Below are 115,343 nucleotides of genomic sequence, written 5' to 3'. Positions count from 1 at the left end.
AGCCAAACTTCTTTTGGCTTACCATCATCATCGCGAACAATGCGAGGTTGCAAATCAGGAACCAAATCTAGCTTGTTCATTACCAATAATTGTGGCACTTCACTAGCCGCTATTTCCGTAAGCACCTTATCTACTTCATGCTGGTTATCCAGCATTCTCTCATCATGGCAATCCATAACGTGCAGTAGTAATTCCGCATCTCGGGTTTCTTGTAAGGTTGCTTTAAATGCAGCAACGAGATCGTGCGGTAAATGGCGAATAAAGCCAACCGTATCGGCAAATATTAACGAACCTACATCCGGCAATTCATATTTACGTAATGTTGGATCAAGCGTTGCAAACAACTGATCTGCCGCATAAACATCGGAATCAGTAAGCCGGTTAAATAACGTAGATTTGCCTGCGTTGGTGTATCCAACCAAAGCAATTGTGGGAATTTCAGCTCGCTGCCTTGAGCGCCGGCCTTGTTCACGCTGCTTCGATACTTTCTCAAGCCGCGCCAAAATATTCTTAATGCGCCCACGAATCAGGCGGCGGTCGGTTTCCAACTGCGTTTCACCCGGGCCGCGCAACCCTATACCACCTTTTTGGCGTTCTAAGTGAGTCCAACCACGAATTAAGCGTGTGGAAATGTGCCGCAACTGAGCTAGCTCAACCTGAAGTTTACCTTCATGCGTTCGCGCCCGCTGAGCAAATATATCAAGTATTAAACCGGTTCTATCTAACACCCGGCATTTCACTTCACGCTCAATATTTCGCTCTTGAGATGGCGAAAGTGAATGATTGAATATCACAATCTCTGCGCCCGTGGCTTCCACCATTGCCGCAACTTCTTCAGTTTTACCTGAGCCAATAAATAGCCTTGCATCTGGCGCGTGCCTGGAAGTGGTAATAACCGAAACCGCTTCAACGCCTGCAGAAGACACTAATAACTTTAACTCTTCGAGATCTTCCCGTGCTGATTCATTAGAAAATTCAACATGAACCAACACGGCCTGCTCGCCACCTTCATACCGCTCAAACAAGCAAGCCGCTCCTTCATTGTTCCTAAATGAACAATTTAATCGTTTTCGTTTTCATCCTGCCCAACTTGCGGCGGATACTGACTTGGTGTCCGCGCTGGCACAACAGTTGAAATCGCATGTTTATAAACCATCTGGCTTACCGTATTTTTTAGCAACACCACAAATTGATCAAATGATTCAACTTGGCCTTGCAGCTTAATACCGTTCACAAGATAAATAGAGACCGGAATTCTTTCACGACGCAGTGCGTTCAAAAAAGGGTCTTGTAATGTTTGCCCCTTCGCCATAGTTGGCTCCTTTGTTTTATTAGTATTGTTGCGGGTGCCACTGCTATTTTTACTTTGCTATCCCTCGGTACACCTATGTTTGCCACGAGCAATAAGCTCTATGAACTTAAACATAAACTTAGTGTAGCAACAAAATTCAATTTTAGTCTAAATTGATCTTGGGCTTTTTTTCGGGTTTTCAAGAGCTTTTCAAAAATAAGCATGAAACAAACGCGGTTAATCGTGCTGTTTTAGCCATTTTTCTGGTGCCAGTGGCTCTTTGCTTAGTGCATTTAGAGCTTGTGTTAAATAATCTTCGCTGAGCGAATCAACCCACGTTAATCCGGGCCAAGAACGTAACCAAGTAATTTGCCGTTTAGCCAGTTGGCGGGTAGCAATTACAGCTCTTTCTTGCATTTCCTCAGCACTTAACTTACCGAGCAAATGCAACCACATCTGCCGATAGCCAACCGAGCGCATTGATGGTAAATCTAAATGTAGATCTCCACGCGCTTGCAGCTTTATCACTTCATTTGTAAAGCCAGCATCTAGCATTAACTGAAATCGTTTTTCAATACGCTGATGCAAGATTTTACGATCAACCGGGGCCACGGCGATTTGCCAAGTGGGTAACGATAAGCCAGGCCGCTGAGTGCGGGTTAACTCTGTTATTGTTTGCCCAGTTACTTGATAAACCTCCAATGCACGAAGCAGACGCTGAGGATCATTCGGGTGGATACGCGCGCCCGCAACTGGGTCGATTACGCACAGTTCATGGTGCAACACCGTCCATCCCTCCTTCTCCGCTCGCTGCTGCAGTGCTTCGCGTATGCTCGCATCAGCGGCAGGCAATTCTGATAAGCCTGCGAGCAAAGCCCGGAAATAGAGCATAGTACCGCCCACGAGCAAGGGGATTTTGCCCCGAGCTCGAATATCTTCAATTAGCGCCAAGGCATCACTTCGAAAATCAGCTGCCGAATAAATCTCAGCGGGATCGCGAATATCAATCAGATGATGCGGGCATATCGCTAATTCTTCTGGAGTAGGTTTGGCGGTTCCAATATCCATATCACGATAGATGAGAGCTGAATCAACACTCACCAACTCTACCGGAAGCAACTTGGCCAATGCCATTGCCAAAGCAGTTTTACCCGCCGCGGTTGGCCCACTTAGGCAAACTATTCCCTGCTTCAAATGCACTGTTAACGCTGCTAAATCAACGCTCATTCTATTTCCTTTCCAACATCAAGGGCGCTGCGCCAATTCAGCGGTTGCAAGAAATGTTGCCATTTTGGCAATTGTTGCAGCAACTGCAGCCATTGCTTTGCTTCTACCACTGAATATTCTCTTTTTAGCCCTTGCTGCGCCAGCCAATTCGCCAAATTCGAATCACTGAGCTGCTGCCCAAATGTTTCTTCGTTTATTGCAGAATCTTTGTAGCTTGCTAGCAACTCACTCAGGATTTCTAGCAATTTCGGTATACTTTGGCCTAAATCGCCTTTGCGTAGGGCTTCAGGAACTTGTTTGATAGTTAATTGATACTCATTAGCCCGCAATCGCTTGTGTTCAAACATTAACCCACAGCGGCTGAGCACCGAAGGAAAGTTAAAAGCCGTGCTAAACTCTACCCTCAACTGCACCGGAACGAGTAGCGGTTGGCCCGATAATCCAATCGAAAGTTGCTGCCGAATACGTTGCGTTTGCACACGTAAATGTGCTCGTTGAATATCTAGTAAGGCTAAATCATTCCCTGCTTGCATTAATGCCCAGCGATCATTGAGTACACTTAAAAACTTATGTGCCTCGCTAAACTCCCTTTGCGCTAGGTTCTCTACTGGTAACTCAAAAGCTGCATCGATTTCTACTTTAGAGGGTTCCGTTTTTAAAGGTTTTGCTACTAAAGAAGTATCTTCCGGTAATGGAGTGGCAAAAAGGCTTTGATAAGCTTCTTGCTCTCGAACCTGCTCCGGCGATGGCTTCGATGCGGTACCACGAAATGCGCCAGGTAAAATGCTGCGGCTAGCTTGCTCAGCCCCGTTGCTCTCGTGTGTATTCTTTGCTACTAATTGTGCCAACCCAGCTTCTTTTTTTGCAGCCTTTTCTTCGCCTTTTTCTTCGCCTTTTTCTTCTTTGGGCACCAGCTTTGTATATTCATAATGATGTTCATAAGCTTGCTGTTGTTCACGAATAAAAGGCGCCAATGCTTGGCGTAATTGCATCAATACAAAATCGTGCACTTGCCGTGCTTGCTGGAAGCGAACTTCGTGCTTTGCCGGATGAACATTCACATCAACATCGTTCGCGGGTAATGTGATGTAAAGAATGTAGGTGGCTTGCCTATCATTTCCTAAACTATCACCATAGGCCTGCCGCACAGCATGGTTTAATAGTTTATCTTTCATCATTCGGCCATTTACATACATATACTGCACATCAGTTTGGTGGCGGCAAGCGTCGGGTGGCGCTATCCAACCGCGTATCGCCAAAGGGTGAGCATCAGCTTCAGGAACGAACTCAATATATAAAGCTTCATCGGCGAAACGCTTTCCGGCAATTTGCCGCAACCGGGAAAGCACTTTATGCTCGGTATCAGCACTGGGATAATGGCGCAATAACTGTTGATTATGGCTGAGCTGAATATCTACTTTTGGGCAGGCTAAAGCAATTCGACGAATTACTTCATCGATATGGCCAAATTCGGTTTTTTCGGTACGCAAAAATTTGCGCCGCGCGGGCGTATTAAAAAATAAATCTTGAACGTCAACCGTGGTGCCATTCGGATGCGAAGCTGGCTCCAACGTAACTTGCATATCACGGCCTTCACACCAAGCCTGCCAAGCATCTTCCTGATCTGCGGGCTTTGAAATCAACCGTAAACGAGAAACCGAACTGATACTCGCCAGCGCTTCACCACGGAACCCCAAACTATGAATAGCTTCTAAATCATCCAAAGTGGAAATCTTGCTCGTGGCGTGGCGAGAAAGCGCTAATTCCAGTTCTTCCTTGGGAATACCCGCGCCATTATCGCGAATACGAATGCGCCTAGCACCGCCCTTTTCAATATCAATCCGAAGCTCTGTTGCTCCGGCATCAATACAATTCTCAACCAGCTCTTTTACAACCGAGGCGGGCCTTTCCACAACTTCGCCCGCAGCAATTTGGTTGGCAAGTTGCGGAGGTAATAATCGTATCGCCATAGCTATTAGTTTCCGAGCGGGATTTCGAGTTGCTGGCCAACCCGAATCGTGTTGCTACGCAAACCGTTGTGTTGTTTTATAGCATCAACACTTACTCGGTAACGAGAAGCAATTACCGATAGTGATTCGCCCCGTGCCACCACGTGCATTTGTATGCGAGATTCAGCCAGCGATGTTCCGGCAACTGGGTTACGAATAAAAAATTCGCGAATACCCGAGTACAAAGCATTGGCTAACCGATCTTGATGATTACCGTTAATCAACAAACGTTCTTTTTGCGGGTTCGAAATAAAACCGAGTTCAACCAACACCGAAGGCGTTCGCAGTGCACTCAACACACCAAAGCTAGCTCCTTCTGGGCGGTTACGGTGAAGATTGGTAACACGGCCAAGCTGATCAAGAATGATGGTTGCGGCCTCATGCCCATCGGCCATTGAGTTATCTCGGAACATATCTAAAAATGCACGGTTTAGGTAAGGGTCGTCCTCACCATCTTGCAAGATATGCTCAACATCGATCAACTCTTCACTTAACCGTTCTTTATTTTCCAAAGCCCGGCCAAGCTCGGTATCGGAACGCCTTTTGGAAAGCACCCAAACTGAAGCGCCGCGAGGTTGGGGTGTTGTAAATGCATCCGCATGCAAAGAGACAAAGAAATCGGCGCGTTCACGGCGAACCACACTAGTGCGCTGACCCAAAGATAAAGATTGATCGCCTGTTCTTGTTAATACTGCGCGCATACCTGGGTCAGCATTAATTCGTGCCGCTAACTTTCGAGCAACGGCCAAAGTAATAATTTTCTCATGCGTACCTGCAGGCCCAATTGAACCGGGGTCTCGCCCGCCATGGCCTGCATCAATCGCAATAACCAATGGCCGAATAGGCACTGAATCTAGAGTGCGCGGTACTCTGGGCTCACTACTAATAACAGGGGTACTTGCCTGAGTGCTTGGCTGTTGTGGAGAAATATTGGTAGCGCCTGCAACATCAACCACTAGCCGGTGTCCAGAAGCTCCTGAAGGCCCGAGCGGAAAAATATCTGGGGCGGTTGCCGCGTTAATCTCTAACACAATTCGCGAAGTTCCTGGCCTTGGTGCACCACTTGGCCGAATTACTTTTACAACATCAGAAGCTACATCTACCTTGCTCAAATCAACCCGATTATCAGTATTCTGAAAATCAATCACTATTCGATAAGGCTGATTATCAAAAATAGTAAAATAGGTGTATGTTGGCTCCGCTGAAAGATCGAAAACCACTCTAGTTTTATCAGCTGATGGCCAAACCCTAACGTTATCGATAGATTGCGCAACACTTTGCGACGACCACAAAAAAGCGCAGCTAGCGAAAAGCCAACTACCCAAAATAAATTTCCACCGCTGTTTTACAACAGATGTTTTAATAACGCTTCCCCAATATCACTGTATGCTGCAAGCTCAGCTAAACGCCCACTTTCTGCGGGTCTCAATGTTATCACTAAATCTGCCTGTGGAAGGATTCCAAACCCGCGTTCAGGCCATTCCACCAAGCATAAACTATCTGCTCCAAAGTAATCACGAATACCCATAAATTCAAGCTCTTCCGGGTCACCTAATCGGTATAAATCAAAATGGTATACTCGCCAACTAGCTAACTCATAAGGCTCGATTAAGGTGTAGGTTGGGCTCTTTACCGCGCCTTCATGCCCCAGTGATTGAATAAACCCCCGGCTAAAGGTGGTTTTCCCCGCACCTAGATCACCGCGCAAATAGATAATTGCTGGTGTTACACAAGCATTGGCGATACGGGCACCCAACTTCTCGGTGGCTTCTTCATCGGCGAGCGATAACGCTACTTGCGCTCGCACACTTTCACTATTTGTCATACTACATCATTCCTAGGATTCACAAAGTGCGGAATCTCCGCAATCACATCGGTTGCTAACATTCCGCGGCTATTTCCATGCGCCGCAGCTTCAGCAGCGAGGTTATGTACTAATACGGCAGCTTTCGTTGCTGAATCAGTATTTAAACCGAGCGCCGGCGCTTGCGCTAGCAAGCCTGCAATAATACCGGTTAATACATCGCCCATGCCAGCAATTGCCATAGCCGGTGTTCCGTGAGTACATACCGCAGTTTCTGATGCGCCCGATATTAAACTACCCGCACCTTTCAATACCACTGTTCCGGTTAAAAGCTCTTGTAAAGTATCGCTTGCTAGCCAACGATTTTGCTCAATATCAACTATTTGGCACTGTAACAATCTAGCAGCCTCACCCGGATGTGGGGTAAACACATTGCCTTCCGATAAAGGTAGCTCTTCACCATCGCGCAAATTTATCGCCAGTAAGTTCAATGCATCAGCATCAATTACTGCTGGCATGGGCTTTTCCTGTGAACGCTGGCAGAATCGCTGCCACCATTGCCGCCCCCAATGGCTTTGCCCTAAACCCGGCCCTATTGCAATGACACTCGCGCGTTCTACAAGTTCATCAGTTTCTGCTGCATCAGCATGTAAGCCCCGCACCATTAGCTCTGGCTGCATACCAATCAAAAACTCTTGCCCTGGCTCACATATCACGGTTACCTTGCCCGCTCCGGCTCGCAAAGCAGCAGTAGCGGCTAAACGTGCCGCTCCGGCCATACCTGAACTGCCGCCAATAACTAAAACATGGCCAAAATTACCTTTCTGGCAAACCTTTTTTCGTGGTGCCAAATCATGCTCTAACTGGGCTTTTTGTAACCACCAAGCAGCTGGTTCAGTAAGTAATCTAAATTCACGCTGAACACCTAAATCGGCAAACCATAACTGGCCTACATAATCTGCCGCCATTGCAGTGGTTAGCCCGCGCTTAACCGCCACCATAGTAACCGTGTGGCTGGCAACCACGGCCACACCCATAACAACACCCGTATTCGCATTCAAACCCGATGGTATATCAATGGAAAGCACCGGCAATGCTGAATCGTTTACTGCTTCGATACATTCACGAATATCACCGGTAACTTCGCTGTTTAAACCAGTTCCAAGTAAAGCATCAACAATATAATCGGGGTCTTGTTCAAGCCAATCGGCCAGGGGCTCAATTTCGCCACCCGCTTCAAGCCAACCTTGAATAGCGCGTTGGCCTTCCTCGCTCTTCGGCTCGCCAGTAGCGAAAACGCGAACTGTATACCCTTGAGCATGAGCAAGCTGCGCTAATATATAACCATCACCACCGTTATTCCCTGGCCCGCAAAGTACCGCTATCTCAGTGTTAGGTTCTGCCTGTTGTTGCAAACATTCCCATGCTGCAGCACCTGCACGTTCCATCAATTGCCACAGGTTTAGCCCCGCTCGAGCAGCGGCCTCGCCTTCAAATTCTGCTACCTGTTCCGGCAAATAAAGTTGCTGTGGTATGCTGCGGGTTAACGATGTTTGCACATGCACTTCCTTAATTTTAAAGTTCAGCGCCAAGTGCCAACCGCGCAAACCGCGCTGACACAAATTTCTATTCACAGCATACGATAAATTGAGTACAAAATGACACCTGACTACCACGGATTAGCAGAAAAAATTAAACAATGGGGCCTAGAGCTCGGTTTTCAGCAGGTGGGTATTAGTGATCTTGATTTATCGGCACATGAAGAAAAACTGCAAGAATGGCTAGATAAGAAATTTCACGGTGAAATGGATTACATGGAACGCCATGGTATGTTGCGCGCAAGGCCAGCCGAATTGCACCCCGGTAGCTTGCGTGCTATCTGCGTTCGTATGGATTATCTTCCTGAAGGTGCCCGTTTTGCTGCCGTGTTAAAACAGCCACAATTAGGGTATGTAAGCCGTTATGCATTAGGCCGCGATTATCATAAGGTTCTGCGCAAGCGGCTGAAACAGCTGGGAGAAAAAATCAGCACATTCATTCAGGAAAACCGCGAAGAGTACGATCTTGATGCTGATTTCCGCCCTTTCGTAGATTCAGCACCTATTCTAGAACGCCCTCTTGCCGAAAAGGCTGGGCTTGGGTGGACAGGCAAACACACCTTACTGCTTGATAGTGACGATGGCTCTTGGTTTTTCTTGGGAGAACTATTAATCAACCTGCCCTTACCGGTTGATAAACCGCAGCAAGAGCAGTGTGGTAGTTGCACTGCTTGTATTACGATCTGCCCCACTCAGGCAATTGTTGAGCCTTACGTGGTAGATGCTCGCCGCTGTATTAGTTATCTCACCATTGAACACAGTGGAATAATTCCGGAAGAATTTCGCAAACCAATGGGGAATCGCATTTATGGCTGCGATGATTGCCAGCTTGTTTGCCCTTGGAATCGGTATGCAAAACCGACACCCGAAACTGATTTTATGCCCCGGCATGCTTTACACACGCCAGATTTACTTGAATTGTGGGCCTGGGATGAAACTCGCTTTTTAAAAGAAACGGAAGGCTCGCCTATTCGCCGTATTGGCTATGAAAAGTGGCAACGAAATTTAGCAATTGCCATGGGCAATGCGCCAACGAACTCGGTAATTATTGGGGCACTATCGGCTCGCATGGAAAGTGCCAGTGATATGGTAAAGGTTCATATTGAATGGGCTCTGGCGCAACATGAGCAAAACTTGCAAGAGCAAAACACAGCACATAAGAACACTCGGTTAACCGAACGCCTAATTCGCGTTGTTGAAAAAGGCCTACCGCGCGATGCTTAGGGTTTGAATACACCAATCACTTGATCGCGGGATACATTCGAAGATTTCTTTTCGGTTTGCATATCCGCTTCGCTCATATTGTAATCGCATTCCACACACTGCGCGTGCTCTTGGCCATCTTCAGTGAACACCATCAGTGAATCTTGTGCTTTACAATGCGGGCACGTAGCGCCAGCAATAAATCGTTTTTTTGTGCGGCTCATAAGTATTCCTATTCCTTATCTCAGCTACTGCGTTGATTGCCGATGTGCGGTATCATAACGCTGTTTTCTACCTCAATATTGGATATCTAGTAGTTATGATTCAAGCCGATAACCTCAGCCTAATTCGTGGCGGCCAGCAGCTGCTCAAAGAAGCGCAGTTTAGCATTTTTCCTGGGCAACGTATCGGTTTAGTTGGCGCTAACGGTTCTGGGAAATCATCTTTATTCGCCTTAATTCGTGGTGAGTTGAAAGAAGATGATGGCCAAATTCATATACCAAACGGCTGGCGTATTTCTAGTGTTGCGCAAGAAACGCCTGCACTTGATATAGCCGCGCGTGCGTACGTGATTAGCGGCGATGCAGAGTATACGCAAATAAAGGCGGAATTGGATGAAGCCGAGGCAAAAGCAGATGGCAATGCTATCGCCAGTTTACATGGCCGCCTGGATGCCATTGGTGGTTATCATATAGAGGCTCGAGCCGCTATGCTGCTTGCCGGTTTGGGCTTTACACAAGAACAACTCGATGCGCCAGTAAAAAGCTTCTCTGGTGGTTGGCGAATGCGTTTGAATCTGGCGCAAGCGCTCATCGCTCGTTCCGATTTATTGCTGCTTGATGAGCCTACTAACCACTTGGATCTCGATGCGATTGTTTGGCTAGAGAGCTGGCTAAAGCGTTTTGAAGGCACGGTAATTGTTATTTCCCACGACCGTGATTTTATTGATGCGGTAGTAACTCACATTATTCACATAGAGCGTAAAACTACGCTTTCCTATAGCGGCGATTACACCAGTTTTCAACGGCAGCGCAGCGAACGCCGCGCGCAGCAACAACAGCAATATGCGAAAGAGCAGGCGCAGCGCGCGCATTTACAAAGCTTCGTTGATCGCTTTCGTGCTCAAGCCACCAAAGCTCGGCAAGCACAAAGCCGCTTAAAAGCTCTAGAAAAACTAACGGCTACAGCGCCTCTTGGTGACCAAGAACCCTTTGATTTAAGTTTCCCTGAGCCTTCAAAACTGCCTAACCCGCTTATTCAACTCGATAACATTCAAGCTGGTTATGGTGATATCACCATTTTGCGTAAAATCCACCTTAACCTAGTGCCCGGCAGCCGAATCGGGCTACTTGGCCGCAATGGTGCAGGTAAATCAACCTTAATGAAGATGCTGGCTGGTGAATTACCACCGCAGCATGGTGTGCGGCAAGTAAGTGCTGGCTTGGTTATCGGTTATTTTGCGCAACATCAGCTCGATACTTTGAGCTTGAACGATCATGCTATTGCTCACCTTTATCGCATTGATCGCACCGCACCTGAGCAAGCCTTACGCGATTACCTTGGGCGTTTCGGCTTTACAGGTGAACGAGCTTACGATCCTGTAGGCCCGTTTTCAGGTGGCGAAAAGGCTCGCTTAGTATTGGCGTTACTCATTTATCAAAAACCGAATTTACTGTTACTTGATGAGCCTACTAACCACCTTGATTTAGATATGCGTGAAGCTTTGGTAAGCGCGTTACAAGAATTTAGTGGCGCCATGGTTATTGTTTCTCATGATAGGCACTTCCTGCGCGCTACCGTTGATGATTATTACTTGGTTGCGAATGGTGAATCAGCTGCATTTAAAGGCGATTTAGATGATTACTCGCGGTGGTTAGAGCAACAAGCGGCTGCACAAAAAGCGCTGGATACCACCGATAACAGTGAAAACCCTGATTCAGCTCAAAACAAAAAAGCCCAACGCCAAGCCGCAGCGCAGCAACGGCAGCAACTTAAGCCATTACGCGATAAGTTGAAAAAAGCAGAGCTAGCTATGGAAAAAGCAGAACGCCGGTTAAGTGAATTAGAAGAACGATTAGCCGATACTGATTTGTATCAAGCTAATCAGAAAGAAGAGCTTACTAAGGTTTTACAAGAGCAAGCTAAGTTAAAAGCGGATTTGGAAACTATTGAAAGTGAGTGGTTCGAAATAAGTGAGAACTTAGCCGAACTTGAGTAGGCATAAACTCTATATACAAAAAAGCCCGCTAAATTTTAGCGGGCTTTTGCATATCACTCGCAATTATTGCTGTGATTCACTCCAAGATGTGAAATCTTCAATAACGTGTTCATTTGCAATTGAACCGAAATCTTCTTCTGCAAACTTAGTACCGCGCATTTGAATTAAAATGCGGCTGCCTTCGCCATTAACGATTAACGATTCATAGAATGCTTGAACATCTGCAAGGCTTAGCGCACGTAGTGCTTCCGCCATGCGCTCTTGGGTATCAAAGCTATAACGCTCATTTGCCCAATCACCACTGAAACGGCCGGCTTCTTGCCCTAGCGTTTGCGGTGGTTGCAATAAATCTGTAAGCACACTAGTACGAACCTGCATGAACTCTTCGTCGGTAAGTTCTGCTAAGCGTGTTGCATAATCGCTACGGAACTTGTTAAAGCGTTCGAGCAAGCCCGCAGGGCCACGCACTGGGCTTTGAATATAGAAGCCAACACCTGAGTAATCATCTAGGTTGAGGCGTGTAGCACCTACCGCATAGCCAAGTTGGTCTTCTGTACGTAATTCTGTAAAGAAGCGGTTATGCATCATTTCTGATAACAACCAAGATTTTGCGCGTGAATCAAGCGTATCTTCCGGGCTCAACCACACGTCTAGAATAGCTGCATCTTCAAGCGTGAGATTATCATTCCAAGTTAAGCGCAAAGAATCGGTTGGCTCAACAATTGGCGCACTGCGATATTCACCTTCTGGATCAACTCCAACCAATTCAGCAACTTTGCGAGTTAATGCTATTGCATCAGCATCGCTATAGTTACCAAATGCAAAGGTACGAATTACGTTACCCTGCAATAGCTGATCTCGCATCGCAACAACCAGCTCTTGGTCTACTTCAGCCAACGCCGCTAACTGATCTTGGTAGCTTGCAGAAGGCAAACGCATGATCTGATTAAACGCTGGGAATAGCTGCTGCATTGGGAATTGTAAACGTTGGTTCTGAATGCTACGGCGTAAGCGGTCTACCGATTGCGCAATGGCATTGCTTGAAGGTTCAAACTCCGCAAAGCTGGTAATCACCCGTTCAGCTAACTGAGCCTGTTTATCATTGAAGCCCGAAAGGCGAAGTGTTAAACCATTTCCTGCCGATAAACCGAAACCGGTGCCAGCGATAGATGCTTCACGCGCAAGCGCTTGTTGCGAAAGGCCGAACGTATCCATTAATACTTGCACAGCAACCTGCTCTTGTATCGAGCTCTCAAAAGTAGGTTGGAACATGCGTACGGTTACTTCAGCGCGTGGTTCAGCGAAACGATCACTGCGCTTTAACCATGCTGAAATGCCGGGCTCATCAATAAGTTGCTGTGGCTTACTATGAACTTCTTCAGCTACTAAACTTAAATCTTCTGGGAACAAGGTGTTCGCTGAAGGTAGCGAAACAACATAATCTTGCGCCGCTATGCGCCAATTCGCGTAATCTTCCGCAGAGATTGGTTCTACGCGATAATTGCCATCAAAGAAATACATTTCTTGATCGGTTTCTTCTTGCGGAGAAACATACCAAACTCGCAAGTTATCGGTGGTAAGCTGCGCAAGCACGCGGTTTACTTTCTCTGCATCGTAATCCTCTAAACGATACGCGTAATCAATTACATGATTAAACGGATAATAGAGAAGATTCGACGCTAGCGATGTTGCATAGTTAAATGCACCGGTGCGGCGTAAGAATGTAAATTCATTGTGCAGAACGGTGGCTAGTTCTTCGTGGTATTTCTTATCAACACCCTCAGCGCGAATTTGCTCAACGTAATGTAAAAGCACACCGATAATGGTTTCGCGATGTTCCATGCCTGCTTCAGTAAGCGTTACCGCGATTTGAAAACGGCCTGCATTGCCATAGGAATTTGCACTCGCACCAGCACCAAGGCCCTCTATCCAACCCAACTCACGGAATAATGCAGCTGGTGTTCCAGGCATTTCTGAGTTAATTAGTTGCGCTACTAAACGGTTTGGCTGAGCGAGGTAATCTTCCATGTTGTTTTCAATAGTGAAATCAAGCATTACCTGGCGCATTTCCATTTGCGGCTTATAGTAAATTTTTTGCTGCAATTGTGCAGGCGTTGCTGCAGGTACAGTAATCTCTGGAATTTCCGCATTATGATTTGGAATATCAGAGAATGCTTCACGCGCCAGCATTTCTAATTCATCGAGTGAACGATTGCTTACAATACTCGCCGTCATGATGTTGGCTGAGTAGTAACGCTCATAAAAAGCCAGCATCTCTTCATGCAAGTTGCTGTTCTCTTTATCCGATAATGTTTCGTTGTTACCAATGCGAAAACGTGCAATTGGGTGCTCTGGGTTCATTAAAATATTGTTTAATGAAAACAAGATATAACCATCTGAGGCACGGCGCATTGACCACTCAGAATCTACAGCATTTACTTCTTTTTCTGCATATTCTGGATAAAATTTCGGAGCTTTAAAGAAATCAGCGAAACGATCTAGCGCTTCTGGCAACGCATCGTTATTCACTTCCAACATATAGTTGGTGTGATCATCCGCAGTATATGCGTTGTGCATGCCGCCGTTACGCGACATAAAATCACCATATTCGTCTGGATCTGGGTATTTTTCTGTACCCAAAAACAACATATGCTCTAGGTAGTGAGCTAATCCAAGCTGCTCATCAGGATTTTGCATACTGCCAGCAAAAACCGCTAAGGCAGCGCCTGATTTCTCGGCTTCAGCATCGCTTACTAACACGATACGTAAGCCATTATCGAGCTCAAGGGCACGATATTCACGGGCATCGTTCGGGCTAATATTGATAGTTAAAGGATCAACAGCGGCTTGTTCTGGCGCTGGCGAGGGTTGGCATGCTGCAAGCAGCAAAGTAGCCGTTGCCGCTAAGGCAATAGCTCGAACCGTTTTAGAAGCAGCAAAAGCTGCATTTCGCACAAACATGAGGCGTTCCTGTTTTGTTGTTAATTTAAAACATTAAACTGTGGTATTTGTTATTATTCTGATCTCAGGCATGAGAAGCAATATATACCTTAATCAGTAGCTGGTTTAATTGTAAGCGAATGTGATCAAACCCAAACAAAATATGGATAAACAATGAAAATTCCTTACCAAGATATTGATCCGGAAACGCTTGAACAGTTGATTCAATTTTTTGTGTTACGCGAAGGCACCGATTACGGCGAAGAGGAACGTAGCTTAGAAGAAAAAGTTGAGGATGTGCGCAAGCAACTGCAAAATGGCGAAGCCATTATTGTGTATTCAGAACTTCATGAATCAGTGAACATTGTACCGGCCACCAACTAACCATAGTTACTTGGCGCTGCCCGATGGAAACACGCGTTGCCAATCAATAGCCGGATCGCCCAAAACCAGAAAATCAGGGTTTCCAGTATCTGAGCTTTGGTTATAGCTAAGAGGCTGAAAGTGAGTATTCACTAGCATGCCACCCGCCTCGTTGATCAACACTTCTGCTGCACCGGTATCCCACTCACCCGTTGGCCCAATACGCATAAACACATCGGCGCTGCCTTCAGCCACTAGAGCCGATTTCAACGCACAACTTCCCGTGTGAATAACTTCAATCGGCTGGCTCGAATGATAACGATCTAATATTCGCTCTTTTGGCTGCCGGCGGCTTAACGCCACCACAATTGGATCGGTGGCCGGGTTAACCAATTTCCGCACATGAATTTTATTCGCACCACTTCCATCGTTGCGAAATGCGCCATGCCCACGCACTGCATAATACAGGCGCTGTTCCGTAGGCCAAGCAATCATACCTAACACCGGCTGGCCGTTATCAATTAAGGCAATGCTTACGGCAAAATCGCCGCTGCCAGCAACAAATTCTTGGGTGCCATCGAGTGGATCAACTAACCAATAGCGCTGCCAATTACGGCGAACTTGCCAAGGTTGAATGGCTTCCTCTGAAAGAACTGGAAAATCAGGTGTGAGCTTTTGTAACCGCTTAACCAAAAGATCGCTTGCAGCATAATCTACAGTAGTTACCGGTGAGTCGTCCGGTTTCTCGTAGGTTTTAAAGTTACCTTTTTTATAGTATTGCAAAATAAGCGCCGCGGTTTCTAATGCAATATCGCTCAGAGGATCAATTAGCTTGCTGTATTCCATCGAAATTGTTCCTATTCGCTTCGCTGTGAACGCCAACGCTGCATTAGTAGTAAAGCGGCAACACTGCGAGCTTCGGTAAAATCGGGTTGGGCGAGAAGCTCATCCACCGCATCAATCGGCCATGGCACAAGTTCTAACGGCTCGGGCTCATCACCTTCGAGTTTTTCTGGAAAGAGATCTTCGCCAATAAAAAGGGTCATGTTTGCAGAGAAGAATGCCGGAGCCATGCTCACTGATTTCATATTAGTAAAACGTTTCGCACCATAGCCAATTTCTTCTTTAAGTTCGCGCAGAGCCGCTTCTTCCGGGGTTTCACCTTCATCAATTAAACCCTTTGGGAAACCGAGTTGGTAATTATGAAGCCCGGCAGCATATTCACGAACCAACAACATGGTATTCTCATCGAGCAAAGGCACCACCAAAACCGCACCGCGGCCGCTACCTTGCATGCGCTCATACTGGCGTAACTCACCATTACTAAACTTTAAATCGATTGCTTCAATGCGCAGCAGCCTACTTTTCGCTACAATCTGTCGCGAGAGAATAACGGGAACTTGCTTTTCTTGCATAGATTTAGAAGACATGCAGATACCAAAAGTAGTTTCGAACCCGTTAACCATACTACGAACTTGAGAAAGGGAAAAGCCCATGCTTGATTGGTCTGCCATTGATACCGTATTACTCGATATGGACGGAACCCTACTAGATTTGCGTTATGATAATAATTTTTGGAATGAGCAACTCAAATTTCATTATGCCAACAGTGAAAATATTAGTGTTGAGGAAGCGCATGAGCGCATTAGTGCCGAATTTAAAAAAGTGGCTGGAACCCTGAATTGGTATTGTCTCGATTACTGGGAACAAAAGCTTAGTTTGCCGATTCGCGAGTTAAAAGCAAAAACAGCCGAATTAATCGTTTTTCGGCCCGATACAACAGAATTTCTCAATGCTTTGCAGCGAGCCAACAAACAAGTAGCCATCATTACCAATGCGCACCCTGATGCTCTGGCACTAAAAAACCAGCATGTGCCATTAGAAGCTCTGTGCCCTCAACAGTTCTCTACTCATCAATTTGGCTACTGCAAAGAATTCCAAGAGTTATGGCAAAATCTGCAAGCCGAATTCCCGTTTAACTCAGAACGCACATTATTTGTTGATGATGGTGAGCATATTCTTGATAGTGCGAAGGAATTTGGTATTCGCTACACCTTAGGTATTGCCAACCCCGATAGTGGGCAACCGCCACGTAATTTTCAACGGCACCCGCAAATCAGTTCATTTGCTGAATTGCCGAAACTAGGTTGATGGTACGGCTGTTTCCAGCCATTATGTAAACGAACACTCAAGGAACAGGAATATTTCATGGCCTCTAAACATCATTTTGATTCTGTAGTAATTGGTTCCGGCCCGGGTGGCGAAGGTGCCGCCATGATGCTTGCCAAACGTGGGCAAAATGTTGCCATGATTGAAGCTGAAGATAGATTAGGCGGTGGGTGCACCCACTGGGGAACCATTCCCTCGAAAGCACTGCGGCACTCTGTAAGCCGGTTAATCGAATATAACGCCAGCCCACTATTTTCGCGCCAGCAAATGCCGCACAAACTAACTTTTTCAGAGATTTTAAAATACGCTGAATCGGCTATTCGTAAACAAGTGAAGTTACGTAGCTCTTTTTACGAACGCAACTCAGTTACTGTGATTCACGGTATCGCCAGTTTTATTGATGCCCATAGCTTGCGTATAACCCACCCCGATGGCTCGATCGATACCATTACTACCGATAACGTGGTAATCGCTACCGGCTCGCGCCCTTACCGGCCACCGGGTATCGATTTTAGCCATCCGCGTATTTATGATTCGGATACCGTTTTATCACTTAAGCACGATCCTAAAAACATTATCATTTTTGGCGCCGGCGTTATCGGCTGTGAGTATGCTAGTATTTTTCGCGGCCTAGGAGTGAAAGTTGATTTAGTGAATATGCGCGAACGCCTGCTCTCGTTTCTCGATACCGAGTTCTCCGATGCTCTTAGCTATCATTTGCGCAATAACGGCGTAGTGATTCGCCACAACGAAGATTTCGAAAAAATAATTGGCCGCGATGATGGCGTGATTTTAGAAACAAAATCGGGTAAACGTATCTTTGCTGATTGTTTGTTATTTGCCAATGGTCGTTCTGGCAACGTAGAAAAGCTGAATTTAAATGCAGTAGGCTTAGAGCCCAATGAACGCGGGCAACTCGAGGTAGATGAAAACTATAGAACTGAAGTGCCTCATATTTATGCCGTTGGCGATATCATTGGCTATCCAAGCTTAGCCAGTGCGGCGTACGACCAAGGCCGATTTGCCGCCACCGCACTCATTGATGGCAGTTGTGAAAGCAAATTAGTTTCCGATATCCCTACCGGTATATACACTATTCCCGAAATTAGTTCAGTTGGCGCTACCGAAGAAGAACTCACAGCTGCCAATGTTCCTTATGAGGTGGGTAGAGCTCAGTTTAAACATCTAGCACGCGCGCAAATTGCAGATAGCTTAGTGGGCAGTTTGAAATTGCTATTCCATCGCGAAACAAAAGAAATATTAGGGGTACATTGCTTTGGTGAACGCGCTTCCGAAATTGTTCATATCGGGCAGGCCATAATGGAGCAAAAGAATGGTGGTAACAGCATTGATTACTTTGTGAATACAACCTTCAACTATCCAACTATGGCCGAAGCTTATCGAGTAGCCGCTTTGAATGGGCTTAATCGAGTTGGTCCAGAGCATTAGGGTAGCGCGGTAAGGAAATTTTAATATTGAGCCCGCCATCAATTTCGTTGCGGGCTTCAATCTTACCTGAGTGCATAAGTGTAAAACGCTTCACAATCGCTAGCCCCAAACCTGAACCCTCATCGCTGCGCGCAGTGTTGCCACGTGTAAAGGGTTCAAACATACTTTCTAGCTGCCCTTCTGGAATACCAACACCATGGTCGCGCACACTGAACCAAACATATTCTTCATCAAAACTTAAACCACTTTTAATTTCAAATGGCTCACTACCATAGCGCTTTGCATTCACCATTAAGTTGGCAATTATTCGCTTTATAGCTACTGGTTGCAGTTCCATATCAGGCAAACGATGTAGTTCCAAGCGAATCAAATTTTGTTCAATGTATTGCGAAGAGGTTACTACTTCTTGAATCAAATCATTAAGATTACAAAATTCGAAACCAACCCGCTCACGAGCTCGCGCAAAATCACTAAATTGCGCCAAAATTCCATTTAAATCATCGATATCACTAATAATCCCTTCCACCAACGGATCTTGATCATCCATCATTTCGGCGGCCAATCGAATACGGGTTAACGGCGTACGCAAATCATGTGAAATACCGGCTAGTAGCAGAGCACGATCATCTTCCACTTGGCTCATACTCCGGGTCATTCGATTGAACGCTCGAATAACCGCCTGTAATTCACTTGCCCCCTTTTCAGGTAAATGCTGTGGGTAATCGCCTCGAACCATCTGCTCCGCTGCATATTCCAAGCGTTTTAACGGCCGGTTTAACGATCTCGCAAACCAAGCGGCTCCAATTACACTGAAAAGCCCGATAAGTAATAGAAACACGATTAAAGGTGAAAAGCGGCCATCATCGAGATAAGCCATGGGCACCCGGAACCACCGTGGATTACTTGAAGTTTGTACCCAGATATACAACCTTTCTTGGCTACCTACTCGTATTTCAGCGGATTCGTTTAAGGTTTCGTAGAACAATTCAGAGAGAAAGGAATAGGGTGTTGCCTGCAATAATCCGTTTTGTTGTGCCTCGGCATAGCTAAACGATTCAACACCACTAAGTTGACTAATATTTGTTTTTATTCGCTCGCTATTTTGCTGCTCCACCCATTGTGCAACTAACACATGCCGAGCCAACAAATAGCTCAGCTGATTTACCCCAGGTTTTACTACGTAAACGGTGAGTACGATGTAGGTGAGCGCCAAGTTGAGCACCAATACCGCCGCAATAAGTGCCATCGTGCGAGCAAATGCGGTACGCAGTAAAGGCTTTTTCATAATGATTAACTTTCCACGCTACCATCGGGTACAAATACATAACCTAGGCCCCAAACGGTTTGAATATACCGAGGCTTGGAAGCATCCACCTCTATCATCCGCCGCAGGCGTGAAACTTGAACATCAATACTGCGCTCCAAAGCACTGTAATCTCGACCTCTAGCCAAATGCATTAGTTTATCGCGCGATAGTGGTTCGCGTTGGTGAGTAACTAAGGCTTTTAACACAGCGAATTCACCACTGGTTAAGGGTAACATTTCATCGCCACAATGCAGTTCGCGTGTTGCTGTATTAAACCGGAACTTACCAAAACAAAAATCACTGGTGTTTGAGGTAGGGGCACCTGGAACTTCACGCTGTTGCCGTTTCAAAACGGCTCGAGCTCGTGCGGCCAGCTCACGCGGGTTAAATGGTTTCGCTAAATAATCGTCGGCACCCATTTCCAAACCATAAATACGATCCATTTCACTACCTTTGGCGGTGAGCATAATAATCGGAATATTATTACCGGCCTCACGCAGGCGTTTACATATAGAAATACCATCCTCGCCGGGAAGCATAAGATCAAGCACCATCAAATGAAATTTTTCGCGAAGCAATAATCGATCCATTTGCTCAGCTTCTGCGGCTACGCGTACAGAAAAACCTTGCTCCTGCAAATAACGCTCGAGGAGCGCACGTAAGCGAACATCATCATCCACTATTAGAATTTTATCGTCTACGTCGGCCATTTATTTTCCCTGTACTTCACTATTTTATTTAATTACTACGGCTCTTATTTGAGCAGTTTAAAAGGCTTGCGCGGTGAAGGCAAACAAATGCGTTAGCCAACCACTTTTAATATGTTAATCAGGTTCATACCAGATTTTGTTTATGAACCACTGCTTTGTTCCCGAAGGCGTTGGCACCTCGGCATCATCATCAACTTGTTTCTTTAGCAATGCACGAGCCATGGGCGAATCAATCGAAATGTAATCGTTACGCCCGTATATTTCATCAGGCCCTACAATTCTCAATTGCTTGGTTTCACCGTCAGTATTTTCTATCTCTACCCAAGCTCCAAAAAAAATACGCCCCGCTTGCTGCACGTTATAGTAAACAACCGTTACGTGCTCTAGCCGTTTTTGCAGGTAGCGAATACGCCGGTCTATTTGCCGCAACAGCTGCTTGTTGTATTTGTATTATAACCTCATATTCCAACATACTATTTCTATCTAGCTACGTCACTTTACTTCATCTTACTCAGTAACTATGCTTTTGATATGACCTCATACTAAATACTAATTATGCAGCATTCACTCAAACTAGCAGTAACATATAACGATGTTGTTAGTGGCAACAAACATAGGCTTCCTGCGGTTCTTACTTCCCGGGGTCTACTCACGTCCCATTTACGATATCTATCTTGGTATTCTTCTAAAAGTGATGCATGGCGAGAAAAATCCATCCAAGCCATACGTTTACTTATTGATTTTATCGAAGCCTCGCCCAATTTTGATAAAGCAACAAGGCTCTTAAAAAGCTTTGTTGAATGTTTAGTAACAGGAACAATTGATTACGGCACCTATTCAGACCATCGAGGACTATATTGGAAGCCTCGCAACTTAACATCTGCTAACGATATTCTTTTTCACATTACTCACTATACTGATTTTTTAGCCGCTCAAGAAGGTTTTGAACATAGCCGCATCAATCCCTTCAGAAAAGCGACAGGCTGGGAAGAGCGCATGAACTGGTGTGCTTACTATCACAAAAATGCCAATGCCTTTTTAAACCATCTTTCTTCCTATTCTGAAGCGCAAAAAGCCGCAGCTCAGAAGAGATTAGTTTATACGCCACCCCAATTGTTGATAAGTAACGACAAAGCAGAACGGTTCCCCGAGGATAAGATCGAGCGATTACTTCGCGACGGCTTCATTGTTGCAGGTAAACCTGATTACCGTTCAATAGCGATGACCATGCTGCTAAATTACGGTGGTTTGAGGAAAAGTGAGCTCTTTCACATTTTCACCTCTGATATTACGATTAACCCAAACCATCCTGGTGAAGCTCTCGTTAGAGTTTTTCATCCTGTTCATGGTCGTTCACCAATACCAAAGTTCAAGAATCGCTCTGAGTTTCTATTGGCCGAAACACCTTACCGCCCAAGAAATACTTATAGATCGACAGAGCGTATTCATGCCGGATGGAAAGGCTCTCTGTTAACCAGTAGAGATGGGTACTTTGAAGTTATTTTTAACCCAACATCAAAAGCAAAAGAGTTCTTAAATGTGTGGATTAAGTACCTCAAATATCAGAGGCAAGATAGTTCTGGAAATAATCCGTTTGCCTTCACCAATGATAGAGGTGAACCCGATACGTTGAAAAACTTTCAACGCAGGCACAAACGCGCGGTAGAACGAATTGGGTTAACTTGTAAAAAGGAGTTTGGAACCACGGAGCATGGGCATCGACATGCTTATGGTTATCGCTCACGACAACTGGGACTCACTCAAGTTGAGTTGCAAAAAGCACTGCATCACAAATCACCTAATTCATGCTTGGTTTATATTAAGCCCACCAGTGACGATATACGGAAGCGCATGCGAGCATCAGAAAAATGACCTCATCGAAGAAACCTAGAAATTTAAAGCTAACGAAATCCGCTGAAAACTTAGCGGAACTTCAGGCACTTTGTCAGGCAAATGGCATTACAAATACCGTTGAATATAGAGAGCGTTATAAAGAAATTCCGGGGTTGCCTGCGCATCCTGAAAGGCTATTTAAGAGCGAATGGACGAGTTACAAGGATTTCTTCGAAATACCTGAAGTCATTGAGTACAGTGAACTTAAAAGTATGGTTCAAGCTCAAGGAATCAAAACAAAACGCGAATATATAAAATGGCTCAACCTTTTAAAAGATCCCCGTTACCCAAGAGCACCTGAATCTACATACGGCTCACAATGGGAAAGCTGGTATGAGTTTTGCGGAAAAGAAATCCCTTTAAAACTCGAAAATATTCCTGCTAGATACGAAGCATGGGCTCAAAAAATTGAGGAGTTCATGAAGGTGGCCTTTGGCGGTACTACCAAGGTTCATTTGCTGTGTCGATTTGTGCGGATATATATTGAAAAGTACGACAAAAGCCAATCTCCACAAGAGCTCTTAACTAAAAAACGCGTCATAATCAGGCCGTTCCGTGAAGAACTTAAGAAGCTTGATACCGATAATCATCGTAAAAGGCTCATTACCGCAGTAAACGAGTTCCTCAACTATGTCATAGAAAACGACCTTACGGATGAAGACGAAGAAACGGGTGAGATTGTAAGAGTACTTAACGCCCGGAATCCGTTTCAGCTTCTTTCTCAAGATCAGAGCGTTACATCACCGAACCGAAACGAATCAACTAAACCTTGTTTGCAATATTTTTTCGTACGAAAAGCGCAAGAGTGGATACTTCCAAATAACGCTCGCACTTTTCAAGATTTAACCCATTTACAAACCTTTGATACCGATTGGGTTAAAGTCCCTAAAAGCATGATTGACTATAACGACCCAGACTGTGTGGTTCGCAAGCAAGGCAATAGCTACTTTATGTGGTGCCCCATTGACTGGATTCATACCTACGCACTAACTAAGGTCCCTCTTCGCGGAAGACAAATCGCATACAATGATTCGGGTGAAGGCGACATTGAAATCGCCGATCTTGATGCAGCTGGCAGAATTATTTGGAAACGAAATACTAATAGTTTTGCTGGGAGCACAAAAAGACAATCATTCATAAAAAAGCTGCCTGACAATAATATCGGCATGTATGTCACCACGAATAAAACGAGTATAAAGGGCGGAGGTTACTCTATTCCTTGGATGCCTGAGGATTTGGCTTACTGGCTTGCAAGGTTGAGAAAGTGGCAGCAAAAATATAACCCGATAACAGAGCCTACGCCTTGGTCTAAATGTGTTCGAACAAACTTAAATGAGCTCCAACGGAAGGCTCGTGGCGTCAATTGCTTTCTTTTTCGGGCGTTCAATGACGTTGAGCCTAAGAATCCAGCATTAGCGCTAACTATGCGGTTAGCTGCAGCGCTATATCACATACAACCATCTTCCCTGAAACTTGCAGAACTTGATGGGAGCCATTTGCGGCTATCCAATTACACTTCGAAATACACCCCACACTCAATGCGTGTCAGCTTGATAACTGCCTATGTCATGGAAATGGGAATGCCAATTGAAATTGTAATGAAAGTCGTGGGGCATTCATCGATTGTAATGTCCATCTACTACTGCAAGATATCGCAACGTGACATCCGTGATAGATTAGAAGAAGGTGAAAAAAAAGCTCTTAAAACTCAGGCTGCAGCTACTCAATCAGCTATCGAACAAAATAAAATAGAGTCCGTAAAGAACAACTTAGTCGGTAGTAACGAAGACCTACTTCGATCCTTAGATAACAGTGTACCAGCAGGAAGTTATGTATTCAGAGACTATGGAATCTGCCCATACGCAGCCACGCGCTGTGACGATGGTGGTGAAATACTTGGTACCAGTTCTTTCTATTCACCCGCACCATCTGGTTACATGGGAATGCAAAACTGCCTCCGCTGCCGACATTTCATTACTGGCCCTGCTTTTCTTGGTGGCCTGATATCAATTACTAACGAAATCCTCCTGGAAGCCAATTATCAATCGGAGGTCTGCGAGAACCTTCAAAGCCAGGTTAAAAGTTTAGATGATCAGTTGGCAGAGCACGATAGAAAGGAATATATGGCGGATTTAAAGCAAGTACACTTTGATAACAGCGAACGAAAACCTCTTGAGTTTAGCTTGAGAAAGTTAGAATCGGAGTATGAAAGCGCTGCAAAAAAAATGGATATGCTACTTTGTGATATCCAGGGTGCTTATAAACTAATTCAAATGTGTCAGTCGGTAGCTAACAATGAACCGCAAACAAATGACGATAGTTTATCGCTAATAAAGATGCCTGAGTCTGAGGTGAGAATTGAAATTGAGGAAACCTCCTACTTCCGTCAACTGAATGAGATTTGTGAAAATGCCACCATTTACGAAAGCAGCAACCCTTCACGTGCGATCGTTCCTCGGTCACAACTCATAGATCGAATGGCCATATTTAACGACTTAGCCCCGGGGCTATTTATGTTGTCTGAGAAGCAGCAGCTCAGCGTTGGCAATCAACTGGTAGCACTCTTAAAGTCGCGATTAAAATCTTGGAGTAAAATTGATAGGGTTTTGGAGGGGCAAGTCAGATTATCTGATCTTATTGGTGAAGAAAGAATTGAGCCAACCGAAATTGAGGTTATTATTAAGCAATCGTTACCTACTGTTCGATAAAGGATTTATTCATGAACCCTGAAGATGTGCTCACAGCACTTAAATCCGATTCTTCTCCAAAAGCTTCAAGAACTCTCGATGCAATTTACGAAATCTGTCGAGAACAAGAAGAGCGAGGAGTTTATGAATTCTCTCCTTCGGTAATTTCGCGGCTTGGATTAAAGCGTGGCGTACCAAGGGCGCAAAGCATCATCAACAAAACTGGTGAACGCTATCGAACGCTGTTACGCGCATTTGAAGATAAGCACTCGAACAGTGCAAAGAGTGTCGTAACCTCCAATAAAGAAAGCGATTGGATTGATGAAATCCCTAACCCGGCACACCGATTGCTCATACGTGCACAAGAATCTGAGCTCAAAGCAGCCAAAAAACTTTTAAGAGAGATTGTCCCACCCGGAGAGCGTATTGATGTGTTTGACTACCAGCATAGCGAACAAAGCAATGATGCGAAATTAAGCGACATTGAGAGGCGGGCACTTCAATACATTATTTCTCAAGAGTTCCTTTCCCGATGGAGTTTTTCAACAACCGAGTATGGTGAGATTGTTGATGGCGATGGGAATGTTGTGCTCCGCGCGGCAACGGTAAACGCGGTGGAAAAAGCCCTAATTAACTTATAAGCGAATGTACGATCTTTCATTAAGAATAAAGCTTTGAAGCTTCATTCAAACGATTCGCCAGAACACTAGATAAACGGAGTATTCGATTGAGTACCAACCTAATTACAGCCGAAGGGTATAAAAAGCTAGAGGAAGAATTAAGTCATTTGTGGCGCTCGTATCGACCGGAAATCACAAAAAAAGTTGCTTGGGCGGCTAGCTTGGGTGATCGATCAGATAATGCAGATTATAAGGAAAATAAACGCCTATTACGGCAAATAGATTCTCGCATACGACACCTCAGGAAACGGCTTGATGCTTTAAATATTGTCGAATACTCTCCGCAGCAAGATGGTAAAGTATTCTTTGGCGCTTGGGTTGAAATAGAAAATGACGACTCCGAGGTATTACGGTTTAGAATCGTTGGCCCTGATGAAATTTATGGCCGTACCGATTACATATCGATTGATTCACCGATGGCCAGAGCATTGTTAAAGAAAGCTAAAGGTGATGAGGCTGAGGTCGCCACCATATCAGGTACAAAAACTTGGTCCATTTTAAAAATTTCTTACCCTTAAAGATTGATTCTTTGTCGGTGGCGAGCTGACTATCTTGCCGGATTTACGTATCAAAACACCGCAAGTGTCAGACTAACACTTTATTAAAGTATTAAGTAAAATAGACTATATTCACGGCCGAGTCTCATGAACCTAGTCATAATAATTTAGAAATAGCTTTAATCATGAATTTTGCGGAAATATAAGAACCATATGCATGGAGATCATCATTTTTATCTTCATCGCACAAGTCCACGACAGTCTTGGCACATATGCACTTAGGTTTACATTCAGATAACTCCGCCGCACGTTGCAAAGCAAAAATCTCCATGTCTAATCCACCTACCTTCCGATGAATATTCTTAATTTCCTCAAGAAAATGCTTATCAGCGATCACTGCGGACCCGCTAGTGAACACAGCTACTTCCGGATTTTTAGGAACGGGAGGGCGTGGGCCATTAAATCCGTACTCTAACTCAGAGAGTAGGTTATCCTCATTTGCTAAAGCACTTAGCTTTGTAAGAGTAAGATGATCCGTTGCAACCTGATATGGTTCATGTTTGAATCCATCACTTGCCCATTTCCCCGATTGATACTCATAAACCATAGATGAAATAAGCAATTGCCCTTTAACCGCATTCTTTTCAAATCCACCGCAAATTCCGCTCATGCCAACAATTTGGGGTCTGTATCTTTCGATACATAGCCCAGCGTAAACAGCAGCGTTAACCAAACCCATATTTGGCAATAGGATTACCGTGCCTTTTTTACCGTCCAACTCTATGTCATAGCAATCGACCCCTGCTCGAACGATATTTTTTCCAGTTATGAGAGCGGCATATGGATTTCGCTCCTCTTGTAATGCACAAAAAACTAGGAACTCAAATCTAATGTTTTTCTTTAACTGGATAAGTAAGTGATCCAGTGTCGATTGCCAGCTATCTTTGTTAGCAAAATCTGCAAGAATGCAGCCATGAGACTCGTATAATTCACGCAGCTCAGGGAAATCATTTGGGTACGAACTGATAGCTAGAAGCAGCGCATCCTGCTTACCTGCTTTGATAATTGACTCTAAAATTGCTCTGCCATTTTGCGTTGCAGCACCATCATCAAAGTTGGGTAATTTGAAGTCTATAATAAATAGACTGATATCCATGCTAATTCGCGCTGTAAAATCCGTCATATTCTCAGCACATATAATATTCCTATCCTCAACTCCGGACTTTATCAAAAAACCTTTTATAGCTTTCCGTTTCTTTTTGTCATCTTCAATCAACAAAATATTCATTTTATAACCCGCAAAATTGACATTATTTTATTTTTAGTTGACTTGGATTTGTAGTTATACAGAACCGCGCCAAGTACATTTTGATTATATTTGCCTTTTATAATCGCAGGAGAATCTTTCAGCTTTACTTTTACGCCTCCGATATAAAAATCTGGATATTGAGTTACAATAACGATTTTCACAATTTTGTTTTTTAGCTTAAGTGCTCTGAGAACTTCTACCCCACCATGAGCTTGATCATGTCCCTTTTTTTTGTCTGATGAATTCTCGCCAAAGGTTGATAAAGCCATATCTAGAATAATCAAATCATAATCTCGCTCCATAACCTTCAATACAGCGCCTTGAACACTATCTACAACTTCAGGTATTTCGTCATGGAATTCAGCTAGACATCGCAGTATTTCATCACGCTTGTGCACCTCATCCTCAACAACCAAAATCTTCATAATACTCCTCCTGAAGCAGAATCCTCGGTTGCTTTCTCTGCATGCATTGCGAAATCGAGGGTTAACTTACGCTGATCATCATTGCTGAAACATTTAACACTAGAGAATCCTTCACTTAATCTTGTTATAAATTTTATTTTTTTAATTCCTGAATACCCTTCAGTAACCATATCGATTCCAGCCTCAGGTGCTTCTATTGCGTCAGATATTCGCTGTTTCGAGTATTGATATTTATCCTCAGCTACTGTAGACGTTATGCGAACCGCAATGATACTTAGTATCGATTCGGTACTTTTCTTTTTCGTACATGCATATACACATATAGGAGTTCCATCCTCACCATGTTTACATGCATTTTGGAGTAAAACAGCCAAACAATCGTATAAACGATGAACGCTTATCCCAGTGAACTTCGTATCCAAACCATCACCAGAAAATTCAAATGCGCTAGAGCGATTCAAATCTATAAATATTATCTGACACAAATCTCGTACTGACGCTGATATAAAGCCTGTTTGTGGCACCTGAAACCAATCTGATATTTTCCTAAAGACTTCATTAACAGCCTGAAGTAAGTCGGCCTTTAATTGTCCCTCCAAAGGAGATGAGCTTGCTGAGAAATGCTTATCTATAGAGGAATTCACTTCTTTCAATGGCTCAGTTTTAATGAATCTTGCTGCGTTTTCGAGCTGCGGCGATATCTGCTTCCAGCAAAAAGATATCACCAAATCATTGAGAAGTTCGCTGCCTCCCGTCGCCATTAATGATGCCATCAAGTTTCTAATGTTTTCTTTGGTGTAAGAGTCGTTAATATCGAGGGTTGCGTCAAAAAGAGATTGGCTAGTTTTAAATTGAAGATAATCTCTTTTCAATTTATCAATAATTCCTTTGTAATTATTCATCCAGCTTTCAACATGCTGACTGATTTGTCTGTTAGTCAAAAGTGCTCGGTATTCTTGTTTAGCTATTACCGCATCAATGGGATCAGACGTCACACCATCAATAGTGTTATGGCGAATACGGCGGCCGAGGTATGACTCTATTCCAAATTCAGTATTCAGACAAAATTGTTCAAAAGCATCTTTAACAATCTGCTGAATTAAATAGTCGCCCTGGTCTATCAACTGCAGAAAGTATAGTTTACTAGCTCTAGAGTCATCGTTATTCGTAGAGGAGATTCTTGCTTCAACTCTTGGGAATAGGGTTCTGTACTGTTCTGTGGAAACAGTGGGATTGCTATCAAGCCACTTTTTCATTGTGATACTATCCACATACATTCTACTGCTATCGAAGTATTGCTGAAGTTCCGATACTTTTAACCGAGTAGTTATCGCATCAGCTTCAATGAAATATTCAATTCTATTTAGTCTTTGGCCAATAGCCCTCAATATGTCGCACCTCACCTGCGAAGCATGCGACGCACTACCAACGAGTGAGTACATTTTTTCAAGGGTAGACTCATCGAGTACATCAACAAGATAATTAGCAATTTCCGGTGAATCCAAAAGAATATCTTCTATAAATTTAACTATTGAACCACCAAATGATTCATTTATTATGGCTATGAAACTATTTCTAAAGTTAAAGTCAACATCCGGGTCTATTGACTTTTGTCGATGAAGTGCAAGTGATAGAACTGTAACAAGACTTTTAGCTTCAGGAGGCGCAGTAACATAAATTGCCTCCATCTCTGCTTCTGAGAGGAGTGATTGAAGGCCAAAGGTATTTTCAAAGATATATTTAATTTCTTTACTCGATATTCCCAGTAGGTTCGACCTGTTTCTAACCATCTTCAAAAATAGATATGTTCGGTAAAACTCGTCAAGTACAATTGGAAAGTCTTCTAATAAACTTGCTCCATTGGGCAAAAGGATTAAATGTTTATTCCCCTCTAGCTCCGCTCCTTGGCTTGCTTCTGGACCAATTACTTCAGACAGTAGCCGGACACCAATAACCCTATCCAGTTTGTTTCTGTAAATGGTGAAATCAGAGCGCTCAAGGAAAGCTGCAGAAATGCGATATAATTCTAATGATGCATCACGATCTTTACTTTCATTTTTCCATATGTATGAAAAAAAGCTTTTATGATCCTCTTTAGAAAATAGCTGAGATAAATACTCTATTTTCTCAAAAAAATCGGGCATCAATCGTAGCCTAAACTCTTGGTGAGCAGACGGAAATTTACTCTTCAGATTAAAGATAATCAAAACAGAATGCACTGTATCTAGCAGACAGGACTCTGTTGCTCGAAGTAAAAATCCTGAAATATCATCATATTTAACTGGTGTCGGAATGAAATTACTTAGCGATAACGCTCTTCTAAAATTACCATTAACTCTTCCAATAAGGCCACTGACTTTTCTTTGTGCCGCTTCAAAGAGTGAAATTTTTGAGCTTAAGTTTTCTAAAGCGCTAAAATGCAGACCAGCACTTTCTCGATGCCGAAATTCAGCCTCTATTTCGGATACCAAATTTAGTGAGTCTTGGGATATATCTTTAAATGATTTTAAATATGCAAGTTTGTATGATAGAAAATTCGACGCACCATATTTCTTGCTTATGGTTAATATAAGTTCAAGTGCGGTCTTAACGTCCATGCTTTCCAAGGCTGCAAACGACTCAATAACTTGCAGCATCGAATTGGCCGCATTACCATGAGAGTTAATGCATCCTGCGGTATAGCAAACTTCATGCCTCCAACTCAATGGCTTAACATCAACAAGAGTAAATAGATCGGCACTAGTCTTCTTTGTTTCATTCTCATCAACGAGACCGCTGGGCCCTCTCAAAATGGCCCCTATAGCTGTTATATCTTTAAGTGAGTTAAAACTCCGAATATTATCAATGTCTCGAGTGTTTAAGCTCGACCTCACAGCATATCCTCGAATAACATTCCTTTTTTTTACATTGTCGATTTTAGATATGGATCTATATAAATTTGGCGGTCGATAGCCTAAAGACTTGTTTTTGTATTTACTTTCCATTGTATTTATCGCCTCGTGATGACACATAGCAGCATAGGTGCCGCTTCAAATTGTCTATCTGGCTTTTTTCGCTCATCCTAAAGTATCTGAAAACTAATATTCCTAGACGAAGCCAGAAAGCCTATAGATGTTGTATTGAGTATGATTAAAGAGGCATGCTCGCCCAACTATCTCTACGATGACCGTGTTATCCATAATAATTCCTTACGGCTAGACCAAAAGGTGGCGAGAGCTTCCTACTCAGACACCTTGTCAAAACTCGTTTTAGTTGGCAGTGGAAAATATTACTTTCTCTGCCATGAATTGCACGAGCGGTAGGTATTTACACACGATAACCTCTGATTTCGAGAACGGTATAAAGCAATCTTCTCTTGTGTATCGATCACTAGAATGGACCAAAGAGTTGCGTATATGCTTTAGCACGGACGAAGTATTAGCAAGCGCGTGACCTTGCTCTAGCTTAACCGAAAACGATTCGCCAAATATCTCTTGTTTTCCCGAACTGTAAAGCTTTTCATTGGCATCCTCCTCAAGCTTTTTGACGAATTCGATGTATTCGTCTTCTGGAACGTACTTGACAAGAACAGATTTAAGCATCTGTTTTTCGTCGCCGACATCATCATTTCGCTTTATGACTGAAAGCAGTTTAGATACATTATTGTAGGTTGCTTTAAACGCTGGATCATTTAACTTAGCTCTTACTGCTTGATACATATTTTCGTCGGCAACTCGAAGAAAGTGATACTCTAGGATATGGTAGTAAGATAGAAATACTTGACCGGGAAAGCTACTACTTTTCGCTACCTTGTAATAACTGGCGAGTATTGGATCGTAATTAGCAGAAGGGATTTCTAATTCAACATCTTCGTCAACTAGGCGTTGATTAATAAATCCTCTAGATTTGATATCATCCCTAATCTCCCAAACTTCGTTCTTTGTATATGCCAGATTAAAAAGACATGCTCTAATGCGTTTAAGACCTATATCGGCAAGATTATCTTTTTTTGCCTTTCTTTTCGGAGTATATGTGGCTGTATATATTCTCAGGAATATCTCTTCGACGCGAAACGGAATTCTTCTACTCTGTGAATATCGACGCCCCCTTGATTCAGTTCGACGACCTATTCGGTGACGAATAAATTCAAAAGCTTCTTCATACCGCTTTGATTCAAAATAAGAAAGGGTAAACGTCGGTGAAGCTTCTTTGAGTATCACTTTATTACCTGTTGAGTCTGAAAAATTATAGATTGGCCTATGAATAAACCCTGGATCTAGTTTGAGCACCTGATATTCAACGCTTTTGTTCGCAGTCATAAGCCTGCGAGACTCATCAAAATTGTACTGCTTTGCTCGATAAAAACCATTAACAGCCTTAAGCCATTCATCGTCGAAAGTAACAACTATTTTTTTATCATCAATATCAACGTTAATCGAATCATTTGCTGCTTCCACCTTGCAACCAAGAGATTCGAGCCGATCTGCGAACTTTGAAATACTCACAGAACCTCCCTAAAGTTATAACATTTGAATACTAGTTCTACTTAGTTATCTTTGGCGTACCAAATGTGCGAATTTAATTCAACTGCTATCAAAGCTCCATCAATTAATATTATCTCTCTTATAGCAATCCCATTATCGATGTATAACCGGACTTAAAGATCATGACTTGAAACCTGAATTCAAATACAAGTAAGTAATTCGTATCAATAGGACTAAATATTAGGCTGGCTCTTCCATGAGGATACAACTTGAGCGACCTAAGAAGCAGGGGCTAATGTACCTGTTCTCGTAGAGCCAAAAACTCCACTAGCGTTCATCTTATTTAAATCAAGTTACTTTATCTTTTTAATTTGGGCAAGAGCCTCTTTCTAAGTAACCCGCATGTCTTACGTCAACTCATTAAACGGTCGTTTTCTATACACTCTCGCAATCCCTCTAAATAACTCGTTTTTCTCATTGATTTGCGTACAAAAATCACGTACAAAAAACTATGTCTAAAAAAGGGGCGTTTGATGCTCATAGGTTATGCACGCGTTAGTACTCAAGATCAGAATGTGCAGATGCAGGTTGATGCACTTGAAAAGTCTGGGTGCGAGCAAGTATTCCAAGAGAAAATCACGGGGAAATTTAGGGAGCGTCCTGAGCTGTCGCAGTGCCTGCGTATGCTTCGAAAGGGTGATGTTTTAATCGTTTGGAAGCTAGACCGGCTAGCTCGCTCCTTGAAAAATTTAGTTGAGATTGTTCAAGACCTAAATGATAGAGGCATCGGTTTTAAGTCGTTAACCGAATCTATAGATACAACCAGTTCGGGCGGCCGTTTGGTGTTTCATATTTTTGGCGCACTTGCGGAGTTCGAGCATGATTTGATTCGTGAACGAACTAAAGCTGGACTCGAGGCAGCAAGAGCGCGAGGCCGCAAAGGTGGACGTAAACCTGCAATGTCCGATGCTGATATTCGCAAAGCAGCAGCAATGTTGTTAGACCCAGAGATAACAAAAACAGAAGTTGCCGCGCACTTTGGTGTGACTCGTACAACACTGAACGCATCGTTACAGAGAATTCATAGTGCCTCGTAATCAGTAGAGGCCAAAATAGATAGCACAACGGAGTACACGGATGACAAGCGATAAAACTAATCACTCTCAAACCGCAGCTTTTATCTGGTCGGTAGCCGACCTTCTTCGCGGTGATTTCAAGCAAAGCCAATATGGACGAGTGATTCTTCCTTTTACTCTTTTAAGACGCTTGGAGTGCGTATTGGAGCCAAATAAAACAAAAGTTCTTACTGCAGCCGAAGAGCATCAAGCCAAACCCGATGCTGTTCGTGAAAAGCTCTTACTGCGTGCTGCGGACTTGCAGTTTTTCAATGCTTCACCGCTGAGTCTCGGGAGCCTTTCTGATACTCAAACTGCAGATGACCTCATGAGTTATGTGCAGTCGTTTAGCCAAGATGCGCGTGAGATATTCGAGCATTTTCATTTCGAAGACTTTGTGCAGCAGCTGAGTGCCAACAATCTTCTTTACCAAGTAGTGCAGCGCTTCGCTAGTATTGATCTCAGCCCGAGTTCAATTAGCAACTTCGGTATGGGGCTTATCTTTGAAGAGTTAATTCGCAAGTTTGCTGAAAGCTCCAACGAAACTGCCGGTGAACATTTTACACCACGCGACATCGTACACTTAACCACGTCTTTAGTCCTCACAGGCCAAGAAAAACGGCTTTCCCCGAGCAGCATCGTAACTATCTATGACCCCACAGCTGGAACCGGCGGTTTCTTATCGGAAGGTGACGAGTACATTCAGCAAATCAGTGAAGGCGTGACTGTTTCACTACACGGCCAAGAGCTTAACCCAGAGTCATACGCCATTTGTAAGGCGGACATGCTGATTAAAGGCCAAGACGTAAGTAGCATTAAGCTCGGTAATACATTGTCGGATGACCAACTAGGCACCAATAAATTTGACATCATGCTGTCCAATCCGCCTTTTGGAGTAGAGTGGAAAAAAGTACAAAAGCAAGTATCTGATGAGCACAGACATCGCGGCTTTGATGGCCGTTTTGGTCCTGGCTTACCGCGAGTGTCAGACGGCTCACTGTTGTTTTTATTGCACTTGGTCAGCAAAATGCGTGATGCCCGTGAAGGCGGCTCGCGGATTGGTATTATCTTGAACGGTAGCCCGCTATTTACCGGAAGTGCGGGAAGTGGTGAATCTGAAATTCGTCGCTATCTTTTGCAAAATGATTTGGTTGAGACTATCGTGGCATTGCCCACAGATATGTTCTACAACACCGGCATTTCGACTTATATTTGGGTGCTATCGAATAATAAGGACGCGGAACGAAAAGGCAAGGTACAGCTAATTGATGCCAGTGACCGCGCCACAAAAATGCGAAAATCCTTGGGTAGTAAACGTCAGTTTATCGGTGACATTGACCAAGATGACATCGTTCGCATGTATGGTGACTTCCAAGGTTCGAGGAACAGTAAAATCTTTCCAAATGAAGCGTTTGGTTATCGCCGCGTTACCGTCGAGCGCCCACTTAAACTAAATTTCCAGGCATCAGCAGAGCGTATCGCACGTATCTCGGCAGAAAAGGCTATCCAAAAGCTATCTGAAGATATGCAGAGCAAGCTGATAGAGGCATGCCAGTCGCTTAATCCAGAAACGCTCTATCGCAACCGCAAGGCATTTCAAAAGGCACTCAAATCAGCTCTTTCAGATAATGGCGTTAGTCTAAGCGCACCGCAGTTAAAAGCGGTACTTAATGCACTAAGCGAGCGTGACGCCGAGGCCGATGTATGCACAGATAGCAAGGGCAATGTTGAAGCTGATACAAGCTTACGTGATTACGAGAACGTGCCGCTTACTGAGTCTGTCTATGACTACTTCGAGCGCGAAGTGAAACCGCATGCTCCGGATGCGTGGATTGACGAGTCAAAGCGCGACGAGAAAGATGGTGAAGTCGGTATCGTTGGCTTTGAAATCCCATTTAACCGTCACTTCTACGAGTTCACACCACCACGACCACTTGAGGAAATCGATGCAGACTTAAAAGACTGCACCGACCGTATCAAGCAGATGATTGAGGGGTTATCGGCATGAGCTTTCCAAGGTATGCGGGTTACACGGAGTCTCAACTTGAGTATATTGGTCCTATCCCTTCAAGTTGGGACTTGGTGCCGTTTTTCAGCAGGTTTATTGAGCGAAAAGAATCCAATAAAGGAATGAAAAACGATAATCTGCTCTCCCTGAGTTATGGTCGCATTATCCCTAAAGATATAAATTCACTTGACGGACTGCTCCCCGCTTCATATGAAACATACCAATTAGTGCGTCCTGGTGATTTAGTCTTCCGTCTTACAGACCTTCAAAACGACAAGAGAAGCTTACGAAGTGCAATTGTTACTGGTGAGGGAATTATTACTTCAGCATACTTAGCTGTACGCCCCAAAGCCATGAACCCTGCCTTTGCTAGTCATTTATTTCGTTGCTATGACCAGTTAAAGGTCTTCTATTCCATGGGCGGCGGGTTACGTCAATCGATGAAGTATGACGACATGAAGTGGCTTCCAGTGGTCTCACCGAGTTTGCCTGAACAAACCCAAATCGCCCGTTTCCTCGATCACGAAACCGCGAAAATAGATGCCTTGATTGCTGAGCAGAAGCGCTTGATAAAGCTACTTCAAGAAAAACGGCAAGCTGTTATTTCGCACGCAGTGACAAAGGGCCTAGACCCGAATGTTCCGATGAAAGACTCAGGTGTGGAGTGGCTTGGGGAAGTGCCGGCGCATTGGGATATCAAATCTTACAAGTATGCTTGTCGAATATATCGGGGTAAATTCACCCACCGCCCAAGGAACGACCCCAAAATGTATGATGGTCAATTTCCATTCATACAAACTGGTGATGTCGCTCGAGCGAATAAAACAATCAAAACGTACTCACAGACGTTAAACGATAAAGGTGCAGCGGTAAGCCAAAAATTCCCCTCAGGCACTTTAGTGATGGCGATAGCTGCAAATATTGGAGATATAGCTACTTTAGGATTTGAAGCATACGCGCCTGATAGTGTGGTTGGGTTCAAGCCAAATGCGGGCACGAACTTAGAGTTTTTAAGGTACAGTTTGATTTCAGCTCTGCCTGCACTTCAGCAAGCATCCACACAAAATACTCAGGCTAATCTGAATGTTGATAGAATTGGGGCACTAACAACAGCACTTCCCCCGACAGAAGAACAAGAAAAAATAGTGAAGCATATTGAAGCCCAGCTTGATGGTACTAGTGAATTAATCAGTGGCGCGTTAGAAACAGAAAAATTATTAAAGGAGCGCCGCTCCGCAACCATCTCAGCCGCCGTCACGGGCAAAATAGACGTTCGTAATTGGCAGCTACCGGCAGACGAAAGTGGCTTTGATGAAGACGCACGTAAAGCAGGCGTAGAGGCATCGGCATGAGTGCAGCAGCCCTACAATTATTGATGCAAGTAACGGAGTATTAAGTCATGGCAGACAGTCGCGAACGGTTTTTTCAAAACGATATTATCAAGTCTTTGCGTGAGCAAGGCTGGCTTGTGGGGAGCGCGTCCGATTACGACAAAGCGAATGCGCTTTACCCTGAAGATTTGATTGGCTACTTCAAAGATGCATGGCCCGAGCGCTGGGAGAAGTTTTGCAAAAGCAACCCACAAAACCCAGAGCAAGTATTCGTTAAAAAAACAGTTCGCGAGCTAGAGAAAAGAGGCACACTAGATGTGCTGCGCCATGGCTTTAAGGTACCTGGGGTTAAAGCTGACCTGTGTAGCTTTAAACCCGACCACGGTATGAACCCTGATACCGAACGACGTTACACAGCCAATCGACTGCGTGTGGTTGAAGAAGTTTCATATTCACCTCATGCCCGCACCGGTGATTACAACCCACGCCTCGATTTAGTGCTATTTGTGAATGGCATTCCAACAGCCACCTTAGAGCTCAAAAGCGAGTTTAAGCAGACCGTTGCACATGCAAAACGCCAATACAAAAAAGACCGCCCAGTAAAAGATCCCATAACGCGCAAAGCCGAACCACTTATGACATTCAAACGCGGTGCACTCGTGCATTTTGCTGTTAGCCAAGATGAAGTGGCCATGGCTACCAAGCTTGCAGGCAAAGATACCTTTTTCTTGCCGTTTAACCGCGGAACCGCCGAGGGTGGTGCCGGCAACCCTCGCGCTGAACACGAAAGCGCATATGCAACGAGCTATTTGTGGGAACAGTTATTTCAAAAAGACGCCTGGCTTAAAGTTTTAGGCCGATTCTTGCACCTTGAAAAGAAAACGGAAGAAGACTTTTACGGTAATCGCAAAACCAAAGAAACGCTCATATTTCCGCGGTTTCACCAGTGGGATGTGGTTAATCAATTAATTGAAACAACGCGCCAAGAAGGCGCTGGTAAGCGCTATCTGATTCAGCACAGCGCAGGCTCTGGTAAATCAAACTCGATTGCGTGGGCAGCTCATCAACTTGCGCAGCTTTACGATACAGAGGGTAATAAGCTGTTTAGCTCGGTCATTGTCGTCACGGACCGAACGGTTTTGGATAACCAGCTACAAGATACTATTTATCAATTTGAGCACGCCCAAGGCGTTGTGAGACCCATCAGCCGTGATATTGGCAATCAAAGTAAATCAGAGCAGCTTGCTGAAGCGCTGGCCGAGCAAACACGCATCATCATCGTGACCATTCAAACTTTTCCAGCGCTTTTTGATGCTTTGGAGAAATACCCTAAACTTGCGTCGGGTCGATATGCCGTGATTGCTGATGAGGCGCACTCTTCGCAAACAGGTTCGTCGGCTAGCAAGCTGAAAGCCATTTTAGGGGGCGAGCTACCCGAAGGTGAAGAGCTGAGCGCAGAAGAGCTCCTAGGCGCTGCTGTGGCTTCACGTAAGCCAAGTGAGCAAATCAGTTACTATGCATTCACGGCCACGCCAAAAGCGAAAACATTAGAGCTCTTTGGTCGTGAACCTGATCCGACGCAGCCAAGAAGTGAAACCAACAAGCCAGAAGCCTTTCAGCTTTATTCCATGCGTCAAGCCATTGAAGAGGGCTTTATCCTTGATGTACTGCGGCGCTATACCACTTATGCAGTGGCATGGAAGCTGGCTCACGGGAATGGTGAAGACGATGAAGTTGATTCAAAGAAAGCACGGACCACGTTAGCAAAATGGGTGCGGTTGCACCCATACAATATCAGCCAAAAAGTAGAAGTGATTGTTGAGCACTTCCGGGAAAACGTTCGGCACCTGCTTGATGGTCAAGCCAAGGCCATGGTGGTGACCAGTAGTCGGCAAGAGGCGGTTCGCTATCAGTTAGCGATGCAGCAGTACATCAAAGACAAAGGCTATCAAGACGTACACCCGATGGTTGCGTTTTCAGGAAGCTTACCGCCCGATGATGTAATACCTGAAGAGGTGACGGAAACCAGTAAGCTATTAAATCCCGGACTGAATGGCCGCGACCATGCAAAGGCATTTGATACTGACGAATACAACGTAATGTTAGTGGCAAACAAGTTCCAAACAGGTTTTGACCAACCGAAGCTTTGTGCCATGTATGTGGATAAGAAGCTGCAAGGCGTTGAGTGCGTACAAACCTTGTCACGCCTAAACCGATTGTTCCCGGGTAAAGAAACGTTCATCCTAGATTTCGTCAACGACACCCAGGATATTCTGGATTCGTTTCTCCCCTATTACAACAAAGCCGAGCTCAGTGACGTATCGGATGCACAGGTAGTTTATGACCTGCAGGAAACGCTCGATAAAGAACAAATTTATCACTGGAATGAAGTTGAAGCGTTTGCATTAGCTTTCTTCGATCCCAAGGCCGATTCATCGAAACTTTCTTACTATTGCCAGCCGGCGCGTGAGCGTTTTAACAAGCGCTATAAGCTCCTGAGAGACGAACGAAGTGATGCTCGCAATGCACGGAAGCAAGCGGAAACTGATGGCAATACCGTTGGTATTAAGCATGCAGATGCTACCTTAAAAGAAATCGGTGAGGCGCTCGATGGCTTGGACTTATTTAAAAAGAACTTAGGTAGTTTTGTTCGTGCCTATGAATTTCTCTCACAAATCGTTTTCTTTGAAGATGGAGAGCTTGAGCAACTATGTGTGTTTGCAAAGCACCTACTGCCACTGCTCCGTCAGGAGGTGCTCGAGGACGACGACATCGATATCTCTGAACTTGCTTTAAGTCATTATCGAATCACAAAGCGAAAAGAGCATGACCTCAAGCTGGCAGAAGATGGCGAAGAGTATGGTCTTGATCCAATTACAGGCCTCGGTTCTGGTAAAGCCCATGATCCCGAGAAAAAACGGCTTTCAGAAATCATTGAAAAATTAAATGATATTTTTGGGGCCGAAGTAAGCGACGAGGACCAGCTTCATTTTGCTAATGGCATTGCCGAACGAGTTCGCCGAGATGATACGGTAATGGCACAGGTGAATAGCCACTCGCCAGAACAAGTGATGCATGGCCTATTTCCTAAGCGACTTACCGACTTAGTTCTCGACTCGATGACTGACCATGAAAAGCTCTCGATGGAAGTTCTTGAGAACGAAGGTAATCAGAGAATGTTTGCTGCTCTTATATTGAGGTTGCTTACTGAAACGAAGCAGACTAAAGCGGCGCTATAGAACTCTATACGCCGTTCTACACTAAGGTTGTGCTAATGAAGCTACCGCTAGTTATTGTCCTGTTTTTAGTCATTCTCATCGGTATGACTTTAGGAATGATTTATGTTCACTACCGCTGCGAGTTTTATTACGAATGCTGGGGTGGTTATGACCGTTCATCTTTAGGTGACTTAAGCGACTTCATAGGCGGCCTTTTAAATCCAATATTAACGTTTATCACAGTTCTGATTTTGCTCATAGCCTTGTTCCTACAGCGGGAGGAGCTTGGCAAGGTGTCTAAGCAACTTGAGCTGACCACGAAGGTTCATGAAGAAACTATGGCCCTACATGAACGAAATAGTTTACTTGATAGGATTGAAAGTAAAACTCACGAATACGAAGAGCAGCTTTATAGCCTTCTAGCATTAGAAATAGAAGTGGTGGACGAAGAGGCGTGCAGGCCTTGCACATTCGCGAACCTCATTAAGTCAGCCGATGACCTTTTGCCAATAGCTCGGCACAATGGTTACAGAAGAAGCTCATATACTGTTCAAAATCCCATGACGAGCAAAATGCCCACTCCTGATAGAGAATTGCGTCCTCTGCGTGAGCTCGATACACAGTTAAATAAAATACTACAATCGATCATCGAACCTTTTCAGCATCTTTCAGAACTTAATGCTAAGCCTTACCAATACATTGAAGTTCTTGAGCCGATGACAGCAATGACCAAACATCATCTGCCAGAAAACTTAGACTTAGGCTCAACATCGAACAATCAAATTAGGAACCGCTTACTAGAAAAACTAGACCAATTATTAGCTGATGCAGATCAAGAAGCTCGAACGGCGAAGTAAAGATAGCCGCTGAAGCCTTCAAATCTCTTGCCGTAAGGGGGCATTTTTATACTGCTGGTAACAACGTCTATGAATCCCGCGCATAAGCGAAGCTTAATACGTCATTTGGTTATGACTTTGTGCGCGACTGAGAAGAATTTTGACCTTTACCCTTAAATAACATCATACTTTCAATGAGATTTCAGTTTTTCGCTGACAGCCGAACATGTTCGATATTTCACTGAAATCTACAAGGAGGAACTCGAAATGCTTGATTTCTTGAAAGAAAAGATGCCAACAGATAGTCAAGCCTTTGACGTACCTAAGGTAGGTATTTCTGATATTGTAAATGGTCTACTTGATTTAAAGCGCTATTCTAAAAAATTCAACTGCAGGTGGATGACCGAGAATAAGTTTCCTGGTACTGCAGCTATGGTTTACTGTGAAGAAATATTTGGGTTAATAGAAATCCTTCCCGATTGGCATTTTCAGACGCCACTAGCTTTGGTTGTCAAAGACTGCCCAAATTTCATTGGGGAATGTTTACCTTCGGAAATCAAATCTCTGCAAGTTATAAACTGTCCAATGTTTTCGGGGAAAAGACTTCCCGAGATAGAAGTTGGCATATTAATCATTCAGAGCTGCGATAGAATAAACTTTGCAAAATTCCCTCTGCCCAAAAGACTAGGGTGCTTGCTTGTCTATAGGCCAGTGGATTTCCCGAATCAGATTCAATGGGCATCGGATAAAAACATCTTAGTGCTAACGAAAAAAATGAGACAAGAAGGATTTGAGGTTTATGAAAAGGAAGATGTTATTGAATACACAAACCCTCTAGAATCAAAGATGTACCAGATGTGATGTTCCCCTGAAATAACAGCTTATTTTCAATGAGAAAGTTAAGAAGTTAGTGAGCTCTTGCGTGGGAAAAACGACTTGAACTTCGAAACTAATCAAATGTATTCGATGGCACTTGTGTTAATTTGTCGGTAAAAATGCTTCACCCAATCAGTCGTGTATAACCATAACCTCGGTCTATTTTCTAGCCTTTTTCTCCTTTGATTTTTTGGTCGGTTCTTTGAATCGGAACCTGTCATTACCCGTTTCAATTATATGCCAATGATGAGTCAATCGTGACGGCTCACTACAAAAGGTTTGGATAAATTTCATTCCTTATCATTCAGGCCACGCAAGTATGCAAGAAAAGACACTTACGACTATTATTAAATCTGCAAGCTCACGTTACGGATGTGTCTTGGACGAGAGCTTAGTCAAGATGAAAGCGGTCAAAACCATGTAATGAATTATCGTCTCAGAAAATGAACCGTGAAGGTGGTCAGATGATTTCGTCTATGATTTGTTATACGAAAGAAATGAGTGATGCTGAACGAGAAATTTTGCACAAGTATTGGGAGTTCGACAAATCAGCATTTCCCAGCTTCAAGCTTGGGACGTCTCGCCTTAATGAGAGTAAATCCAAGGGTGCTAGGGACTACTCACATTTTGTGAAACAACCTAATTTTATGTACTACCATAAAAACTTTTTCTGCCCAACGTGCTACAAAGCAGTGGCGATCACAAATCGTACCGAATTCATTATGCGCCTTCAGGGGAATAGGCCTCAAAGCTGTGAAAGTTGCTCGAAAAGTCGCTGGGAAAAAGCAATTCAAACAAGTATAGCTTCGGCACGAGATGTAATTGATAGATATATAGAGGGCATTTTCTCTGAAACTGATTACTTAGATTCATTGTCCTACATTCAGGCATTGTGTCTTGTAATTTTAGCCTCAAGGCTGGAAGAAAGAAGTACTTTTATTGCTGACTATCCGCATGGTATTTCTATTACTGGTACTGAGGCGGTAGATATACGAATCGTTGAATCACTCTTAAAAATAAATGCATTAGTTTATTTTGAAACCCCTAGAGATGTAATGACTGCGCGCGTTTGTCTGTCCATGAATAGAGACCATGCAGCTTCTGACGTTGAGAGAGATCTACTCCGAAGAACCGCGGAATTGCCGCAGGGGTTATACCTGAATCCTTTTATCGGCAATAAAAGGCTCAAAGCCTCAGCTCTCACCAACCTTTTCCATAATAAATTAATTAGCACTCAGGCGACTGTAGAAGATATTAAGGATATATCCCGAGCCATTCAGAATGTTCAGTTTTTAAAGTTGTATCAATCACTTAAAAGCATTAGGGCTTCATTCCAAATACAGATCAGTGATACTCCTGCTTTAAGGGCATTGCTTGATCACTTGGCAAAGAAGTATCCCCCAGACAAAGCTTACTTCACCTTTGCAGCTAAAGCTAAAGACGTCGTTGTATACATTCACACTGGAAACGCGAACCGCTTCGCAAAAATGAATTTTTTTACTAAAGCTGTATCGGATTACATAGCTTACATTGAGAACCTCAAACTCCCTTTGAAACTCACTAAGATTTTTCCTGAAACTGAAATACAGGATTTTGAAGCTTTGTTCAGCCACCTCTACTTAGATGACCACTATAATTTTAGTAGACTCTCAACCGAGGAAATTGTTGCTAGATGGCTTAATTCAGACGGCGTATTTGATGATTAGCAGTGTAATCTGTATGAAAAGAAAAATAGTATTAATAATAGTGTGCATACTATTATTTTATTTAAATATAACAATGGCTTATAATAAATAGTAGCTTATTAAGGGTTATTTGTTGTAATCGGCATTTTCCGAGCGGTCGCCTAAACTCGCAGCCCAAGCAACCTTTTTCGTTACTTCGGGGCGCTCAGTGCGCCACAAATTATCGAGCTCGCGTTCAAGCTTGGTATAACCCGCACTGGTTATAAGATTAGTATGCATATTACTCATCCTTTACGCGACGCCTATTGTCGCGTAAATAGCATTTCTGGTACGATACTTTATAACAGTAGTGTATGATCTTTGACAAATAAACATCATGCTGATTAAAAGTCATAGTTACATTACCCAAGGTCAAATTTGAAACGTGGCTTAAACTCAAATAATTATAGAATAAGAGCCTAAAGATAGGTCTTTCCCTCTGCGCTAAGGATAATTGTAAATGCTAATTCTCACCCGCCGTGTTGGCGAAACGCTCATGATTAATGATGATATCAAAGTAACAGTATTAGCTGTTAATGGTAACCAAGTGAAAATTGGTATCGATGCACCGAATAATGTTGCTGTTCATCGCGAAGAAATTTATTTACGCATTGAGGCAGAAAAACAAAACAAGAGCTGAGTTTTGGTGAATATTTAACTATGTAAGCAGAGTTTCTGAAATAAGTTTGCTGAGAAGGGCAATCAAGCACTGAGATAGTTCTCCCGAGCGGGCCCCCGTGGTAATATCAACGGTATTATTTTTCGCAGAAACGGAAGAAATTGAATGTCTGCTGCTCGTTTGAATATTGCCAAAGTGATCGCCGAAGAACTCAGTGTTCGTGAAAGCCAAGTTACCGCAACCATTGGGTTGCTTGATGATGGGTCCACCGTTCCATTTATTGCACGCTACCGCAAAGAGGCCACTGGCGGTTTAGACGATATTCAACTCCGTAGTTTAGCTCAACGCCTTACCTATTTGCGTGAGCTTGATGAGCGCCGCCAGGTTATCACTAAGAGTATCGCCGACCAAGATAAGCTTAGCCCTGAATTAGCGCAGGCTATTCATCAATGCTTAAGTAAAACAGAACTCGAAGACCTATACCTACCATTCAAGCCCAAACGCCGCACCAAAGGCCAAATTGCAATTGAAGCTGGCCTCGAACCCCTAGCTGATAACCTAATTACCACCGAGCAAGACCCGGAAAAGTTGGCTAGCGCTTTCCTTAATTCCGATGCTGGGTTCGCCGATGAAAAAACGGTATTGGAAGGTGCGCGTTTCATTCTCATGGAACGTTTCGCGGAAGATGCGCAATTACTTAAATCAATTCGTAGCAAGCTTTGGCGAGAAGCAAATATCGAATCAACCATGGTGGCAGGTAAAGAAAAAGAAGGCGCGAAGTTCCGTGATTACTTCGAGTATCAAGAACCATTACACAAAATCCCTTCGCACCGGGCATTAGCTTTGCTTCGAGGTCGGAACGAAAGCGTTTTACAAGTAAAATTGAACGCAGACCCAAACCAAGATGAATCTGTGCGTAGTAGCCAATATGAATCGATAATTGCTAACCATTTCAAATTCGATACTTCCGATAGTGCCGCAGGTTTATGGCGCAAACAAACTATACAGTGGACATGGCGGGTAAAAATACTACCGCGCATGGAAACCGATTTACTTGGTCAACTTCGAGAAATGGCGGAAGCCGCTGCAATTGATGTGTTTGCCCGCAATTTGAAAGATTTATTAATGTCAGCACCGGCTGGATTGCGGCCAACGCTGGGCCTTGATCCTGGGCTGCGCACCGGTGTGAAAGCAACCGTAGTTGATGGTACCGGCAAGCTTTTAGGCAGCTCTACTATATTCCCACACGCACCACAAAATCAGTGGGATAAATCAATACGCACCCTAGCCGCTTTGTGTAAACAACATAAAGTAGAGCTCGTTGCTATTGGTAACGGAACCGCTTCTCGTGAAACAGATAAGTTAGTGGCTGAATTAATGGCTGCTAATCCAGAACTAACACTTACCAAAGTAATGGTGAATGAATCGGGCGCTTCAGTTTATTCAGCATCTGAGCTGGCGTCTTTAGAGTTCCCTGATCTTGATGTTTCCTATCGCGGCGCTGTTTCTATTGCGCGCCGCCTGCAAGATCCGCTCGCTGAACTTGTGAAAATAGAACCAAAAGCAATTGGCGTAGGCCAGTACCAACATGATGTAAGCCAATCGCAATTAGCGGTTAGCCTTGATGGCGTAGTGGAAGATTGTGTAAACGCGGTTGGGGTGGATGTAAATACAGCATCGGTGCCACTCTTAGCGAGAGTAGCCGGTTTAAACCGTAACCTAGCACAAAATATTGTGAACTACCGTGAGCAAACCGGTACCTTCGGCAGCCGCAAAGATCTACTCTCGGTGCCACGCATGGGGCCTAAGAGCTTTGAACAAGCCGCGGGCTTCCTTCGGGTAATGGCCGGAAAGAACCCTCTTGATGGCTCTGCCGTGCATCCCGAAGCCTACCCTATTGCCGAACGAATCGCAGCAAACAACCAGCGGAATATCGCCGATATCATTGGCGATGCTGGTTTCTTGAAGAGCTTAAACGCGCAAGATTACACCGATACCCATTTTGGTGTGCCTACCGTAATGGATATTATTCGCGAACTAGAGAAACCTGGCCGAGATCCACGCCCAGAATTTAAAACAGCAGAATTTAAAGATGGCGTTGAAACCATTAAAGATCTAAAAATTGGTATGACCCTCGAAGGCGTCGTAACCAACGTTACCAATTTCGGTGCATTCGTTGATGTGGGCGTTCACCAAGATGGGTTGGTGCATATTTCTGCCATTTCCGATAAGTTTATCAATGACCCGCATGAAATTGTAAAAGCCGGTGATGTGGTAAAAGTAAAAGTAATGGAAGTGGATGCCGATCGTAAACGAATTGCCTTGAGCATGCGGCTGCAGGATCCAGTTTCTACAGAAACAGCTACATCAGCAAAACCTAACAGCTCAGGAAAGCCGCAGAAAAATAAATCTGCGCCTCAACGCGGGAGCTCAACAGATAAAGGCGCTGGTTCTAAAGCTTCAGGATCTAACGCTTCTAGCAAAAACGCTCCAATAAACAGCGCATTTGCCGATGCGTTTGCAAAAGCCACAAAACGTTAAGCTAAAACACATAATGTTTTTTAATGCTGGCTCAGCTTTTTTCAAGGAACATTTGGTATGAGTGCGATGCTTTTAATTCTGGCTTATCTTGCTATTGGCCTCGTGCTCAAACGTACCCATTTAATGCCGGTAAATACCGGCCAAGTACTTAACCAATATGTAATTAACGTGGCTGTACCAGCCATGATTCTGCTTCACCTACCACACCTCGATATCACCCGGGCAATATTAACACCCGCAATTATGCCGTGGGTGTTATTTCCAATTTCGATAGGGTTAGTGTTACTAAGTGCTAAAGTTTTTAAGTGGTCGAGGGAGCTTACTGGCGCGCTTCTTATCGTTGTACCACTAGGAAACACATCATTTCTAGGCTTTCCCATGGTGGAAACCTTTTTCGGTACTGCGGGCCTCCCTTACGCTGTTATTTATGACCAAGTAGGTTCGTTTATTGGCCTTGCGTTTTTTGCCACCTTTTTCGCTGCACTCTACGGCAAACGTGAAGATGGTTCGGATGAACGTTTGAGTAAAGCTAGCATGGCTAAAAGGCTATTAACCTTCCCGCCGGTTATTGCATTAGTCGTAGCCCTGTTATTTGGCATGGAAACCTACCCCGGTGTGTTAGAAACGTTAATCAGTAATCTTGCGGCTACGCTCGTTCCGGTAGTAATGATCGCTGTAGGCTTTCAGCTACAATTTCGTATACCACGCAGCGATTTGCTGCCCTTTTCAATTGCTATGGTAATCAAGTTACTAATATTGCCAGCAGTAGCATTCGCCATTATCCGCCTCTTCAATCTGAATGATTTAGCCGCTCAAGTAACCGTTCTCGAGGCGTCTATGCCATTTATGATTACTGCTGGTGCCGTTGCCATTAGCGCTGGGCTAAAGCCTCGTTTTGTTGCCTCGCTTGTTGGCTACGGCATTCTTATCGGTTTAGTTACCGTGCCAATTTGGGCTTGGATTTTAAAAGCATAAAAAAAGGTGCGCTGATAGCGCACCTTTCTAGTTTTTTACATCCGCACCTAAGCTTTCAACTGGCGCTGTATTTGTTTACGCCGAGTAAGCCACTGCTTTTGAGTTTGATAGTAAGCTTGCATTTCGCCCAAAATCACTTCGTATTCTTCTTGTAAACGCTCAGCTAGCCATGGCTTTTTAGCTACCACGCGCTTAATTTTCATTTCTAAACGGGCTTTCTCAATTTGATACGGGTTTGCCTTTTTGAGATTTTTCGCCAAACCAACCCAAGAAAACGCGCGAATTAACCACTTGCTCGGATCAAAGTGATACCACCGAATGCCATTACGGTAATCACCTGAAAAAATATGGTGAAAGTTATGATATCCCTCACCATAAGTGAGCAATGCAATCCAGCCGTTATCCCGCGCTGAGTTCTTATCAGTGAACGTTTGTTTCCCCCACACATGCGCAAGAGAATTGATGAAAAATGTAGTGTGGTGGCCAACTACCAAACGCAAAAATCCGGCTATTAACAATGCTCCCCATACTTGCCCGAGGGCCAGGCCAATGAGTAAAGGCACGCCAATATTCATAAATAGCATTAACGGTAAGTAGTATTTGTGTTGCCACATTACTATTTTATCTTTTTGCAGATCTTTCACATTCGAATAATCGGTATACCGATGTTCGTGGTACTCGCGCAGCATCCAACCAATATGGGCAAACCAGAACCCTCGGGAAATCGAATATGGGTCGTTATCACGATGATCAACATGCTTATGATGCTCACGATGATCAGATGACCAATGTAAAATACTATTTTGAAGTGCTAATGCTCCACCTAGGGCGAATAACAAACGCACACTCCAGTGGCCATCCCAAGCGCGGTGAGACCACAAGCGGTGATAGCCAGCGGTAATGGAAATACCCGCATATACTGCCAAAATTGCGAAAGCGGCAAACAAACCCCAACTAAATCCTTGATAAAAAAGATAAAGCGGCGTGCCTACAGCGGCAACAAGGAATGTGATGGTAAAAAGGCTGGCGTTTAGCCAGAGAATTGGGGGTTTTTTCATATTTATACAACTTTTTAGCGAACAACTGTTCGCTGAATTTATCTTTTATGGAGGAATTAATCAAGTGCCTTTGCAAAAATTGATCTAACAGCTGTTCACTGATAAATTACCTTTCAACATCGTAACTCTTGGACAACGCCATATGACCGGCATTCGGGCAAAGCAAAAAGAAAAAACTCGGCGAGCGCTCATTAATGCAGCGCTCAGCCAACTTAGCCCGCAAACCGCATTTTCCAGCTTAAGCCTGCGTGAAGTTGCCCGCGAAGCAAATATTGCACCTACCTCATTTTATCGCCACTTTCAAAATATGGATGAGCTCGGCCTCACGTTAGTTGATGAGGGTGGGCTCACCCTCCGCCAGCTATTGCGTCAAGGCCGACAACGCTTAGCCGATGGCGGTTCGGTTATTCGCATTTCGGTAGATATTTTTATGGATTTCATCAGTAACAATCGAAGTGTGTTTAGGTTGTTATTGCAAGAACATAGTGGCACATCAAAAGAGTTTCGCTTAGCTATTGCACGGGAAATTCATCATTTTAAATCTGAGCTCGCTGATTATTTGCACAACGAACGGCGGCTTCATGAAGATTTAGCAAGATTACAAGCCGATGCTATGGTTCGCGTGATGTTCAGCATTGGCGCAGATGCCCTCGATTTGCCTGCAAGCGATAAAGCTGCGTTAATTGAAGATACCATTCTCGAACTGCGTATGATTGCCCGTGGAGCAACCGCTTTACAAACCAGCTTTAATGCTACAAAAGGCGAAGCCGGTGCGGTGAAAAAAAGAGCCGAAAGCGCTCCTAAAGGTGCTTAAATTCACCAGCCCTGATAAACTTCCTTTCGATTATTACCACGCTGCCAACTTTGGCAGCACTACTAATGCAGAAGCTAATAACCGCCCTGAAGAGGCCGAAATCTGCGCTAACCAAGGAGAAACCCTATGAGCCGACTGTCAGTCTGCTTCGGTGTTATCATATTATTGTTAATGGGCAATGCCTATGCGCAACAACGAGATATCACCCTCGAAGAAACCATAACAATACAGCGAGTAACACAAGCAATAAGTTCCAGTGATGGTAACTATACTGCCTTTACCCGTTTTCGCGCGCGTACACCTTATCAAGAAGACGATGGCACCGCTTACAGCGAGTTATTTGTTCGTAACGCCGAAGGCAATATCATTCCTTTTATTACTGGCGATGTACGCATTGGCCAAATAACGTTTAGTGCCGATGATAAAGGTATTTTCTATCTTGCCACCCGCGGCGATGATAAGCATACCAGCCTTTACCACGTGCCTTTAACTGGCGGTGAATCAACTCGGTTCTTCCAACATGAAACCGCAATTGGCAGCTTTAGCCAAAGCACTGACGGCCGCTGGATTGCGTTTACCGCGCGTGAAAAAGGGCCAGAAAAAGCAACTGAATTGGCGAAAAAAGGCTTTCGTGCGCAAGTATATGAAGAGCAAAACCTGAAAACGCAAATTTGGCTTTTAGATACTGAAAGTGAAACCAAAGAAGCAAGCGTTTTAGCCTTGGATGAGCACGTTCATTCTATTCAATTTCGCCCTGGCCACGAGCAATTGCTGGTACGTGTTGCGCCAACCACCATGGTTGACGATGATTTAATGCTTAGCAAATATGCAATCTTCAGTACTAGTGGTGAAGAAATTGTACGCTTCGATACCAACGGTAAATTAGGCCGCGCAGCGTTCTCTGCTGATGGTTCGCAACTTGCGTTTATCGGTGGTGAGGATCAACACGATCCTGCAACCGGGCGCCTGTTTCATGCTGATTTAGAAACTGGTTCGGTACGTGATTTATTCCCTGGGTTCGCTGGCCATATTCAAGATATGGTTTGGCAGAGCAACAACGAATTAGTTTGGCTTGCCGATATTAATGTAGAAACCGAAGTGCGCGTAACTAACGTTTCTTCTGATAATACCCGCACTTTGATTAACCAGGGTGAAGGCGTGTTTAGCCGCATTGCCGATATTAGCGCCAATAGCCAACTTACACTGATTGGCCACAGCCCTGCGCACCCACCAGAAGTGTTTAGCTTCAGAGCTGGCGAGCTTAGCCGATTAACTGATTCCAACCCTTGGCTAGCAGAAGTTCGCCAACCACGCCAAGAAGTTATCAATCATACCACCAGTGATAACGTTGATTTACAAGGTATCTTGGTGTATCCGCATGATTATCAAGAAGGCCAACGAGTGCCCGTTATCATGTCTATTCATGGTGGCCCAGAGGCTCACGTTCGCAATGGTTGGAACGATAGATACTCAAGCCCAACCTGGTTCGCCGCACAGCAAGGTTTTGCTACTTTCTTCCCGAATTACCGCGGTAGCACTGGCCGTGGCGTTGAGTTCAGCAAATTAGGGCAAAACGATTACGCCGGTAAAGAATTCGACGATATCGTTGCTGCTAAAGAACATTTAGTTGAGATTGGATTTGCTGATGCCGAACGTGTTGGCATTACCGGTGGCTCTTATGGTGGTTATGCTTCTGCCTGGGGCGCTACGAAACAAACCGAGCATTTTGCAGCAAGTGTAATGTTTGTGGGTATTTCAAATAATTTATCGAAATTCGGCACTACCGATATTCCTAATGAAATGCACTTGGTACATGCGCGCAGCTATCCTTGGGATAAATGGCAGTGGTATTTAGAGCGCAGCCCAATTTACTGGGCTGAGCAAGGCCGAACACCGATTCTAATTATGCACGGTGCTGATGATACCCGTGTTCACCCAAGCCAATCAATGGAGCTTTATCGTTACTTGAAAGTACACGGTAACGTACCGGTACGCTTGGTGCTTTATCCGGGTGAAGGCCATGGTAATAGCCGTTCAGCTTCGCAAATGGATTATGCATTACGCTTAATGCGTTGGATGCAGTTCTACCTCATCGATCAAGAAGAAGGTATTCCTGAACATGAGTTGCCGCATGCTGAGCATATCTAAGCCCTAGCACATAATAGATAGGCGCTGGTTTCAGTACATGAAGCCAGCGCCTTTTTTATATGCAATCCACTTAATTATAGTGGTTCTTGTTTTTCTACCAGTTCAAGAAGTTCTTCGATAGACATTGGCCTAGCAAAGTAGAAGCCTTGCATATAGTGGCAACCAGCCTGCTCTACGAATTCAGCTTGCTCAAGTGTTTCAACACCTTCAGCTGTTACCGTTAGATGCAATTGCTGCGCCATGCCGATAATCGTTCTCGTTATAGCCGCATCATGCTCGCCACTTAATACATCCTTGATAAAGGTTTGGTCAATTTTCAGTGTATCAATTGGTAACATTTTTAAATATGACAAGCTCGAAAAGCCGGTACCAAAATCATCAATAGAAATACTAAAGTTCCGTTTCCGTAATGATTCCAAAAGTTTGATAGCACGTGCTGAATCTTCCATTAATACACTTTCGGTAAGTTCTAAGTGCAGTTTACTTGCAGGAAAACCAGAAAGGTTCAATGTATGAGTTAATGATTCGATAAAGTTGGCGCGATTAAATTGCACTGCAGATAAGTTAACTGCCACTGAGAAATCGCCCAATTCACGAAATTTCAAACCATCTTCACACGCTTGTTGAAGTACCCACGCACTAATCGGGATAATCTGCCCAGTATCTTCTGCAAGAGGAATAAAATCAGCCGGAGATACGAAACTACCATCTTCTTTTTGCCACCTTAGAAGCGCCTCACAACCTACTATTTTCCGATCACCGCAACGAATAATCGGTTGGTAGTGGAGTTTTAATGCGCCTTGTTCGAGCACATGCTGTAACTCGTTACGTAGAGTTACGGAAGAATGAAAACGCTCACTAATTTCGCTTGAATAGAACTGGTAGTGATTTCTTCCCTGCCGCTTCGCTTGATACATCGCCATATCAGCATGCTGAATTAACTGCTTGGGATCCGGCGGGCTTTGCAAAGTGGTAGTAATGCCAATACTTGCGGTTAAATACAGGCGATATTGATCAATATGATACGGCTGAGAAATACTGCTGAGAATATCGTTTATTAAATCAGTTACCGGATGATCTGCGCGTAGTTTAGGTATCAGCACAATAAATTCATCGCCGCCAAAACGGCCAACAATTGCATCATTGCGCATACAATTTTGCAACCTACGGGCGGTTTCTTGTAATAGTTTATCGCCTACTAAAAGCCCCAAGCTATCATTTACAGGCTTAAACCCATCAAGGTCGATAAATGCTACCGCAATGCCATTACCTGTTCGAACCGTGTGCTCGCACCATTCTTGTAAATGCTTTTCTAGCACCGCCCTGTTAACTAGCCCAGTTAGGCTGTCATGCGTGGCTTGTATTCTTAATTGCCCACGTTGCGAACGTAAAATTTGGCTCGCTTCCATACTGATAACCAGTAATGCTGATAACAGCAGACCACTAGCAATCACAATAGTATAGAGATTTGCTAAAGCCCTTAAATCTTCAACCCCCGAGTAAAAACCAACCAAGCCAACCAGGCCACCTAATGGAATTTCCATATCTAAGGAATGTTGATAGAGCGATACTGGCTGCTGCCGTTGTAAATCGATAACGTGGGTAGAATTCCCTTCGCCACGCAATAAATACTGATTATTAATATTGGCATACGTATGTAAAATCTCGTCGAGATCGCCTTTGGCAGGGTTAATTAACGCAGCAAAATCGAATAGTGCTATTACATACCCAAACAGTTCACTTTGTTCATTGCCACTATTACGATAGATAGGCAGGCGCATCAAGACAACGGGGTTCCCTTCGCTGCGAATACTCTGTAGCGGAACGAGTACACCAGAAGCCCCATGTGTCCGTTGGAAGTAACGAGCAACATCTGGTGTTCCTAATATCCAATAACTGCTGGCATTTTCCTTGGTGTTTTCAAAAAGAATTTCATTATCAGCATCAACCAACATAATTGATGTAATTTGCTGCATATCGTTTAAATAGTTGGCAATATCTAATTCGATTAAAGCAGTTAAATCTCCTTGGGCAATATGCTCCCAGCGCGCAGCTAAACGTTGCATCAGGTTTACGTTATTGGTTAATACGCGCTCACGGTTCTCTTGAGCCAATTCCATTGTTGTTAAAATTTGGCTTTCTACTCGTTTTACTTCAGCTGACGATAGAATAAACCAGGTGCTGCAAACCACAGTTACACTGGCCAGCATCATTGTCATTGCTCGCCATTTCGGCATAAGTTCTTTCTCAGAATCCTGATAGGAACCAATTAACAGTGCAACGCCGAACAAAAATAAGAAAAAGACACTAATGCTTACCACCATTGGGTGTGGGCCAAACCACATAAACCAATCGGAATGCCAACACATTAAGCTATAAATTAGGCCAGCCAGCATAGTGCTGTAGCCGCCAATCCGCCAAAGCACTCGGCGTTTAGTTGGGGAGATTCCAAAAACTAAACACACACCAATGAGAATAAAAAATAAACTAACAGGCCAGCGTAAACTAGTTTCCGGGCCGCTAATTGAATCCAGAGCACTTGCCCAGATTGAGCTATTTATCGAAGAATAGGTTGCAGCCAGAAAAACCAACATACCAAAGAAAAAACGCAATATGGGAAGGCCACGCACAGCCCCAAAGAGGGAGAGCCCGATAGCGAGGGAAACAAAAGCTGCTGTAGGCGAGAGAACTTCAGTTAAGGGCTGACTTTTACCTTTTAACGTAAAAATACTTAAGCCAATAATACCCGTAATCACTGCTGCTACCACGATTGTGTAGAAGACAGCGATTGCCGAAGTGTTTCCCGTGATTGCATGCCGTTTCAAGGGAAAGTTACCTTTATGTTATTATTATTATTTTTGGAGTGTATGCGGTTTTCTGAATAAAATCAAAGCGTAGATTTTCCTAAAATATTGCTAAGCTCTTAAATTAAAAGGAAAAAGCCGGCAGAAGCCGGCTTTTTCTTTACAAAAAAGTTGTTAATTTTTTAAGGTAGTTGTGGGCCTGCCGCAACTAACGCTTTGCCTTCTTCATTATCTGTGAATTTTTCAAAGTTTTTCACGAATCGCGTTGCCAAATCTTTTGCTTTTGCATCCCATTCAGCGGCATTGCTGTATGTTTTTCGTGGATCTAAAATGCTGTTATCGTCAATGTTTGGTAACGCTGTAGGTATGGCTACATTGAAGTATGGAAGTTGCACAAAATCCGCATCTTCAATACTACCATCGAGAATAGCATCGATAATCGCACGCGTAGCTTTAATCGAAATCCGCTTGCCAGTGCCATTCCAACCGGTATTCACCATGTAAGCTTCAGCACCGGAATCCGCCATACGTTTTGCCAACACTTCGGCATATTTAGTTGGATGTAAGCTTAAGAACGCCGCGCCAAAGCATGCTGAGAAAGTTGGTGTAGGCTCTGTAATACCACGCTCTGTGCCTGCCAGCTTTGCTGTAAAGCCCGATAGGAAATGATATTGCGCTTGTTCACTAGTCAGTTTTGCAACGGGCGGTAGCACCCCAAAGGCATCTGCAGTTAAAAAGATAACTTTCTTCGCATGCCCCGCCTTAGAAACTGGCTTAACAATGTTATCGATATGATAAATTGGGTAAGAAACTCGAGTGTTCTCAGTTTTTGAACCATCACCATAATCAACACTATCGTCATCACGTACGGTAACGTTTTCTAGTAATGCATCACGGCGAATAGCACGATAAATATCTGGTTCTGCATTTTCTGATAAATTAATTGTTTTGGCGTAGCAACCGCCTTCAAAATTGAACACGCCATCGTTATCCCAACCGTGCTCATCATCACCAATTAACTGGCGTTTCGGATCAGTAGAAAGTGTGGTTTTACCTGTGCCCGATAAGCCAAAGAAAATGGCCACATCGTTATCTTTGCCTACGTTTGCAGAACAATGCATTGATGCAATGCCTTGTAGTGGTAAGAAGTAGTTCATCATTGAGAACATACCCTTCTTCATTTCGCCGCCATACCAGGTGCCGCCTATAAGCTGCATACGTTCGGTAAGGTTAAACGCCACAAAGTTTTCAGAATTCAAACCCTGTTTCTCAAAATCTGGGTTGGTGCACTTCGCACCATTCATTACTACGAAATCTGGCGTAAAAGTTTTCAGTTCTTCATCGCTTGGGCGAATGAACATATTCTTCACAAAGTGCGCTTGCCACGCCACTTCAGTGATAAAACGAACCGCTAAACGCGTATCCGGGTTTGCTCCGCAAAAGGTATCAACAACAAACAAACGCTTGGCTGAAAGTTGCTTGGTTACCAATGCCTTTAACTCATTCCAAGTATCGGTAGTGATAGGTTTATTATCGTTCTTGCCTTGATCCGACCACCACACCGTATCGCGAGTTGTATCGTCACGAACAATATATTTATCTTTTGGCGAACGGCCAGTGAAAATTCCGGTATCTACGGCTACCGCACCATTGGTGGTAACACGTCCTTGTTCATAGCCTTCGAGATCTTCACGAGTTTCTTCAATAAAAAGCAATTCGTAAGATGGGTTATAAACGATTTCGGTGACGTCTGTAATGCCGTATTGGCTCAGATCCAGATCAGTCATGCGAAGGGCTCCTGCGGGTACGAAGTTAAGTATCAAATAAGTAGCGAATGAGTGAAAAGCACGAGCACAAGGCAGTAACAGCCAATATGCACTATCAAATCTGTTGCTTTTTCAGTCGAAATAATAACGGTTTTTAGTTTATAAAGATAGCCCGAATATGCCTTCTAGCGCTATTCAGGCGCGCTTAGCTGTAAACTTATCGTGCAACGCTTTCGCCACTTTATCATCAGTAAATTGTTCCACTGCACCACCGTGTAGTGCTACTTCTTTCACCAGTGTTGAAGAAATAAACGAATTCTCTTCCGATGGTGTTAAAAACACACTTTCAAGATCTGGATTTAGCCGCCGGTTCATATTGGCCAGCTGAAACTCATATTCGAAATCAGCAACCGCGCGCAAACCACGAATGAGCACATGAGCTTTGTGTTCACGTGCAAGTTCAGCAAGTAAACCAGTAAAGCCGATTACTCGTACATTATCAAGATGCGCAGTTGTGTGCTCAATCATGGCCACTCGTTCATCAAGGCTGAAAAGTGGTTGCTTGCTAGTATTCGCGGCTACACCAACAATTACTTCCGAAAACAATTTGGCGGCTCGTTCAATTAAATCAATGTGGCCATTCGTTACCGGATCAAAGGTTCCAGGGTAAATTGCACGTCTATACATAAGTTTCACTTTCTCTAATTCGTGGCTTGATAAGTTATCTTAGCAAACGCTCTGGTTGGGTATGCTCTTTGCAACAAATGTATGCGCATCGAACAACGCGAAAAGAGTACCGGATCCGAACAATAGCGTCTATTCCTGTTTTTTCAACCATGAATATTGGAAAGAATGCTGCAATACGAGCTCGAGAAGCGTAAAATACCGCGCATTATGCGTAACAAGCTCGCACTTATATCTAGGAGAAATAAATGAAAGATGCATTATACACACAGCTCAGTGAGCAGCTCGCCGAAGTTAAATCGGAAGGGCTATATAAAAGCGAACGTATCATCGCCTCTTCCCAATATTCCGAAATAGAAGTAAACGGGCATAAAGTTTTGAACTTCTGCGCCAACAACTACTTGGGTTTGGCAAACAACCCAGAGCTAATAGCCGCTGCCAAACAGGGCTTAGATAGCCACGGCTTTGGTGTGGCTTCGGTGCGTTTTATTTGCGGTACCCAAGATATTCACAAAACTTTAGAGAGTAAATTGAGTGAGTTTCTTGGCACTGAAGATACCATCCTCTATTCATCTTGTTTTGATGCTAACGCTGGCCTTTTTGAAACAATTTTAGGCCCAGAAGATGCCATTATTTCTGATGCGCTAAACCACGCTAGCATCATTGATGGTGTGCGTTTATGCAAAGCCAAACGTTTCCGTTATGCCAACAACGATATGGCCGATTTAGAGAAACAGTTGCAACAAGCTAATGCCAATGGCGCACGGCATAAGTTAATTGCCACCGATGGTGTTTTTTCGATGGATGGCATCATTGCCAACCTAACCGCGATTTGTGATTTAGCCGATAAATATGGCGCATTGGTAATGGTTGATGATTCTCACGCTGTTGGTTTTGTTGGTAAAAAAGGCCGTGGTAGCCATGAGTTTCACAATGTAATTGATCGGGTTGATATTATTACCGGCACATTAGGTAAAGCCCTTGGGGGTGCTTCTGGTGGCTTTACTTCAGGTAAAAAGGAAGTGATTGATTGGCTACGCCAACGTTCGCGCCCTTACTTGTTCTCGAATTCACTGGCGCCATCTATTGTTACTGCCTCTATTCGGGTACTCGAAATGCTTAGCGAAGGCGATGAGCTACGAGAACGTTTAACCGATAACAGTAATTATTTCCGTGACCGAATGAGTGCTGCTGGCTTTACATTAGCCGGAGCCAACCACGCCATTATTCCGGTAATGCTTGGCGATGCCAAACTGGCTTCACAAATGGCTGATCGTATGCTTGAAGAAGGCATTTACGTTGTTGGCTTCTCGTTCCCAGTTGTACCTAAGGGGCAAGCGCGTATTCGTACGCAAATGTCGGCCGCACATACTCGTGAACAGCTCGATAAAACCATTGATGCCTTTATCCGCGTAGGTAAAGAACTCGGTGTGATAAACTAATACAAATTTTCTGGAGTGGATTTCAATATGAAAGCGCTTGCAAAACTGAAAGCTGAACCTGGGTTGTGGCTTACCGATGCGGAAATGCCGGTATGTGGCTATAACGATCTTTTAATTAAAATCAAAAAAACTGCAATTTGTGGTACTGATGTGCATATTTACAAGTGGGATGAATGGTCACAGAACACCATTCCACTTGGCATGACAGTGGGCCACGAATACGTGGGCGTGGTTGCTGAAGTTGGCGAGGGCGTGCGCGGGTTTAGTGTTGGTGATCGCGTTTCTGGTGAAGGCCACATTACCTGTGGCCATTGCCGTAATTGCCGGGCTGGTCGCCGCCACCTTTGCAGAAACACTACCGGTGTTGGTGTGAACCGTACGGGTGCATTTGCCGAATATCTATCAATTCCAGCCGATAACGCCTTTAAAATTCCAGATGAGATTTCTGATGATTTAGCGTCCATTTTCGACCCTTTCGGAAATGCCGTTCACACTGCACTTTCATTTGATTTAGTGGGTGAAGATGTACTTATTACTGGTGCCGGCCCTATTGGCATTATGGCTGCAGCCGTTGCCAAACATGCGGGTGCTCGCCACGTAGTGATTACCGATATTAACGATTACCGCCTAGAATTAGCCACGCAAATGGGTGCTACTCGCGCTATAAACACTAAGCACACCAAAATCACCGATGTTATGAAAGAGTTGGGTATGACAGAGGGTTTTGATGTTGGCTTGGAAATGTCAGGAGTTCCCGTTGCCTTTAACCAAATGCTAAATGCCATGAACCACGGTGGCAAAGTTGCGCTGCTGGGTATTCCTCCGGGCGAAATGGCGATTGATTGGAACCATGTGATTTTCAAAGGCTTGGTGATCAAAGGTATTTATGGCCGCGAAATGTTTGAAACCTGGTATAAAATGGCTGCACTCCTGCAATCAGGCTTAGATTTATCACCAATTCTAACGCATCAGTTTTCTGTAGATGATTTCCAAGAAGGCTTTGATACCATGTTATCGGGCCAATCTGGTAAAGTAATACTGAACTGGGATTAAGTTGATGGGAACCTTTGCATGTATGCCAATCGCGCAAGCGGAACCGCTAATAGCAGAACCAACAACTCAAATTGTTGATATTCGTGATGCGAATTCCTTTGCTGCTGGGCATATTCCAGGTGCAATACAACTAAGCAATACGAATCTGCCACAGTTTGTGGCTGCGGCAGATTTTTCTAAACCGCTTGTAGTTGTTTGCTATCACGGCATTAGTAGCCAGAATGCCGGGCAATATCTGGCCGAGCAAGGCTTTGAAAATGTGTATAGCCTTGATGGCGGTATGACAGCTTGGGCGCTACAACACCCGAATAAAGTGGAACACGGCCTGTGAAAAAGCTCTTCAGCAGTACCGACCCACAGCAAATAGCCATGTTGCAGCAAATTATGCAGCGTTCTGGGGTTCCCGTTACTGTTGTAGAACGAGGTAGCGCACTCGAACTCATGTTAATTCAGCCAGGCTACGAACCCGTAGCCAAAGAAATTATTCGTGAGTTCAAGGCCAATCCGCCAAACCTTGATGATTTTATCCATCAGCAAAACGCACAACCCAAACAGCCGCAGGGCCCTGCCCTATGGAAAATCCTTGCGCGCCAAGCGGGTATCGTTACCTTTATCGTTTTCTTAGCAGTAATGATTACAGCATTAATGCAGTGGTTAATTGCACCTACTGAAACCATTTCACAATTAATTTTTACTCCGCGCGGCGTTCCTGAATTAAGCTTTAACCAGCCTTGGCGTTTCATTACTCCCGTTTTGCTGCATTTTTCGGCTACTCATTTGGTGTTTAACCTATTCTGGTGGTGGTACTTAGGGGGGCGCACGGAATTAGCATATGGTTCTGGCGTGCTAGCTGCCGTAACCATTATTACTGCGGTTGTTTCCAACTACTTCCAATGGGCCTCTTCTGGGCCCTTGTTTGGCGGTTTATCGGGCGTAGTATACGGCTTACTTGGCTTTGCTATGGTAGCTGCTTGGAAGAAACCCACACACCCACTATCTCTGCCGCCATTTTTGCTTATTTTTATGATTGGCTGGTTGCTGCTTGGCTATACCGATATTTTGTGGGTGAACGTAGCAAATGAAGCACATGCCGTGGGCCTTATTAGCGGTATCGTTCTTGGCTTCATTATACGCTTTCGCGATCAGCAAAAAACGCGCAGTTCTCGGCGCTTTTAATAAGAGGAATCCGGAGCCAATCGAGCGTCCGCATTAAAGAACCATGGAAAGAACACCTCAACATTCCATTCTACTGGGCTCAGATTGGCAACCCGTGAAAACGTGTCAGGCCCCAGCATTAGTACACGCTTGGCTTAGTGATGCTGGTTCATTAACAGAAAAATTAAAAGCGTTGCCCGGGGAGTTTAAAGTAGAAGTGCTCGGGCAATACGAAGCTATAGCGGAAGCAAATGAATATGCAGTGCTGGGCATAAAACCACAACCCGTTGTTATTCGCGAAGTAGTGCTTTATAGCCACAATAAGCCGATGGTGTTCGCCCGAAGTATTTTACCCTTTAAAGAGCTTTTTGATGGCTCTGAATTTGCCAACTTGGGTGCGAATCCTCTTGGTGAACGCTTGTTCAATCGCCCGGATATGCAGGCAGGAGAAATTCAAGCGTCTGCGTTTTCAGCCTCTTCTGCTGTTGGAGAACTAAACCATCGTTTGAATACCACGCAAATGCCCTTATGGGGCCGGCGCCGGTGCTTTCACCTTCCTGAAACACCAATATTAGTAGCAGAAGTGTTTCTCTCTGCGGCTCCCTGTTATTCTTAAATCTGCTATGCTGAAATTAAGCATTTGAAAAACTTTGGCTTTGCCATCTATTTAAGGGGACGTTAAATGACTCGCTTTGATCATTACCGCGCGTTAATGCGGATGGATAAGCCCATTGGCACTTGGCTGCTTGCTTGGCCAACATTTTGGGCATTATTACTCGCGGGGGTGGGCGATCCTTCAGTGCGCTTAGTGGCTATTTTTGCCGCTGGTGTATTTCTTATGCGCTCGGCTGGTTGTGTTATTAATGATTTCGCCGACCGGAAGCTAGACGGAAAGGTTTCACGAACCCAAAATCGGCCATTGGCTACTGGTGCGGTATCTTCGGCAGAAGCGCTCATCTTGTTTGTTATTCTGATTACCCTTGCCTTTATGTTAGTGCTTACCCTAAACACACTTACAATTTTGCTGAGCTTTGTTGCGGTTGGGCTCGCTATTGTTTACCCCTTTGCAAAACGTTTTACGCACCTACCTCAGTTCATTCTTGGGGCTGCGTTCAGCATGGCAATACCCATGGCCTTCGCCGCTGAATCAAATAGCTTACCACTTATATGTTGGGTATTGTTTTTGGCGAATACACTCTGGACAGTGGCATACGATACGCAATATGCCATGGTAGATAGAAATGATGATTTACATGCAGGGATAAAATCAACGGCCGTGCTTTTTGGCAACCGTGATATTCTTGCCATTGCGTTGCTACAATCAGGGACCATCATTTTGCTTTTATTGGTAGCGTACCTAATTCAGGCTACAGCGCTGTTTTGGCTATCAATTATAGTGATGGCAGGCTTTTTTGCTTGGCAGATTTGGGTGATTCGCAACCGTGAGCCAGAGGCCTGTTTTCGTGCATTCCGGCAGAACCATTATGCCGGAATGATTGTTGCTATCGGCTTAGCGTTACATTACTGGCTGCCGATTCCGTTTGGTATTGCTTAGTAGTTGTTCGCCCGCTCAAGGTAACGAGCAATTTTCTGGAAATCATTCACTAAATGATTTGGGTTTACCGTAGCAAGCGAACCTAGCTCATGTGATGGCCGGAAAATTGCTTGTTGATTCCCATTTGGGTCCACCAAAATAATAGCCGAGCTGTGATTTACTAAATAATCCGTTTCATCTTCATCTGGCAACGAATACATCAAGCCGATATCACGAACAAATGGATAAAGTTCTTTGTGCTCTGCACGAACACCAAAAAAGCCTTCACCAAAGAAATCGATGTACATACTGACACGCTCGATATCATCCCGCTTAGGGTCTACGCTTATCATCCATACTTGCACTGGAATATCCGTAGCCGCATCAATATCGGCCCAACGTGATTTCAATTGTGCCATTGTGGTTGGGCAAATATCGGGGCAGAAAGTATACCCAGTGAACATCAGTGTCCATTGCCCAATCAAAGCCTGATTTTCCACATCCGTTCCACCTGTACCTTCCAAAATGAACGGTGAAATTGGCCGAGCATTATCATAGATACGCGCCGATTCTAGCTTTGGTGCGTTGTTACTGGTGATTTGCACGTAACTAAAGGCACCTACAACTGCAACTGCCAGTAAACCTATAAAGCCAAGGGCCTTTCTCATGATTTTAATCCTTTAGTACATGAAATAATGATCAACCAATAACAAAATAAATAAGCCCATTAGATGCCATATCGAAAACTTAAACATCTTAAATGCGGTGAATTTATTCGGTTTGTACTTTAATTTCAAAGCATAAGCTAAGAAACCAATATTTAGCGCCGAAACACCCACTAGGTAAATCAAGCCACTCATGCCAATCAAATAGGGTAATACGCATACCGCAGTTAGCAAAACGGTATACAACAAAATGCACGTTTTAGTAAATGCGATACCATGCGTTACTGGCAGCATCGGTACTTCAGCTTTCGCGTAATCTTTTGCCCGATGAACAGCAAGCGCCCAAAAATGAGGAGGCGTCCAAGTGAACACTATCATCACCAATAAAAGCGGATAAGCATGAATTTCTCCAGTAACGGCTGTCCAGCCAAGTAATGGCGGTGCCGCACCAGCTAAACCACCAATCACTATATTCTGCGGTGTCGCGCGCTTCAGATACATGGTGTAAATCACTGCGTAACCCACCAAGCTTGCTAGCGTGAGAACCGCGGTAATACGATTTACGAATACATCGAGAATGATGTAGCCCAGCGCACCAATAATCATGGCGAAGGTTAATACTTTCCGAGGCGATAATGCGCCGGTTGGTAAAGGCCTACGCAGAGTACGTGCCATTTTTGCATCAATGTGCCGATCGACAAGGTGGTTAATGGCTGCTGCAGAACTGGCCATTAAACCAATACCTAGCATTGCTGGAATAAGAATTTCAGCGGCAACCCAAGTAGGTGTTGCCAATGCCATTCCCACAAGTGCAGTAAGCAACAACAACGCAACTACACGAGGTTTTGTAAGTTCGAGATATTCACGCCAAGAGGCGCGTTGGGTTAGCGCGGCTTGATTAGCCATGGCTCACCTCCTTATTATTAAGCCGGTAAAGGCCGAAATTTAGTGCCACTAATGTAACCATCAGTAAAGCACCTACGGCGTTATGTGCAACGGCAACAGCGAGCGGTAAGCTTGCCAATACGTTGGTAATACCTAGCAACACTTGCACAACCAACAACACTGAAAGCGTTAATGCCACACTTCGGAACCAAGCGCTCGTAGCATTCAACCAAAGTTTAGCGAGTAACCACACCATCACTGCCATCACCACAATCGCACCGAAACGATGAACTATGTGCATCGTCATTCTTTCATTATAGCTATGCACACCAAATTCGTAGTTATCTGCTTCCGGTAATGAGAAGGCACCCGCGAAATCTAAGCGCTCGCTCCAACTACCTTCACAAATTGGTAAGTTTGTACAAGCTAGAGCCGCATAGTTAGCCGCTACCCAGCCACCGGATGCAATTTGCGCTATTACGATAATAAGGGCAAATGCCGCCAACCCACTTAACCCACGTAAAGCAGATTCTCGCGCTAATCGTGGTGGCGTTTCCCTTAAATGTAAAAGCACCAGCAAACTAAAGGTTGTAAAACCACCAAGCAGGTGGCCCATAACGATAACCGGTTGCAAATTCATGGTTACTGTCCACATGCCCAGCGCCGCTTGGAAGATAATCATTGCAAGCAAAGCGAGTGGCAGTTTAAGTGGTTTGCCTGCGCCCTCTTTCCGATACCGTGCTACCGCCGCAATTGCGATAGCGAGCACCAACAAACCTAGAATGCCCGCCGCATAGCGGTGAATCATTTCATTCCAAGCTTTGAAGTGCTCAACGGGGCGTTCCGGAAAGCGCATTTCGGCTTCCCCAACCTTTACCTCGCTGTGAGGCACGGTAAGGTAACCATAACAACCAGGCCAATCTGGACAGCCCAAACCCGCATCAGTTAAACGAGTGTAAGACCCCAGAATGATGACCACCAGCACAAGCCCTAAGGCTATTTTTACTAAACGCTGCACCATTTATTGTTATCCTTCTTATGCATCCGTTGTTAACAATTTTATTACTTTACCCTACTCGAGAAAGTTTGAGTAATTTTTGTAGATCACTTAATAAATCACGCCCATTCATTACGGTGTCTTTTCTATCTTCACTGCCGGCATACCACAACACAACACTACCTACAGGATCGATAATGATTAGTGCATGCTCCGGGAGATTTTCCAGCGCCTGATAAACGCCTTCTGCTTCTACTAACAACATAGAGCTATCGGCCGGCAACTCTGGCAACGTGTTCGCCGAGCCACTACCGGCTATTGCTATCGGCTGTACTCGCTCTTGCTGGCGGCCTAATGCGTGATCTAGCTGGCTCGCTACATAAAGGCTATTCACACAAGCGGTAGAGCATTCCGCCGGCATACGATAGGCAATACGCCATTTATCTGGAAGCTCAGCGTTATCAGTTTCGCTAAGCTGAATTGCTGGGGTTACTAAATTGCCTTTATTACTCACCCCGGTTTCATACCACCCCATAGAAAGCACAAGCTTTGCAGCAGCTAAAGGTAGTATAAAAATCAAAGCTACAATAATGAGAACGCGTTGGCTTTTGCGTTTAACTTTCTGCTCTTCTGGTGTCATGAGTTTTCCTTGCCAGCAGTTTTCGGGCTATGCCGGCTTGCTACTAAAAATATAATAAGTGCGGCTAGCGCTAAGCCAAACCATTGCACTGCGTACGCATAATGTCGGTGTGGTGTCATTATCACTACGGGCCAATCTCTTACAAACCCCACATCAGCTTCAGGATCTTGCAACACGATAAAATCTGCTAATGGAAACTGCAATTGTTCTCTCATTTTCGCAAGCTCTGGATATTGAATTCGCATTGGCCATTCGCCTAGATTGAATTCTTGTTCTTGCAAAATAAAGGGGTTATCGGCCGGAATACGGATGCGCCCGCGCACCTCTACTTCTCCCGCCGCCAACTCAATCTCAGGAATATCGGCGCGATTTTGCCCGGCTGGAATCCAACCCAAGTTTACTGGCACAAGATTGGGTTCTAAATCATCGTTGGTTGCAAGTGCTAGCACCTGATAACCTACCCGACCTTGATGAATTTGATTATCAATATAAAAAACATATTCAGGATGAAGTGTTGCACGAACGCTAACTTTTTCATCCGGCGCTGATGCTAAGAAAGGTAATGATTCTGTAGTTATTGGTGAATAATTTTCGGCTGCGGCATGGCGGTCCATAATCATCTGTTTTTCTTGGCCACGATCAATTTGCCAAAAACCAAGCTTGACCATTACCGCAATCGCAAGCAAAGTAATTAGCATCGCTCCAAAATGGATGCGGAATAATAATGAACCAAGGCGAAGTACTTTCATAACAACTTCTGAGGACCTGCCGTGTTAGATATAATTCTCAAAATACTACTCGTTGCATTACTGCTCTATATCATCGCAAATCTATTTCGAGGCTTATTTAGTGCCTTAAAGAATGACCCTGATGCGCCACCGATGTCTTTCTATATCGGTAAACGGGTTGGCTTTTCCGCCGTAATCATTCTAATCATCATCCTTGCGCTTGCATTTGATATTACGTCACTAAACCAGCGCCCCTACTAAAGCAGGGGCGCCACCTTTTCTTTCTAACCTGTTGTGTATTCGCTTAGATAATGTAGACGAATACAAACAGAAGTAGCCAAACAACATCAACAAAGTGCCAATACCAAGCGGCTGCTTGGAAACCGAATTGGTCATCTTTGGTAAAGTGGCCAGCCAGAACACGCCCTAACATGATAATAAGCAAAACCGCGCCTAGGGTTACGTGTAAGCCGTGAAAACCAGTAAGCAGGAAGAATGTATTACCATAAACTCCCGATTGCATGGTAAGGCCTAGATCACGATAGGCGTGAACATATTCATAGCCTTGGAATCCTAAGAAAATCAAACCCAACACAATGGTTAAGATCAGCCAATTAGTTAACGCTTTTCGCTTATCTTCTTCTAACGCTACATGAGCAAAGTGCAAGGTTACTGAAGAAACCACCAAGATAGCGGTATTCATTAACGGTAATCCAAACCAGCCCATTGCTTGAGTGGTTGTGCCATCAGGCGTTGTGGTAAGCGGCCAAATCGCTTCGAACGCGGGCCATAAAATCTCGCCTGTTGAAACATTATTACTTGCACCGCCAAGCCATGGCACAGCGATCATACGCGCATAGAATAAGGCGCCGAAGAATGCTAAAAAGAACATTACCTCAGAGAAAATAAACCAGCTCATACCTTGTTTATAAGAACGGCCCAACTGCGCGTTGTATAAACCTTGGCGAGATTCGCGGATTTGATCGCCAAACCAGCCCACTAGCATCACAAGCAACACTAATAAGCCCGCACCTAAAACATAGTGGCCATAACCGGCCTCTTGTTTCGAAGCTTCAATGGTGAAATGGCCCGCACCAAAGGCTATTAGGCCAAGCGCAACAGCCCCAACAATTGGCCAAATACTTTGATCAGGCACGTAATATTTTGAATATTCTTCTTTTTTTGTACTCATTGAATTTCCCTCATTCCGCCAAGTTAGCAGTTACCTGCACTTGTTCGGTCAGGTCATACATCATGTAAGACAATGTGAATCGATGGATACGATCAGGAAGATCAGGATCCAGATAAAACTGCATTGGCATTACCGCACGCTCACCTGCTGCTAACGGCTGCTGCTCAAAACAAAAACATTCGGTTTTATTCAAGTAAAGCGATGCTTCACCGGGTGAAACAGAAGGTAATGCTTGAGCAATAACAGCTTTATCCGTTCGATTCTCAATAATGAAATTAACGGTTTTCACTTCCCCTGGGTGTACGCGAATAGAGCGAACCTCGGGGTGAAACTCCCATGGAATTCCACGGCTTACGCGGGTGTGAAACTCCACGGTAACCACCCGCGATTGATCAACATTCATGCCTTCGTTCGATTGTGCCGCTGTATTAGTCGTGCGCCCGTTAAAACCGGTTATTTCGCAAAACTTTTCATACAGCGGGACAAGGGCAAAACCAAAGGCAAACATCAGCATTACGGAGGCTAATAACCGAGTGATAACTCGGCTATTGCCACGTTCATGTTTTTGCTCGTTGGATTCATGTTCGCTCATAAGCTATTACACCTTTGGTGGTACATCGAAGGTGTGGTAAGGCGCAGGCGAAGGCACTGTCCATTCCAAACCTTCGGCACCTTCCCATGGTTTCGCTGGTGCAGGCTTACCCTTCTTGAATGCGCACTTGAGTGCAACGGCAAGGAAGATAAGTTGCGAGAAACCGAAGAGGAAACCGCCAATACTTACGATCTGATTAATATCAGCAAATTGAATTGCATAATCTGGAATCCGCCGTGGCATACCCGCCAAGCCAACAAAGTGCATTGGGAAGAACAGGATATTCACGGAGATCAGTGAGCACCAGAAATGTAACTTACTGAGGAAATCATCGTACATAACGCCCGACCATTTCGGTAACCAGTAGTAAGCCGCTGCCATAATCGAGAACACAGCACCCGTTACTAGCACGTAATGGAAATGCGCTACTACAAAGTAGGTATCATGATATTGGTAATCCACCGGCGTGATGGCAAGCATAATTCCCGAGAAACCACCTATCGTAAATAGGATTACGAATGCTAATGAGAACAACATCGGTGTTTCAAATGTCATTGCCCCTCGCCACATGGTACTCACCCAGTTGAATACTTTCACACCCGTTGGCACCGCAATCAACATCGTCATGTACATGAAGAAGAGCGAAGCGAAGGTTGGCATACCGGTTGTGAACATGTGGTGAGCCCACACCAAGAATGATAAGCCTGCAATTGATGCTGTAGCATAAACCATGGATGCATAACCAAATAACGGCTTCCGAGCGAACGCTGGAATAATCGCCGAAACGATACCGAAAGAAGGTAAGATCATGATGTACACTTCAGGGTGGCCAAAGAACCAGAATAAGTGCTGGAATAGCACTGGGTCGCCACCACCCGCCGCATCGAAGAAGCTGGTACCAAAATATTTATCCGTTAACACCATGGTTACCACACCAGCGAGAACCGGCATTACTGCAATCAATAAGAATGCAGTGATAAACCATGTCCACACAAACAACGGCATTTTCATGTAGTTCATACCCGGTGCACGCATATTCATAATGGTTACGATTACGTTAATCGCGCCCATAATCGAACTCATGCCCATGATATGCATACTAAATACAAACAACGCAGTTGAATCCGTGCTGTAGGTAGTTGAAAGTGGTGCGTAGAACGTCCAACCAAAGGCTGGAGCGCCGCCCGGCATAAAGAACGATGACAACATGATCAGGAATGCAAATGGTAGTATCCAGAACGACCAGTTATTCATTCGCGGCAACGCCATATCAGGCGCGCCGATCATCATTGGTATCATCCAGTTCGCTAAACCAACAAACGCTGGCATAACGGCACCGAACACCATAATCACACCGTGCATGGTGGTCATTTGGTTGAAGAAATGCGGATCAATTATCTGCATTCCTGGCTGAAATAGCTCTGCTCGAATCATTAGCGCCATACTGCCGCCAACGAGGAACATTAAAAAACTGAACCACAAATACATCGTACCGATATCTTTGTGGTTAGTGGTGAATAACCACCGTTTTATACCTGTTGGTTTATGATCGTGATGATCATCATGCGCATCATGGGCGCTATGGGTATCAGATACTGTAGTGCTCATAGCTATGCCCCTTATTGGTTACCCTGAATGAACTGATGAATATCCGCAGCTTGCACTAAATCGCCTGTATTGTTACCCCAAGCATTTCGCTCGTAAGTAATAACAGCAGCAAGCTCACGCATGCTCAGGTTGTTGCGGAAAGATTGCATTGCTGTTCCAGCAGCACCATTCACTACAACATCAATGTGGGCAGTTTGATCACCGATAGAAACCCCTACTCCTGCCAAGCCAGGGAATACACCCGGGATACCTTGGCCGTTTGGCTGATGGCATGCGGCACATTGAGATAAATAAACGCGCTCACCCATAGACATAAGTTCGTCTTTGCTCATTTCCATCGATAATAAACGTTCTTCTTCCGCTCGTGCATCGGCTAAACGTTGCTCTTCACCTTGAATCCAAGCTTCGAATTCTGCTGGCTCTTTGGCAATAACAACGATAGGCATGAAGCCATGGTCGCGGCCACATAACTCGGCACACTGCCCACGATAGATACCTGGCTCATCAATACGCGTCCACGCTTCATTGATATAGCCGGGGTTAGCATCTTTTTTCACGGCAAATTCTGGCACCCACCACGAATGAATTACATCATCAGAAGTGATTAAAAAGCGTATTTTTTGGCCAACCGGAACCACTAATGGACGATCAACTTCTAGAAGGTAATTTTCGGTTTGCGGAAGCCGGCCATAAATCTGATCGCGCGGAGTAGCGAGGTTACTTAGATATTCCACATCATAATCTAAGTAACTATAATGCCAGCGCCATTGAGAGCCAGTAATCAACACGCTCATATCTGAATCAGAAGTATCATCCATTTTCAGCAGCGTAATTGTTGCTGGAACGGCCATACCAATCAGAATCAGGAACGGAATTACGGTCCACGCAATTTCCACACGAAGATTATCGTGAAATTTTGCTGGCTCAACACCTCGGCTTTTACGATGACGATATATAGAGATAAACATCGCACCGAAAACGATAACACCAATAGCAACACAAATATAAAACACCAGCATGTGTAAGCTGTACACAGTTTGGCTTATATCTGTAACACCACGGGTAAGATTTAACTGTGAGCCTTGTCCGGCGCTAGCGATTGCAGAAGTAAACATCGCTACCAAACCAATGAGTAGGCTGGTTAGTCTTACTTTCACTCGACTTCTCCTCTTATTCTTTTCATGTAACGCCTTGAGGGGCAACACGCCACAGTGAAAAAGAACAAAGAGGTCAACAAGAACAGAACTACTTTCCCCGAAACATCAGTCCTTGCCTAACCCTTTGTTTATTGTTCTATGTGCTTTGAAAGCACTTATTATTTAGGTTTATCAAGTCGCTGATACGAATCACTAAGAAAGTGGTTTCTGAGTAAACAACATCGTAACTTCAGCGGGTAGTTTGATGAGGAACAAAATACCATCAAAAATGTTAATAAAAAAGGGGTTGTTTTTAACAACCCCTTGGGGTCCTCTGAAAATATCAGAGGAATGTGGAGAGAGTTTTAATGAATTGCAGTAGGGAAGTTATCTGGTGTGAACAAAAAACTAATCGCTTGGCTTGCTTTAGCTACAAGCTGAAGGCGTTGTTTCTCGCGGCCTGCACAAGGATTTAACCAAGCAATAACTAACTGGCTATTGTTAATCAAAAGCGCCTGTTCTGTTGCCCATAGAGCGGTTTCATTGCTTGTAGTATTCACCCTACGAATACGATCTGGTCGGACGCCTGATGCAATCAACTGCGCAATTAATGTACGAGGAGCTTTACCGATAACAGTAATCCACTGATCATCACGCTTGTTCATGGTGTTCAGTGTCACCCACAATTGCGAATGTAAATTTTCTTCTTCACCTAAGCTTTGCTGCGAATTAATATCTTCGTGGCCCCATACACCTGGGTGTGCATAGCAACGAGAAACCGAAGAATGATTCATAACCAACCCCCATTTCGAATAACACCTACCGCTAACCCTTCAATTGTCATAAATTGCTGAGTTAAATCGACCTGAATAATGGAAAACTCTTCATTCTCAGGGTGAAGCAATACCATATTACCGCGGCGCTCAAAGCGCTTTACCGTAACGTCATCGTCTACACGAGCTACAACGATTTGCCCGTTCCGAGCTTCATTTGTTTTGTGAACGGCCAAGATATCATTATCAAGAATACCGATATCTTTCATGCTCATTCCGTTTACCCGCAGAAGAAAATCTGCATGCGGATGAAACATTGATTGATCTACTTGGTAATGCGATTCAATGTGTTGCTGAGCCAATATCGGTTCACCAGCGGCAACTTGGCCTATTAATGGCAACCCTAAACTTTCGGCTACTGCAATATCATCTTGAATCAAGCGAATACCTCGGGACATGCCCGGCATCATCTCGATAACGCCTTTTTTAGCAAGCGCTTTCAAATGTTCCTCTGCTGAATTAGCAGAGCGGAAACCTAATCGGGTTGCAATTTCTGCACGCGTTGGCGGCATACCTGTTGCTTCGATGTTGGTTCGAATCATATCCAATATTTGTTGCTGTCTTGGCGTCAAAGGGCGCATATCATCACCTGTGTTTTCATACAGTACACTGTTAGTATATACAGTAATAACCACTGTGCAACTTTTTTTGAACAAATATATTCAAAGCAACACCCGATGCTTAAAAATGATATTCTTATATCCACAGTAAATTGTTTGAGGCAATAAGCCTCGCAGTGCAATAATTATGTTCAGCGATGAATATTCTCAACAGAATCGAAAGCTTTCGGAGTGGAAATGAGAACAACTTCTTTAATCTATAAATTATTGCGCCTGCCCGTTACTTGGATGACAAAAGTAAAAGCTATTGCAGATGCACATGATGCCGTTCCTTCAGCTCCCGATCATGTAGTTTATGTAATGCGTGGCCCTTCAGCTACAGATTTAGTAGTTGCGCGTAAAAGCGCACTTGAGTTGGGTTTACCCGACCCCACAGAACCTTTGTATTTAAATGGCAAATACTACGATCGCGTTCTTTATATTGAAGATCCGAAGCACCGGCTTGGGCAAACACCACAAGAAGCTTTTGCTGAATTAATGCAATTACACCAAGTTCATCAGAGCTATAACGTGCACATGCATCCTCTAGCCCTGTTTTGGGGCCGGGAACCTGGGCGCGAACATAACGAAGGCCGCACCATGACGGCAGATATCGAAGTTCCTGGTAAATTTAAGAAATTCTGGTTGGTGCTATTTTCCGGGCGCAACATTTTAGCGCGGGTTTCGCGCCCAGTGAGCTTGCGCACCATGGCCGATAGCCACGCTAGTGAACACGAACTTGCTCACAAACTAACGCGCGTAGCACGCACCCATTTTGCGCGCTTGCGCTATGCGGTGGCGGGCCCCAAATTGCTCGGCCGCGAAGCGATGATTCAAGATCTACTGGAAACTCCAGCCATTCGCGCTGCTATTGCCGAAGAAGCTCGGGCAAAGAAAATACCCGAAAGCCAAGCGGTTAAAAGAGCTCGCAGTTATCTGCACGAAGTAGCAGCTGATTATCGCGAAGGCTTAGTTCGCTTCGCCGATCACTTCTTTACGTGGCTTTGGACCAAGATTTACAACGGCATTACCGTTAAAAATGGCGAAACAATTCGTAAATTAGCCCTAGATGGCCACGAAATTGTTTATGTTCCTTGCCATCGCAGCCACATGGATTATTTACTGCTTAGTTTTGTTATTTATAAAGAAGGCTTGGTGCCACCGCATATAGCAGCCGGCGTAAATCTAAATTTTTTCCCAGTGGGCAATATCTTTCGCCGCGGCGGTGCATTCTTTTTACGCAGAAGTTTCCGAGGTAATAAGCTTTATTCCACTGTGTTTCGTGAATATCTTACCCGGCTTTTCCAAAAAGGTTACGCCGTAGAATACTTTATGGAAGGTGGCCGCAGCCGCACTGGCCGTTTATTGCAGCCGAAAACCGGTATGTTGGCGATGACACTGCAAAGCCAACTACGCGGTGTTACTCGCCCTATAACGTTCGTACCCGTTTATCTTGGCTATGAACATGTAATGGAAGTGAGCACTTATCATGGTGAACTTAAAGGTGCGAGCAAAGAGAAAGAATCGGTATTCCAAGTGTTTGGTATTTTGCGCAAATTACGCAACTTCGGCCATGGCTTTGTAACCTTCGGTGAGCCACTTCGGCTTTCGGAATATCTTGATAATGCTCAACCAAACTGGCGCGATTCTGTAACCCATGGTGCTGAAGAGCCGGCAAAACCGCGTTGGCTTACGCCTATGGTAAATGATTTGGCCGATATCCTAATGCGCCGTATCAACGATGGCGCTGCGCTGAATAGCATTAACTTAACCGGCCTAGTATTACTTAGTGCCGAAAGGAATACGTTAACGCGCGAAGAGCTGTTAAACCAAATACAGTGTTACCTCACCCTGCAACGGGAAGTGCCGTTTAGCAAAGATATTCAAGTACCCGAATGGTCGATCGAAACGATTTGGGAACATTTACAAAAAATGAATAAATTTGAGGTTAGCGATAACGGCTCGGGATCGTTGGTGAGCCTAAATCAAACCCAAGCCATTACGCTTACTTACTATCGCAATAACATTTTACACATGTTCATTGTGCCGGCACTGCTTGCTCGCTACGCCCGAAAAGGTAGAGAGTTTACCGCACCAGAGGCCGCTGATTTCATTAGTAAGCTTTACCCTATGCTGGAAGCTGAGCTGTTCTTGAATCGCCATAGCAAAGATATTGATTTATGGGTGGCGGCACTTTGCGAAGAATTTGTTCGGCAAGAATGGTTAACGCAAGAAGGCGAAACGTTCTCACTAGTGAAACGCAGCAAACTCGGTTACGTACAGCTTACGTTGCTGGCCAATGCCGCCGAGGAAACCCTAGTTCGTTACGCCATTGTGCTCGAGTTACTGCAGCAATCAAGCGCGCTTTCTCGCAGTGAACTTGAACAGCACAGTGAGAAAATTGGCGCACTCATTGGCGCACGCCATGGTATTGATGCGCCCGAATTTTACGATAAGAAAGTATTTGCTACGCTCGTTTCTGTTTTAAAAGCTGAGAAATATATCGATATTACTGATGATGGCATGTATACATCAGATGAGCGTACGAATACGCTCAGTGATGAATTAGATATATTGCTCGGGAGCCAAGTTCAACAAACAATTCGAGAATCCGTTCAACGTATCTTGGCCGCCAACTAATCAGGCCACATGCCGTTAGCATCGGGGCGAATCCATTGGATGGAATACCAGTAAAAGCGCCCCGAATAAGTTTTACTAGGCGCTGTGCAGTTATAGCGCCCTCGGCCAACGCGCAACGGTTCGCTCGCTGCAATACTAAAGGTTGTATCGTTTTCCCAATCAGGCACATGCGGCTGACCGGCGATAAAGCAATTTAACTGGCTGCGATTAAAATCACTGGTATCTACCGTAAGAGTTAATTTCGGCTTAGTTTCATCGTGACGCAGCAATGTATCGCGGTATTCTGCACTTGTTACCGGTAGCGAAAGCGCCGCTATTTTTGCACCCAACGTATCTAAATTGGCATACATACCTGCCGCAGCAAACCTCGGAATAGCTCGAAAATCACTTGTAGCGCCGAACCCACCCGAATGTTGGCCAAAGCCAACAAAACCCAGTTCAGCAACTAAATCCGCAAGTTTGTTATCATATTCACCATAAGGATAGGCGAATAGCTTATAGCTAACGCCTACCTCTTCTTCAATTTTTGCTTCTGCCGCAAGAATGTTATCCCGCATGCGTTGTAACCACTGTTGCTCACTTTCACCATCATTTCGGCGGGGTAAATGGGCGTGGTCAAGGGTGTGGTTGGCGATTACCACGCCCTCTTCATGTAGCTCACGAATTTGATCCCAACTCATATATTGCCCTGGGCGTGAGCCCACCGGATCGGTGGTTACAAAAAGTGTCCATGGCACATTAAATTCATTCAGAATTGGCCGGCCATTAGTAAAAATGTTCTGATATGCATCATCAAAAGTAATCACAACCGATTTTTCTGGAATGCTTTTTTCACCGCGCGCTGCGGCAATCGCATCGCGTATATCCACCACAGTAAAATCATTGTCGCGCAAGTATTCTAAATGTTCGCGCAACTCGTCAGGGCTCACGCTGGTAATGCGGGGCGTGCTTTCACTTACATGGTGATATAACAATATCGATGCATGAGCACTATTTTCAGAATGATTATCGGCATAACTTGTGCTTGGTGAGCAGCCTGCTAAGGCCAAAAAAAGTGTTAAGATAAAGGCCAAATTTCCAATACGCATCGCGAATCTCCGGAGCAATTTTAATGTCTACGCCTTCAACTTGGTTTGGCCGCTGGCAAGATCATCAACGCATTTTTGCCATTGCGCTACCTATGATGATTTCCAATATTGCTGCGCCAATGTTGGGGCTAATTGATACAGCAATCATAGGGCATTTGCCCGATGCTATCTACCTTAGTGCTGTTGCGCTGGGTGCCATGGTACTCAGTTTTATTTATCTACTCGCCGTATTTTTGCGAATGTCGACTACAGCAGTAGTGGCAAATGCCTTCGGTGCAAACGATATAAGCGCCCAACAAAAACACTTCACCCATGGAATTTTATTCGCAGTCGTGATCGGTGTAGTGATCATTGCTCTCTCACCTCTGCTGCCGTTTGTTCTAGGCTTTCTTTTCTCGGTGGAAGGCGAACTGTTAGGCCTTACCCGTGATTATATTCAAATCCGTGTATGGGCTGCGCCAGCGGCTTTGATTAACCTTGTGGTATTGGGTGTTCTACTCGGGCGCCAGCAAGCAAAAGCCGCCATGGTTTTAGTTATCTTTACTAACTTAGTTAATGTGATTGGTGATGTAATTCTAATTATTGGCCTCGATCTAAACGTACATGGCGCCGCGTGGGCTTCATTTGCTGCAGAATGGAGTACGGCAATAATAGGGCTTATTATTGTAAGTAAGCACTTACATTTAAGCGTTTTACCAAAGATACAGTGGCAAGCGTTAAGGCTACTGGCGCAAATGAACGGTGATATCTTTGTACGTTCGCTTGCACTGCAACTTTGTATGGTAATGATGACCGGCTACGCCAGTTATTACGGCACCACAATTGTCGCTGCAAATGCTGTTCTCATGCAATTTTTAGTGCTAATTTCCCTAGGTTTAGATGGCATCGCCTATTCAGTAGAGGCGTTGATCGGGCAAGCAAAAGGCAGTAAAAACAAAACGCAAATTCAACGTTGGTATCGGCTCTGCTTGCTGTGGTCGATACTCTTTGCATGTATTTATAGTTTGGTATTTTGGGGATTTGGCGCGCATATCATAAGTTTGATTACGAACATTCCTGAGGTTATTGCCAATGCTCAACTATATCTGCCTTGGCTAATTATATTGCCGCTTCTAGCACATTGGAGCTACTTTTTTGATGGCGTATTTATTGGCCTTGGTGCCAGTAAAGCAATGCGTAACACCATGCTCGTTTCAGCTTTGGGCGTATTTTTGCCGGTTTGGGCATTCACGAATTGGTTTACGGATATGGAAAATCATGGGCTCTGGTTAGCGCTTTCTATGTTTATGGCCGCACGCGGAATCAGCCAATGGTATTGGCTGCGGCGTCATCCAACAAGCTTAGCCTGAAATCAGGATTAACGCGTAAAAATGCCGCCCGCAAGTAAACTTGGGGCGGCAAAGTAGGCTTGTACATCTCAGCCCAGGGGGAAATTACTCTTCGCTTACGAAATCATCCATCAGGATTAGCTGTGGTAACAAACCACCGCCTGTAGCGTCTACCGCGATAGCAGTGTATAGACCACCACCCACTAGATCCAACATTACAGGACCAATCGCTGCGTCTTTCGTATCAGCCAAAGTAACAGTTACAAAGTACTCGCCTGGAGTAAGTGCAACATTACCAGTGAACTGGATATCTTCGGCATTAAAATCAACACCTGCGAATGTAGGAGTAGCATCGCTAATATCGTCTGTAGCAGTTACATAGATATCAACTGGGCCAGCGGCTGGTGATGCGTGTACGATACGTACTTGCGCAGCAGTAGCAATGCGGCGGTTGAAATCTTGGATAACGGCAGCAGTAATCGTATCGTTAGTAAGTTCACCAACTGCTAAAACACTATATTGAGCAGCGTTATCAAGTGGCAAATCAGCTTCGATTACGGTTACATCAGTACCTGCCGCATTTACTTTTACGTTGTAAGTATCCGCAGCTAAGTTGATATAATCGGAGAACGCTAAGAATGGCACATCTGCTAGCGCTTCACCGTCGTTAACCAACACATCTACATTTGGTGCATCAGCAACTGCGTGTACTACGCGAACATCGGCACCCGTATCTTGTGAATACAACACTGAAGAAGCTTCGCCATCGGCGAGCAATAACGCGATTGGACGATCTGCGCTGTTAGCAGCAACGTTAGGTGTTGCTGTTACAAATAGATCAGCACCGGCTGGTAATGATACTTCGCCAGAATCAAATACTATAGCCTCTGGGTCGCCTGCTACCGTGATACGGATTTGGTAATCACCACCTGGTACTTCTACCTGCGGCGTATAATCTTGGTAGGCTAATGTGGCTGTAGGTTGTGCAGCTGATAAATCTGCATCAAACTCAGTTACAAACACATCCACTGTTAAATCAACAGGAACACCGTGTAATACTTGTAAGCGAACATTACCTTCGCCTACTGCAGAAACTGGATTTGATACCACTAATGGCTCTAAGGTTTCTTCAGCTACAGAACCTAGCGCGAAAACTTCATAACGCGTATCAGAATCAAATTCTAAAGCTAGCGGGCCAATAACTGTTGCTGTGCTTTCGTCGGGTAGTATGGCATCTACACCAACAGTATAGTTACCAGTAGTTACCGTGGATAAACCTGACGATACCTGATAATCTACATTTTCCAGGAAGTTATTTCCGGTTACCGTTACATTTACGGCTGGTGCATCAGTTGCTGCGTGGTGTACGCGCAGTTGAAACTCACCCCGAGGCTATTCTGGTGGAATTTCTGGTACTTGTAATTCCGGTGAACTGCTACTGCTATTACACGCCGCAAGTGCTAGTGCTAAAGCAGAAACACTCAGTGTTTTTGTGATTCTGTTCATGTTTGTATCCTCGTTTTTGATTGTCAGCAACAATCTGTTACGAAATACGCTCATGAGCAGGATCACAAATTACTAACAAAAGATCACAGATATGATCAGAGCAATTCTCACATTCTTTCTAGGAATAACACTTATCCTATTGGTCTTAGGTGTAATAAGCTCGAGCTTAAAACCACCGCCTGCCTCCAAAAGCCCCCAAAAGCACACAGAACCTCTACATTCAAACACCCCAAATACCGATAACATGGTAGTACGGAGTGACCAGGATTTATCTGAAGAAACAAATGATTCGGTTGATTCCGATGAAAAAGCGTTCACTGCAGGAGTAAATCAAGATGTAGATGAGGCTGCGGAAGAACGCGTAGCGAGAGAAATTCAGATTTTGCTAGAAAGTGAAGCCAGTTTATCTAACATCATTGGAACCAATATTACCGTGCTCGGAAACTTAGGTGGCTCTGCAGCGTTTGTGAGCCATCAAGCCCTATTACGCAAAATCAACAGTACCGATGAAATACAACCTATGTCTATAGTGTGCTCAAACACACTCTGCAATGTGCTAATTTATGGCTCGGATGCACCCACAGCTGAAGCTTTTGCGAATACATTACTGAATAATGAACTACCAGGTGTGAATGTTACGGGTGGGGAATACAGAGTTTTTCGTGAAGAGAATTACGATTTTGCGCACGTGGTGTTAAAAGTAGCGAAGCCAGAACCGAACTCACCCCAGGAAAATTAATAGCTGAGGTGAGCATAGATTCCTATTAGTAGTATGAATGCTCACCGCGAGAATGTTCGGTGATATCACGAACACCATTTAACTCACCCGGGAAGTGCTCTAATAGTTGCTTTTCAATCCCTTCTTTTAGGGTAACATCAACCATAGAACAACCGTTACAACCGCCACCGAACTGCAAAATAGCTATGCCATCAGCGGTGATTTCAGACACCATCACTTGCCCACCATGGCTAGCGAGCTGAGGGTTTACTTCCGATTGAATCACATATTCAACACGCTCAATCAGCTCGGCATCATCGGCTACTTTTTGAGCCTTCGCATTTGGTGCTTTTAGTGTAAGCTGAGAACCAAGCTCTTGCTGTACGAAATCAATTTCTGCTTCGTGCAAAAACGGCGCGCTTTCAGCATCTACCAACGCATCAAAGCCTTCGAAGTTTAAACGAACATCGCTTTCTTCCACCGAATCTTGCGGCGCATAGGATACACCACACTCTGCATTTGGCCGACCCGGATTCACCACGAATACACGAATGTTAGTGCCAGCTTCTTGGCGGCTTAATAACTCACGGAAGTGGGTTTGAGCGGATTCAGAAATTGTAATCATGCACATCACCTTCTATTCAATACTGCTCGAGTATTTATATACCCGAGTATTTTAGTAGGGTTTATTCTACCGCATCACAACGTCATTGCATAGTAACTCTATTGGCTGTGAGCCTTATATTTGTTAAGTTTACCGCAACATAAATCAGGAGTTGAACTTGATGAAAATCACAAATCGTTCGTTTTATCGCCGTTTTACGGCATTTTTAGCCGCTGCGCTGACACTTAGTTTCACAGCCGTGGCAGTAGACTTAGATTACTATCTGCCCAATAACGTTAGCTACGATCAAAGTATCACTAAGCCTGCAGAAGCCTTAGGCTTTGAAGTGGGTGAATGGCATGTTCGCCCAGAACAGATTACTCGATATATGGAGATTCTTGCTGAAGAATCTGATCGTATTACGCTAGAAATAACCGGCCGCAGCCACGAATTTCGGCCGATGATGGTACTCAAAATCAGTGCTCCTGAAAACCAAAACCGTTTGGAAGAAATGCGCCAACAGCATTTAGCGGTAACCGATCCAAGCCAAAACGTAAATGCAAAAGAAGCTCCACTTGTGATTTACATGGGTTACAGCGTGCATGGTGATGAATCATCTGGTTCGAATGCCGCTGTACTTGCTGCCTATTATCTAGCAGCTGCTCAAGGGCCTGAAATAGATGCGTGGTTAGATAACACCGTTATCCTTTTTGACCCAATGTATAACCCTGATGGTTTAGCGCGTTTTGCCACTTGGGTTAACCAATATAAAAGTATGACCGCAGGTGCTGATAGCCAACATCGCGAGCATCAACAAGATTGGCTACGCGGCCGCCAGAACCATTATTGGTTCGATTTGAACCGTGATTGGTTGTTGCTGCAACATCCAGAATCACAGGCTCGTATTGCAACCTATCAAGCCTGGATGCCGAACGTACTTACCGATCATCACGAAATGGGTACCGATGCTACCTACTTCTTCCAGCCGGGCATTCCTTCGCGTAAAAACCCGCTTACGCCGGATGAAAATGTTCGTTTAACCGAGCGCCTAGCTGAATTCCACGGCGCTGCTTTAGACGAAATTCAAAGCCTTTACTACACCGAGGAATCGTTTGATGATTTCTACTATGGCAAAGGTTCAAGCTATCCTGATGCACAGGGCACCGTTGCTATTTTATTCGAGCAAGCCTCTTCACGTGGCCACTTGCAAGAATCAATAAATGGCGATGTTTCTTTCCCGTTTACTATTCGCAATCAGTTTGTAACTTCTTTATCTACCATCAAAGGTGCTGTAGCCGAACGTGAGTGGTTGCTTGATTACCAACAGCGCTTCTTTAAAGAAAACCTAGAGCTAGCAAGTAAAGAAGGCTTTGATGGTTACTTGTTAAAAGAAACCGATGAAGGCCGCATGCATGAATTGCTAAATATTCTGCGCGCGCACAGCATTGATGTTTATCCAGTTACCGAAAGCTTCAGCGTAAACGATGAAACCTATAACCCAGGGGAAGCGTTCTACGTACCGATTCGCCAACGCAACTACCGATTGCTGAAAGGCGCATTCACAACTCGCCAAGATTTTCCTGATAACACCTTTTACGATGTTTCAGCTTGGACATTGCCAATGGCATTTAACGTTGAGTTTTCGGAAGTCCGCCAAAACCGCCGTTTTCGGATTGCTGAAAACGTATGGGATGGTGCGAGCGATTTCGCCAGCAATGAACTTGCTGAAACGAACGTAGGGTATATTTTTAGTTGGGAACCACATTTTGCACCACGCGTATTGAACCACCTTCTCAAAGAAGGTATTCACGCTCGCTTAGCAGTAGATGACGTTACCGTAAGTACACCGAATGGCGGCGAGCAATTTAGCCGCGGTGCAGTAATTGTAACCCGCGCTTATCAAGATAAGCCTTGGCAAGAAGTTCAAGCTAAACTAGCTGAACTAGCTGATGCTAATCGCGTTCGTGTTCACACTATTATGAGCGGTATGACATCAACGGTAGGTATGGATGTGGGTAGCCGCAGTATTAACCCTGCCACAGAACCAAAAGTAATGTTGGTTATTGGTGATGGTGTTAATCTTCAGGAAGCTGGCGAAACTTGGTATTACTTTGATAGAGATTTAAATATCCCAGTAACCATGATTGAAACTCAACGATTAGATCGCTCAGATATCAGCCGCTATACCCACATTATTTTAGTAGATGGGAATCATCGTAGCCTGAGCGAACGCTTTAAGAATGAATTGCAACAATGGGTGCGCGCTGGTGGTACGTTAATTGGACAAAAAGGCGGCGCACGTTGGATGAGCGAAAATAATCTGCTAGCAACCACCGTTGTTCCTGCAGATGAATTCCGCGAGAAATTCAGCACCGAAGGTTTAACTTATGCCGATAGAAATGATTATTTCGGCCAACAGCGTATCGCAGGTGCTATCTTCAATAGCCAGTTGGATTTAAGCCACCCGCTTACGGTGGGCTTTACGCGTGAAACCTTGCCAATATTTAAGAACAGCACTATTGCATTTACTAACAGCGAAAGCCCGTTTGTAGATGTAGCAACATACGCCGAAGAACCAGTATTTGCAGGCTATACTTCACAAGGTAACCGTGAAGTGTTAAGCGAACGCACTACAGTTCTTGCGCATCGTTATGGTGGTGGGCGTGTTGTTGGTTTCGCAGATAACGTGAATTTCCGTGGTTATTTCTGGGGAACTTCAAAACTTATGGCGAATGCAATCTTCTTTAGTCAGTATGCTTTAGGCACCGCTGGCGATGAAGAAGAGGAAGAAAACGAGGACGCGCACGCTCATTAACACTGATTAAAGTGCGGCGCTGATAACTACTAACCACCCTTACGCGAAATAAGCTACCTTCGCGTAAGGGTGTTTTCAGTAAGGAACAGCTATGCCGAACGAGCAACCGAACTCTGCGCAAAAGCCCAATCGTGCCGTTGCTGGGCAGCTTCGTTATCAAGGTAATCCCGCCAAATGGCCAGAGCTAATTAAATCAGGGCAACGCATTTTCATTGGCTCACATGCCGCAGTACCTCACGCCTTAATTACCGATCTGCTCACCAACAGCAACTACCTTCATGATGTAGAAATTGTACAAGTTGCCGCATTTGGTGATAACCAATGGGCTGAGCCCAAATACCTTCGTAATTTCAAAATAAACACCTTATTTATCGGCGGCGAACAAGTTCGTAAAGCCGTAGCTGAAGGGCGCGCTGATTATACCCCGGCGTTTATGTCCGATATCCCCTCGCTTTTTACCGATGAAATACTTCCCCTGGATGCCGCGCTGATTATGGTGAGCCCAGCCGATGAGCATGGTTACCATTCTTTGGGTGTTTCTGTAGATATCGTTTCTGCCGCTCTACGCGGTGCAAAAACGGTCATTGCCCAAGTAAACCCGCAAATGCCCGTAACCTTCGGCCAAGCGTTTATTCACCGAGGGCAAATTGATGCGCTTTTCTATGCAAGTGAACCCCTGCTGGAAATTCACCCTCCGCAATTAGATCCCGTTACCGAACGTGTTGGCCAATATGTTTCGCTATTAATTAATAATGGAGCTACGATCCAAATTGGCTTCGGCAAGGTATGTGAAGCTACCCTAAGGTATTTAAATAACCATAGAGATCTTGGTGTACATAGCGAATTAATCACCGATGGCATTATGGATTTGATGCTTAAAGGCGTTATTAATAACCGCAAAAAAAGCTTCCATCAGCACAAAACAGTAACCAGCTTTTGTATCGGTACTCAGCGTTTGTATGATTATGTTAATCACAACCCACACATCGGCTTCTACCCCAGCGAGTATGTGAATTCTCCGGCTAATATTTCGCGCAACGATAATATGATTTCGATCAATAGTGCCATTGAAGTAGATTTAACCGGCCAAGTTGTATCCGATTCCATTGGCTATCAATTCTACTCGGGTATTGGCGGGCAGGTTGATTTCAGCCGTGGCGCTTCGATGAGCCAAGGTGGCAAGCCGGTAATCGCACTGCCATCAACTGCGGAGAATGGCACCATATCGCGCATTGTGCCGCATATTACCGAAGGTGGAGGTGTAGTAACCTCGCGAGCTCATGTTTATTACGTAGTTACAGAGTTTGGTGTGGCATCTTTGCGCGGCAAGAGTATTCGCGAACGAGCCCTTGAATTAATTCGAGTAGCGCATCCTAAATTCCGCCCGCAACTACTAGAAGAGGTGCGTAAACACTACTACGTTCCCCACTATCAAGTACAAACGCCGGTTGAAATTCCCGAACTTGGCGATGTCGGCTTCAAAAAAATTGATATTAATGGCGAGGCCTTCGATGTGCGCCCGCTAAACCCCAGCGATGAGCGGCGCTTGCAAGAATTTTTTTATTCGCACACTAAAGAAACCCTGCAAATGCGTTACAACACTATTCCTACGCAAATGAATCGGGAGAAATCCTGCAACTTGGTGAGCGTTGATCAATCTAAAGATCTCGCCCTATGCATCGTGCGCCAGCAAGGCTCTATGTCGCAAATTCAAGCGGTTGGCCGCTACTATTTGAGCCAAAATGGCGAGAACTGCGAGGCCGCTTTCGTAACGCGCGAGAACAACCAAGGCAAGGGCATGGCGAAACTGTTGCTCGCAGAGATGATTCGTATTGCCAAGCTTCGTGGCGTAAAAACTATGCTTGCATATGTTCGAGCGGAAAATCAAAAAATGCTTGCCGTGTTTGAAAAAGCAGGATTTGTACGTATGCCCGCAGATGAGCCCGGCGAAGTAAATTTACAACTATCATTAATCGAAAATTAACATTGAGGTTTGGTAACTAATGTCGATTACCGTTTTTAGCCATAGCGCTTGTAGCCTGCACAAGGTTACTGAAGTACACCCCGAGTGCCCGGAACGATTGGGCGCAGTAAACGACCAACTCATTCGCTCTGGTATGGAATATGTATTAACACAAAAAGAAGCTACGCCAGCGCGCAAAGAGGATTTATATCGCGCTCACGATGTCAGCTATGTAAATGATGTGTTCGCTAAGGCACCGCAAAGCGACGAGGAGCACATTTGGCTAGACCCTGACACCTTGATGAGCAGCGGCTCATTACAAGCCTTCTTACACGCTGCTGGTAGCGGTATTAATGGTATTGATGAAATCATGAATAGTAGTAACCAAAAAGCCTTCTGTGCCATTCGCCCGCCGGGCCACCACGCTACTCGCAGCGCAGCCATGGGCTTTTGTGTGTTTAATAATATTGCCGTAGCCGCCTGCTACGCGATGGCAAAATACCCTGTTGAGCGCATTGCCATTGTTGATTTCGATGTACATCACGGCAATGGCACCGAAGATATTTTTATTCAAGATGATCGTGTTTTATTTTGTTCCTCGTTCGAGCACCCACTTTATCCAAATACCGGTGCCGATACTATTAGCCCCCATGTTATTAATATTCCCATGCCTGCAGGCTCGGAAGGGTTTGAATGGCAAGCGGCGGTAGCTGAACGCTGGTTTCCGGCTATTGATGCCTTCGCACCTGATCTTATATTAGTTTCCGCTGGCTTCGATGGCCACATGGAAGATGATATGTCGCAATTTAATTTGCGCGAAGATGATTACTTCTGGATAGGCCAGGAACTGAAAAAACTGGCCGATAACCATTGCCAAGGGCGTATTCTAGCCATGCTCGAAGGCGGTTACGATATGAGCTCATTGGGCCGCAGTGTGGTAGCATTTTTAAAAGGCATTTCCTAGCTTTATCGAAAGCTTAAGCTAGGTATGCTCGAGCTCAGTTCTCTTCGGCGTGTAAGCCAGAGCCCAAGCATCTACCAAACAAGGCCTTTGTTGTTTTAATGCGGCCGCAACGGCATTTACTGTTGCGCCGCTAGTAATCACATCATCGATAATTGCGAGCCGGGCATAGCCTGGTTTCTCAATACACCGAAATGCTCCACTCACATTTGTTTTTCGCTCTGCAGCGGTTAATCGATGGCTTGCTCGCGTAGAGCGCCGGCGCATAGGATAAATCACGGGAATACCTAAAAGTTCACCAAGCTTTTCCGCTAGCACCCCGGCTTGATTATAGCCGCGCTTATACCAACGTAAATTCCCAAGTGGCACCGGAACCAAAGCATCGGGTAAATATATTTTTTCCTGCCGATATAAACTCACAGCTTGCGCCGCCAGTAAAGGTGCAAAGCAATCGGCTAACGCTGGTTGATGGCTATATTTATATTGTTGCACCCAGCGCGTTACCGGGTTTTCATATGAAAGTGCAGCACACCACAAACGGCAGGCGCTAATGGGCTTTTGGTCATAATTTAATTGCACTACTAAATCACCACAGCAACGCGGTGGTAACCGTGGTAAATCAGCGAAGCAGTATTCACACACGCCGAATTCCAAAACCGCTGGCTGCTCGCATAGCCAACATATTCCACTCTTTTCAATTTTGCGCAATTCATGCCAAAGCTTTACCATAACCACTATCCCTCGTTGTAGCATTCCGATTCAAGGTAGTTATTAATGGCAGAGCATTCCACAAATTTGAGTATTCACGTACAGGGTTCCGGCGAGCCTTTGGTATTACTTCATGGCTGGGGTTTGAACCAAGCGATTTGGTTTCCTATTAGAGAGCTATTAGTAAGAGATTTTCAAGTAATTACCGTTGATTTGCCGGGGTTTGGCGAATCCGCTTGGAACGCTGGCGATAAAGATTTCCAACACGCATGTTCGCGGGTTATGGAACAGTTAATTCAACACATCGGCAAGCCTTTTCATTTAGTTGGGTGGTCTTTAGGGGGCTTGTTCGCGATGCAAATGGCTCTCGATTACCCAACCTATATTAAACGCCTTACCACCATTTCCAGTTCGCCTTGTTTCATGGCGCGCGGAGATTGGCCAGGCATTAAGCAAGAAACTTTAGAAGCATTTCGCTACCAACTAACCAATGATTTTCATAAAACATTGGAACGTTTTCTAGCCGTACAAGCACTAGGTAGCCCTGCAGCGCGAGAAGAAATTAAAACCATGCGGACGTTACTTGCGGAGCGCCCAGAGCCTCACCCAAAAGCCTTAATCGCCGGTTTGCGCTGGTTAGCTGAGGTCGACCTTCGCCGGCTGCTAGCTCAGCTTTCGGTGCCTTTGCTACGCATGTATGGACGCCGCGATAGCCTTGTACCTATAGCAACTAGCAGTGCTGTAACTGATTACCTACCCAGCAGCTTCCCAGAACAGTTAGCACTTGCTACGGAACATCGCCCTGCACCGTCACCGATTCAATTCAATGAAAGTGCTCACGCACCGTTTTTTACTGAGCCTGACAAATTCGTAGCCGAACTTTATCGCTGGCATTTAGGGCAATAAAACGAGTTCCGCTGGCCAATACGAACTTGCTTGATTGTTGATTTGCAGCTTAAGCAAAATTCACCAGCGCGGCCATAGACAGCAAGTTCTTGCTTAAAATACCCAGGCTTGCCATCGGCTTGGGTGAAATCTTTCAGCGTTGTGCCGCCTTGCTGAATCGCGCGCGCGAGTACAACTTTGATTACTTCCGCTAATTTCTCGTAGCGTGCTTTACTTACTTTTCCAGCCGCTCGGCGCGGATCAATACCAGTAGCAAATAAGGCTTCATTCGCATAAATATTCCCGACGCCTACCACCACAGCATTATCCATGATAAAACTTTTTACCGGGGCGGCCTTACCGCGAGAAAGGGCAAACAAGCGCGCACCATCGAAATCCTCAGTTAAGGGTTCCGGGCCAAGGCTCGCCAACAATACATGGGTTTCGCCCGGTACTTGCCATAAAACGGCGCCAAAACGCCGAGCATCGTTCAACCGAAGGCTCATGCCGTTTTCTAGCTCCAGCTCAAAGTGATCATGCTTTTGCCTCGGAGTTTCAGTAGGCAGCACGTGCAATTTACCCGACATCCCCAAATGAATAATTAACGTGCCGTGCACACAATCAAGCAACAAATATTTAGCGCGCCTACGAATAGCAAGTACTTGCTCGCCCTGCAATAGCTGCACAGCTTCTGGTATCGGCCAACGCAACGTAGGAAACCACACTCGCACTGCCTCTACTTTTTGCTTTAATACATGCGGCGTAATCCCTAAACGGCTTACTTCAACTTCTGGTAATTCAGGCATACACTATCCAATTGAATTATTGAGAACTATTTTTATACCCTCGGGCGCTATTGAAACGTATATTAGCGCTCCGAATTAATCGAAACGTAGCACTTGCGCTGTATTTCACGGAAACAAAGCATACATGAACCGGGTTCTTGATTCACTGCACGAAACACAAGGCGAACTCACTTCGGAGATCGATGATGAGCAATGGCTAGCTCAATTTGATGCGTTGGCCGATAAAGGCTACGTAATCCTCGAAAATTTCTTGCCCAAACACGAAACCGCTGCACTTTATAACTATGCCGCGAGCCTTCACGAACCTGATTGGAATAATGCCGGTATTGGTCGTGAACAACAGCACACGCTGAATACGCGCGTGCGCAGTGATCAGATTCGTTGGTTGCACCCTGAAGTGCCGGCAGAAGCGATTTACTTAAACACAATGGAAAATTTACGAGTGCGCTTGAACCGCCGTTTATTTATGGGGTTGTTCGATTACGAGTGTCACTTAGCGCGCTACCAGCCTGGAGCATTTTATAAAAAACATCTAGATGCATTTAAAGGCCGCAGCAACCGCGTGCTTACCACTGTGTTTTATTTGAATCCGGAATGGGCTTCCGAAGATGGTGGCGAATTGGTGATATATGGCAGCAACGATGAAGTACTCCAAACAGTGCTACCCAAACAAAACACCCTGGTGGTGTTCTTAAGTGATACTTTTGTTCACGAAGTAAAAACAGCTTACCGCGAACGCTTCAGTATAACGGGATGGTTCCGCCATAACGCTTCAAACGCCCAGCGAGTTGACCCACCAGTATAAATACAACAAATTTTTGAATTACATATAAAACCGCCAGCAATATGCTGGCGGTTTTTTTGCGATTAATATATGCAGTTATGCTTTACGCATAGGTTGCAATTTCATGTAAGTGGCGCTGCGCCACAACCATTCCATTGGCCCGTACTGGTATCGCTGTAGCCACCAAGTACTCAACCACAATTGGCCAGCATAAAGTGCTAATGCGAATATTGTTGTAGCAAAGCGTCCGAATTCACCATAAAGGCCAAAGGCATAACCATAAAATAGCGTAGTAAACACAATTGAGTGGGTAAGGTAATTGGTAAGTGCCATACGCCCAGCTGGGGCAAGGTATTGTAACCACTTTTTACCACCCAAGAAAAGCAGTGCAATAATGCCCATGTAAGCAAAACAGAGGCCGATATTGGATATTGCTTGCACGGTGAAAATCAATGCACTGTGATAATCAGGCACCATCATTTCCATTTCTAAGCCGTAGAAACCCACAATCAAAGCGCTAGGCAAGCCGAAAATAACGCCAAACAACACCATATTGCGCAATGCTTTTCGATGTTCGCGAGGTTGAGTGAAAATACCCGCACGGGCGAAAGCAGCACCGATAAGAATAGTACCTAGAATAGTAGGTACAAAGAAAACTAAACCACCGCCACCATACATCATGGCTATTTCACCTAAGCGATAAGCCACTACTTCGGAATAACTACCGGTGCTATAAGCTTGGTGGCCAGCGGCAATCATATCCTGCATTTCAATTCGCGATTGTTCAAAATCAGCAAGTATTTCTGGTGCTGCTGGCGAATTAAGCGCCATTTGCATTCCCCAAGCGCCCAACCAATACAAAAGAACCGGAATAATAATGAAAGCAGCACCCCATTTCCACAGACGACCTGGTGACGTTTTTACAAACAGCAATAGAAACACACCCACAATGGCGTAATTCAGCAGGATATCGCCACCCCAGATATAAACCATGTGTACTAACCCGAACAACGCCAACACAAAAATACGGCGGAAGAACAAAAAGCGCGGCGAGTTAGTTTTTTCCATCGCTCTATCGAGGAACAGAACAAAGCCCATACCAAATAGAAGTGAAAACATTGTATAGAATTTACCTTGCACGAAAGTAAAAACACCCCATGCAGTGGCATAATCTAGGCCAACTTGTTCACTATTAAAGCCATGCATCATTTCTGCTAACGGCCGCTGAAAATATTCAATATTCATCAGCAATATGCCAAGCAATGCAAAGCCACGAATTATATCGAGTAAATGAAGGCGCTCTTGTGGCGCAGTTGGAGTTGCCGTACTCATAATGAGCCTCTGATTGTAAGTATTGTTATGGGAGCTAGGTTTTTAATTTGGATGGGAAAAGATTAGAGGCTAGGAGGAATTTCGGCAAGAATTAAAATGTAACAAAACCACATTCAGTTGCTCTTTTTCGGGCACAAAAAAACCCGCAAAAGCGGGTTTTTCTATGTTTAAACAAAACTAGTAAACCAAATGCAATTACTTGATTTTAGCTTCTTTAAACATTACATGCTTACGAACTACCGGATCAAATTTCTTGATCTCGAATTTCTCAGGCATGTTACGTTTGTTCTTATCTGTGGTGTAGAAGAATCCAGTACCAGCAGAAGAAACCAGACGAATTTTATCGCGCATCGTATTATTCCTTTCGTTCTAGCCGGTATTAAACCCGGACGCCTTTCGCACGCAAACCAGATAATACGGAATCGATACCGTTTTTATCGATGATACGCATACCTTTGGTAGAAATGCGCAGTTTTACCCAACGCTTTTCGCTTTCAACCCAAAACCGGTGGCTTTGAAGGTTTGGCAGGAAACGACGGCGGGTCGCATTGTTCGCGTGTGAGCGGTTATTACCAACCACTGGCCGCTTTCCTGTTACTTGACATACTCGTGACATGTTCGTTACTCCGAAATTGCTTTGCAAGCTCGCCTAATCGCCCTGATGGCCTTGCCCTATAAATCGAGGGCGCAATTTATACTAAAAAACGCCGCTAAAAACAAGCTTTACCGGATATTTTTTATGCTTAATAAGTGTTCCCAGCAGGGAAAAGCCTTTATAACCAACCTCTTTCAGCAAAAGAGACAGTTTCGCCAGCACCAATAACAAAGTGGTCTAGTAAGGCCACGTCAATGGTACTGAGCGCTTCTCGAATACGAGTAGTTACGCGCTGATCTGCTTGGCTCGGCTCAGCCACGCCTGAAGGGTGGTTGTGCGCTAAGATTACAGCAGCCGCATTGTGGCGCATCACTAACTTAATGATTTCCCGTGGGTACACAGGCGCCGCATTGATGGTACCGTAAAACAGCTCGCAATAATGCAGCAAACGGTGCTGACTGTCCAGTAATAGTATTGCAAAAACCTCGCGATCTTGGTGCCTTAACTGCGCGGCTAAGTAATCCTTCACCATCTCTGGCCGCGTAAATCCTTCACCACTTCGCAGCGAACTAGCTAAATAACGCCGAGTAAGCTCTAAAATGGCTTGAATTTGCATAGATCGCGCCAAACCAATGCCCGGAATTTCTAACAATCGCTCTTTCGAAAGCGCTAATAAACCACCTAGCCCACCCGCGTTTTTTAAAACATCGCGGCTCCAAGTTAATACATCCTTACCACCACTTCCGGTGCCGAACAGCACAGCCAAAAGCTCTGCTTCGCTGAGGCTCGCGGACCCAAAGGCAGCCAGTTTTTCCCGCGGCCTTTCATGTGCTTCCCATTCCTTGATTAGTAACTTTGCCGGCGCTTCTAATTCAGGCTCAACTTGCGCTAATAACATTCCACCTGCCAGCGTTTCCGGCAAATTAACTGATTCATTGTCAGTAAACGAAGTTGAGCGCACCGCCGTTTTTCCTGTTAAATCCAACTCTGATTGCTTTGTTACCCTTTCTACTATGCTATTCGCACCCGCTTTTTCTGCACATTTTGTAACCATTGGAACCTCCTGTTCCCTTCACTAGTTTCAATCCATACTCGTCAAAACAATCCGCATCGTGTTATCTTTACGGTAAGTATTTACTTACATGGATACAACTATGGCAAGCCTTTCAAACCGTAAGTTATTGCTGATTGTTACCGGCGGTATTGCAGCGTACAAAACGCCTGAACTCGTGCGGCGTTTAAAAGATGAAGGCACAGAAGTGCGTGTAGTAATGACAAAAGGCGCAAAAGCCTTCATAACGCCGCTCACGCTACAAGCGGTTTCCGGTAACCCAGTGCATGATGATCTACTTGATCCGGCCGCAGAAGCGGCTATGGGCCATATAGAATTAGCGCGTTGGGCTGATCTCATCGTAGTAGCACCAGCATCTGCTAGCGCCATGGCTCGTTTAGCCCATGGCTTCGCTGATGATCTATTCAGCACTCTTTGCCTTGCTACCGATGCACCCGTTGCTTTAGTGCCAGCAATGAATCGGTTAATGTGGTCGGCTCCCGCTACTCAGCGCAACCTTCGGCTACTGCAAGATGATGGCAAACTTATTTGGGGCCCGAACGAAGGTTTGCAAGCATGTGGTGAAACCGGCGCTGGCCGTATGCTGGAGCCACAGGAAATTCTGCAACAAATTAAAGAGTTCTTCGCTGCTACATTTTCCCTACATAAAGAAATGGCGGAAAACGCAGGCCTATTGGCTGGCAAACGAGTGTTAATCACCGCCGGACCAACTCGAGAAGCTATCGATCCGGTGCGTTATTTGAGCAATCACAGTTCGGGAAAAATGGGCTTTGCTCTGGCAACAGCAGCAGCCAATGCGGGGGCCGATGTAACCTTAGTTGCAGGCCCATGCCCGCTTCCCACCCCTGCAGGTGTAACTCGAATTGATATTATTAGTGCTGAAGATATGCATAAAGTCGTGGCCGCCTCGGTGGCTCAGCAAGATTTGTTCATAGGGTGCGCAGCCGTGGCTGATTTTCGGCCAATGAATGTGGCTGAACAAAAAATGAAAAAGCAGGACGGCCAAAATCAAATGCAAATTGCGTTGGTTAAGAACCCAGATATCTTGGCCTGGGTTGCTGAGCAGGAAAATGCGCCATTTTGCGTTGGTTTTGCCGCCGAAACTGAAAATGTTCAGGCGTATGCGCGCAAAAAACTTGAGCGCAAAGGTATTCAAATGATTATTGCCAACGATGTCAGCAACCCTGAACTTGGCTTTAATAGCGATAACAACGCAGTGATAGCTATATCGGCCGATGCGGAACACCACATTGGCACCAACAGCAAAGAAGAGATTGCTAAACAGCTTATTACTCTGATTAGTAGCAAACTATAACGATTAATTCTGGTTTTACTTTCGATAATTAACAATGAGCAACGTATGAGCAAAGTAATTGATGTAAAAATCCTTGATCCGCGTGTAGGCAAAGAGTTCCCACTCCCTACTTATGCCACACCTGGCTCCGCTGGTTTAGATTTACGCGCCTGTATTGGGGAAGCTATGGTGCTTGAGCCGGGCCAAACTGAGTTGGTGGGTACTGGTTTAGCCATTCACATTGCCGATCCAGGCCTAGCGGCTACCATTCTGCCACGGTCCGGTTTAGGCCATAAACACGGCATTGTATTGGGTAATTTAGTGGGCTTAATCGATTCTGATTATCAGGGCGAACTGAAAGTATCGATTTGGAATCGCGGGCACTCTGCCTTCACTATCCAACCGGGTGAACGCATTGCGCAATTAGTTATTATTCCAGTAGTTCAAGCTGATTTTAATTTAGTGAGTGAATTTAGTAATAGTGATCGGGGCACCGGCGGTTTTGGTTCGTCTGGCCGTCATTAAAAAGTATTTACAGAATAAATGACACAAAAATAAATGAAGATAAGCGGCAACATAATAAGCCGTAAAAATAATTCAGGGAAAACACGCATGACCACACAACGGAAATCCAACCGCCGCGAGGAGATCCTCGGTACACTCGCACATATGTTAGAAACTCATCTTGGGCAACCTATTACCACAGCTAAGCTAGCTGCAGAAGTAGGTGTTTCTGAAGCCGCTCTTTATCGGCATTTTCCATCCAAAGCGAAAATGTTCGATGATCTTATTACCTACATTGAAGATATCGTGCTGGGTGGTGTGAACAAAGTGCTAGAAACCGAGAAGCAAACCATGCCACGCGTTCAGCAAATTGTTGGCCTGTTGCTGCAGTTTGCCGAACAAAGCCCAGGCATGACCCGAGTGCTCACCGGCGATGCTTTAATGGGTGAACATGAACGCTTACGCGTTCGAGTTGTAAGCCTATTTGAACGTTTAGAAAGCCAGATTAAGCAAATACTGCGCGAACGCCGTATGCGTGAGGGCGTTCAATTTACAGCCGATGAGGGAATGTTGGCGAATATTGTAATGGCCTATGCTGAAGGCAAGCTCAGCCAATACGTGCGCTCAGGTTTTAAGAAAAAACCAACGGATAATTTTGTGCAACAGTGGCAATTACTCGAGCAACAACTTTTACTGGCTTAAACCAACGCCGAAGGTTACTGCAACGATTACTGAAAACAACGAACGTGAAAAAACAAAAACGCCGCCTATTTTTTAGGCGACGTTTTTTTGTTTTACCGTACGGATCAAGCGAAACGTTTGGCTTAACCTTTTTCGCTGGTTTGTGCGCGAGCTAAAAGATCCTGCGCAACTTGTAACGGCTCTTTGCCTTCATACAAAACTTTATACAATTGCTCAGAAATTGGCATCTCTACATTATAACGTTTAGCTAGCGCTACAACTTCACGGGTGTTGCGATAACCCTCTACCGCTTGGCCAATATCTGCCATTGCTTGATCTACCGTTTTACCTTGGCCAATTGCCAAGCCAAACCGACGATTACGCGATTGATTATCGGTGCAAGTGAGAATTAAATCACCTAAGCCAGCCATGCCAGTGAAGGTTTCGGGCTTACCGCCAAGAGCTACGCCTAACCGAGTAAGTTCAGCTAAACCTCGAGTAATTAGTGCTGTTCGGGTATTTGCACCAAAACCTAGGCCATCGGCCATACCGGCGCCAATTGCAATTACGTTTTTAACTGCACCACCGAGCTGCATGCCAATAAAGTCATCGTTCAAGTAAACTCGAAACGAGCGATCGCAATGTAGTGCTTTTGATAGGTCGTCAACAAACTCTGGTTTATTCGCAGCAACAGCTATTGCCGTTGGCATGCCTTTGGCCATTTCGGCAGCAAAAGTTGGCCCGGAAAGCACAGCTAATGCGCGATCAGGCCCTAAAACGTCGTTGGCTACTTCGGAAAGTAAACGCCCGGTTTCAGGTTCTAAGCCTTTCGTTGCCCAAGCTACACCCGCGTGTTCACGCAAATGCGGTGCAATTTGTTGAAGAACGTCGGCAAAACCATAACTTGGTACCACTACAAGAATGGTATCCGAAGCCTGCACTGCTTTTTCAAGGTTAGTTTCCAATTCCAAAAGATCTGGAAATGGGCAATCGGGTAGGTAACGAGTATTCTCGCGCGCAGCTCGCATTTCGCTTACTTGCGCTTCGTCTCGCCCCCACAACAATGTGCGTTGGCCTTTTCGGGCAATACAGATAGCAAGGGCGGTGCCATAAGACCCCGCCCCCAATACGGTTACTGATGAAGTATCAGCCACTGAGTTTCCCTAATGCTTACGCGTCAGCTTTTGGTTGCTCTTGCGCAGCTTGTTGTTGCTGCTGCATATGTTGAGCAAACACAGCATCAAAGTTAATTGGTGCAAGGTTCAATTGTGGGAATGTGCCTTTGCTTACCAAACCAGAAATTGCTTCACGTGCATACGGGAACAAAATGTTCGGGCAGAAAGCAGCTAACGTGTGCGCTAAGCCATCTTCTGGAAGATCTGCAGGAATAGAGAAGATACCGGCTTGAGCTACTTCACATAAAAATGCAACTTCGCCTTCCACTGTGTTCTTAACAGTTAAAGTAAGAACTACTTCGAAAACGTTATCATCTAGCTTGCTGTTGCTCACGTTCATATCAACGTTCAGCTCAGGCTTCCACTCTTTGCGGAAGATAGCTGGCGTGTTTGGTGCTTCGAAAGAAACATCTTTCACGTAGATACGTTGAATTGAGAATTGGCCGCCCGCTTGCTGTTCGTTTTGTGCAGCGCCGTTTGCTTGAGTTTGCTGTTCATCAGCCATAATACTTACCTGCTTTACTTAAATTAGAATGAAAGATAAAAATCTGCGTTGTTGTTTTATTTTTTGTTTTTTAACTGCGTTTTTGAAACTGGCAAACTGGCACCTTGCCAGGCTTGCAGCCCACCTTGCAGCACATACACCTGGGTAAATCCTGCTTTAACCAGTGCTGATGCAGCGCCTCGGGCAGTATTTCCATAGTTGCATACTGTAACAATGGGGGCGTCTTTAAATTTCTCAAGGGTTTTTACATCGCCTGCGCGAATTTTTTCTACAGAAACCTGTTTTGAACCTTGAATGTGCCCTTTCGCGAAATCTTCATCATTGCGCACATCAACAAATACGCCACCACGATTCACCTTTAAAACAGCTTCTTGCGGTTTTAATGGTTGAACTGATGAAAAACGTTTCTTTGCAATATCCATTACTAACATTACAAAAACCAAAACCCACAGTGCACTGAGAATATAATGCTCTGTTGCGAATTCGATTAGTTGGTCCATGACCTCTCCCGACTAACTGTTACGGCTACCCATATGGGTGCAAATATACCGACTAAAAATATAGCCGAAGAGTATAACGGTTCAGCGCACAGATACCAGTAAAATCTGCCCTCAGCAGGTGCTTCTAAACCGTAAATGCAGTAAACTAAGGCGTAATTTCTGAACAATTGCCAAACTAATCGAGGACGCTGCATGTCTACCGGAGAAGCTCGCAAAAAAACACTCGCATTATTAATTCTCGATGGTTGGGGAAGCCGTGATGCAGCGCCCGATAATGCCATAGCGCATGCGCATACTCCGAATTTAGATAAACTTTACGCCACCGTTCCTAATACTTTAGTAGATGGCTCAGGAATGGCTGTTGGTTTACCTGCTGGGCAAATGGGTAACTCTGAAGTTGGTCACGTAAACCTTGGTGCGGGCCGTATTGTTTACCAAGATTTCACCCGTATTACCAAAGCCATCGAAGATGGTGAATTTGCGCGGAACACTGAAATCAATAAAGGCCTAGAACAAGCTATTGCAGCTAACGGCAACGTACATATTATGGGCCTGCTATCTCCCGGTGGTGTGCATAGCCACGAAGATCATTTGCTGGCCATGGCGAAGCTTGCCAAAGAAAAAGGCGCTAAGCAGGTTTTTGTTCATGCGTTCCTTGATGGCCGCGATACTCCTCCCCGCTCTGCCGGTGCCTCTATTGAGCGTTTTGAGAAAGAATTTGAACAACTCCCTGGCGCTCAGTTTGCCAGTTTGTGTGGCCGTTATTTTGCTATGGACAGGGATAATCGCTGGGATCGCGTAAGCAAAGCTTGGCGTTTATTAACTCAAGCTGAAGGCCAACATGCCGGTAACGCCTCTGAAGCCCTAGCTGCCGCCTATGCGCGCGATGAAAGCGATGAATTTGTTGCGCCTACATGGTTAAAAGGTGCTAAGCCTATCGCAGATAACGATGCCGTATTCTTTATGAATTTCCGAGCCGATAGAGCCCGTGAACTTACGCACTGTTTTGTTGATACTGAGTTTTCGGCATTTGATCGCAACCCAACACCAAAACTTTCTGCCTTCGTGATGCTAACTGAATACGCAGCTGATATTGTTGCGCCGGTGGCGTTTCCGCCGGAACCATTAAACAATGTTTTCGGCGAGTGGTTAGCGAAGCACAATAAAACTCAATTGCGCATTTCTGAAACGGAAAAATATGCGCACGTTACCTTCTTTTTCAGTGGTGGCCGAGAAGATACCTTTCCTGGGGAAAAACGCATTTTAGTGCCTTCTCCGCAAGTAGCTACCTATGATCTACAGCCAGAAATGAGCTCCGTTGAGCTCACCGATAAATTGGTAGAAGCTATTGATAGCGGCGAGTTTGATGTGCTTATTTGTAATTATCCGAATGGTGATATGGTTGGCCACACTGGTAATTTCGAAGCCGCAGTAAAAGCTTGTGAAGCCGTTGATACTGCGGTTGGCCGTGTAGTAGAAGCTATTCGTAAAAATAGCGGCGAATGTTTAATTACTGCTGATCATGGCAACGCAGAACAAATGAGTGATCATGGAACTGGCCAATCGCACACCGCCCATACTAGCAACCTTGTGCCCTTTATTTATGTGGGCCGCGATGCAACGCCTGTTCCGAATGGCCGTTTATCAGATATTGCACCTACTATGCTGCACCTTCTGGGAATGCCGCAGCCGGCAGAAATGACCGGAAAAACGCTCATGCAGTTGAAGGATTAGCTATGCAACTCCGGCGCTACGCCTTAAAACTTGGCATTGTGAATGTAAGCGCAATTGTTGTTATCGCAATTGCCTTAATTACATTTACATCTGGCATTGCTCGCGGAAATACTGCGAGTAGCAACTCAATCTTTATGGCGGCCACTGTTGGCGCTTTTCAAGATGATGGCACCCAAGCCGAACATGCCCGTGCAGAGCGCCAACTTCAGGCATTACAAAATGAAATTCAACAACGCCGGCGTAGTTTAGAACAGCGCCAGCAGCGTTTAAGTAGTGGCGAACGCGAGCTAAGAAACTTAGAAACGCAAGTGCAAAGTGCCAGCCGCTCGTTACGCGAAACCGAACTGAAAATCGCTTCGGTTGAAGGCCATATCTATGAACTAGAGCAAGAACAAAGCCGCTTACAAACTGAAGTTGAAACACAAGCAGCCGCTTTAGCCGATCAGATTGAATCCGCCTACCGAAACGGTGATCACGGTTTTTTGAAATTACTATTAAACCAAGATAACCCTGCTCGTTTTGAGCGTATGCTTGAATACTACCAATATTTGAGTGCAGCTCGCCTTGAGCAATTAGCAGAACTTCATGCCTTAGAAACGCAACTAATTGCGGTGCGCGAAGAAGTATCCGATCAGCGCGATACGTTAACGGTTACCTTGCAGCAGCAAGAGCAGCAACGCAGCCAACTTGCGAATCGGCAACGCGAACAAGAGCAGCTTGTAGCTCGATTGCAACGTGAACAGCAAACCGAACAATCGGCATTGCAGAATATGCTACGCAATGAACAGGAGCTCACCGAAATGCTGGCCGCGCTTCAAGAAATAATGTCGCGGCAAGATTTCAATCTTACTGGCTTAGCCAATTTGCGAGGCCAATTGAGCTGGCCAACGCCGGGTAGTATCAAACATGGCTACGGTAGCCAACGTAGCGGTGAAGTTCGTTGGCGCGGCGTAGTTATAGAGGCCACTGCCGAAGCACCTGTAAAAGCCATTGCCGATGGCCGCATTATCTTTTCCGATTGGCTACGGGGTTTCGGTATGGTAGTGATTATTGATCACGGCGAGAATTACATGAGCCTGTATGGTTACAATCAAGCATTACTGAAAGATATTGGCGAGCCTGTACGTAAAGGCGAAACTGTAGCGTTGGCCGGGCGTAGTGGTGGCCAAGCTGAAAGCGGCTTATATTTCGAAATACGCCACGAAGGCAACCCTATTAACCCAACCCCTTATATTTCCCGATAGGCTTAAGCCTTGATTGATTGGTATTAAGTTCGAGTGAAATAGAAGATAAATACTGGCTATTCTGGGGCGCTATCAATTTCTAACTGTGCCAATAGCAAAAGCGCTTGTTCGCGGGAATCACCACAAACATATTCCTGAGCGGTGAATTGCCCACACACAATAGGCCTTTCTGGCTTACCAAAAATCTTACAAAGGTTATTTTCATCGAGCTGAACACAGCGAGTGTTCGCGGGTTTTCCGGCAGGCATGCCAGGAATAGGGCTAGAGATTGAGGGTGCGATGCAACAAGCACCGCACCCCGCTCTACATTTCATTTAAACACATATTATTTAAATATTTAAAGTTCACTTACTGCATTGCAATACGCAATTTCTTCATCGCGTTTTGTTCAAGTTGGCGAATACGCTCAGCCGATACTTGGAACGTATCTGCCAAATCATGCAATGTGGTTTTGTTATCATCTAACCAACGCGCACGCACAATGTGCTGGCTACGCTCATCTAAGCTTGAAAGAGCATAGGCCAAACGTTTGCTTGCTTGTGCTTCCCAATCTTGAGCTTCAACGGTAGCAGCTACATCGGAAGATTTATCTTCAAGGTATTGCGACGGTGAAAATGCAACTTCATTGTTATCATCTTCATCAACACCCATATCAAAAGCAGCGTCGTGTGCGCTCATTCGTGATTCCATTTCCATCACTTCCGAGCTACTTACTCCCAGCTCTCGCGCAACTGTGTTCACCTCATCATTAGTGAACCAGCCCAAGCGTTTTTTAGCCTTGCGTAAGTTAAAGAATAATTTACGTTGTGCCTTCGTAGTAGCTACTTTCACGATACGCCAATTGCGTAAAACAAATTCGTGAATTTCCGCTTTAATCCAATGCACAGCAAAAGATACCAAGCGAACGCCAACCGTTGGATCAAAGCGTTTTACTGCTTTCATCAGGCCAATGTTACCTTCTTGAATGAGGTCGGCTTGTGGTAATCCATACCCTTGGTAACTACGAGCTACATGCACTACAAAGCGCAGATGCGACATGATCAGCTGTTTCGCTGCCTGCAAATCGCCATCTTGCTGTAAACGCTCTGCCAGCGATTGTTCTTCCTCTGCACTTAACATCGGAATACTGTTCACCGATGATATATAGGCATCTAGGCTGCCCGTGCGGGGAACCATTAAACCCATTGATTCAGAGTGTGCAGTCATCTATTTACCTCACTTTCAATCACGCTGCGAATACCATTAATGCTATTTAGCCTTACTAATAGCTACTGAAGCGAATCGAATACTTATTTTTTATCCATAAATTGGGTAAAACTGAGAAGTTATTCTAGCAGAGCCTCGCGCCCTTGCAAGTATGTTATACCCTAATAATGTAACCATTTGATGACAGTGTTGATTGCTTCGACAGCAATAGCCTAACGAGGTTCAATTGCACTTACATGTCGGCGAACCGCTATCCAAGAGCCAAATAAACCAAGGCCAATTGCAACCAACCATACTACCAGCATATCGTTCAAACTTAAGCCTTGCAGGCTCATATCGCTCTCGTACAAACTGCTAAATTTTACGATCGATGAATCTATCCAGATCACTAAAATGGTAGTAGCCAACCACGCGATAATACCGCCCACCACGCCATACCAAAAGCCGGTATACAGGAACGGCCGTTGAATGTAGGCATCGGTTGCACCTACTAGTTTCATAATCATAATTTCATCGCGTCGGTTCAAGATAGCTAAGCGAATCGTGTTGCCTACAATCAGCACTACCGCCGTACACAACAACAACCCCAACGCCGCAAAGCTGTTTTCAATTACGCGAACTAAAGCTTGTAGGCGCTCTAACCATTTTAAATCAAGGCTCGCTGAACTCACCTCGCGCTCTTGTTCCAAAGTAGTAAGCAGCATTCGCGCGCGCTCAACGCTTTGGAAATCAGCCGCCGGTATTACTACCAAAACATCGGGAAGCGGATTCGTTTGCAAATAATCAATGGCACTGCCAAAGCCTGAGTTCGCCCGAAACTCAGCTAGCCCAGCTTCTTTATCAATAAATTCTACCCGCTCCACTTCGGCCATTAAGCGCACGCGTTCACGGAATGTTTGTATTTCTTGTGGCCTTAAATCTTTTCTTAAGAACACATTAATTTCAGCGGCGTTATCCCATTCGGCACTAATACTTTGCGCATTTTTTACCACCACATATAAAGTGGTTGGCAACGTGAGGCTCAAGCCAAGCACTGCAATCGTCATTAACGATGCCATGGGCGTGCGCGAAAGTTCACCTAAACTACCAATAGCTTGCTGAAAATTATTTACAAAGAACATCAGAAAGCGGCGGCCTGCCGATATCTTCACCGCTTTTGCGCCTTTGCGCTGATCAGATTTACGCGATAAGAAACCCATTAGTAAGCCCCTTCATCAAGAGGCTCGTAACCGCCAGAAGCCAAGCCATCATCGATCATAGCGCCATTTCTTAACACTAAGTTACGATGCCGCATTCGCGCTACGAGGGCCAAATCATGGGTAGCAATCAGAACCGAAACACCTACCTGATGAAATGATTCAAACAGGTTCATAATTTCCAAAGAAAGTGTTGGATCGAGATTACCCGTAGGCTCATCGGCTAGTAGCAACGGTGGCTTGTTCACAATCGCACGGGCAATGCCTACGCGCTGTTGTTCGCCGCCAGAGAGCATAATCGGATATTTACGTTCTTGCCCGCCTAAACCTACCTTATCCAAAGCTGCCTGAACTCGTTTACGTGCTTCTGATTGGGTGTAACCTTCGATATAAAGAGGTAACGCCACATTATCAAACACGGTTTTATCCATAAGCAAGCGATGGTCTTGAAAGATCATGCCGATATCTCGGCGCAAATACGGAATTTGCCTGCGGTTTATTTTATTCAGATCATGGCCATTAATGAGCACACGGCCTAAAGTTGGCCGTTCCATCAATGCCACTAAGCGCAGCAACGTACTTTTACCGGCACCAGAATGGCCAGTGAGAAAAGCGAGTTCCCCTGCCGCTACTTGAAAGTTCACGCGGTTCAGGGCCTGAAAGCCACCTGGATATGTTTTACTTACCTGTTCAAAACGAATCATCAGAGGCCCTTCAGCTCAAGTTTATTGCGCACCTTTTTGGGGTGAGTTTGCAGCACTGGCATTGTCGCCGTTTGTATTCGAAAACAGTGCATCTACAAATTCTGTGGCCACAAATGGCCGTAAATCTTCTAAGCTTTCACCCACACCGATATAACGAATAGGGATTTTAAATTGGTTCGCCAATGCAAAAATAACACCACCTTTCGCGGTACCATCAAGCTTGGTCATAGCTAAGCCGGTAACACCAACCGCTTCATTAAATAATTTTGCTTGGCTAATAGCATTTTGTCCTGTTCCCGCATCTAACGTCAACAATACTTCATGAGGCATTGCCTCATCGAGCTTGCGCATTACACGAACAATTTTCTTCAATTCTTCCATTAAGTTTGCTTTATTTTGCAAACGCCCAGCGGTATCGGCTATCAATACATCAACCCCACGGGCTTTTGCCGCCTGCACAGCATCAAATATCACTGAGGCACTATCGGCACCTGTATGCTGGGCAATTACTGGAATGCTGTTGCGTTCGCCCCACACTTGCAATTGCTCAACCGCTGCAGCTCGGAATGTATCACCAGCCGCTAACATTACCGATTTACCTTCACTTTGGAACTGCCGCGCTAACTTCCCAATGGTGGTGGTTTTACCAACGCCATTTACACCCACCATAAGAATTACAAAGGGCCCGTTGCTTTTTTCAAGATCTAACGGCTTACTCACTGGCGCCAGCATTTCTGCCATATCGTCTTTTAGTTTTGTGTACAGAAGCCCAGCATCTTTTAGCTCCTTGCGTGAAGCGTGCTCGGTAAGCTGCTCGATAATCTTTCCGGTTGTTTCTACGCCCACATCGGCCATCAGCAACTGAGTTTCTAAATCTTCAAATAATTCTTCATCAATTTCTTTGCCAACAAATAAGTTTGCTAAGCCTGAACCTAATGAGCTCGAGGTTTTTTGTAAGCCTTGGCGTAAGCGTTGCCACCAACTGGTGCGCTGTGGCCGATCTTGTGTAGCGTTTTTTGTTGCCGGCTCGGTTGCGTTTGCTGGAGCTTGCTCGATAGATTCTTGCTCAATAGGTGTTTTGGCTTCAACTGCAGGCTCTGGCAATGAAGCAGGCGGCGGAGTAATTTTGCTTTGCATGGCCGCTGCATCATCTACCGCGCTGGGTAAATCAGTGCCCTCACGCTGATTTGTTTGCGCAGGCTCTTGGGCGGGCTTCTTACTTTCGGAAACAGAATCGGTGGTAGCACTATGCTCAGGTTTTTCATCTGAAACTGAAGAATCCACATCATCGGTTTTTTTATCTTGCTGCTTTTGTTCTAGCTCTTCGTCCGCCTGTTTGCGGCCAAATAAAGAGGAAAAAAGAGAACGTTTTTTTGCCATAACTAAGAATTCCAAATACATCAAAACGAAGTATCGATAATAGCATTGTTCCGAACTTATGTGTACGGCCCAAGCCCGCGACAAAAGCTGTGATAATGGGTACAATGTTCGGCATATCAAGCTTCGAGGTAAGAATGGCGCAACAACATCGCAAAGCAACTGAAAAAGGCTCCGGTAAAATCGGCCAAATACGCATCATCGGCGGCCAATGGCGTGGGCGCAAACTTGCCGTTCTTGATCTCGAGGGCCTGCGGCCAACTACCGATCGGGTAAAAGAAACGTTGTTTAATTGGTTACAATTTGAAATGCCAAACGCGCGCGTTCTCGATGCTTTCGCCGGTAGTGGCAGTTTAGGTTTAGAAGCTCTTTCGCGGGGCGCGGCCGAGGTGGTGTTTGTTGAGAAATCGCCTACGGCAAATAAACAACTCAACGAAAATATAGCTACGTTGCTGAAAGGTAATGATAAACCTATTACTAAAGTGCTCACCGGCGATACCATACAGAGCCTGAAACAACTTGAAGGTACGTTTAATGTGGTTTTCCTCGACCCACCCTTTCATCAGGGTTTGCTGAAAGATTGCATTGAAGGCTTGCACACCGCTAACCTCGTTTCCGAAGGGAGTTGGATATATATTGAAAGTGAGCAATCACTTACTGTAAGTGCTCCGGAAAACTGGCAGCTACATCGTGAAAAGAAAGCTGGCCAAGTAGTTTATCGATTGTATCGCGTGGCGTAATGTAATCATTGTGGGTAATAATTAGCTCTATTGATTTTGTGTTTTAGCTGAGCTGAAAAGCTTACATTAAGAAGTTTAGGAAGGAAGAAATATGCGCTCTATGATTATCATTGGCCAAGTATTGTTTACGGCACTTTGGTTAGTACTGCTAGCTAACTTATTTATGCCCTTTCCAGGCAACGCATTTGCGTTATTTTTGCTACTTCTATTGATTGTAGTGGTGCTGCATTTATTACAAATGCTAATTTTCTATGCTGCATTTCAAAGCTCGATAAAAGCTGAAGGAAAAGATTATTTATTCATTTTCTTATTTGGAATTATTGGCTGGATGATGGCGTTACAAAAACAACAACTAAAGCAACAAGAAGAACAGCAAACAAGTGGTAAGGGCCCAAACACCTCGGCCTAAAGGCCGAGGTTCGATATCCCTTCTTCGCGGGCAATGGCGCGTACTTCGCGCACGAGCTCTTTATCAATTACTGCTGTATCTTGCAGAAAACCAACCATGGCTTGTTGTACTTCTATTTCATACGCACTCAAAGGATGTTCATCCATAGCTACCGCTCGTTCACCGGCATCATCTATATTTGCAAGCTCACCGAGCTCAAGAAAATGGGCCACCGAGCCTTGAGAAATTTTTGCCACATCGAGCAATGGAGCACCATCTTTATCTTCAATGCCTTGCATTAAACTACTCAGCGCAGTACACGCAGCAATAGCTGGAAACATACCGAGCACATCGAAATCCTGCTCGTTTGGGGTACATTCCTCAAGTTTTTCTTGCCAACGTTGCCAATCACTACCTTTATTCACCGAAAGTTTATCCCAAACTGCGTTCAGGCCACCGCGAAGCACCTTTGGATCGCCAAAGCCGGTGCTTTCGTGGAACAAATCGTAGTTTGGTAACATGCGTTCACATAAATAGGCTGCAAGCACACCTTGATGCTTTAAATCGAGCTCGCGTATCTCTTGAAATGTTGTTTTCCGTGCCATTTTTCCTGCCTTATTGCCTACTATGTTAAACCGCCGATTTGGCAAGATATGCCATGATGCCATCGAGGAACATTTGCACTGAGATCATCACCAAAATCATCCCCATCAAACGCTCAATCGCGTTTAACCCACGCTGGCCAAGAGCTCTGAGTACAAAACCACTAAACAACAAAATCGTAGCAGAAATAGCCCATGCAGCAACCGAGGCTATTGTCCAATCAAGCATTTGATCAGGTGCTTGGTTTGCTAATAACAGCAAGGCGGCAAGTAACGAGGGGCCAGAAATTAATGGAATAGCTAAAGGAACAATAAAGGGCTCATCACCAGCGGGCAGGCCTAACACCCCACCCGGCTGCGGAAAAATTAGCCGTAATGCGATAATAAATAGAATAATACCACCCGCAATACTTACCGATTCTTGGCGCAAGCCAAGCCATGTTAGCAAGCTTGTACCCAAATAGAGAAACAACAACATAAATACCAACGCAAACAATAGTTCACGTATAAGCACTTTTCTTCGCCGTTTAGGATCTACATGGCGTAATACCGAGATAAAAATTGGCAAGTTCCCAAGAGGGTTCATTATCAATAACAATGTTATTGCGGCCGTAACGGTATCCATTGATATTCCTTGATTGGTTGAGCGTATTTTAATGCTTTGAATTTATTAACTAGAATTGCAGTATAACCTTGAAAAAGCGGAAACAAAACTGGTGAGGTAGGCTTACCTTGATATACTCTTGCTAGATATATTTTATACCTTTGCATTTATCGATTTTATGGAGCAGAAACGTGACAGGATGGCAGCACATTGCTGGGCCCGATGCCTTGAATCTTGATTTAATTAATCGAGCTGAAAAGCTGATCGCGCCTTATATTTTGCAAACACCAGTGCTACAAAGCTCGGTGCTAGATTCTATCGCCAATGCCCAATTATTCTTTAAATGCGAAAACCTGCAGCGCACTGGCGCATTCAAGTTTCGTGGAGCCATGCATGCGTTATTAAATCTCACCGCCGAGCAACGCAAGCAAGGAGTTTATACGGTATCTTCTGGTAACCACGGTGCGGCGCTCGCAGCTGCGGGCCGTATTTTAGGTATTCCAGTACAAGTAGCGGTTCCCAATAACGCCCCCCGTGTTAAAAAAGAAAACATTGCCAACAACGGCGCTGAAATCATTGAAATCGAACCTGGCATGGCAGCCCGAGAAGCCTTTATTGAAGAAAAGCGAACCCAAAGCCAACGCTTATTTATTCCACCTTATAACCACCCATTGATTATGGCTGGGCAAGGCACCGCAGCGCTCGAATTAGTTAAAGCCGTTCCTGATCTTGATGCTTTAATTAGCCCCCTAGGTGGTGGCGGTTTGTTATCAGGAACCGCCATGGTAGGCCACAGCCAAAGCATTCCAGTTTTTGGCATTGAACCTGAGCTCGCCAACGATGCATGGTTATCATTGCAGGCTGGAAGTATTCAACGTGCGCGGCCGCCCACAAGCATTTGTGATGGTTTACTCACAAGTTTAGGCGATCACACATTTCCAGTAATTCAAACCTATGTAAAAGAAGTGCTATTAGTTTCTGAAAATGAAGTAATTATCGCTATGCAGCAGCTCTGGCAAGCATTGAAAGTAATGGTGGAGCCTTCCTCAGCTACCGTTTTTGCAGCTGTTTGCAAGTACCCTGAACGCTTTCAAGGTAAACGCTTGGGGTTAATTCTAAGCGGTGGCAATGTTGATGTAAGCCGCCTACCTTGGCCGGTTACCTTATTGGAGAAAGCCGAATGAGCCTAAATTGGAACACCATTACCGGCCCGCAAGTACTTGTAGATAGCCGAAGAAGTAAGCGCAACATTAAGCGCATGCAAGAAAAGGCGGAAAGCGCAGGCGTTGATTTACGCCCACATTTTAAAACCCACCAATCTGTAACAATAGGCAAATGGTTTGGTAAGCCTGCAGAAACGCCGATTGCGGTTTCCTCTGCCTCAATGGCACGAACTTTCGCTGATGCCGGTTGGCAAGATATTCTATTGGCAATTCCGCTAAACCCAAGGGCATTGCCTGCTTATAACCGTTTAGCTCGTGAACTTCGCCTTGGGCTCACCATTGAAAATGCTGAAAGCTTAAAAACTGTAGGGCGCCTACTTAGCCCGGTAGATATCTATGTTGAAATTGATGCAGGCTATGGCCGCACCGGTATTGCTTGGCGCGAGCACGAGAGTATTAATTTAATTCTTGAGCAGGCCCGAAAAATGCCACAGGTACGGAGCCTCGGTTTGCTGCTGCACGCTGGTAATAGCTACACCACGCGTGGTGAGCATGGGATTGCCCAAATTCATCAAGAAAGCCTGCAGCGGTTGGCTGAATTAGTAAAAAACTTGAATATTCCGCGCAATGAACTGCGAATTTCAGTAGGCGATACACCTACGTGCAGCCGCATGGACAGCTTCCCGGGTGCCGATGAAATTCGGCCAGGTAACTACGTATTTTACGATTGGCAACAACAGCGCATTGGCGCTTGTGATTGGCCCGATGTAGCGCTAGCAGTGGCCTGCCCTGTTATTGGTATTTACCCAGAGCGCAACGAGGTAGTGGTGCACGGTGGTGCCGTACATTTTAGTAAAGATTCGGTATCTATCGATGGCAAGCAAGTGTTCGGGCAAGTAATGCACCAAACCACTAACGGCTGGGGTAGCCCTATTCAAGGGGCGCAACTGGTAGGTGTTTCGCAGGAGCATGGAAAAGTGCGGGTGCCCGAAGCCATGCTGAAAGAATTAGAGCTGGGCGATTTATTAATTATCGTTCCAGCTCATTCTTGTTTGGTAATGGCCGCCTTCAATGGCGAGTGCACGGTTATATAACTCCGCGCCATTGTTTAGCTAGTACAAGTGTTTAATTGCCAAAGAAATTATTTGGCAAACAACTGGCCGATATCAGCAAAGGCTTTAAATTCGAGTGCGTTGCCGGCCGGATCATAAAAGAACATGGTGGCTTGTTCGCCCGGCTTTCCTTTAAACCGAACATAGGGTTCGATAACAAATTTAATGCCAGCTTCATGAACACGAGCCGCCAATGCTTCCCAACTCTCCATATCCAGTACTACACCGAAATGCGGTACAGGCACATCGTGGCCATCTACCGGGTTACTTACTGGCGGCAGCAAACGGTCGGGCGCAACATGAGTTACCAGCTGATGCCCATGAAAATTCCAATCAATCCAATGATCACTGCTGCGGCCCTCGCCACAGCCCAGAAGCTCGCCATAAAAGGCGCGAGCTTTATCGAGGTCATCTACGGGAATAGCCAAATGAAATGGAGCAACCGCCATTACATTTTCTCCAGTGCTTGCTCAAGATCAGCAATCAAATCCTGGGTATCTTCAATACCCACTGAAATACGCACAAAGTTATCGTGAATACCGAGTTTCTGGCGGTTTTCAGCTGGAATTGAAGCGTGCGTCATGATCGCTGGGTGCTCGATCAAACTCTCTACGCCACCCAAAGATTCAGCCAAGGCAAAGATTTCAACTGCTTCCAAGAAACGGCGCGCAGTATCCAAATCGCCATCTAAGAAAATTGAAATCATGCCACCAAAGCCACTCATTTGCTGTTTCGCTAGTTCGTGTTGCGGGTGGCTTTTTAAACCCGGATGAATCACTGTTTTCACTCGCGGGTGTTGCTCAAGCCACTCTGCAATTTCTAATGCAGCTTGGTTATGGTGCTTCATTCGCAACGCCAATGTTTTCACACCACGAAGCGCTAAGTAACTATCGAAAGGCCCGGCAATTGCGCCAATCGAGTTCTGCAAAAACGCCATTTGCTCTTGCAGATCTTCGCGCTCACCCACCACCGCAATACCGCCCACCATATCGGAATGGCCGTTCAAATATTTGGTTGCCGAGTGCATTACGATATCTGCACCTAATGCTAAAGGTAATTGGTTGTATGGCGTAGCGAAGGTGTTATCAACCACAACGATCATATCGGGGTTGTGTTCCCGCGCCTTTGCAACAACCGCACGAATAGCTACTAGCTTTAACATTGGATTGCTTGGGGTTTCTATCCACACCATGCGAGTTTTCGGCGTAAACGATGCGGTGAGTTCCTGCATATCGGTTAAATCAACATAACTGAAATCTAAACCTGCTGAACGGCCACGCACTTTATCGAACAAACGGAAGCTGCCGCCGTAAAGATCGTCCATCGCTACTACATGATCACCAGTATCGAGTAACTCAAGAATAGTTGCTGTTGCGGCCATACCCGAGGCAAACGCGTAGCCACGGCTACCGCCTTCAAGGTTTGCTACAGAACGCTCCCACGCGAAACGCGTTGGGTTTTGCGAGCGCGAGTATTCAAAACCAGAATGCTCACCTGGGCTTGGTTGAATATAAGTAGAACTTGTTACGATGGGCGGCATTACCGCGCCTGTAATTGGCTCTGGTTCTTGGCCACCATGAATGGTGCGGGTGGCAAATGCTAAATGTTTTGTATCGCGCATAAATAAAATACCTCTTAACTTAAATCTTGAGCAGCTAACCACTCATCGTTAAATAATTTCGATAGATACCGACAACCGGTATCACAGGCCAGCGTAACAACCCGCTTCGGTTCGGTTTGTTCGCGGCAATACTGCAATGCTGCAGCAATTAAGGTTCCGCTTGAAGAACCCACCATAATGCCTTCTTTCAACAATACTTCACGCGCCGTAGCGAACGATTCTTTATCACTGATGCTATAAGCCTTACCGGCCAATGCAATTTCGCAAATCACTGGGATAAAATCTTCGCCAATGCCTTCCACGCGCCAGCTGCCCGCTTCAACTTCTTTACCTTCATTAATTAGTGGCGCCAAAATTGACCCATCAGGGTCGGCTAACACTAAATCGATATCTGCTTTTTGTTCGCGTAAATAACGGCCAACACCGGTAAGTGTGCCACCAGAGCCAACGCCACATACGAACGCATCAAGGTTGCCTTCCATTTGCTGCCAAATTTCTGGTGCAGTAGTTTCATAATGCGCTTGCACATTCGCCGGATTTTCAAACTGGTTGATATAAAACGCGTTACGTTCTTTTGAAAGGCGTAATGCTAAATCCTGGTAATACTCAGGATGGCCTTTTTGCACATCTGAACGCGTTTCAATTACTTCCGCACCTAAAGCACGCAAATTATAGAGTTTCTCGCGGCTCATTTTATCAGGCAGCACGATAATTAATTTATAGCCTTTTTGCGCGGCTACTAGAGCTAAACCTAAGCCGGTATTTCCTGCGGTAGCTTCTATAAGAGTATCGCCCGGTTTAATCTTACCTTGCTCTTCGGCGGCCGCGATCATGGTTACGGCAATGCGATCTTTAATCGAAGCGCCTGGATTCTGTGTTTCTAGTTTCAGATACAGTTCGCAAGGGCCAGTATCGATATGGTTCACCCGAACCATTGGCGTGTTACCAATCATTTCTAAAGCGTTATTATAAACCTTCATGAGCCTGCCTTTTTATTTCGCGGTGTATTTTACTTTGCGCATATTCTACGCGACAAGGCGCTTACTATCCATGCCAGTTGTTTCTATGTTATTTTAGTTGGAACGGATTCAACAAAAATGAGGAAATACTATGCGCCTGAATAAAATGCATTTACTCGTAGTAGGAGCGGCCGCTGCACTTGCTGCATGTACGCCAGCGGAGCCCAACCCACAAGAGGTTTTCTTTAACACTATTGCAGAACACTGTGGTAAAGCTTACGAAGGCCAAGTTACTTCCGGTAATCCAGAAACTGATGCCACTTGGATGAACAACCGCATCGTTATTGAAGTGCGCGAATGTACTGAAAACCGTATCCGTATTCCTCTGCATGTTGGTGATAACCATTCACGCACATGGATTATCACAAAAACCCAGATGGGGTTAGAGCTTAAGCATGACCACCGCCTCGAAGATGGTAGCGATGATCCAATGACCATGTATGGCGGCACTACAGTTACGTTGGGCACGCCAGATTCTCAAGCATTTCCAGCCGATGAATACAGCAAGCAATTGTTCACGCAGCTAGATGCTACTGTTTCTATCACCAACACTTGGTGGATGTCGTTTCCTGATGAAAACACATTCCGGTACCGCTTATCGCGCCCGAATCGTGAGTTTCACGTAGATGTTGATTTAAGCCAAGAAGTGGAAGCACCACCCGCACCTTGGGGTTGGGAAGATAACTTCCAATATTGAAGTTGAAAGCTAGGCTTTATTAAGCAGAGCCCAATACAAAACGCCGCATCAAGCTTATTTCGCTCGAATGCGGCGTTTTTATTTGTCTCGCGATTGTATCTATTCGGCAGCTATCTTTTAAAAGATAGTTATTGTTCGAAGGGCCGCGGCGATTCACCCGTTATGCACTGCTGATAAAGCTCTGGAAGCGCATAGGTTTGGTAGCGTAGCTCTCGCCCGTCAATGGTGTAATGCGCATTCAAGTTTTCGCCGTCAGTTCGGAATTCAACGTTATCGGCGCCAATAAAACGATCAATGTGAATTACCCGCTTGTACATACCACGCTGATCACAGCTCATTACCACGAAGAACTGGGAGTTCTCATCGCTACCTGAACCCAGTGCCGTTACCGTATAACCCTCGCCTTCGAACTCTGCACGTACTTTCTGATCGCCGGCATAGTAAATTAGCAAACTAAATAAGGTAAGCAATACCAACATGGCTATCCAAATGCTTATCCCCAAACGGGCGATTTTCCAATATTGCCAACCAAGTGCAGCTCGGCGAAGAATAAAGAAGCCAGCAATGGCAGAGATTAAAAAGCCAACCGTAATCATGCTTTCGAAAATTATTTGTGATTCTGTCCAACGCCATACAAAAACGTAATCGCCAGGCATCACTACAGCATCAAACCACACTGGAATAGTGAGTAAAATAATAGCTAAACTAATGAAAATAATACGCTGCTGTATTGCCATAGGCGGAAGCTTATTCGGTTGCTGCTCTGTTTGTGAATCCTGCTCGTGCTGCATAGGTACCCTCTTGCATGTTGCAATTCAAACCAATGAATACGCAGAATAGCAAACATACACTGAGAAATGCACTACAAGCTCAATTACAAAGCACGCAGTTGAGTTAACAACGCATCAAGCGCACGGTAACTAAGTGCTTCGAGCAGATGCTCTCGATTTAGCCCAAGATCGCCATTTAAATCAGCAATTGTTCGCGCTAATCGTAGCGTTCGATGATAAGCACGGTGCGAAAGCGAAAGTTTTTCCATGGCGGCTACCAGAAAATCATGATCGTTCTCGTTTAACTTCGCAACAATTTCGAGCTGCTTCGGCGAGAGTGCATGATTCAAGCATTGTTGGCGCTCTAGTTGTATCTCTTGCGCCGCTATCACTTGTTGTTGCAAATGAGCGCTAGTTACCTTACTTGTTGTGCTGGTTCTGCGCAGCGCATCGGGTTGCCGCGGCACATCTACTTGCAAATCAATGCGATCGAGAAAAGGCCCAGAAATTTTACCAAGGTATTTAAGAATTTGTTCTGGGGTAGAGCGCGAGCTCTGAATATCTCCATTGAACGTACCGCAAGGTGTGAGATACAGAAATAAATGATAATTTACAGAATAAAGTGATACTAAAGACCTTTCGCTGTAGCTACCTTATGCTGTATCTAAAAGTGGCTCGGCATCGATTAGCTCTTTTCGTAAAATTTCTAATTGCTGTAAATCATAATCATTTTGCCAAGCTACCCAAAATTGTGCAGATACTCCCGTTGCAACTTCAAGCTTCAATGCTAATAAACATGATACGGGCATTTGGCCATTTAAAAATCGCGATAGGCTCGACGGATGTAAACGAAGTTTTTGTGCAGCATTTTTCACAGTTATATCGTATCGAGATAGGAAGCGCTCGCGAAAGACTTTTCCTGGATGTTTGATAGGGAGTTTGCTTTTGTATGTCTTCATCACATCTACCTCACTTGAGATCATGCTGTGTTTGACGACCCAGGGCTCTATTCATATTGGAAGTTTTCGCTTCCGAGGACATCCATTACATTATCAATGATGTTCACTATTTACGAAGTTAGCAGATAAAACAGAACCCCATTACTTTGCCAAAAGCAGCCCAGTTACTTTCATGATGGTGATTAGCGATTTGAATTGAGAGCTTCAAGCCGCATATAAGTATGATACTTTATTACACGAGTTTCGACGAACTTTGATTAGGCGCCACCATTGAGTATGACACTTTATTTTTAAGGCGCGACTTCACGACAAAGAAAAATCAATAACTTAAGGATCGCCTTGCATGAAGCTTTATTACTACACTACAATTAAACGGGTCTGAGCTTGATGAAACACTAATAATTATTGAGAGAGAATCAGGCATGAATCATGAAACCCTCCAAAGCTATATTGACACTGCCAATTCTGGTAAGTGGTCGATCCCGATTTCCAGCTTTAAAATAAGCCCAACGGTAGAAGTCGCTTTAGTGTGGAGCGAAAGGCCGATGGGGAAAATAAGTAACGAAGAGAATAAAAGGTTCTTTCTCATTAAGAATGAGATCGAGTATGTGGCAATTATATACGACATGAAAGAGGATAATCTTCACTGGTTGGCATTAGAAAGATATCGCAAGAGAGGGTATTTAAGTCGTGCGTTGCATGACCATATATTCCCTTTTCTATCTTGGGAAGGTAGGTCTGAGCAAAAAGCTACCGCTAATACTAAAGAAAGCGAAGAGTACCTAACCAAATTAGGATTTGAGAAAATGCTAGAACGAAAACCTAATGCCATGGGACACCAAACTTACTCATTGAACTTAGAAAGCGTTGGTAATTTCAAGGCCGAAAGCATAGACCGAACACCAAATTCAAAAGCCGATATCGACAATATAAAGCAAGAGCTTAGGCGACTCGCTGCTGAAGTTAGAATAGTTCGCGATAAATTAGAGTGTACTTATGATGATGACTTTGGCCTTGACAACCAAGCTAACGAGTTAACTAGAATTGCTCATTGCATTGATGAGTGAGTCAAACTCGAGAATAAAATCTACATCTTTAAGTCTTGTTAGTCGCCCCCTAATGTTGGCAAAAATCATTGCATATATAAAACGGCTAGCTAGGGAATTCTTCTAAGGTTTCTAGATATTTTTTGTATAAGTCAATAAATACGTTGTCTATTAGTATTAATAGATAAAAATACAAGAAATAATTTTCGTATATTTGGGTTTCACTTTCTAGCACTCGCAGTGTAGGGAGGTTTTGCTGATAAGATAATGTGTTATGCGCAATTCGATTTCGATGTCTATATAAATGGTCAGTGTAAATTTCTATAGCGATCCCAGTTAATAGATTGGTTTTGTTTCTAGCGAAGTGCGAAATATCTATTTTTGGAGAGATCTTCTTGTAGTCTAAAAAGCTATTTTCGGCCCAAACATATAAGTTTGTACCGACAAAACAATCCCTGATAGTGTCTATAGTTTGATTTAATATTTTTTGCTTGTCTATGAAGTTGTCATTAAAATCTGACTTTCCAATTTTGATGATCTGCGTCACTAAATCTTTGTAGATTGACTCTTTATCTTTATATGTAGAGCAATCACCAAAGTCTCTCTTATTGAGCTTATTGTGTCGATACTCGTAATCATCTGATGCAAGCGCCCAGCGGATACACTTCATTTTCTGCTCTTGGGCTCCAGTCAGTTTTAAAAAAACAGATTGCATCACATAATCGCACAAAGGGAAGGTCTCTATTCCTGAGCCGGCCCCCAAACTAGCGGTGGTTACATCATTTAATATCGTACTTAATGGCGATAATATAAAATTATTGTGACTCATCTATTAAATGCCTCCCGTAAATTCTTATAGAACTCGAAATGCGAGACCTAA

The 115,343-nt window shown here is 44.8% G+C and carries 104 protein-coding genes and 3 pseudogenes (1 of these 107 running past the window's edge); 47 read left to right on the top strand and 60 right to left on the bottom strand.

All coding sequences use genetic code 11. The features are described 5' to 3' along the window. The 7 genes and pseudogenes from hflX to A28LD_RS10215 all read right to left on the bottom strand — a co-directional run. Window positions 1-1,025 carry the 5' portion of a ribosome rescue GTPase HflX gene (hflX, locus tag A28LD_RS10245; RefSeq protein ID WP_007421016.1) on the bottom strand. The gene continues 259 nt to the left of window position 1, outside the view, so only the first 1,025 of its 1,284 coding nucleotides appear in the window; the start codon lies at window positions 1,023-1,025; its stop codon lies off the left edge, out of view. 35 nt (window positions 1,026-1,060) lie between these two features. Further along, entirely contained in the window at window positions 1,061-1,312 is a 252-nt protein-coding gene (hfq, locus tag A28LD_RS10240) for an RNA chaperone Hfq (protein WP_007421015.1), read from the bottom strand. 216 nt (window positions 1,313-1,528) lie between these two features. Further along, window positions 1,529-2,518 carry a tRNA (adenosine(37)-N6)-dimethylallyltransferase MiaA gene (gene miaA / locus A28LD_RS10235; RefSeq protein ID WP_007421014.1) on the bottom strand — a complete coding sequence of 330 codons (990 nt, stop codon included), beginning with the start codon at window positions 2,516-2,518 and terminating at the stop codon, window positions 1,529-1,531. A 236-nt stretch (window positions 2,519-2,754) separates the two neighbouring features. Further along, window positions 2,755-4,488: pseudogene (mutL, locus tag A28LD_RS12295) on the bottom strand (DNA mismatch repair endonuclease MutL); the annotation flags it as partial. A 5-nt stretch (window positions 4,489-4,493) separates the two neighbouring features. After that, window positions 4,494-5,852 (bottom strand): N-acetylmuramoyl-L-alanine amidase, encoded by a 1,359-nt coding sequence (locus A28LD_RS10225; protein WP_007421012.1) that lies wholly within the window; start codon window positions 5,850-5,852, stop codon window positions 4,494-4,496. 20 nt (window positions 5,853-5,872) lie between these two features. Further along, complete coding sequence (gene tsaE, locus A28LD_RS10220) at window positions 5,873-6,352, bottom strand: tRNA (adenosine(37)-N6)-threonylcarbamoyltransferase complex ATPase subunit type 1 TsaE (RefSeq protein WP_007421011.1); 480 nt, start codon at window positions 6,350-6,352, stop codon at window positions 5,873-5,875. After that, a complete protein-coding gene (locus A28LD_RS10215; protein WP_007421010.1) occupies window positions 6,349-7,890 on the bottom strand; it encodes a bifunctional ADP-dependent NAD(P)H-hydrate dehydratase/NAD(P)H-hydrate epimerase in 1,542 nt (513 codons plus the stop codon). Before A28LD_RS10215 ends, tsaE begins: the two co-directional genes overlap by 4 nt. A gap of 99 nt (window positions 7,891-7,989) precedes the next feature. On the opposite strand from A28LD_RS10215, the gene queG reads away from it, so the two are divergent. Continuing rightward, window positions 7,990-9,153, top strand: a complete 1,164-nt coding sequence (queG, locus tag A28LD_RS10210; protein WP_007421009.1) for a tRNA epoxyqueuosine(34) reductase QueG — start codon at window positions 7,990-7,992, stop codon at window positions 9,151-9,153. Here queG and A28LD_RS10205 read toward each other — a convergent pair. Continuing rightward, the gene (locus A28LD_RS10205) at window positions 9,150-9,356 is read right to left on the bottom strand and encodes a YheV family putative zinc ribbon protein (protein WP_007421008.1); all 207 of its coding nucleotides are present in this window, start codon (window positions 9,354-9,356) and stop codon (window positions 9,150-9,152) included. The genes queG and A28LD_RS10205 overlap by 4 nt on opposite strands. Before the next feature lie 95 nt (window positions 9,357-9,451). Between A28LD_RS10205 and A28LD_RS10200 the strand changes: the two genes are divergently transcribed. Beyond that, complete coding sequence (locus A28LD_RS10200; protein ID WP_007421007.1) at window positions 9,452-11,350, top strand: ATP-binding cassette domain-containing protein; 1,899 nt, start codon at window positions 9,452-9,454, stop codon at window positions 11,348-11,350. Between the two features lie 63 nt (window positions 11,351-11,413). Here A28LD_RS10200 and ptrA read toward each other — a convergent pair whose 3' ends face one another. After that, on the bottom strand, window positions 11,414-14,311 hold the full coding sequence (gene ptrA / locus A28LD_RS10195; RefSeq protein WP_007421006.1) for a pitrilysin: 2,898 nt from the start codon (window positions 14,309-14,311) through the stop codon (window positions 11,414-11,416). A 153-nt stretch (window positions 14,312-14,464) separates the two neighbouring features. Here ptrA and A28LD_RS10190 point away from each other — a divergent pair, with 153 nt between their 5' ends. Further along, complete coding sequence (locus A28LD_RS10190; RefSeq protein WP_007421005.1) at window positions 14,465-14,674, top strand: YheU family protein; 210 nt, start codon at window positions 14,465-14,467, stop codon at window positions 14,672-14,674. A 6-nt stretch (window positions 14,675-14,680) separates the two neighbouring features. Here A28LD_RS10190 and cysQ read toward each other — a convergent pair whose 3' ends face one another. Both cysQ and nudE read right to left on the bottom strand, forming a co-directional pair. Beyond that, window positions 14,681-15,499, bottom strand: coding sequence for a 3'(2'),5'-bisphosphate nucleotidase CysQ (gene cysQ, locus A28LD_RS10185; protein WP_007421004.1), 819 nt, complete (start codon window positions 15,497-15,499; stop codon window positions 14,681-14,683). 11 nt (window positions 15,500-15,510) lie between these two features. Next, window positions 15,511-16,083, bottom strand: a complete 573-nt coding sequence (nudE, locus tag A28LD_RS10180; protein ID WP_007421003.1) for an ADP compounds hydrolase NudE — start codon at window positions 16,081-16,083, stop codon at window positions 15,511-15,513. A gap of 64 nt (window positions 16,084-16,147) precedes the next feature. Between nudE and yrfG the strand changes: the two genes are divergently transcribed. After that, complete coding sequence (gene yrfG / locus A28LD_RS10175; RefSeq protein WP_007421002.1) at window positions 16,148-16,804, top strand: GMP/IMP nucleotidase; 657 nt, start codon at window positions 16,148-16,150, stop codon at window positions 16,802-16,804. A gap of 57 nt (window positions 16,805-16,861) precedes the next feature. Then, window positions 16,862-18,271 (top strand): Si-specific NAD(P)(+) transhydrogenase, encoded by a 1,410-nt coding sequence (sthA, locus tag A28LD_RS10170; protein WP_007421001.1) that lies wholly within the window; start codon window positions 16,862-16,864, stop codon window positions 18,269-18,271. Here sthA and envZ read toward each other — a convergent pair. From envZ to A28LD_RS10155, 3 genes and pseudogenes are all read right to left on the bottom strand, one after another. Beyond that, window positions 18,246-19,556, bottom strand: a complete 1,311-nt coding sequence (gene envZ / locus A28LD_RS10165) for a two-component system sensor histidine kinase EnvZ (RefSeq protein WP_007421000.1) — start codon at window positions 19,554-19,556, stop codon at window positions 18,246-18,248. The genes sthA and envZ overlap by 26 nt on opposite strands. A 5-nt stretch (window positions 19,557-19,561) precedes the next feature. Continuing rightward, window positions 19,562-20,287 carry an osmolarity response regulator transcription factor OmpR gene (ompR, locus tag A28LD_RS10160; RefSeq protein ID WP_007420999.1) on the bottom strand — a complete coding sequence of 242 codons (726 nt, stop codon included), beginning with the start codon at window positions 20,285-20,287 and terminating at the stop codon, window positions 19,562-19,564. Between the two features lie 114 nt (window positions 20,288-20,401). Then, window positions 20,402-20,737, bottom strand: a pseudogene (locus A28LD_RS10155) (GreA/GreB family elongation factor); the annotation flags it as partial. A gap of 105 nt (window positions 20,738-20,842) precedes the next feature. On the opposite strand from A28LD_RS10155, the gene gmtY reads away from it, so the two are divergent. The 4 genes from gmtY to greB all read left to right on the top strand — a co-directional run bounded on the left by gmtY (window position 20,843) and on the right by greB (window position 26,065). Continuing rightward, complete coding sequence (gmtY, locus tag A28LD_RS10150) at window positions 20,843-22,159, top strand: gamma-mobile-trio recombinase GmtY (RefSeq protein ID WP_007420997.1); 1,317 nt, start codon at window positions 20,843-20,845, stop codon at window positions 22,157-22,159. After that, window positions 22,156-24,888, top strand: a complete 2,733-nt coding sequence (gmtZ, locus tag A28LD_RS10145) for a gamma-mobile-trio integrase GmtZ (RefSeq protein WP_007420996.1) — start codon at window positions 22,156-22,158, stop codon at window positions 24,886-24,888. Before gmtY ends, gmtZ begins: the two co-directional genes overlap by 4 nt. 11 nt (window positions 24,889-24,899) lie before the next feature. After that, window positions 24,900-25,508, top strand: coding sequence for a gamma-mobile-trio protein GmtX (gene gmtX / locus A28LD_RS10140; protein WP_007420995.1), 609 nt, complete (start codon window positions 24,900-24,902; stop codon window positions 25,506-25,508). Window positions 25,509-25,594: 86 nt separating this feature from the next. Then, the gene (greB, locus tag A28LD_RS10135; RefSeq protein ID WP_007420994.1) at window positions 25,595-26,065 is read left to right on the top strand and encodes a transcription elongation factor GreB; all 471 of its coding nucleotides are present in this window, start codon (window positions 25,595-25,597) and stop codon (window positions 26,063-26,065) included. Window positions 26,066-26,201: 136 nt separating this feature from the next. Here the strand turns inward: greB and A28LD_RS10130 are convergent, their stop codons facing one another. From A28LD_RS10130 to A28LD_RS10115, 4 genes are all read right to left on the bottom strand, one after another. After that, complete coding sequence (locus tag A28LD_RS10130; protein ID WP_007420993.1) at window positions 26,202-27,332, bottom strand: phosphorylase family protein; 1,131 nt, start codon at window positions 27,330-27,332, stop codon at window positions 26,202-26,204. Next, the gene (locus A28LD_RS10125) at window positions 27,329-27,778 is read right to left on the bottom strand and encodes a response regulator (RefSeq protein WP_007420992.1); all 450 of its coding nucleotides are present in this window, start codon (window positions 27,776-27,778) and stop codon (window positions 27,329-27,331) included. Before A28LD_RS10125 ends, A28LD_RS10130 begins: the two co-directional genes overlap by 4 nt. Next, on the bottom strand, window positions 27,775-30,762 hold the full coding sequence (locus A28LD_RS10120; protein ID WP_007420991.1) for a hypothetical protein: 2,988 nt from the start codon (window positions 30,760-30,762) through the stop codon (window positions 27,775-27,777). Before A28LD_RS10120 ends, A28LD_RS10125 begins: the two co-directional genes overlap by 4 nt. Before the next feature lie 264 nt (window positions 30,763-31,026). After that, window positions 31,027-32,262 (bottom strand): hypothetical protein, encoded by a 1,236-nt coding sequence (locus A28LD_RS10115; protein WP_007420990.1) that lies wholly within the window; start codon window positions 32,260-32,262, stop codon window positions 31,027-31,029. 512 nt (window positions 32,263-32,774) lie between these two features. On the opposite strand from A28LD_RS10115, the gene A28LD_RS10110 reads away from it, so the two are divergent. From A28LD_RS10110 to A28LD_RS10080, 7 genes are all read left to right on the top strand, one after another. After that, on the top strand, window positions 32,775-33,338 hold the full coding sequence (locus A28LD_RS10110) for a recombinase family protein (protein WP_007420989.1): 564 nt from the start codon (window positions 32,775-32,777) through the stop codon (window positions 33,336-33,338). Between the two features lie 40 nt (window positions 33,339-33,378). Then, window positions 33,379-35,364, top strand: a complete 1,986-nt coding sequence (locus A28LD_RS10105; RefSeq protein WP_007420988.1) for a type I restriction-modification system subunit M — start codon at window positions 33,379-33,381, stop codon at window positions 35,362-35,364. Next, on the top strand, window positions 35,361-36,716 hold the full coding sequence (locus A28LD_RS10100) for a restriction endonuclease subunit S (protein WP_007420987.1): 1,356 nt from the start codon (window positions 35,361-35,363) through the stop codon (window positions 36,714-36,716). Before A28LD_RS10105 ends, A28LD_RS10100 begins: the two co-directional genes overlap by 4 nt. Window positions 36,717-36,763: 47 nt before the next feature. Continuing rightward, window positions 36,764-39,934, top strand: coding sequence for a type I restriction endonuclease subunit R (locus A28LD_RS10095; protein WP_007420986.1), 3,171 nt, complete (start codon window positions 36,764-36,766; stop codon window positions 39,932-39,934). A gap of 35 nt (window positions 39,935-39,969) precedes the next feature. Then, a complete protein-coding gene (locus A28LD_RS10090) occupies window positions 39,970-40,770 on the top strand; it encodes a hypothetical protein (protein WP_007420985.1) in 801 nt (266 codons plus the stop codon). Between the two features lie 246 nt (window positions 40,771-41,016). After that, on the top strand, window positions 41,017-41,610 hold the full coding sequence (locus tag A28LD_RS10085; protein WP_007420984.1) for a hypothetical protein: 594 nt from the start codon (window positions 41,017-41,019) through the stop codon (window positions 41,608-41,610). A 479-nt stretch (window positions 41,611-42,089) separates the two neighbouring features. Next, window positions 42,090-43,331: a hypothetical protein gene (locus A28LD_RS10080; RefSeq protein WP_007420983.1), complete on the top strand. Its 1,242-nt coding sequence runs from the start codon at window positions 42,090-42,092 to the stop codon at window positions 43,329-43,331. A gap of 114 nt (window positions 43,332-43,445) precedes the next feature. Here the strand turns inward: A28LD_RS10080 and A28LD_RS12175 are convergent. After that, a pseudogene (locus tag A28LD_RS12175) lies at window positions 43,446-43,589 on the bottom strand (transcription elongation factor GreAB); the annotation flags it as partial. A gap of 220 nt (window positions 43,590-43,809) precedes the next feature. On the opposite strand from A28LD_RS12175, the gene csrA reads away from it, so the two are divergent. The 3 genes from csrA (at window position 43,810) to A28LD_RS10065 (ending at window position 47,484) form a co-directional block, all read left to right on the top strand. Further along, window positions 43,810-43,989 (top strand): carbon storage regulator CsrA, encoded by a 180-nt coding sequence (csrA, locus tag A28LD_RS10075; protein WP_007420981.1) that lies wholly within the window; start codon window positions 43,810-43,812, stop codon window positions 43,987-43,989. A 144-nt stretch (window positions 43,990-44,133) separates the two neighbouring features. Then, window positions 44,134-46,509: a Tex family protein gene (locus A28LD_RS10070; RefSeq protein WP_007420980.1), complete on the top strand. Its 2,376-nt coding sequence runs from the start codon at window positions 44,134-44,136 to the stop codon at window positions 46,507-46,509. 57 nt (window positions 46,510-46,566) lie between these two features. Then, complete coding sequence (locus A28LD_RS10065) at window positions 46,567-47,484, top strand: AEC family transporter (protein ID WP_007420979.1); 918 nt, start codon at window positions 46,567-46,569, stop codon at window positions 47,482-47,484. A gap of 47 nt (window positions 47,485-47,531) precedes the next feature. Here the strand turns inward: A28LD_RS10065 and A28LD_RS10060 are convergent, their stop codons facing one another. Then, window positions 47,532-48,542: an acyl-CoA desaturase gene (locus A28LD_RS10060; RefSeq protein WP_007420978.1), complete on the bottom strand. Its 1,011-nt coding sequence runs from the start codon at window positions 48,540-48,542 to the stop codon at window positions 47,532-47,534. 142 nt (window positions 48,543-48,684) lie between these two features. Here A28LD_RS10060 and fabR point away from each other — a divergent pair, with 142 nt between their 5' ends. Together fabR and A28LD_RS10050 are read left to right on the top strand one after the other, a co-directional pair. Beyond that, window positions 48,685-49,356: an HTH-type transcriptional repressor FabR gene (gene fabR / locus A28LD_RS10055; RefSeq protein WP_007420977.1), complete on the top strand. Its 672-nt coding sequence runs from the start codon at window positions 48,685-48,687 to the stop codon at window positions 49,354-49,356. A gap of 126 nt (window positions 49,357-49,482) precedes the next feature. Continuing rightward, the gene (locus tag A28LD_RS10050) at window positions 49,483-51,504 is read left to right on the top strand and encodes an alpha/beta hydrolase family protein (protein WP_007420976.1); all 2,022 of its coding nucleotides are present in this window, start codon (window positions 49,483-49,485) and stop codon (window positions 51,502-51,504) included. 74 nt (window positions 51,505-51,578) lie between these two features. Here the strand turns inward: A28LD_RS10050 and A28LD_RS12045 are convergent, their stop codons facing one another. The 3 genes from A28LD_RS12045 to coaD all read right to left on the bottom strand — a co-directional run bounded on the left by A28LD_RS12045 (window position 51,579) and on the right by coaD (window position 56,761). After that, window positions 51,579-54,329: a putative bifunctional diguanylate cyclase/phosphodiesterase gene (locus tag A28LD_RS12045; RefSeq protein WP_007420975.1), complete on the bottom strand. Its 2,751-nt coding sequence runs from the start codon at window positions 54,327-54,329 to the stop codon at window positions 51,579-51,581. Between the two features lie 161 nt (window positions 54,330-54,490). Continuing rightward, the gene (pckA, locus tag A28LD_RS10040; RefSeq protein WP_007420974.1) at window positions 54,491-56,095 is read right to left on the bottom strand and encodes a phosphoenolpyruvate carboxykinase (ATP); all 1,605 of its coding nucleotides are present in this window, start codon (window positions 56,093-56,095) and stop codon (window positions 54,491-54,493) included. Window positions 56,096-56,269: 174 nt separating this feature from the next. Continuing rightward, on the bottom strand, window positions 56,270-56,761 hold the full coding sequence (gene coaD / locus A28LD_RS10035) for a pantetheine-phosphate adenylyltransferase (protein WP_007420973.1): 492 nt from the start codon (window positions 56,759-56,761) through the stop codon (window positions 56,270-56,272). A gap of 245 nt (window positions 56,762-57,006) precedes the next feature. Here coaD and A28LD_RS10030 point away from each other — a divergent pair, with 245 nt between their 5' ends. The 6 genes from A28LD_RS10030 to ubiA all read left to right on the top strand — a co-directional run bounded on the left by A28LD_RS10030 (window position 57,007) and on the right by ubiA (window position 61,963). After that, a complete protein-coding gene (locus A28LD_RS10030; protein WP_007420972.1) occupies window positions 57,007-58,200 on the top strand; it encodes a glycine C-acetyltransferase in 1,194 nt (397 codons plus the stop codon). A gap of 27 nt (window positions 58,201-58,227) precedes the next feature. Beyond that, window positions 58,228-59,253 carry an L-threonine 3-dehydrogenase gene (tdh, locus tag A28LD_RS10025; protein WP_007420971.1) on the top strand — a complete coding sequence of 342 codons (1,026 nt, stop codon included), beginning with the start codon at window positions 58,228-58,230 and terminating at the stop codon, window positions 59,251-59,253. A gap of 4 nt (window positions 59,254-59,257) precedes the next feature. Next, window positions 59,258-59,584, top strand: coding sequence for a thiosulfate sulfurtransferase GlpE (gene glpE / locus A28LD_RS10020; RefSeq protein ID WP_007420970.1), 327 nt, complete (start codon window positions 59,258-59,260; stop codon window positions 59,582-59,584). Further along, complete coding sequence (locus A28LD_RS10015) at window positions 59,581-60,429, top strand: rhomboid family intramembrane serine protease (protein WP_007420969.1); 849 nt, start codon at window positions 59,581-59,583, stop codon at window positions 60,427-60,429. The genes glpE and A28LD_RS10015 overlap by 4 nt, the downstream gene beginning before the upstream one ends. A gap of 43 nt (window positions 60,430-60,472) precedes the next feature. Beyond that, window positions 60,473-61,024 carry a chorismate--pyruvate lyase family protein gene (locus A28LD_RS10010; RefSeq protein ID WP_007420968.1) on the top strand — a complete coding sequence of 184 codons (552 nt, stop codon included), beginning with the start codon at window positions 60,473-60,475 and terminating at the stop codon, window positions 61,022-61,024. Between the two features lie 66 nt (window positions 61,025-61,090). After that, on the top strand, window positions 61,091-61,963 hold the full coding sequence (ubiA, locus tag A28LD_RS10005) for a 4-hydroxybenzoate octaprenyltransferase (RefSeq protein ID WP_007420967.1): 873 nt from the start codon (window positions 61,091-61,093) through the stop codon (window positions 61,961-61,963). Here the strand turns inward: ubiA and A28LD_RS10000 are convergent. Genes A28LD_RS10000 through A28LD_RS09980 form a run of 5 tightly spaced genes read right to left on the bottom strand, consistent with a single transcriptional unit; the run spans window position 61,960 to window position 65,878 of the window. Continuing rightward, window positions 61,960-62,610, bottom strand: coding sequence for an SCO family protein (locus A28LD_RS10000; RefSeq protein ID WP_007420966.1), 651 nt, complete (start codon window positions 62,608-62,610; stop codon window positions 61,960-61,962). The two genes, ubiA and A28LD_RS10000, sit on opposite strands and share 4 nt — an antisense overlap. A gap of 12 nt (window positions 62,611-62,622) precedes the next feature. Further along, window positions 62,623-63,513, bottom strand: a complete 891-nt coding sequence (gene cyoE / locus A28LD_RS09995) for a heme o synthase (protein WP_007420965.1) — start codon at window positions 63,511-63,513, stop codon at window positions 62,623-62,625. Continuing rightward, window positions 63,506-64,513 (bottom strand): COX15/CtaA family protein, encoded by a 1,008-nt coding sequence (locus tag A28LD_RS09990; protein ID WP_007420964.1) that lies wholly within the window; start codon window positions 64,511-64,513, stop codon window positions 63,506-63,508. Before A28LD_RS09990 ends, cyoE begins: the two co-directional genes overlap by 8 nt. 46 nt (window positions 64,514-64,559) lie before the next feature. Then, complete coding sequence (locus tag A28LD_RS09985) at window positions 64,560-65,129, bottom strand: hypothetical protein (RefSeq protein ID WP_007420963.1); 570 nt, start codon at window positions 65,127-65,129, stop codon at window positions 64,560-64,562. Next, window positions 65,126-65,878: an SURF1 family protein gene (locus A28LD_RS09980; protein WP_007420962.1), complete on the bottom strand. Its 753-nt coding sequence runs from the start codon at window positions 65,876-65,878 to the stop codon at window positions 65,126-65,128. The genes A28LD_RS09985 and A28LD_RS09980 overlap by 4 nt, the downstream gene beginning before the upstream one ends. A 21-nt stretch (window positions 65,879-65,899) precedes the next feature. On the opposite strand from A28LD_RS09980, the gene A28LD_RS09975 reads away from it, so the two are divergent. Beyond that, on the top strand, window positions 65,900-66,118 hold the full coding sequence (locus tag A28LD_RS09975; RefSeq protein WP_007420961.1) for a DUF2909 domain-containing protein: 219 nt from the start codon (window positions 65,900-65,902) through the stop codon (window positions 66,116-66,118). Window positions 66,119-66,161: 43 nt separating this feature from the next. On the opposite strand, the gene A28LD_RS09970 is transcribed toward A28LD_RS09975, so the two are convergent. The 6 genes from A28LD_RS09970 to lexA form a co-directional block, all read right to left on the bottom strand. Continuing rightward, on the bottom strand, window positions 66,162-67,049 hold the full coding sequence (locus A28LD_RS09970) for a cytochrome c oxidase subunit 3 (protein ID WP_007420960.1): 888 nt from the start codon (window positions 67,047-67,049) through the stop codon (window positions 66,162-66,164). A 10-nt stretch (window positions 67,050-67,059) separates the two neighbouring features. Beyond that, on the bottom strand, window positions 67,060-67,641 hold the full coding sequence (locus A28LD_RS09965; protein WP_007420959.1) for a cytochrome c oxidase assembly protein: 582 nt from the start codon (window positions 67,639-67,641) through the stop codon (window positions 67,060-67,062). Between the two features lie 6 nt (window positions 67,642-67,647). Further along, window positions 67,648-69,249, bottom strand: coding sequence for a cytochrome c oxidase subunit I (ctaD, locus tag A28LD_RS09960; RefSeq protein WP_007420958.1), 1,602 nt, complete (start codon window positions 69,247-69,249; stop codon window positions 67,648-67,650). A gap of 11 nt (window positions 69,250-69,260) precedes the next feature. Then, the gene (gene coxB / locus A28LD_RS09955; RefSeq protein WP_083824814.1) at window positions 69,261-70,364 is read right to left on the bottom strand and encodes a cytochrome c oxidase subunit II; all 1,104 of its coding nucleotides are present in this window, start codon (window positions 70,362-70,364) and stop codon (window positions 69,261-69,263) included. 386 nt (window positions 70,365-70,750) lie between these two features. Further along, window positions 70,751-71,179, bottom strand: a complete 429-nt coding sequence (locus tag A28LD_RS12040; protein WP_007420956.1) for a hypothetical protein — start codon at window positions 71,177-71,179, stop codon at window positions 70,751-70,753. Beyond that, the gene (gene lexA, locus A28LD_RS09945; RefSeq protein ID WP_007420955.1) at window positions 71,176-71,799 is read right to left on the bottom strand and encodes a transcriptional repressor LexA; all 624 of its coding nucleotides are present in this window, start codon (window positions 71,797-71,799) and stop codon (window positions 71,176-71,178) included. The genes A28LD_RS12040 and lexA overlap by 4 nt, the downstream gene beginning before the upstream one ends. A gap of 216 nt (window positions 71,800-72,015) precedes the next feature. Here lexA and plsB point away from each other — a divergent pair, with 216 nt between their 5' ends. Further along, on the top strand, window positions 72,016-74,457 hold the full coding sequence (gene plsB / locus A28LD_RS09940) for a glycerol-3-phosphate 1-O-acyltransferase PlsB (RefSeq protein ID WP_007420954.1): 2,442 nt from the start codon (window positions 72,016-72,018) through the stop codon (window positions 74,455-74,457). Here the strand turns inward: plsB and A28LD_RS09935 are convergent. Continuing rightward, window positions 74,454-75,545 carry a polysaccharide deacetylase family protein gene (locus tag A28LD_RS09935; RefSeq protein ID WP_007420953.1) on the bottom strand — a complete coding sequence of 364 codons (1,092 nt, stop codon included), beginning with the start codon at window positions 75,543-75,545 and terminating at the stop codon, window positions 74,454-74,456. The genes plsB and A28LD_RS09935 overlap by 4 nt on opposite strands. Before the next feature lie 23 nt (window positions 75,546-75,568). Here A28LD_RS09935 and A28LD_RS09930 point away from each other — a divergent pair, with 23 nt between their 5' ends. Further along, the gene (locus tag A28LD_RS09930) at window positions 75,569-76,894 is read left to right on the top strand and encodes an MATE family efflux transporter (RefSeq protein WP_007420952.1); all 1,326 of its coding nucleotides are present in this window, start codon (window positions 75,569-75,571) and stop codon (window positions 76,892-76,894) included. Window positions 76,895-76,978: 84 nt separating this feature from the next. Here A28LD_RS09930 and A28LD_RS09925 read toward each other — a convergent pair whose 3' ends face one another. Beyond that, window positions 76,979-78,247 (bottom strand): DUF4397 domain-containing protein, encoded by a 1,269-nt coding sequence (locus A28LD_RS09925; RefSeq protein ID WP_083824812.1) that lies wholly within the window; start codon window positions 78,245-78,247, stop codon window positions 76,979-76,981. 376 nt (window positions 78,248-78,623) lie between these two features. Between A28LD_RS09925 and A28LD_RS09920 the strand changes: the two genes are divergently transcribed. Next, a complete protein-coding gene (locus A28LD_RS09920; protein WP_139043578.1) occupies window positions 78,624-79,118 on the top strand; it encodes a hypothetical protein in 495 nt (164 codons plus the stop codon). Window positions 79,119-79,143: 25 nt separating this feature from the next. Here A28LD_RS09920 and nfuA read toward each other — a convergent pair whose 3' ends face one another. Beyond that, a complete protein-coding gene (gene nfuA / locus A28LD_RS09915; protein WP_007420948.1) occupies window positions 79,144-79,722 on the bottom strand; it encodes a Fe-S biogenesis protein NfuA in 579 nt (192 codons plus the stop codon). 160 nt (window positions 79,723-79,882) lie between these two features. Here nfuA and A28LD_RS09910 point away from each other — a divergent pair, with 160 nt between their 5' ends. The 3 genes from A28LD_RS09910 (at window position 79,883) to A28LD_RS09900 (ending at window position 85,443) form a co-directional block, all read left to right on the top strand. Next, on the top strand, window positions 79,883-82,516 hold the full coding sequence (locus A28LD_RS09910; protein WP_007420947.1) for a M14 family zinc carboxypeptidase: 2,634 nt from the start codon (window positions 79,883-79,885) through the stop codon (window positions 82,514-82,516). 91 nt (window positions 82,517-82,607) lie between these two features. Continuing rightward, window positions 82,608-84,500, top strand: coding sequence for a GNAT family N-acetyltransferase (locus A28LD_RS09905; RefSeq protein ID WP_007420946.1), 1,893 nt, complete (start codon window positions 82,608-82,610; stop codon window positions 84,498-84,500). 19 nt (window positions 84,501-84,519) lie between these two features. Continuing rightward, the gene (locus tag A28LD_RS09900; RefSeq protein WP_007420945.1) at window positions 84,520-85,443 is read left to right on the top strand and encodes a histone deacetylase family protein; all 924 of its coding nucleotides are present in this window, start codon (window positions 84,520-84,522) and stop codon (window positions 85,441-85,443) included. A gap of 18 nt (window positions 85,444-85,461) precedes the next feature. Here A28LD_RS09900 and A28LD_RS12035 read toward each other — a convergent pair whose 3' ends face one another. Further along, on the bottom strand, window positions 85,462-86,169 hold the full coding sequence (locus A28LD_RS12035; RefSeq protein ID WP_007420944.1) for a ComF family protein: 708 nt from the start codon (window positions 86,167-86,169) through the stop codon (window positions 85,462-85,464). 45 nt (window positions 86,170-86,214) lie between these two features. Between A28LD_RS12035 and bioH the strand changes: the two genes are divergently transcribed. Further along, window positions 86,215-87,054 carry a pimeloyl-ACP methyl ester esterase BioH gene (gene bioH, locus A28LD_RS09890; protein WP_007420943.1) on the top strand — a complete coding sequence of 280 codons (840 nt, stop codon included), beginning with the start codon at window positions 86,215-86,217 and terminating at the stop codon, window positions 87,052-87,054. Here bioH and mutM read toward each other — a convergent pair. Then, window positions 87,030-87,839: a bifunctional DNA-formamidopyrimidine glycosylase/DNA-(apurinic or apyrimidinic site) lyase gene (mutM, locus tag A28LD_RS09885; protein WP_007420942.1), complete on the bottom strand. Its 810-nt coding sequence runs from the start codon at window positions 87,837-87,839 to the stop codon at window positions 87,030-87,032. The two genes, bioH and mutM, sit on opposite strands and share 25 nt — an antisense overlap. A gap of 124 nt (window positions 87,840-87,963) precedes the next feature. Between mutM and A28LD_RS09880 the strand changes: the two genes are divergently transcribed. Beyond that, the gene (locus A28LD_RS09880) at window positions 87,964-88,644 is read left to right on the top strand and encodes a 2OG-Fe(II) oxygenase (RefSeq protein WP_007420941.1); all 681 of its coding nucleotides are present in this window, start codon (window positions 87,964-87,966) and stop codon (window positions 88,642-88,644) included. A 75-nt stretch (window positions 88,645-88,719) separates the two neighbouring features. Here A28LD_RS09880 and A28LD_RS09875 read toward each other — a convergent pair whose 3' ends face one another. The 4 genes from A28LD_RS09875 to radC all read right to left on the bottom strand — a co-directional run bounded on the left by A28LD_RS09875 (window position 88,720) and on the right by radC (window position 91,448). Continuing rightward, on the bottom strand, window positions 88,720-89,955 hold the full coding sequence (locus tag A28LD_RS09875) for a DUF418 domain-containing protein (protein WP_007420940.1): 1,236 nt from the start codon (window positions 89,953-89,955) through the stop codon (window positions 88,720-88,722). A 195-nt stretch (window positions 89,956-90,150) separates the two neighbouring features. Beyond that, window positions 90,151-90,306 (bottom strand): 50S ribosomal protein L33, encoded by a 156-nt coding sequence (gene rpmG / locus A28LD_RS09870; RefSeq protein ID WP_007420939.1) that lies wholly within the window; start codon window positions 90,304-90,306, stop codon window positions 90,151-90,153. A gap of 28 nt (window positions 90,307-90,334) precedes the next feature. Next, window positions 90,335-90,571, bottom strand: a complete 237-nt coding sequence (gene rpmB, locus A28LD_RS09865; RefSeq protein ID WP_007420938.1) for a 50S ribosomal protein L28 — start codon at window positions 90,569-90,571, stop codon at window positions 90,335-90,337. Between the two features lie 157 nt (window positions 90,572-90,728). After that, window positions 90,729-91,448, bottom strand: a complete 720-nt coding sequence (radC, locus tag A28LD_RS09860) for a RadC family protein (protein ID WP_139043580.1) — start codon at window positions 91,446-91,448, stop codon at window positions 90,729-90,731. A 256-nt stretch (window positions 91,449-91,704) separates the two neighbouring features. On the opposite strand from radC, the gene coaBC reads away from it, so the two are divergent. The 3 genes from coaBC (at window position 91,705) to slmA (ending at window position 94,122) form a co-directional block, all read left to right on the top strand. Next, on the top strand, window positions 91,705-92,937 hold the full coding sequence (gene coaBC, locus A28LD_RS09855) for a bifunctional phosphopantothenoylcysteine decarboxylase/phosphopantothenate--cysteine ligase CoaBC (RefSeq protein WP_007420936.1): 1,233 nt from the start codon (window positions 91,705-91,707) through the stop codon (window positions 92,935-92,937). A gap of 45 nt (window positions 92,938-92,982) precedes the next feature. After that, window positions 92,983-93,441, top strand: coding sequence for a dUTP diphosphatase (gene dut / locus A28LD_RS09850; RefSeq protein WP_007420935.1), 459 nt, complete (start codon window positions 92,983-92,985; stop codon window positions 93,439-93,441). 87 nt (window positions 93,442-93,528) lie between these two features. Continuing rightward, on the top strand, window positions 93,529-94,122 hold the full coding sequence (gene slmA, locus A28LD_RS09845) for a nucleoid occlusion factor SlmA (RefSeq protein WP_007420934.1): 594 nt from the start codon (window positions 93,529-93,531) through the stop codon (window positions 94,120-94,122). A 122-nt stretch (window positions 94,123-94,244) separates the two neighbouring features. Here slmA and gpsA read toward each other — a convergent pair whose 3' ends face one another. Genes gpsA through A28LD_RS09830 form a run of 3 tightly spaced genes read right to left on the bottom strand, consistent with a single transcriptional unit; the run spans window position 94,245 to window position 96,281 of the window. Beyond that, entirely contained in the window at window positions 94,245-95,255 is a 1,011-nt protein-coding gene (gpsA, locus tag A28LD_RS09840) for an NAD(P)H-dependent glycerol-3-phosphate dehydrogenase (protein ID WP_007420933.1), read from the bottom strand. Between the two features lie 16 nt (window positions 95,256-95,271). After that, entirely contained in the window at window positions 95,272-95,781 is a 510-nt protein-coding gene (secB, locus tag A28LD_RS09835; protein WP_007420932.1) for a protein-export chaperone SecB, read from the bottom strand. Window positions 95,782-95,837: 56 nt separating this feature from the next. Continuing rightward, window positions 95,838-96,281 carry a rhodanese-like domain-containing protein gene (locus A28LD_RS09830; RefSeq protein ID WP_007420931.1) on the bottom strand — a complete coding sequence of 148 codons (444 nt, stop codon included), beginning with the start codon at window positions 96,279-96,281 and terminating at the stop codon, window positions 95,838-95,840. 192 nt (window positions 96,282-96,473) lie between these two features. Between A28LD_RS09830 and gpmI the strand changes: the two genes are divergently transcribed. Both gpmI and A28LD_RS09820 read left to right on the top strand, forming a co-directional pair. After that, window positions 96,474-98,015 carry a 2,3-bisphosphoglycerate-independent phosphoglycerate mutase gene (gpmI, locus tag A28LD_RS09825; protein WP_007420930.1) on the top strand — a complete coding sequence of 514 codons (1,542 nt, stop codon included), beginning with the start codon at window positions 96,474-96,476 and terminating at the stop codon, window positions 98,013-98,015. Window positions 98,016-98,017: 2 nt separating this feature from the next. Further along, a complete protein-coding gene (locus tag A28LD_RS09820) occupies window positions 98,018-99,259 on the top strand; it encodes a murein hydrolase activator EnvC family protein (RefSeq protein WP_007420929.1) in 1,242 nt (413 codons plus the stop codon). 56 nt (window positions 99,260-99,315) lie between these two features. Here A28LD_RS09820 and A28LD_RS09815 read toward each other — a convergent pair whose 3' ends face one another. The 5 genes from A28LD_RS09815 to ftsY form a co-directional block, all read right to left on the bottom strand. After that, window positions 99,316-99,573, bottom strand: coding sequence for a YkgJ family cysteine cluster protein (locus A28LD_RS09815; protein ID WP_007420928.1), 258 nt, complete (start codon window positions 99,571-99,573; stop codon window positions 99,316-99,318). Window positions 99,574-99,607: 34 nt separating this feature from the next. After that, window positions 99,608-100,465 (bottom strand): RNA polymerase sigma factor RpoH, encoded by an 858-nt coding sequence (gene rpoH, locus A28LD_RS09810; protein WP_007420927.1) that lies wholly within the window; start codon window positions 100,463-100,465, stop codon window positions 99,608-99,610. Between the two features lie 212 nt (window positions 100,466-100,677). After that, the gene (gene ftsX, locus A28LD_RS09805; protein ID WP_007420926.1) at window positions 100,678-101,664 is read right to left on the bottom strand and encodes a permease-like cell division protein FtsX; all 987 of its coding nucleotides are present in this window, start codon (window positions 101,662-101,664) and stop codon (window positions 100,678-100,680) included. Beyond that, window positions 101,664-102,365, bottom strand: coding sequence for a cell division ATP-binding protein FtsE (ftsE, locus tag A28LD_RS09800; RefSeq protein WP_007420925.1), 702 nt, complete (start codon window positions 102,363-102,365; stop codon window positions 101,664-101,666). Before ftsE ends, ftsX begins: the two co-directional genes overlap by 1 nt. Window positions 102,366-102,386: 21 nt before the next feature. Continuing rightward, entirely contained in the window at window positions 102,387-103,745 is a 1,359-nt protein-coding gene (gene ftsY / locus A28LD_RS09795; protein WP_007420924.1) for a signal recognition particle-docking protein FtsY, read from the bottom strand. A 134-nt stretch (window positions 103,746-103,879) separates the two neighbouring features. Here ftsY and rsmD point away from each other — a divergent pair, with 134 nt between their 5' ends. Continuing rightward, on the top strand, window positions 103,880-104,482 hold the full coding sequence (gene rsmD, locus A28LD_RS09790) for a 16S rRNA (guanine(966)-N(2))-methyltransferase RsmD (protein ID WP_007420923.1): 603 nt from the start codon (window positions 103,880-103,882) through the stop codon (window positions 104,480-104,482). Window positions 104,483-104,573: 91 nt separating this feature from the next. After that, window positions 104,574-104,891, top strand: coding sequence for a DUF1145 domain-containing protein (locus A28LD_RS09785; protein WP_007420922.1), 318 nt, complete (start codon window positions 104,574-104,576; stop codon window positions 104,889-104,891). Here A28LD_RS09785 and A28LD_RS09780 read toward each other — a convergent pair. After that, the gene (locus A28LD_RS09780; RefSeq protein WP_007420921.1) at window positions 104,888-105,475 is read right to left on the bottom strand and encodes a YjaG family protein; all 588 of its coding nucleotides are present in this window, start codon (window positions 105,473-105,475) and stop codon (window positions 104,888-104,890) included. The two genes, A28LD_RS09785 and A28LD_RS09780, sit on opposite strands and share 4 nt — an antisense overlap. Window positions 105,476-105,500: 25 nt before the next feature. Beyond that, window positions 105,501-106,097, bottom strand: coding sequence for a YhgN family NAAT transporter (locus A28LD_RS09775; protein ID WP_007420920.1), 597 nt, complete (start codon window positions 106,095-106,097; stop codon window positions 105,501-105,503). A gap of 170 nt (window positions 106,098-106,267) precedes the next feature. Here A28LD_RS09775 and A28LD_RS09770 point away from each other — a divergent pair, with 170 nt between their 5' ends. Together A28LD_RS09770 and A28LD_RS09765 are read left to right on the top strand one after the other, a co-directional pair. Beyond that, the gene (locus A28LD_RS09770; RefSeq protein WP_007420919.1) at window positions 106,268-107,260 is read left to right on the top strand and encodes a threonine ammonia-lyase; all 993 of its coding nucleotides are present in this window, start codon (window positions 106,268-106,270) and stop codon (window positions 107,258-107,260) included. After that, entirely contained in the window at window positions 107,257-108,333 is a 1,077-nt protein-coding gene (locus A28LD_RS09765; protein WP_007420918.1) for an alanine racemase, read from the top strand. The genes A28LD_RS09770 and A28LD_RS09765 overlap by 4 nt, the downstream gene beginning before the upstream one ends. A 47-nt stretch (window positions 108,334-108,380) precedes the next feature. On the opposite strand, the gene A28LD_RS09760 is transcribed toward A28LD_RS09765, so the two are convergent. From A28LD_RS09760 to A28LD_RS09750, 3 genes are read right to left on the bottom strand one after another with little or no spacing between them, the layout of a single operon-like run. Beyond that, window positions 108,381-108,800, bottom strand: a complete 420-nt coding sequence (locus tag A28LD_RS09760; RefSeq protein ID WP_007420917.1) for a VOC family protein — start codon at window positions 108,798-108,800, stop codon at window positions 108,381-108,383. Continuing rightward, window positions 108,800-109,972 (bottom strand): trans-sulfuration enzyme family protein, encoded by a 1,173-nt coding sequence (locus tag A28LD_RS09755; RefSeq protein WP_007420916.1) that lies wholly within the window; start codon window positions 109,970-109,972, stop codon window positions 108,800-108,802. Before A28LD_RS09755 ends, A28LD_RS09760 begins: the two co-directional genes overlap by 1 nt. Window positions 109,973-109,986: 14 nt before the next feature. Continuing rightward, on the bottom strand, window positions 109,987-110,952 hold the full coding sequence (locus tag A28LD_RS09750; RefSeq protein WP_007420915.1) for a PLP-dependent cysteine synthase family protein: 966 nt from the start codon (window positions 110,950-110,952) through the stop codon (window positions 109,987-109,989). Window positions 110,953-111,082: 130 nt separating this feature from the next. Between A28LD_RS09750 and A28LD_RS09745 the strand changes: the two genes are divergently transcribed. Next, window positions 111,083-111,688: a hypothetical protein gene (locus A28LD_RS09745; RefSeq protein WP_007420914.1), complete on the top strand. Its 606-nt coding sequence runs from the start codon at window positions 111,083-111,085 to the stop codon at window positions 111,686-111,688. A gap of 128 nt (window positions 111,689-111,816) precedes the next feature. Here A28LD_RS09745 and A28LD_RS09740 read toward each other — a convergent pair whose 3' ends face one another. From A28LD_RS09740 to A28LD_RS09730, 3 genes are all read right to left on the bottom strand, one after another. After that, window positions 111,817-112,479 carry a hypothetical protein gene (locus A28LD_RS09740; RefSeq protein ID WP_007420913.1) on the bottom strand — a complete coding sequence of 221 codons (663 nt, stop codon included), beginning with the start codon at window positions 112,477-112,479 and terminating at the stop codon, window positions 111,817-111,819. An 83-nt stretch (window positions 112,480-112,562) separates the two neighbouring features. Further along, window positions 112,563-113,054: an ATP-binding protein gene (locus A28LD_RS09735; RefSeq protein WP_272941161.1), complete on the bottom strand. Its 492-nt coding sequence runs from the start codon at window positions 113,052-113,054 to the stop codon at window positions 112,563-112,565. A 57-nt stretch (window positions 113,055-113,111) separates the two neighbouring features. Beyond that, complete coding sequence (locus A28LD_RS09730) at window positions 113,112-113,417, bottom strand: HigA family addiction module antitoxin (RefSeq protein WP_007420911.1); 306 nt, start codon at window positions 113,415-113,417, stop codon at window positions 113,112-113,114. A gap of 422 nt (window positions 113,418-113,839) precedes the next feature. Here A28LD_RS09730 and A28LD_RS09725 point away from each other — a divergent pair, with 422 nt between their 5' ends. Then, window positions 113,840-114,484: a hypothetical protein gene (locus A28LD_RS09725; protein ID WP_007420910.1), complete on the top strand. Its 645-nt coding sequence runs from the start codon at window positions 113,840-113,842 to the stop codon at window positions 114,482-114,484. A gap of 85 nt (window positions 114,485-114,569) precedes the next feature. Here the strand turns inward: A28LD_RS09725 and A28LD_RS09720 are convergent, their stop codons facing one another. Continuing rightward, complete coding sequence (locus tag A28LD_RS09720; protein WP_007420909.1) at window positions 114,570-115,292, bottom strand: hypothetical protein; 723 nt, start codon at window positions 115,290-115,292, stop codon at window positions 114,570-114,572. Window positions 115,293-115,343: the final 51 nt, after the last annotated feature.

It is taken from the genome of Idiomarina sp. A28L (assembly GCF_000218785.1).
Taxonomy (GTDB): Bacteria; Pseudomonadota; Gammaproteobacteria; order Enterobacterales; family Alteromonadaceae; genus Aliidiomarina.
Note: the sequence above shows the minus strand (reverse complement) of the source record. Positions and strands in the feature narration are given on the sequence as shown.

Excerpts from the sequence above, each read along its gene's own strand:
- coxB (WP_083824814.1), bottom strand. The coding sequence starts at position 70,364 with ATGTTTACTTCTGCAATCGCTAGCGCCGGACAAGGCTCACAGTTAAAT.
- A28LD_RS10090 (WP_007420985.1), top strand. The coding sequence starts at position 39,970 with ATGAAGCTACCGCTAGTTATTGTCCTGTTTTTAGTCATTCTCATCGGT.
- A28LD_RS09875 (WP_007420940.1), bottom strand. The coding sequence starts at position 89,955 with ATGAGTACGGCAACTCCAACTGCGCCACAAGAGCGCCTTCATTTACTC.
- A28LD_RS10105 (WP_007420988.1), top strand. The coding sequence starts at position 33,379 with ATGACAAGCGATAAAACTAATCACTCTCAAACCGCAGCTTTTATCTGG.
- A28LD_RS09780 (WP_007420921.1), bottom strand. The coding sequence starts at position 105,475 with ATGGCACGGAAAACAACATTTCAAGAGATACGCGAGCTCGATTTAAAG.
- A28LD_RS09920 (WP_139043578.1), top strand. The coding sequence starts at position 78,624 with ATGGTAGTACGGAGTGACCAGGATTTATCTGAAGAAACAAATGATTCG.
- A28LD_RS10130 (WP_007420993.1), bottom strand. The coding sequence starts at position 27,332 with ATGAATATTTTGTTGATTGAAGATGACAAAAAGAAACGGAAAGCTATA.
- A28LD_RS10100 (WP_007420987.1), top strand. The coding sequence starts at position 35,361 with ATGAGCTTTCCAAGGTATGCGGGTTACACGGAGTCTCAACTTGAGTAT.
- A28LD_RS10125 (WP_007420992.1), bottom strand. The coding sequence starts at position 27,778 with ATGAAGATTTTGGTTGTTGAGGATGAGGTGCACAAGCGTGATGAAATA.
- pckA (WP_007420974.1), bottom strand. The coding sequence starts at position 56,095 with ATGACTGATCTGGATCTGAGCCAATACGGCATTACAGACGTCACCGAA.
- A28LD_RS10050 (WP_007420976.1), top strand. The coding sequence starts at position 49,483 with ATGAGCCGACTGTCAGTCTGCTTCGGTGTTATCATATTATTGTTAATG.
- rpoH (WP_007420927.1), bottom strand. The coding sequence starts at position 100,465 with ATGACTGCACACTCTGAATCAATGGGTTTAATGGTTCCCCGCACGGGC.
- envZ (WP_007421000.1), bottom strand. The coding sequence starts at position 19,556 with ATGAAAAAGCCTTTACTGCGTACCGCATTTGCTCGCACGATGGCACTT.
- A28LD_RS09970 (WP_007420960.1), bottom strand. The coding sequence starts at position 67,049 with ATGAGTACAAAAAAAGAAGAATATTCAAAATATTACGTGCCTGATCAA.
- A28LD_RS10060 (WP_007420978.1), bottom strand. The coding sequence starts at position 48,542 with ATGAAAAAACCCCCAATTCTCTGGCTAAACGCCAGCCTTTTTACCATC.
- A28LD_RS10065 (WP_007420979.1), top strand. The coding sequence starts at position 46,567 with ATGAGTGCGATGCTTTTAATTCTGGCTTATCTTGCTATTGGCCTCGTG.
- A28LD_RS09760 (WP_007420917.1), bottom strand. The coding sequence starts at position 108,800 with ATGGCGGTTGCTCCATTTCATTTGGCTATTCCCGTAGATGACCTCGAT.
- tdh (WP_007420971.1), top strand. The coding sequence starts at position 58,228 with ATGAAAGCGCTTGCAAAACTGAAAGCTGAACCTGGGTTGTGGCTTACC.
- hfq (WP_007421015.1), bottom strand. The coding sequence starts at position 1,312 with ATGGCGAAGGGGCAAACATTACAAGACCCTTTTTTGAACGCACTGCGT.
- A28LD_RS09730 (WP_007420911.1), bottom strand. The coding sequence starts at position 113,417 with ATGAAGACATACAAAAGCAAACTCCCTATCAAACATCCAGGAAAAGTC.
- A28LD_RS09880 (WP_007420941.1), top strand. The coding sequence starts at position 87,964 with ATGAACCGGGTTCTTGATTCACTGCACGAAACACAAGGCGAACTCACT.
- A28LD_RS10080 (WP_007420983.1), top strand. The coding sequence starts at position 42,090 with ATGATTTCGTCTATGATTTGTTATACGAAAGAAATGAGTGATGCTGAA.
- gpmI (WP_007420930.1), top strand. The coding sequence starts at position 96,474 with ATGTCTACCGGAGAAGCTCGCAAAAAAACACTCGCATTATTAATTCTC.
- A28LD_RS09750 (WP_007420915.1), bottom strand. The coding sequence starts at position 110,952 with ATGAAGGTTTATAATAACGCTTTAGAAATGATTGGTAACACGCCAATG.
- A28LD_RS09820 (WP_007420929.1), top strand. The coding sequence starts at position 98,018 with ATGCAACTCCGGCGCTACGCCTTAAAACTTGGCATTGTGAATGTAAGC.
- A28LD_RS10095 (WP_007420986.1), top strand. The coding sequence starts at position 36,764 with ATGGCAGACAGTCGCGAACGGTTTTTTCAAAACGATATTATCAAGTCT.
- yrfG (WP_007421002.1), top strand. The coding sequence starts at position 16,148 with ATGCTTGATTGGTCTGCCATTGATACCGTATTACTCGATATGGACGGA.
- ftsY (WP_007420924.1), bottom strand. The coding sequence starts at position 103,745 with ATGGCAAAAAAACGTTCTCTTTTTTCCTCTTTATTTGGCCGCAAACAG.
- A28LD_RS09980 (WP_007420962.1), bottom strand. The coding sequence starts at position 65,878 with ATGAAAGTACTTCGCCTTGGTTCATTATTATTCCGCATCCATTTTGGA.
- A28LD_RS10030 (WP_007420972.1), top strand. The coding sequence starts at position 57,007 with ATGAAAGATGCATTATACACACAGCTCAGTGAGCAGCTCGCCGAAGTT.
- A28LD_RS09815 (WP_007420928.1), bottom strand. The coding sequence starts at position 99,573 with ATGAAATGTAGAGCGGGGTGCGGTGCTTGTTGCATCGCACCCTCAATC.
- mutM (WP_007420942.1), bottom strand. The coding sequence starts at position 87,839 with ATGCCTGAATTACCAGAAGTTGAAGTAAGCCGTTTAGGGATTACGCCG.
- A28LD_RS09765 (WP_007420918.1), top strand. The coding sequence starts at position 107,257 with ATGAGCCTAAATTGGAACACCATTACCGGCCCGCAAGTACTTGTAGAT.
- A28LD_RS10010 (WP_007420968.1), top strand. The coding sequence starts at position 60,473 with ATGGAAAGAACACCTCAACATTCCATTCTACTGGGCTCAGATTGGCAA.
- A28LD_RS10200 (WP_007421007.1), top strand. The coding sequence starts at position 9,452 with ATGATTCAAGCCGATAACCTCAGCCTAATTCGTGGCGGCCAGCAGCTG.
- nudE (WP_007421003.1), bottom strand. The coding sequence starts at position 16,083 with ATGTCTTCTAAATCTATGCAAGAAAAGCAAGTTCCCGTTATTCTCTCG.
- A28LD_RS09935 (WP_007420953.1), bottom strand. The coding sequence starts at position 75,545 with ATGCGTATTGGAAATTTGGCCTTTATCTTAACACTTTTTTTGGCCTTA.
- A28LD_RS09755 (WP_007420916.1), bottom strand. The coding sequence starts at position 109,972 with ATGCGCGATACAAAACATTTAGCATTTGCCACCCGCACCATTCATGGT.
- rpmB (WP_007420938.1), bottom strand. The coding sequence starts at position 90,571 with ATGTCACGAGTATGTCAAGTAACAGGAAAGCGGCCAGTGGTTGGTAAT.
- ubiA (WP_007420967.1), top strand. The coding sequence starts at position 61,091 with ATGACTCGCTTTGATCATTACCGCGCGTTAATGCGGATGGATAAGCCC.
- coaBC (WP_007420936.1), top strand. The coding sequence starts at position 91,705 with ATGGCAAGCCTTTCAAACCGTAAGTTATTGCTGATTGTTACCGGCGGT.
- sthA (WP_007421001.1), top strand. The coding sequence starts at position 16,862 with ATGGCCTCTAAACATCATTTTGATTCTGTAGTAATTGGTTCCGGCCCG.
- ctaD (WP_007420958.1), bottom strand. The coding sequence starts at position 69,249 with ATGAGCACTACAGTATCTGATACCCATAGCGCCCATGATGCGCATGAT.
- queG (WP_007421009.1), top strand. The coding sequence starts at position 7,990 with ATGACACCTGACTACCACGGATTAGCAGAAAAAATTAAACAATGGGGC.
- A28LD_RS10085 (WP_007420984.1), top strand. The coding sequence starts at position 41,017 with ATGCTTGATTTCTTGAAAGAAAAGATGCCAACAGATAGTCAAGCCTTT.
- A28LD_RS10190 (WP_007421005.1), top strand. The coding sequence starts at position 14,465 with ATGAAAATTCCTTACCAAGATATTGATCCGGAAACGCTTGAACAGTTG.
- gmtX (WP_007420995.1), top strand. The coding sequence starts at position 24,900 with ATGAACCCTGAAGATGTGCTCACAGCACTTAAATCCGATTCTTCTCCA.
- ptrA (WP_007421006.1), bottom strand. The coding sequence starts at position 14,311 with ATGTTTGTGCGAAATGCAGCTTTTGCTGCTTCTAAAACGGTTCGAGCT.
- radC (WP_139043580.1), bottom strand. The coding sequence starts at position 91,448 with ATGTTATTAGCGCAAGTTGAGCCTGAATTAGAAGCGCCGGCAAAGTTA.
- ftsE (WP_007420925.1), bottom strand. The coding sequence starts at position 102,365 with ATGATTCGTTTTGAACAGGTAAGTAAAACATATCCAGGTGGCTTTCAG.
- A28LD_RS09910 (WP_007420947.1), top strand. The coding sequence starts at position 79,883 with ATGAAAATCACAAATCGTTCGTTTTATCGCCGTTTTACGGCATTTTTA.
- A28LD_RS09905 (WP_007420946.1), top strand. The coding sequence starts at position 82,608 with ATGCCGAACGAGCAACCGAACTCTGCGCAAAAGCCCAATCGTGCCGTT.
- cysQ (WP_007421004.1), bottom strand. The coding sequence starts at position 15,499 with ATGGAATACAGCAAGCTAATTGATCCTCTGAGCGATATTGCATTAGAA.
- bioH (WP_007420943.1), top strand. The coding sequence starts at position 86,215 with ATGGCAGAGCATTCCACAAATTTGAGTATTCACGTACAGGGTTCCGGC.
- coaD (WP_007420973.1), bottom strand. The coding sequence starts at position 56,761 with ATGTATAGACGTGCAATTTACCCTGGAACCTTTGATCCGGTAACGAAT.
- A28LD_RS09830 (WP_007420931.1), bottom strand. The coding sequence starts at position 96,281 with ATGGACCAACTAATCGAATTCGCAACAGAGCATTATATTCTCAGTGCA.
- A28LD_RS09965 (WP_007420959.1), bottom strand. The coding sequence starts at position 67,641 with ATGAGCGAACATGAATCCAACGAGCAAAAACATGAACGTGGCAATAGC.
- A28LD_RS09720 (WP_007420909.1), bottom strand. The coding sequence starts at position 115,292 with ATGAGTCACAATAATTTTATATTATCGCCATTAAGTACGATATTAAAT.
- A28LD_RS10110 (WP_007420989.1), top strand. The coding sequence starts at position 32,775 with ATGCTCATAGGTTATGCACGCGTTAGTACTCAAGATCAGAATGTGCAG.
- tsaE (WP_007421011.1), bottom strand. The coding sequence starts at position 6,352 with ATGACAAATAGTGAAAGTGTGCGAGCGCAAGTAGCGTTATCGCTCGCC.
- A28LD_RS10120 (WP_007420991.1), bottom strand. The coding sequence starts at position 30,762 with ATGGAAAGTAAATACAAAAACAAGTCTTTAGGCTATCGACCGCCAAAT.
- A28LD_RS09990 (WP_007420964.1), bottom strand. The coding sequence starts at position 64,513 with ATGGTGCAGCGTTTAGTAAAAATAGCCTTAGGGCTTGTGCTGGTGGTC.
- rsmD (WP_007420923.1), top strand. The coding sequence starts at position 103,880 with ATGGCGCAACAACATCGCAAAGCAACTGAAAAAGGCTCCGGTAAAATC.
- A28LD_RS09740 (WP_007420913.1), bottom strand. The coding sequence starts at position 112,479 with ATGCAGCACGAGCAGGATTCACAAACAGAGCAGCAACCGAATAAGCTT.
- lexA (WP_007420955.1), bottom strand. The coding sequence starts at position 71,799 with ATGCGCCCTTTGACGCCAAGACAGCAACAAATATTGGATATGATTCGA.
- dut (WP_007420935.1), top strand. The coding sequence starts at position 92,983 with ATGAGCAAAGTAATTGATGTAAAAATCCTTGATCCGCGTGTAGGCAAA.
- slmA (WP_007420934.1), top strand. The coding sequence starts at position 93,529 with ATGACCACACAACGGAAATCCAACCGCCGCGAGGAGATCCTCGGTACA.
- A28LD_RS09745 (WP_007420914.1), top strand. The coding sequence starts at position 111,083 with ATGCGCCTGAATAAAATGCATTTACTCGTAGTAGGAGCGGCCGCTGCA.
- rpmG (WP_007420939.1), bottom strand. The coding sequence starts at position 90,306 with ATGCGCGATAAAATTCGTCTGGTTTCTTCTGCTGGTACTGGATTCTTC.
- A28LD_RS09930 (WP_007420952.1), top strand. The coding sequence starts at position 75,569 with ATGTCTACGCCTTCAACTTGGTTTGGCCGCTGGCAAGATCATCAACGC.
- fabR (WP_007420977.1), top strand. The coding sequence starts at position 48,685 with ATGACCGGCATTCGGGCAAAGCAAAAAGAAAAAACTCGGCGAGCGCTC.
- gmtZ (WP_007420996.1), top strand. The coding sequence starts at position 22,156 with ATGACCTCATCGAAGAAACCTAGAAATTTAAAGCTAACGAAATCCGCT.
- plsB (WP_007420954.1), top strand. The coding sequence starts at position 72,016 with ATGAGAACAACTTCTTTAATCTATAAATTATTGCGCCTGCCCGTTACT.
- gmtY (WP_007420997.1), top strand. The coding sequence starts at position 20,843 with ATGCAGCATTCACTCAAACTAGCAGTAACATATAACGATGTTGTTAGT.
- csrA (WP_007420981.1), top strand. The coding sequence starts at position 43,810 with ATGCTAATTCTCACCCGCCGTGTTGGCGAAACGCTCATGATTAATGAT.
- A28LD_RS10070 (WP_007420980.1), top strand. The coding sequence starts at position 44,134 with ATGTCTGCTGCTCGTTTGAATATTGCCAAAGTGATCGCCGAAGAACTC.
- A28LD_RS12040 (WP_007420956.1), bottom strand. The coding sequence starts at position 71,179 with ATGAATCATTCTTCGGTTTCTCGTTGCTATGCACACCCAGGTGTATGG.
- A28LD_RS09900 (WP_007420945.1), top strand. The coding sequence starts at position 84,520 with ATGTCGATTACCGTTTTTAGCCATAGCGCTTGTAGCCTGCACAAGGTT.
- A28LD_RS10000 (WP_007420966.1), bottom strand. The coding sequence starts at position 62,610 with ATGAGAAAGGCCCTTGGCTTTATAGGTTTACTGGCAGTTGCAGTTGTA.
- ftsX (WP_007420926.1), bottom strand. The coding sequence starts at position 101,664 with ATGGGTTTCTTATCGCGTAAATCTGATCAGCGCAAAGGCGCAAAAGCG.
- cyoE (WP_007420965.1), bottom strand. The coding sequence starts at position 63,513 with ATGGCTAATCAAGCCGCGCTAACCCAACGCGCCTCTTGGCGTGAATAT.
- miaA (WP_007421014.1), bottom strand. The coding sequence starts at position 2,518 with ATGAGCGTTGATTTAGCAGCGTTAACAGTGCATTTGAAGCAGGGAATA.
- A28LD_RS09775 (WP_007420920.1), bottom strand. The coding sequence starts at position 106,097 with ATGGATACCGTTACGGCCGCAATAACATTGTTATTGATAATGAACCCT.
- nfuA (WP_007420948.1), bottom strand. The coding sequence starts at position 79,722 with ATGATTACAATTTCTGAATCCGCTCAAACCCACTTCCGTGAGTTATTA.
- A28LD_RS12035 (WP_007420944.1), bottom strand. The coding sequence starts at position 86,169 with ATGGTAAAGCTTTGGCATGAATTGCGCAAAATTGAAAAGAGTGGAATA.
- ompR (WP_007420999.1), bottom strand. The coding sequence starts at position 20,287 with ATGGCCGACGTAGACGATAAAATTCTAATAGTGGATGATGATGTTCGC.
- glpE (WP_007420970.1), top strand. The coding sequence starts at position 59,258 with ATGGGAACCTTTGCATGTATGCCAATCGCGCAAGCGGAACCGCTAATA.
- A28LD_RS09725 (WP_007420910.1), top strand. The coding sequence starts at position 113,840 with ATGAATCATGAAACCCTCCAAAGCTATATTGACACTGCCAATTCTGGT.
- A28LD_RS10205 (WP_007421008.1), bottom strand. The coding sequence starts at position 9,356 with ATGAGCCGCACAAAAAAACGATTTATTGCTGGCGCTACGTGCCCGCAT.
- A28LD_RS09985 (WP_007420963.1), bottom strand. The coding sequence starts at position 65,129 with ATGACACCAGAAGAGCAGAAAGTTAAACGCAAAAGCCAACGCGTTCTC.
- A28LD_RS09785 (WP_007420922.1), top strand. The coding sequence starts at position 104,574 with ATGCGCTCTATGATTATCATTGGCCAAGTATTGTTTACGGCACTTTGG.
- secB (WP_007420932.1), bottom strand. The coding sequence starts at position 95,781 with ATGGCTGATGAACAGCAAACTCAAGCAAACGGCGCTGCACAAAACGAA.